Consider the following 112030-nt stretch of genomic DNA (forward strand, 5'->3'; position numbering starts at 1 on the left):
AGCGCAGGGTTTGCCGTTCTCGGTCTTTCCATGCCGCATCTTGCCTTTGCCGACGCCGCGCTCGGGCGCATGGCGGCTGGTGCTGCCAGTGCGCGGGATTTCGGCATCGATCCGAACAGCGCCACAGATCAGACTTCGGCCCTCACCGCCCTGCTTGAACGCGCCAGCGCGGAATCCATACCGGTCTTTCTCCCGCCCGGCCGCTATCGCCTGTCGGGCCTGCCGCTTCCCCGTCAGGTCCGCCTCATCGGAGTTCCCGGCGCAACGCGCCTCGTGCAGGAACGCGCCAGCGCATTTCTCACGGCGCGCGACAGTGAACACCTTTCCCTGTCGGGCCTTGCGCTCGATGGCGTGTACATGCCGCTTTCCGGCGATGCGCGCGCGCTTCTCGACATTGACGGTGCAAAACACCTCGCCATTGAGCAATGCGCCTTTCGGGCCAGCAGCGGCAGTGGCCTCGCCCTTCGCCGCGCACGCGGGCGGATCCGCGACAGCGAGATCGCGGACGCCTCCGACTACGCCCTTTACGCGCTGGATTCGGATGGGCTCGACATCAGCGCCAACACCATTGCCGATTGCGGCAATGGTGGCATTCTCGTCCATCGCAGCGGCCCCGGCGCGGATGGCAGCCGCATTGCGGGAAACCGCATCACCCGCATCCGCGCTGACAGGGGCGGCACCGGCCAGTATGGCAACGGGGTCAACGCCTATCGCGCCGACAATCTGCGCGTATCGGACAATGAAATTTCCGACTGCGCCTTCTCGGCCATACGCGGCAACAGCGCCGGCAATCTCCAGATTTCCGGCAACACCTGCCTGCGCTCCGGCGAGACGGCGCTCTATGCCGAGTTTGCCTTTCAGGGCGCGGTCATCACCGGCAATCTGGTGGATGGCGCGGCCCACGGCATTTCCATGGCCAATTTCGACAAGGGCGGCCGCCTCTGCGCCTGCACGGGCAACATCGTCCGCAACCTCTCCGCAAACGGCCCCTACCCCTCGCCCATGGCCGGTTTCGGCATCGGCATCAATGTCGAGGCCGACAGCGCGGTCACAGGCAATGTCATCGAGAACGCGCCGCTTGCCGGCATTCGCATGGGCTGGGGGCCCTTCCTGCGCAACATCACCGCTTCGGGAAACGTCATCCGCAAGGCGAAAACCGGCATCATCGTCTCCGTGGTCGAAGGCACGGGCGCAGCAGTCATTTCCGGTAATGTCTTTGAAGACACGCCGGATGGCGCGGTCGTCGGCCATCGCTGGGCCGACGCCGTCACCGGCGACCTGCTGCGCGCCGGCAGCAAGGACATTCCGCACCTGACAGTCACAGACAAGCGCGCAGGCTAAACCGAAAGACCTGCCCTTTCTGTCGAACGATGCTCAGCAGGTGTGCGGCTTCGGCTTCACTGCGCCGCCTTGAGAGGCAGGTAAATATCCGTGCGGAGTTCGCTTTGCGACACCTCGCGCGGATCGTTCAGATAGGCCTCGAAGATGGGAGCATCCTCCGGCTCATAGCCGGATGCAGGCAGCCACACGCCCAGAAACCAGCGATAGGCCCCGCGCATGTCGGCATAAGGGCCCGTATAGCTCAGCTTCGCATATGCCCCACCGCGCAGCACCGTCTCCACGAGAGGCGCATCGATTGCGAAGGACTCTGCCACCGGCAGACAGGCGCGCGAGCGCAATTCGGTCTCGGGGCCGATATCCGGATCGTCGAAGAACACGCCGATCATGGCCGGCTCGGCCGGGATCGCGTCGCGGGCGGCAAGCGTGGTGAAGAGCCGTCCCATGGCGTGATCGATTTCCATATAGGAGCCGGTGTGATCGATCCCTGCGCAACGACGTTCCGGCACACGCTCCACCACCACCGGAAAAGCGCGCGCCGCACCTGCGGCATTCGCGGCCCTGAATGCTGCATGCGATCCCTTTTCGCGATAGGCTGCGGGGCTCATGCCGAAAGCGCTCTTGAACGCCCGGCCGAACGTGTCTGGCGAACCATAACCGGCACGAGCGCCGATGGCGTCCATGTCCAGTTCTGAATTAGCCAGCCGGTCGGCGGCGCGCTGGAGCCTCAACCGGCGGATCGTCGCGACAATGGTTTCGCCGCGCATGGCCGAGTAGATGCGGCTCCAGTGATAGGGCGAGAGGCAGGCAACTTCCGCCAGCCGATCAAAGGAGAGATCCTCCTCAAGGTTGGCATAGACGTGATCGAGCACCCGGTTGAGGCGGTCATTGTAGTTTTCCAGGCAGGTCATGAATGTCCTCTGTCATGCTTGAAATCACGGAACTTCTCGCACGATGTGGACAGGCAAATCCTGCGCACTTGAAGCATGGCCGTCAGCCTTGTCGCTTGAGAGGCCATGCCGTCATGCCGTTGCACCATCAATGGTTTGGAACGTCCCCTGCGTCCCCAGAGGGGCGCACGGCAATCTAGGGTCAGGACCCATTAATATGGCCGCAATGGCGTTCGATAGACCAAGAGATGCCAGGAAAAGCCCGCAGAGCGGGGTCTTCCCCCGGTCAAGGGGTTTGACGCAGCAGATCGCCGGCCTATCGAGCGTCCTTCGGATCGGCCTGATTTGCACGGCTACTTTGTCGCAAGTCCTCGAAAGACGTGAAGTCTTCCTGCGGCCTTGCTTCCGTATCCGCACAAATCAGGCCGACCATTGCGGCCATATTAATGGATCCTGCCCCTAGCCGACCTGAACATCCAGAACGTCTGAAGGCCGCAGCCCGCCGACCTCGAAACCGCGCCGGTTGGTCAGAACGGGCCGCGCCATCTCATGCAGCGTCCCGGCAAGCGCATCCCCCTTCAGAAGCTGCGCCAGAACCTCGGCCACCATCACCTCGGCAGCCCGCGTGGCTCCGTCATCGCATTTGAGCGCAATGCCGAGGCCCTTCTCGGGGATCGCCGCACAGAATACGCCTTCCGCCCCCGTCTTGGTGAAGATGCGGCCCTGTCCGGCCTCCATCATGCGTGTGTCGGACCGTCCGCTGCCCGCCACATAGAACGGCTCGGCCATGCAGGCCGCAAAAATCCGTCGGGCGGCTTTCGCCCTTTCCGGCGCAAACCCCGTGCCCGTCGCCATGCGCGCAAATCCCTGCGCCAGCGCCCGAAGCGGCACCGCATAGGTGGGAATGGAGCAGCCATCCGTGCCGCACAGATCGCTCTTGTGCGCAGCGCCTGTCACATCTTCCATCGCTGCCTTCACCGCATCCTGAAGCGGGTGACCCAGCGCCACATAGCCCTGCGGATCATGTCCCAGATGGGCGCAGGTGCATAAGAAACCCGCATGCTTGCCGGAACAGTTGTTGTGCGCCGCCGTCGGCTCCGAAAGGGTGCGCGCCTGCTCGATCAGCACATGTTCCTGAGAAGACCAGTGCGCCCCGCACTCGAAAGCGTCCGCGCCGAGCCCCGCCCGCTCGAGCATAGCGATAGCCAGCGCCGCATGTTCCGGCTCGCCCGAATGCGACGAACAGGCGAGCGCGATCTCGCGGTTGCCGAAGCCATAGGCATCCGCCGCCCCGCTTTCCACAAAGGGCAGCGCCTGAATGGATTTCACGGCTGAACGCGGGAACACCGGTCGGTCGATATCGCCAAGGCTCATCACCGCGCCGCCATCCGCGTCGAACACGGCGATGGCACCCCGGTGCCTGCTCTCGACAACGTTACCGCGCAACACCTCGACCAGAACCGGATTGCCCATGTTTTCACCGTAATTTGCGGGATTCATTTTCATCATCTTCCGGCGACAATAGACTGGCCCCCATGCGTTTTTTCAAGCGAACTTTGCTCTTTCTCCTCGTCGTCTTCGTTTTGCCGGCCTCAGCTTCACTGGCCTGGTGGGCGGTGCAGGAACGGCCTGGCTCCTGGCGCAGCGCCGACTGGTCGGCGAGTGGCGTGCTGCCCGCTCCCGCAGACGATCCGCAGGCCGCAGTCTACGTGATGGCTGCACGCACCGGCGGCATGAAAGGCGCGCTCTCCGTTCACAGCTGGCTTGTGCTCAAACGTGTGAACGCCTCCGGCTATGACCGTTACGACAAGGTTGGCTGGGGCAGCCCGGTGCGCCGAAACGCCTACCCGGCGGACGGGCGCTGGTATTCCAACACGCCTTATGTGGTGACCGCCATCAAGGGAGAAGAGGCCGAACGCCTTATCCCTCAGGTGGAAGCGGCCATCGCCAGCTATCCGTTTTCGCAGCGCGGCGATTACGGACTGTGGCCCGGCCCCAATTCCAATTCCTTCACCGCGCATGTGCTGCGCACGGTGCCCGACCTCGACATCGCCCTGCCGCCCACCGCCGTCGGCCGTGATTATCGCCCCGGTGTCTTCGCCTTCGATCACGCGCCCGACTGGAGCGATGTCCATGTGTCCTTTGGTGGCCTGGCAGGGTTTGCCGCCGGCCTGCGCTCAGGCTTCGAACTTCAGTTTCTGGGACTGGTCGCGGGCCTCGACATACGAAACCCGGCACTGAAAGTGCCGGGCTTCGGACGCGTCGAACTGTGGCCGTCGGCAACGGCAGGCGAGAAGGCCGCGCCTTCTACTTGATCCGTTCGAGGATCGACACATAGTTGGCGACTGCCGCGCCACCCATGTTGAAGATGCCACCCAGCGTCGCGCCGGGGATCTGGATGCCGCCGGCCTCGCCGGTCAGCTGCATCGCCGTCAGCGCGTGCATGGAAACGCCGGTCGCGCCGATCGGGTGGCCCTTGGCCTTCAGGCCGCCCGACGGGTTCACCGGCAGACGCCCGTTCTTCTGTGTCTGACCTTCGAGCGCGATCCTGCCGCCCTCGCCGCGCTTCGCCAGTCCCATGGCCTCATATTCGATCAGCTCGGCAATGGTGAAACAGTCATGCGTCTCCACGAAGGAGAGATCGTCCAGCGTCACGCTGGCGCTCTTCAGCGCCTGCTTCCACGCCGCCTCACAGCCCTCGAACTGCAGGATGTCGCGCTTCGACATGGGCAGGAAGTCCTGCACATGCTCATTGGCGCGCAGCGCCACCGCACGGCGCATCGAAAGCGCCGTTTGCGTGTCCGCCAGAACGACAGCCGCCGCCCCGTCGGAAACCAGCGAACAATCCGTCCGCTTCAGCGGGCCGGCAACATAGGGGTTGCGCTCACTCTCCTGACGGCAGAACTCAAAACCCAGATCCTTGCGCATCTGCGCGTAAGGATTGTCGACGCCGTTCTTGTGGTTCTTTGCCGCCAGCGCCGCCAGCGCATCCGTCTGGTCGCCATATTTCTGGAAATAAGCATCCGCGATCTTGCCGAAAACGCCGGCAAAGCCACCCGGTATCTCGCCATCTTCCGGCAGATAGGATGCTTTCAGCAGGTTTTCCGCAATCTGCGGTCCCGGCGTCTTGGTCATCTGCTCCGCGCCCACCACCAGCACGATGCGCGCCGCACGCGCCTCAATGGCACGCGCGCCCTGCCGCACGGCGGCGGAACCGGTCGCGCAGGCGTTTTCCACCCGCGTCGCCGGCTTGAAGCGCAGCCGGTCATCGGCCTGCAGCACGAGGCTTGCGGTAAAATCCTGCGGCGAGAAACCCGCGTTGAAATGGCCGAGCACGATCTCGTCCACATCCTCCGGCCCGATGCCCGCATGGTCCAGCGCCTCACGCGCCACCTGCACGATCAGCCCTTCCAGCGTGTCGTCTGTCAGCTTGCCGAATTTGGAGTGGGCCCAGCCCACGATGCATGCGGTCATCTCGTCTCTCCCGGACCGCCAGCCAGCGGCCGGCGCGTTGATGAACTGTCTCACAAAATCATAAATCCGGCGCGAAGACCGTTCAAGCCTGAACTATTTAAACACCCGGTCCGATCCTCCGAATTTTTCTTGATTGACTCATCAATCAATAATAAACGAGAGCCATGCCCAAGATCGGAATGGAACCCATCCGCCGCCGCGCGCTCATTGATGCGGCCATCAGCGCCATTGGCGAGCGCGGCGCGCTGAACGTCACCATGTCGGACATTGCCGGTCGCGCCGGCGTGTCGACCGCGCTGGCGCATCACTATTTCGGCGGCAAGGACGACCTCCTTTTCGCCACGATGCGCCACATCCTCACCCAGCTCGGCAATGAGATCCGCCCGGCCATCGCTCCGCTTTCCGGGCCTGAGCGGGTGCGCGCGATCATCGCGGTCAACCTCTCGCCGGAGCAGTTCCGCCCCGAGATCATCGCCGCCTGGCTTGCCTTTTATGTGGAGGCGCGGCGCGATGCAGCGCTTGGCCGCCTCTTCCGCATCTACGTGCATCGCCTTCACAGCGACCTTCTGAGCGGCCTCGCCGGTCTTCCCCGCCCTGCCGCCATACGCACCGCGCGCGGCATCGCCGCCCTTATCGACGGTCTTTATCTGCGCCGCGCGCTCGGCGAAGGCGTCGAGGATTCCCGGACCGCCATCTTCCTCGTCGAAGACTATCTCGACATGGCGCTTGCCCGTCACACGCCTCACGGGGGCCCGTTCCATGGCTGAAGCCGATTTCGTCATCATTGGGTCCGGCTCCGCCGGCGCCGCGCTTGCCTACCGCCTGTCGGAAGACGGCAGGCATTCGGTCATCGTCATCGAATATGGCGGCAGCGATATCGGCCCCTTCATCCAGATGCCCGCCGCCCTCTCCTTCCCCATGAACATGGCGCGCTATGACTGGGGTTTTCAGAGCGAACCGGAGCCTCATCTGGGCGGGCGCGTTCTGGCCACGCCGCGCGGCAAGGTGATCGGCGGCTCCTCCTCCATCAACGGCATGGTCTATGTCCGCGGCCACGCGCGCGACTTCGACCACTGGGCCGAACAGGGCGCGGCCGGCTGGGCCTATGCGGATGTGCTGCCCTACTTCAAGCGCATGGAGACGATGGAGGATGGCGAAGCCGGCTGGCGCGGAACCGACGGCCCGCTTCATGTACGCAAGGGCCCGCGCGACAATCCGCTCTTTTCCGCCTTCGTTGAAGCGGGCCGACAGGCCGGCTTCGAGACCACGCCGGACTATAACGGCTCCAAACAGGAAGGCTTCGGCGCACTCCAGCAGACGATCCACAGGGGCCGGCGCTGGTCCACGGCCAACGCTTACCTCCGGCCCGCGCTGAAGAGAAAGAACGTGAGTCTCGTCAATGGCTTCGCGCGCCGCGTTGTCATGGAGAATCAACGCGCCACCGGCGTCGAGATCGAAGCTCACGGAAAGATTCAGGTCGTTAAAGCAAGACGTGAAGTCATTATCGCAGCATCAGCGATCAATTCACCAAAGCTGCTGATGCTTTCGGGCATCGGCCCCGCCGCACATCTGCAGGAGCGCGGCATTGATGTCGTAGCCGACCGGCCCGGCGTTGGCGGCAATCTGCAGGACCATCTGGAACTCTACATCCAGCAGGAATCACTTCAGCCGATCACGCTCTATTCAAAGCTCAATCTCCTTTCCAAAGGGTTGATCGGCGCTGAATGGCTGTTCTTTAAATCGGGTCTGGGCACATCGAATCATTTCGAGGCTGGCGCATTCGTCCGCTCCGCAGCCGGCGTCGAGTATCCGGATATCCAGTATCACTTCCTGCCCGTCGCCATCCGCTATGATGGCAAGGCGGCGGCGAAGGGACACGGCTTTCAGGCGCATGTCGGACCGATGCGCTCCAGATCGCGCGGCGCGATCCGCCTCAGATCGGGCGACGCCTGGGACAAGCCGGAGATCCGCTTCAACTACATGTCGCACCCGCAGGACTGGAGCGACTTCCGCCACTGCATCCGCCTCACCCGCGAGATCTTCTCGCAGGACGCCTTCACCCCCTATCGCGGGCGAGAGATCGCGCCGGGCGACAGCGTCCAGTCCGACGATGAACTCGACGCCTTCATCCGCGATCATGCCGAAAGCGCCTATCATCCCTGCGGCACCTGCCGTATGGGTGCGGCAAGCGACGCGATGAGCGTTGTCGACGGGGAATGCCGCGTGATCGGGGTCGAAGGTCTGCGGGTCGCAGATTCGTCGATATTCCCCCGTATCACCAACGGCAATCTCAACGGGCCATCGATCATGGTGGGCGAGAAAGCCGCCGATCATATTCTTGGCCGGACACCGCTCAGCCCGTCCAATCAGGAACCCTGGATCAACCCGCGCTGGCGGGAGACCGACCGATAGGGCAATTTCAGGAAAAGCGGAAACCGGTTTTCCGCCCGGAATTGGGAAAAACAAAAAGTTTCAGCGCTTTCGCAACTCAACGAAAAGCGAAGGCGCTCCAAAGCTGGAGACATTATGCGCGCGCAGCCAAAAGCATCGCACTACATCAACGGCCACTATGTGGAAGATGAACAGGGCGCCGTCATCGATGTCGTTTATCCGGCAACGGGCGAGACCATCGCACGCGTTCATTCCGCGACCCCGAACATCGTGGAGCTTGCCGTCGAGGCCGCACGCGCGGCCCAGCCGGCCTGGGCGAAGCTGAAACCCGTTGAGCGCGGACGCATTCTGCGCCGCGCAGCCGACCTTCTTCTTAAGCACAATGAAGAACTGGCCGCGCTGGAAACCCTGAACACCGGCAAGGCGCTTCAGGAAACGCTGGTCGCCGACGCCCCTTCCGCCGCCGAGGCTCTGGAGTTTCTGGGCGGCGCGGTTGCCGCCTTCAACGGCGAACAGGTCGAGCTTGGCGGCGCGTTCGGCTACACGCGACATGAACCGCTCGGCGTATGCGTCGGCATTGGCGCGTGGAACTATCCGATCCAGATCGCCGGCTGGAAATCCGCCCCCGCACTCGCCATGGGCAACGCCATGGTGTTCAAACCCTCCGAGGTGACCCCGCTTTCCGCGCTGAAGCTCGCCGAGATTTACACCGAGGCGGGGCTTCCGGACGGTCTCTTTAACGTGGTGCAGGGACTGGGCGATGTCGGCGCAGCGCTTGTCGCCCATCCCGGGGTCGCCAAGGTGTCGCTCACCGGCTCGGTCGAGACCGGCAAGAAGGTGCAGTCGCTCGCCGGCAGTCACATGAAGCCCGCCACGATGGAGCTCGGCGGCAAGTCGCCGCTGATCGTGTTCGATGACGCAGATCTGGAAAACGCCATTGGCGGCGCCATGCTCGGCAATTTTTATTCGACTGGCCAGATCTGCTCCAACGGCACCCGTGTTTTTGTGCAGAAGGGCATTTACGAGCGCTTCCTGTCACGCCTGACGGAGCGCACCAGTGCGATTCGCCTGGGCGACCCGCTCGACCCCGAAACCCATCTCGGGCCACTCATCAGCAGGGCGCAGCATGACAAGGTGCTGCGCTATATCGAGATCGGCCGCGAGGACGGCGCAACGCTGCATCATGGCGGCAGCGCTCCCGGACTGCAGGGACTGGAAGACGGTTACTATGTGGAGCCCACGATCTTCACCGATGTGACCGACGGAATGCGAATCGCGCGTGAGGAAATCTTCGGGCCGGTGATGAGCATTCTCACCTTCGAGGACGAAGACGAGGTGATCGAGCGCGCCAATGACACGCCATTCGGCCTTGCAGCCGGCGTCTTCACGCAGAACCTCGCCCGCGCCCATCGCGTCATCAACGCGTTGAAAGCCGGCACCTGCTGGATCAACACCTACAATCTGACACCCGTGGAACTGCCCTTTGGCGGTGTGAAGCAGTCCGGCTTCGGCCGGGAGAACGCCATGGCCGCGCTCGCCGCCTATTCACAGGCCAAATCGGTCTATGTGGAGACCGGCGATGTAGAAAGTCTGTATTGAATGTCGGTTTGATCTTGCGCAGTTCAAATCCGGCGGCTATAAGCCCGCCGTCTGGTCACGGAGTGTAGCGCAGCCTGGTAGCGCACCTCGTTCGGGACGAGGGGGTCGCAGGTTCGAATCCTGCCACTCCGACCAGTTTTCAAAAATCGACATTTTGCCCAAGGGTTGAGCCAGTCCTCCCCTTCAAGCTGTGTCGACTCCCCCTCTCTGCCACCCGTTCTCACGCAGATTGCTCTCGCACTTCCAGCGCGTCGGCAGGGATTTTGAGCATTCCCGAAAGTCGGAAATGCGCATGTGTGATCAGGGGGTGAACTATCTTTCAATCAGACCTTGTTTCAAACACAATCCACATCCATATGTGGAGCATCGAACTTGCTGTTGAACTTTGTTCCGCGCTGCAAAGCGCCCCTACGATCTTCCCTCAAATTCGAACTACCCGGTGCTTGGCAATCGTCAGGCATCGATTCCCTATGACGATTTGAAAGGAAAATCGCATGATTACTGGAACCGTAAAATTCTTCGACACCACCCGCGGCTTTGGCTTCATCGCACCCGATGACGGCGCGAACGACGTGTTCGTTCACATCTCTGCCGTCGAGCGCGCTGGCATGCAGTCCATCGTTGAAGGTCAGAAGCTCAGCTTCGAGATCGTTCAGGACCGCCGGTCGGGCAAAAGCGCTGCGGACAACCTGCAGGCTGCATAAGCTTCGTCTCCGCCACGTGACCACGGATGTACTGGCACGGGGCGTTGAGATGATCGAGAAGGTCGGGCTAGCGCCCGGCCTTTTTTGTTTTCTGACAGAGATCATGCGCGATAGCGCGCCGCGCCAGCCTCACCCAGTGCTTCTGCATCAATCGGCATTAAAGCTGAAACAGAAGCGCCTCGCCTGAAACACGGGCAGGCCGACCATGACGGAAAAGCGATCTTCGAGGGAAAATCGCCTACTCGGCCTTTTGCCATATGGGCATGCCGAGAGCGATTGCCGTGCAGGCATAGCCGATATGGGCCGGCGCGCCTTCGCGCCGATAGCGCGCGATCGTCGCCCTGCCCACCTGCAGCACTCTTGCTGCATGCCGTTCGCTGAAACCGAGATGCTTCAGCCAGGCATCGAAATCCGTTGCGCCCATCGCGGCAGGCCGCGCGCCCCGTCCGCGCGCGGGGTGCTCGTCTTCTTTCTCCGCCCTGAATGCGACGACGTTCAACCCGTCCCTCCGTCTGAATGACAAATGCCGCAGCGCGTCCCCTGATGTGCGACGGCTAGCAATACACAATGCCTGGTTGAATTATGCAACCTGTAAATTCCAATCAATTGGGGAAACCTCGCACAGCCGCTTCACCACAATCGGCTGAGGGCCGCTACGTCGGGTGAATTTCTTAACACCGCGTTAAGAGCACGCGCCTAGGGTCTGCGCCATCATCAAACGAAACCACCCGGAGACGGCAATGCGCGGATTACTGATTTCGGCTTCCATCGCCACGTCCCTCTTGTTTGCAACGGTTTCCCCCGGCCAGGCCGAGGGTACGCTGCTGACGGTCAGCGGCGAGATCGACAACACCAATCGTGAGGCGTTTGACCCGTTCTTTGACGGGTTTCTGAAGTTCCACGACAAGACGTTCGACAAGGCGCACAGCTTCGACTGGGAGACGCTTGCCGCCCTTCCGCAGAAGACGATCAAGGTGAATGCCGACACGGAAGACTGGCCGCGCCCGCTCACCATGGAAGGCCCGCTTCTGAAAGACGTTCTTGCCACGGCCGGTGCGACAGGCGACAGCGCGACACTCTATGCGCTCGATGGTTTCGGCTTCGAAATGGATGCCGACAAGATGGCCGCCCATGAATGGGTCCTCGCCATGAAGGTCGACGGAAAGCCACTCGGGATCGGCGGTCTCGGGCCGCTCTGGCTGGTCTACGACACCGGTGGCGCCAAGGCGCCGGAAGAAGAAGAACGCGGCTGGGTCTGGTCGGTTTTCCACATCGAAGTCGAATAGACGACACGCAGACGGCGCCCTTCGGCGCCGTTTTTCATTCCAAGAACCGCGTGCCCGGCGCCGCCCTCAGGCGACGACCTCATGCGGCGCGCGATACATCACCTGATCGCGCCCGCCCCGCTTGGCCCTGTACAGAAGGAAATCGGCCTCGCGGACAACTTCATCCAGCGATTGCTCCGGGCGATGCATGGCAACGCCTATGCTCACCGTGGTGGAAAGCTCTTCGGGGTGCGCCGCGCACCCCACGAGACGGCAGCTCAGGGCGATGCGCTCCGAAACCGTACGCGCAAGCGGCAGGTCCGCGCCCGGCATGAACACGGCGAACTCCTCGCCGCCAATGCGCGCGCAGATATCATCCACGCGCACGCTCTGGCGAATTGCCTCCGCCACCAGCACAAGCACCCGGTCCCCCTCGGCATGGCCAAACCGGTCGTTGATCAGCTTGAAGTGATCCACATCGATGAAGAGAACGACACCTGCCGAGGCGTCGGCTTCTCCGATAAACGCGCCCGCCTGCTGCATGAAATTGCGTCGATTGCACAGCTCGGTCAGGTAATCAGTCGTTGCAGCCTTATCCAGCTCCGTTGCCAGTTTCGCGACCGTCGCCGTCTTGCTCAGAAAAACATAGGAGATCGGGTAGGCCACAAGAACGGTGATGACGGCCGTGAGAATCAGGTCGAGCATCAGCCGGTCGGAAAAGAATATGGAGTAAAGAATGAGCGTCAGCGCGTCAGCACCCACGGCAGCGCCCAGAGTGACGATGCATGCCTGTTGCCAGATGCGCAACGCGTAAAACCGCTCGAACACCGCCTGCAAACGTCCCATCCCCTCGCCCTTTTGCCGGCATATAATATTTCAGCGGTGTAAACATGCCGTTACCCTGCGGCAACCGGACGGACAAACCTCCACGAAAATGCGCGAACAAGTTGAAGAACCGGGCTTTGCACTGGAACTTCTTGTGTTTACGCTGCCTTGTCATACATACTGAGTATCAGGCGAAGTAATGGCGGGCTGCATTTTCGCACGCAAATCGTTGTTTCTTTTGGTGAGGCGTCTGCGGAGATTGACCTGATGGACATGGCTGCCCTGGCATCCGAGTTCCTGCAAGGCTTGGGAATTGCGGTCATCGCCGCGCTTCTTTACGAGCGCGCGGCCCGGCTTGCGCTGACATCCTTACAGCGCAGCCTTCTCGTCTCCGCGCTTTTCTCCGTGGGCTCCATCGGGCCTGCCCTCTTCACCGCACACGCCTCCTCCGGCCTGTCTTTCGACATCGGCAATGTGTTTGTCGTTCTCGCCATGACCTATGGCGGCTGGATTACGCTTGCCATCACCTCGGCTGTCGCGATCCTCGGTCGCATCTGGCTTGGCGGCGCAGGCGTGGCGAGTGGCATTGTCGCCGTCCTGATCTGCAGCCTGGTGAGCCTGGCTTTCGCGCAGATGGTGAAAGGCCGGCGCGTTTCCATGGTCGCGCTCGCCGGCGTCGGCCTTCTGACATCGGTCTCCCTGATTTCGGTTTTCCTCATGCCGTGGGAAACCGCCATGCGCACCTTGGGCGAAGTCGCACCGGTTGCTATTGTGGCCAATGTGATTGCCGCCATCGTGATCGGCCGCATTCTTGAATTGCAGCGCTCGCATTTCGGACCACGACGCTTGAAGGAGGCACCGATGGGGACCACGGATACGGCAACCGGGCTTTTGAACCGGCGTGTCTTCGACAAGCTGGGACCGGAACTCGCCGCCGCCATGAACTGGGCCGGGCAACCCTACTCCATGGCGCTCATCGACATCGACGAATTCGATCAGGTGCTTGAGGAACACGGCCACGCTGCCGGCGAACAGGCCCTGCGCCACGTCGCGTCCGTCGTCCAGTCAGCCGTTCGCCAGACGGACATGGTTGCCAGCTTCGGCGGGCAGGCCATTGCGCTTGTGCTGCCGGCCTATGACGCCGAACGCGCCTTCGGCCTTGCCGAACGCATCCAGACCGCCGTTTCCGATACGCCCTTCAATCTCGACGGGATCGAGATCCCGCTTACCGTGAGCGTCGGCCTGCACACGCCGCTGCCGCGCAAGGAGAGCTTCTGGATCGCGCTTGGTCAGGCCGACACTGCCCTCAACCGCGCAAAATCCACAGGCCGCAACCGTCTGGAAGTCGCTATTTGATGAAGGCCCTGCCCGTTTCGTGGGCAGGCTGCTCTGACGCGCATCATGGCCGGTGCGAGAACGAAACGCGCCCGCTTGGACGGATAACGGCAACACACTGAAAAATCAGAATAAAGCCCAGGCGAACTGCGACTGGCACGCTTGATGCTTTCAGTATGGCAGGGTCCAGAGGGGACACTGCTGAAAGCGTCGTCAGAACGCTGGAGCGGGCCGTCAGACAGCGCGCGTCTGCCGTGGGACCGGCTGTCTGGCGGCCTTTCGTTTTCCTCAGCTGTTCTCAGCCCGATGGTAGAGAACGATTGATTTGTTCTCTTTTTGTTCTTATCATGCGGGGATGCAATACACCCTGCCCCTTGCGCCCTTCGACCGGATTGCAAGCCTCCATCAGCGCTTGCTGGCTGTCTTCGGACCGCCCTCGGATTTCGTGCGTCTCGACCCGATAAGCCAGATGATTCTGGCGATGCTCAGCGGCAGAACGCGCAATGAGACGGCGCTCGGGGTTTTCGCCGCTCTGGTCGAGCATTTCGAAGTGGCGCGGCACAGAGGCTCCTGGCAGCGTCTGGCCGAAGCATCCTCCCACGAACTCGACCCGCTTCTTGAAGGCGTCACCCACCCCGAGCGCAAGGCCGAGGCCCTGCCCCGCGTCCTGCAGGAAATCGCCAGCCTGCGCGGCGCGCTCGATCTCGGCTTCCTGCATGGCTGGCCGGTGGAGAACGCCCTTGCCTGGCTGGAACGGCTTTACGGCGTCGGCCCCAAGACAAGCACCGCCACCCTCAACATGAGCACCCTGCGCAGGCGCGTTCTTGTCGTCGACACGGCGCACTGGCGCGCAGCGCGCTGCCTCGGCCTCGTGCCCGAGCAGGCGTCGCCCGAGCGTTCGGTCCGTCTTCTTAACCGACAGCTCCCCAATGGCTGGGAGGCTTCCGACACTGAAGAACATCACATCCTCATGCAGGATCTCGGGCGGACGTTTTGCGCCCGCAGCAGCAAAGTTTCCTGCCCTTTCACAAATGTCTGCGCTGGCAGTGCCACGCCTCAGCGCACACGCCTTCTGGAAGAATGGCTGCGCGATGCGCCGCCCGCGCACGCCCTGCCGGGCGCAGGCGTGAAGACGAGTCAAATCAGTCCCTTGAAGGAAGATGCTGCGAATTTGAATCAGGGCGCTTCCGGCGCGCCGCCACCGGTGCAGACCGTGTCGGCATCCGCCGCGTCCTGTTAGTGCGTTCCGGAGTTGCGTCATGAAACACAGGTTCGAGATAGAGGCCTTACGCCGCCGCATCGCCCCTCAGGAAAGGCTGACGCCCAACGCCCGCCCCGCGCTTGGGCTGGGCGCAGAGGCGCTGGACGCCGCCCTTCCCGCCCACGGCCTCAAGACCGGCGCGCTGCATGAAATCCTCCCGGCCACCCATGGCGATTTCGCCGCCGGCGCGGGCTTCGGCATCTGTTTTCTGGCGCGTCTTCTCCGCCAGCGCCCCGGCCCCATTCTCTGGGCTGTGCCCGCGCATCTGGCAAACGGCGAAGGCGCGCTCTACCCGCCCGGTCTGGCAGCCCTCGGGCTTGACCCGAACCGGCTGATCAGGATCGAGGTGCGCAAGCCCATCGACATTCTATGGGCGCTGGAGGAAGGGCTTTCCCATGCGCCGCTCGCCGCCGTCGCGGGCATCCTGCCCGACAGCGCCCGCGCCTACGATTTCGCCGCCAGCCGCCGCCTTGCCCTGCGCGCCGCGCGCCACGGCGTCACCGCGCTCATCCTGCGCGGGCGGCAGGCCTCAGCGGAGGGCACGGCTGCCGAAACCCGCTGGTCCGTCGCATCGCTTCCCGCAGCGCCCGCCTCGCCCAGCCAATCCTCAGGCCAATCATCGAGCCAATCCTCATATTCGGGTGCGCCGCGCTGGCGGCTTGCGCTTCTCAAATCAAGGCAAGGGATGTCCCGCCGTTTCTCAAGCGGCTGGGATGTCGAGTGGGATCATGACACGCTTTCTTTCCGTCTTCCTGCCCCGCTGGCCGATAGAACGCCGGCAGGAGCGACCACAGGGGCAACACCATGGCCACATGACGCCGGGCGCGCCAGCTCCAAATTGCCCCCCGAATGGGCAGAAGCCTCATGAGGATGCGGCGCTGGTGCTCGTCACCACCACGGACAATGGCCAGCGCATCACCGCGCTCAATCAGGCAGCCGGGGCGCTGGGCTTTTCACCCGGCATGGCGCTGGCCGATGCGCGCGCCATCCACCCCGCCCTGCAGGTCGCCCATGCCGATCTTCAGGGCGATGAGCGCGCCCTCATAAGGCTGGCGCTCTGGTGCCAGTGTTTCTCGCCCCTGACGCGCCCCGACTTTCCCGACGGGGTGAGCCTCGACATTGCCGGCTGTGCGCATCTCTTCGGCGGCGAGAGCGCCCTCATGGAGATGCTGGTGTCAAAGCTTGGCCGTTTCGGCCTCACCGCACGGCTGGCGCTGGCGCCCACCATCGGTGGCGCCTGGGCGCTTGCCCGCCACGCGCCCGATGATCGCCTTGCCGTCACCCGCTCGGCCCTTGCCGGGCACATGGCGCCGCTGCCCGTCTGCGCCCTGCGGCTGGAGGAAGGCACGGTCAAGGCGCTTGAAAAGCTCGGCCTCAAACGCGTTGGCGATCTCATCGGCAAGCCGCGCGCGCCGCTGGCGTCGCGCTTTGGCCCGCTCGCGCTGCGCCGGCTGGACGAGGCGCTTGGCCATGAGGAGGAAAGCTTTCGCCCCCTCAATCCGCCCCATCTGCATGCCGCGCAATGCCGTTTCGCCGAGCCCATCGTCACGCAGGAAGCAATCGGGATCGCCATCGGCCGCCTCACGCGCGACCTCTGCGCGCTCCTTGAAAAGGCCGGCAAGGGCGCGCGGCGCGTGGAGCTGCGGCTGTTCCGCGTCGATGGCTGGTTCGAGGCCCTGCCGCTCGCCACCAGCACCCCCACGCGCGATGCAGCACATCTCGCCCGCCTTCTCAGCGAGCGGCTCGACCGCATAGAGGATCGCGCCGGCTTCGGCTTTGAGGCGGCCAGCCTCACCGCCTTTTCCGTGGAAACGCTTGCCATGCGGCAGGAGGATCTGGGCGACGACGCCATGACCACGCGCGATGGCGACATCGCCCTGCTGCTTGACCGGCTGGTCAACCGGTTCGGCGCGCGCAATGTCACCCGCGCCGAACCCCATGCGAGCTTCCTGCCCGAGCGCGCCGCCCGCGCCGTCTCCGTGCTCAAACCCGCGCAAAGCCACGACTGGCAGGCCCATGCCCGCTGCATTCAGGATGGCGCGGCCTTTGCCCGCCCCCTCTTCCTCTTTGCCGTGCCGGAGCCCGTCACCACGCTTGCCGGCGTGCCCGATGGCCCGCCCACCCGTTTCGAATGGCGGCGCGTGGCCCACCTTGTGACGCGCGCCGAAGGGCCGGAACGCATTGCGCCTGAATGGTGGCGCGCGCCACTCGGGGCCAGCCGCAAGACACGCGACTATTTCCGCATCGAAGATGAAGCCGGCCGCCGCTTCTGGCTCTTCCGCGACGGGCTTTATGAGCGCGATGAAGAAACCCCGCGCTGGTTCATCCACGGGGTCTTCGCATGAGCGCGCAATCGTCAAACCCCATCCCTCTGACCACCGGTTTAAAGGCCGACACCGCCGGAACGCCCCCCAAAAAGCGCTCCGCGCCACCGGCCCCGCCCTTTGCAGAGCTCGGCGTCACCAGCAATTACAGCTTTCTGCGCGGCGGGTCTCATCCCCGCGAGCTGGTTGCCGAAGCCGCCCGGCTTGGCCATGCGGCCATCGGCATTGCCGACCGCAACACGATGGCTGGCGTCGTGCGCGCCCATGTGGAGGCGAAGGCGCAGAAGATCCGTCTTGTCGTCGGCGCGCGACTGGTCATGCTGGACGATTTCGAAACGCTCTGCTTCCCAACCGACAGGAATGCCTATGGCCGCCTGACGCAGCTTTTGACCGATGGCAACCGCCGCGCACCGAAAGGCGAGTGCCACCTCCATCTGGGCAATCTGGAACAGCTTGGCGCGGACCAGCGCTTCATCGCCATGCCGCCCTATGATTTCGGTTCTGATTTCGAGGAAAACCTGCGCCGCCTCGCAGCCCTCTTCCCCGGCGATGTGTTTCTGGCGCTCACGCCCCACCGGAGGGCCAATGACGGCGCGCGCCAAGAGCGCCTTGCCGCGCTTGCCACGGCCTGCGGCACCCCGCTCATCGCCACCAATGACGTGCTCTACCACACGCCGGCCCGCCGCCCCCTTCAGGATCTCCTCACCTGCATCCGCGCGCACTGCACCATCGACGAGGCCGGTTTCCGGCTGGAACGCAATGCCGAGCGGCACCTGAAAGCGCCTGCGGAGATGGCCCGCCTGCTGCGCGGCCACGAAGACGCCATCGCCCGTTCCGTGGCGCTCATGGATGAATGCCGTTTCTCGCTCGATGAACTGCGCTTCGACTATCCGAAGGAATCGAGCGGTGAGAGCGCCACCCCGCAGGAGGAGCTGGAACGCCTCACCTGGCTTGGCGCAAAAGTCCGTTTCGACGGCGTGGTTCCGCCAAAGGTCGCCGGCATGATTTCCCATGAGCTGAAGCTCATCGGCCAGCTTGGCTACGCCGCCTATTTTCTCACCGTGCACGACATTGTGAACTTCGCCCGCGCACAGACCCCGCCCATCCTGTGCCAGGGGCGCGGCTCGGCGGCCAATTCTGTCGTCTGTTTTTGCCTTGGCGTCACCTCGGTCAATCCCACCGAGATCGACCTTCTGTTCGAGCGCTTCATCTCCGCCGAGCGCGGCGAGCCGCCGGACATCGATGTCGATTTCGAGCATGAGCGGCGCGAAGAGGTGATGCAGTACATCTATGACAAATATGGCCGCCACCGCGCCGGGCTGGCCGCCACCGTCATTTCCTACCGCACGCGCAGCGCCGTGCGCGAGGCCGGCAAGGCCATGGGCCTGTCGCCCGATGTGGTCGCCGCCATGACCGGCCTTGTCTGGGGCCATTCCTCGCGCACACCCGCAGGCGATCAGGTGCGCGAAGCCGGTCTCGACCCCACCGATCCACGCCTGCGCCAGACCCTCGTTCTCGTCAGCCAGCTGATCGGCTTTCCCCGCCATCTCTCCCAGCATGTGGGCGGCTTCGTGCTCACCCATTCGCCCTTGAGCGAAATCGTGCCCATCGCCAACGCCGCCATGAAGGACCGCACCATGGTGGAATGGGACAAGGACGATCTCGACGCGCTCAACATCCTCAAGGTGGATGTGCTTTCGCTCGGCATGCTCACCTGCCTGCGCAAGGGGTTCGATCTGTTGCGCGATCACTATGGCGAAGAGCGCACGCTCGCCACCGTGCCCCGCGACGACCGCCCCACCTACGCCATGATCCAGCGCGCCGACACGGTTGGCGTCTTCCAGATCGAAAGCCGGGCGCAGATGTCCATGCTGCCGCGCCTGCGACCGGAAAATTTCTATGACCTCGTGATCGAGATCGCCATTGTCCGCCCCGGTCCCATTCAGGGCGACATGGTTCATCCCTATCTGCGCCGCCGCAACAGGGAAGAGAATGTCGATTATCCTTCCGAAGAATTGCGCGCCGTGCTCCAGAAGACCCTCGGCGTGCCGCTCTTTCAGGAACAGGCGATGAAGATCGCCATCGTCGCGGCCGGCTTCTCGCCGGAAAAGGCCGACCGGCTGCGCCGCGCCATGGCCTCCTTCCGCCGCACCGGCACAATCGACCAGTTCCGCGAAGACTTCATCAAGGGCATGCTCGCCAATGGCTATGAACCCGACTTTGCCGAGCGCTGTTTCAACCAGATGAAGGGATTCAGCGATTACGGTTTTCCCGAAAGCCATTCGGCCAGTTTCGCGCTGCTCGCCTATGCCTCCTCCTGGCTCAAATGCCACTATCCGGATGTCTTTGCCTGCGCACTTTTGAACTCCCAGCCCATGGGGTTTTACTCCGCCTCCTCCATCGTCCGGGATTTCCGCGATCATGGCGGCGAGACACGCCCCGTCGACATCAACCGCAGCGACTGGGACCACACGCTGGAACCGGCCTCGAGAAAGGGCGCGATCCGCCATGCGGTGCGGCTTGGCCTGCGCCAGGTGGATGGCATACGCGAGGCCGCAGCGCTGAAGATCATGGCCACGCGCGGCGCGGGCTTTGCCACCGTGCGCGACCTCTATTTCCGTTCCGGCATCGACATGTTCTCCCTTCGCCGGCTTGCCGAGGCGGACGCCTTCCGCTCACTCGGGCTCGACCGCCGCGCTGCCCTCTGGGAGGTGCGCGGCCTGAGCGGCTATCAGGGCGTGCGTGCGGCAGCCGAGGAACTGCCGCTCTTCGCCAGCACCAAAAGCACGGAAGAAACGCCCCTTCAGGCCGAAGAGAGCGTGGCGCTGCCGGAACTCCTTCCCGGCGAGCAGGTGGTGGAGGATTACGGCACGCTCAGCCTTTCTCTCAAGGCGCATCCCGTTTCCTTCCTGCGCCAGCAGCTCAAGGAACGCCGCATCGTGGAAACCCGCGCCCTCGCGGATATCCCGGCCGGGCGCTTCGTGCGCGTTTCGGGCCTCATTCTGGTGCGCCAGCGCCCCGGCACGGCAAGCGGCGTCATCTTCATGACGCTGGAGGATGAAACCGGCATTGCCAACGTCATCGTCTGGCCGCGCGTCTTCCAGCGCTTTCGCCGCATCGTGTTCGGCGCGCGTATGGTCACCATCGAGGGCATTCTGCAGAAAGAAAGCAATGTCATCCATGTGGTCGCCCGCCGTCTGCTCGACACGACGCCGGAGCTTCTGGCCGCCATGTCCGATCCGGGCGCGGACGCACAGGCGGCGGAAAAGCCCGCGACCGCGCAAAATCTCTGGCGTCACCCGCGCGATGTGCGTGTTCTGCCCAAGGGCCGCAACTTCCATTGATAAGGCCCCGCGCATCCTGCATTGCCAAGCCGCCCGCCGCCCGCTACTCCCGATGGGCAAAATGAACGGGAGGCACGTCATGATCCTTTGTTGCGGCGAAGCGCTGATCGACATGCTGCCGCGCCAGTCGAGCGACGGCGAAGCGGCCTTTGCGCCCTATACCGGCGGCGCGGTCTTCAACAGCGCCATCGCCATTGCCCGCCTCGGCGTGTCCTGTGGCTTCTTCACCGGCCTCTCGGACGATCTCTTCGGTCGGATGCTGCGCGAGAAGCTTGAGGAAAGCCATGTGGATCTTGGCCTTGCGCAGATTTCCAGCCGCCCCACGACACTCGCCTTCGTGACCCTTACCGCCGGTCAGGCCGAATACGCCTTCTATGATGAAAGCACAGCCGGCCGGATGGTCTCGCCCGACGACCTGCCCGCCATCGGCACAGATGTGTCGGCCCTTCTGTTCGGCGGCATCAGCCTCGTGTCAGAGCCCTGTGGCTCGGCCTATGAGGCGCTGATGGCGCGCGAGGCTGCGGGCCGCGTCATCATGCTCGACCCAAACATCCGCCCCGCCTTTATCACCGATGCAAAAAGCCACCGCGCCCGCATTGAGCGCATGCTTGCCCTGTCCGACATCGTGAAAATCTCCACCGACGATCTTGCATGGTTCGGCGAAACGGAAAGCACCGACGCGATCGCCGCGCGCTGGCTGGCGCGCGGGCCCTCCCTCGTCATTGTCACCGATGGCGGCAAGGGCGCGACGGCCTACACGAAATCACAAAAGCAGTTCGTCGCGGCACGGCCCGTCACCGTGGTCGACACGGTCGGCGCCGGCGACACGTTCAACGGCGCGCTTCTGGCGGCACTTGAGATGGCGGGGCTTCTGACGAAGGAAAAGATCGCCGCACTCGGCGCTGAAGAGATTTCAGAAGCAATGACCTTCGCAACCCGCGCCGCCGCCATCACCGTGTCACGCGCCGGCGCAAATCCCCCCTGGAAGGAAGAGCTGACGACGGCCTGACTGGACGGTCAGGTGGAAAAGCCTGCGCTCTGCCTTCCCTTCCCAATAAGAAGCACGGCCCTTCGGCCATCCTCCTTCTCCCCGTGTGCGGGGAGAAGGTCCCGGCAGGGGGATGAGGGGCCGCGCAAGCCTCGCCGCACGGCAGCCACCCCATTCAAAACCTGGCACTGATCACAATTGCAGGTGCCCGCCCCTCATCCTCACCTTCTCCCCGCCAGCGGGGAGAAAGAGGCGTTGACGGCTGCGCCTACACAACAACGGCCCAAAGCAGGATGCTCTCAGCCCGCCCCTTCGGCAACGAATGACGGGCTCGCAAAGGCTTCCAGCCCCTCGCCGCCCTTCGGCCCGTAGGTGAGCGGCGCGCCATCCAGCGTGTGCGCCATGCCGCCTGCCGCGCGCAGCACGGCGTCGCCGGCCGCCGTGTCCCACTGCATGGTCCGGCCGAAGCGCGGATAGAGATCCGCATCGCCCCGCGCGATCATGCAGAATTTCAGCGACGAACCGATGGAAACCGTCTCGGCATCGGGATGGCGGGCGATGAAGGCGCGGGTTTCGTCGGTACAGTGCGAGCGGCTCGCGACAATCGCAGGCGGCGTCCGGCGCGGCCGCGCCCTGATCGTCCGCCGCTCCTGCGGCTTGCCGCCCACCACCGGAATTTCAAACGCAGCCCCCGGACGCGCCGAATAGAGCAGATCGCGCGCCGGCGCATAGACAACGCCCGCCACCGGCTCGCCATTGCGGATCAGGCCGATATTGACGGTAAAATCCGGACGCCGCGCGATGAATTCGCGTGTGCCGTCAAGCGGATCTACCAGGAGGAAATTACCGTCGCCGCAGGCCGGAATGACGCCACCGGACGCGGCCTCTTCAGAAACGCAGGGCGTTCCCAGCCCCACATTCCGAAACCCGTCGAGGATCACCCTCTCCGCAGCACGGTCGGCTGCCGTTACCGGCGTATCGTCAGCCTTCTGCTCCACCTCGAAGCCCGCCTCGTAGTGCTGCATGATCGCAGCCCCCGCCGCCAGCGCGAGTTCTTCAAACAGCGCCAGAAGCGCCGCGTCGTCCTTCATCATGCCCATGGGCCAGTCAGTCTTTCCACCAGAGCATCGGACCGAAAATCGGAAACCGGCTTTTGGTTGTTCCGATGCCCTTCTTCAATTCAGATCAGCAATGGCCACGTTCCTTGAGCCAGGCCTCGATTTCGTCGACCAGCTCTTCGGGCGCGCGGGCCATCGTCTCGATGTGGATATCAGCCCTTTCCGGCGTCTCATAGGGGGAATCGACGCCCGTGAAGTTCTGGATCTCGCCATTGAGCGCCTTGGCATAGAGCCCTTTCGGATCACGCCTCGCGCATTCTTCAAAGGGCGTGTCCACGAAGACCTCCACAAACTCGCCCTCGTTCATCAGCTCGCGCGCCATGCGCCGCTCGGCCCTGAAGGGCGAGATGAACGAGACGAGCACGATCAACCCGGCATCCGCCATCAGCTTTGCCGTTTCGGCCACACGGCGGATGTTCTCCACCCGGTCCTCGTCCGTAAAGCCCAGATCCCGGTTCAGCCCGTGGCGAACATTGTCACCATCCAGAACATAGGTGTGGCGGCCGGCTGCATGCAGTTTCTTTTCCAGAAGGCTGGCAATGGTCGATTTGCCGGAACCCGAAAGCCCGGTGAACCACAGAACCGCCGGCTTCTGGTGCTTCAGTTCCGCGCGTGACTGGCGCGTCACATCGAGCGCCTGCCAGTGGATGTTCGCTGCGCGCCGCAAAGGCCGCTGGATCATGCCCGCGCCGACCGTCGCATTGGTCAGCCGGTCAATCAGGATGAAAGCGCCCGTGGTGCGGTTATCGCTGAAAGCGTCAAAGGCAATCGGCGCCTGAGCTGAAAAATTGCACAGCCCCACCTCGTTCAGATCGAGGCTGGTTGCCGCTTCCTCGGCAAAATTGTTGATGTTCCGTCGATGCTTGAGCTGGCTCACCGTCGCCGAAACCTCATCCGTTTCGGTGCGCAGAATGTAGGAGCGCCCCGGCAGGAGCGGCTTTTCATCGAACCACACAAGCGTCGCGGAGAACTGATCGGCCACATGCGGGCGCGCCTCGGGCGTCACAAGCATGTTGCCGCGCGAAAGCTCCACCTCGTCCTCGAGCAGAAGCGTCACCGCCTGCCCCTCCGAGGCAACGTCGAGATCGCCATCCTGCGTGACGATGCGACGGATGCGCGTCTGCTTGCCCGACTTGGCGACCGTCACCCGCTCGCCGACGCCGATGCTGCCAGCAGCCACCGTGCCCGAGAAACCGCGAAAATCAAGGTTCGGCCGCGAGACATACTGCACGGGAAAGCGAAACGGCTTCCCCTCTGCCTCGGCCTCGATGTCGACCGTCTCCAGATGCTCCAGCAGCGACGGCCCGTCATACCAGGGCGTCTTGCCCGACGAGCGGATGACATTGTCGCCATAGCGCGCCGACATGGGGATCGGCTGGATCGTCGTGAAGCCGAGCTCTTCGGCAAACGCGCGATACTCCGCCGCGATGCGCTCGAACACGGCTTCATCAAAGCTGACAAGATCGATCTTGTTCACCGCCAGAGCGATGTGGCGAATGCCCAGAAGCGAGGCGATCATCGAGTGCCGACGCGTCTGCGGCAGGATGCCCTGCCGCGCGTCCACCAGCACGATGGCCACATCCGCTGTGGATGCGCCGGTCGCCATGTTGCGCGTGTACTGCTCATGGCCCGGCGTGTCGGCCACGATGAATTTGCGGCGCGGCGTGGAGAAGAAACGATAGGCCACATCGATGGTGATGCCCTGCTCGCGTTCGGCCTCCAGCCCGTCGACCAGCAGTGCGAAATCGATCTCATCGCCGGCCGTGCCGTGCTTGCGGGAATCGTTTTCAAGTGCTGCCAGCTGGTCCTCGAAGATCAGCTTGGTGTCGAACAGGAGACGCCCGATCAGCGTCGACTTGCCGTCATCCACCGAGCCGCAGGTCAGGAACCGCAAAAGCCCCTTGTTCTCCTGCCCGGCCACATAGTCGCGGATATCGACCAGAGCATCGTCATCTTCACGCAGAAGCGCTGTGTTGGCGGTCAACATGATCAGAAATACCCCTCGCGCTTCTTCTTTTCCATGGAGCCCGCCTCATCGCGGTCGATCAGACGCCCCTGCCGTTCAGACGTGCGGGCCGTCAGCATCTCGCCGACGATTTCCTCGAGCGTGGCAGCGGTCGACGGGATCGCGCCCGTCAGCGGGTAGCAGCCAAGCGTGCGGAAGCGCACCAGACGCTCCTCCACCTTCTCGCCCGGCTGAAGGCGCATCCGGTTATCATCGACCATGATGGTCATTCCGCCCCTATCCACCACCGGCCGTCTGGCGGCGAAATAGAGCGGAACGATGGGAATGTTTTCCTGCAGGATGTATTGCCAGATGTCCTGCTCGGTCCAGTTGGAGAGCGGGAAGACACGGATCGATTCACCCTGCGCCACGCGCGTGTTGTAGATCTTCCACATTTCCGGCCGCTGGTTCTTCGGGTCCCAGCCATGGCCTGCGGAGCGGAACGAGAAAATGCGTTCCTTGGCGCGGCTTTTCTCTTCGTCGCGCCGCGCACCGCCAAAGGCGGCGTCAAACCCGTATTTGTCGAGCGCCTGGCGCAGCGCCACCGTCTTCATCACATGGGTGTGCGTGTTGGAGCCATGATCGAACGGATTGATGCCGTCGCGCACGCCCTCCTCGTTTACATGCACCAGAAGCTCAAAACCCTTTTCGCGCGCCATCCGGTCGCGAAATTCGATCATCTCGCGAAACTTCCAGGTGGTGTCCACATGCAGGAAGGGGAATGGCGGTTTGGCCGGGTAGAACGCCTTCATCGCCAGATGCATCAGCACGGACGAATCCTTGCCGACGGAATAAAGCATCACCGGCTTTGAAAAGGTCGCCGCCACTTCGCGGAAGATGTGGATCGCCTCGGCTTCCAGCCTGTCGAGATGGGTAAGGGCTGCCGGCATGTTTTCGCCTTCGCGTCTTTGTCGCTGCGGCCGGAGCCTTTGCGGCTTCCGGATCCTGCCCTTGGGGTACCATGCGGTTTTCGGCCCTCTCAAGGCGCGCACGCCCAACCTCACCCCGGTTTGCGAGGCGCTTTTTGCGTTGTTTCCGGCAAAGGGGAAAAGGCATTTCAGAATGCAAAAAAGGCCCGTTTTCACGGGCCTTTTCGATGTTCTGGAAGCAGTCGTCAGCCTATTCGGCGACAGCGCTGCGGATGGTCTCGATCACGCGATCCTGGTCGCTCTCGGCGAGATAGGGGTGCATCGGCAGGCACAGAATGCGGTGCGGCAGGCTCTCCGAAATGGCGAGACCACCCGGCGCTTTCGCATGCATCTCATAGGCCTTCTGCAGGTGCAGCGGCTTCTCGTAATAGACAACCGAGGGAATGCCCGCCTCACCAAGGCGCTTGCGCACCAGGTCGCGCTTCCCGGTCTCGATGGCATATTGCGCCCAGGCCGAGCGATGGCCCTTCGGCGTCACCGCCACCTTCACCACATCGCCAAGCCCCTCGGCATAGCGTGCGGCAACCTTCTGGCGCGCTTCCATCTCGTCTTCGAGGATCGCCAGCTTCTCGATCAGGATCGCGGCCTGGATCGTGTCGAGGCGAGAATTCAGGCCCACGCGCACATTGTCATACTGGCTTTCGCCCTTGCCGTGGAAGGCGATGGAACGCAGCACATCGGCCAGCTCGTCATCATCGGTGAACATCGCGCCGCCGTCACCATAACAACCCAGCGGCTTGGCCGGGTAGAAGCTGGTGGACGCCACATGGCCAAACGCGCCGCAGCGCTTGTTGTTGAGCGTGCCGCCGATGGACTGGGCGGCGTCCTCGATGATGCGCAGACCTTCACGCGCGGCAATGCCTTCGATGGCTCCGTAGTCGGCAGCCAGACCAAAGAGATCGACCGGGATCACCGCCTTCGGCGTCAGCCGGCCTTCCGCCTTGATGTGGTCGATGGCGGCCGTCAGGCTCTTCGGGTCCATATTGTAGGTGTCGGCGTCGATTTCCACGAAAACCGGCTCTGCGCCGGCCAGCGCCACGACTTCGGCCGTCGCTGCAAAGGTGAAGCTCGGGCAGAACACCGCGTCGCCCGGTCCGATGCCATAGGCCATCAGCGGCATGAGCAGGGCGTCGGTGCCATTGGCGCAGGCGATAACGTGCTTGGTGCCCACATAGGCCGCGAGCTGCTCTTCAAGAGCGCTGACTTCCGGCCCGAGAATATAGCGCCCTTCGGCAACAACCTTGTCGATTGCGGTCGCCAGTTTGTCCTTGATGCGCTCACGCTGAGCGCCGAGATCGATAAATTGCATTTGTTGCCCAATCGGTTGCGGGATGATTCCGCGTTATCCCCGTCCGTTGAATAGGGATGCGGCGGGCGCAGTGCAACCAACGCCCCCCTTCAAACTGATGCGCCGGCTGTTACACGAGGTGAACAAGCCGGCATGCAACCGTTTCAGCTCTTGTGTATTTGCGTAGCGTGCGCATTTGTCGCCGCAATTGTGACTCTGTGTGCCTTCATCCAATTCTAACAAAACTTCAATCAATCATTGCAATGCTAAACGATGACAGAGCATTGTTCATCTTCGAGATTATTCAGGAAGGAAAGTATGGGCGCCCCCTTCAAAGCGTATGACGTTCGCGGCCGTATCCCCGCAGAAATCAATGTTCCCTTCGCCTATCGCTTTTCGCAGGCGCTCAAGCAAAGCCTCAACCCTGGCACGGTCGTTATCGGCCACGACATGCGCATGGACAGCCCGGCGCTGGCCGAAGCGCTGACCCAGGGCCTTCTCGACAGCGGCGTCGCCGTGCGCCCCGTTGGCCGCTGCGGCACGGAAGAGGTCTATTTCCACACCGCCGCAAGCGGCGCGGATGCCGGCCTTATGGTGACCGCCAGCCACAACCCGCCCGATTACAACGGCATCAAGATGGTGCTGAAAGGCGCGTCCGCCGCCACGCCGGACAACGCCTTCAACGCAATCGAAGAGATCATGCGTTCGGATGCGGTGCTTCAGCCGGTTGCCGATTATGCCGCGCGCGGCGCACTGCACGATCCGTGCGACCGCGACGCCTATATCGAACGCCTTCTCAACGAGGTGGCCGGCCAGAACCTGAAACCGATGAAGATTGTCTGTCACGCCGGCAATGGCTGTGCAGGCCCGATCATCGATCTTCTGGAAAAGCATCTGCCCTTCGCCTTCATCAAGATCGACCACGAGCCCGATCCGCGCCTGCCCAATGGCGTGCCCAACCCGCTGCTTCCGGAGAAGCGCGAGAAGGCCAGCAGGGCGGTGATCGAGCACGGCGCGGACCTCGCCATCGCCTGGGACGGCGATTTCGACCGCTGCTTCCTCTACGACCACAAGGGCCGTTTCGTGGAAGGCTATTATCTGGTCGGCATGATCGCCCAGTCTCTGCTCGCCAAGAATCCGGGCAGCACCGTTCTCTACGACCCGCGCCTGACCTGGAACACGATCGACGTGGTGGAAAGCGCCGGCGGCGTGGCGAAGGCCTGCCGCACGGGCCATGCCTATTTCAAGCAGATGATGCGCGAGGAGAACGCCATCTATGGCGGCGAGATGAGCGCGCATCATTACTTCCGCGATTTCGCCTATTGCGATTCAGGCATGCTTGCATGGCTCAACGTGGTGGCGGAGCTTTCGGCCAGTGGCACGACGCTCGCCGAGCGCCTGGAAGAGCGCATCGCGGCCTACCCCTGCTCGGGCGAGATCAACTTCACCGTTTCGGACGCAGCCGAGGTACAGGCCCGCATTTCCGATCACTACATGCCGCAGAACCCCGAGATCGAGAGCCAGGATGGCCTCGGCATGGTGTTCGACGACTGGCGCTTCAACCTGCGCGCCTCCAACACCGAACCCCTGCTGCGCCTCAACGTGGAGACCCGCGGCGACAAGGCGCTCCTGAAGGCAAAGGTGGACGAGCTGCGCGGGATGATCGAGCAGGCTGGTTGATCGGAAGAACAATAACGCTTCAGGAAAGCCCGGCTGAAAAGAGCCGGGCTTTTCAGACCTTGGATCTGCGCCATCCTGCGCGGCGCGCCTCGGCTTCCGAACAGAACCACCTCTCCCCGTAGCGCGGCGAGATGACGGTCTGCTCATAATAGCGCTGCCCCGGCACATGATAGATGCGCTCACCGGTATCGATGCTGACATTGCCCTTGATGTTGCAACTTGCCGACAGCATCAGCGCCTGAACCGGCTCGAGCCGTCCCCGGTCATAGGCGTATCCGGCGCCAACGGCTCCCAGAAGAACCGCTCCGAACAAGACTTTTTTCGTCAAACGCAATCGTTTGGCGCGTCTGAAACGCCGGGACGCGTCAATGACTTCGGGAGTAGGCTTCCACTTGCTCATGGCGCAAAGCTAGCAGTCAAAATTTGACACAGCCCCAAGACACCCGAAGCAATTTGAAGAAAATTGCTCGCGTTCTCGCTTCAACAACAGAGATTTCTGGATTTGCGAAGGCTGGCTGGGGCGGCAGGATTCGAACCTGCGAATGACGGTACCAAAAACCGTTGCCTTACCACTTGGCGACGCCCCAAGACCGAGCGAAGCGGTGGATAGCAGAAGCGCGGCCCCACGACAAGCAGGCGTTTTCAGCCTTTCTGTGGAGCACACGCTCATCACTGCGTCATGCGTCAGGCCACCCACTCTCCCCAGAACCGCGTGACCGTCGCCGGCACATAGCCATCAAGCCCGCTAAAGAGCTGCGCAAGCGCCACCGTGTCGCCCGCCGCCAGGCGCGTCATCACGTGAAGATGCAGCGCCGTTTCCGAACCATCCACCGCCAGATCGGCCACATCGCCCGCCACCAAAGGCGCGCAGAGGTCGCTCACGCCGTTGAGCACCAGCTTCGCCTTCACCGCCGTCGGCACATTCGCGCCATTCTGCTTCCAGCCGATGCTCGCCCCAAAGCGGTAGAGCCCGTCTGCCGGCGCGGTGAACCGGTTTGCGCCCGTGTCGAAGGACATCTGATCGTTCGACAGCGTGTTGTTGACGGCCACGGTCTGCCATGTGTCGGCGGCGACATACTGATCGTAATTGATGAAGCCAAGGAATTTGGCGTTGCCCGGCAGCGCCACAAGGCCGGAACCCTCATCGGTACGAATCGCATCCTTGAAGGCCAGACCATCGGGAGAAACCGCGAACCGCCAGCCATCGGAACCGAGCAGCCCAAACATCGCGCGCGTCACGAAACCGCTCTGCAACAGGAAGCCCACATCGTCGGCAGGCGCTTCCTTGTTCATCGTGTAGAGCAGGCTGCCCGTTCCCCCTTCGGCAGCGTAGCGGGCCGTCCAGAGCGCCTTGTCCAGCTTTGCAGAAAACGGGTTGGTCGCATCGGCGGTCATTCCAAGCCCGAACAGCGCTGCATTCTGGATCTCCGCCGCGCTCTCCGGAAATCCGTTGATGGCCTGCCAGCCCACGCCATCAAAGGCGGCAAGACGCGCCTCGTCGATGATCCAGGCCCGCCAGCCGGCAGCCGGCGCAAACCGCATCCACGCCCCATCGGCGAAATACGCCACCTGCCCTTCCCAGCCCGTCCACGCCCCGGTCGCCGCCGCCGCAACGATGTGGCATTCGCCCTCTTCGGGGCTGACCGGCGGTGCGGAGAGGTCGCGGTCACGCACAGCGAGCTGCACCAGCCCGTCGAGAAGACGAATGGCTTCGTTGTGCGTCACGTGTTTCTGCGCCTGCGACGGCATGATGTAGGGAAGCTTGAGATTTGCGGTCTGTTCCATCTTGGCCCGTTCCTTTTGATCGGGGAAAGTCTAGGAGCGGCAGAGGGTGCGGGGAGAAAACGGTGCCGGTCATCGCGCCCTCTCCCCGGCAAAGGGCGCATGAGTGCGCACGATTGGCCTGCTTGAACGAGGCGCGGCGGGGAGAAAAACAACCGTGGAGGTAGTCCCCTCTCCCCATGGACGGGGCAAATCCCTTGATGGCGCTCTTGCCTACACCCCGCGTCAACGTTTCCAATCTAAAGTCGGGGCATCCTTGGCGAAGGTTCCCGGCATTGCACTGTTCGAAGGCATCCGGGCACTGTTCGAAGGCATCCGGCGGCCTGCGGCACAGGCCACAGTATTTTGCAGTCAGGTGGAAACAGCTGACATCCGCATAAATGCGGAAAAACAGACAGATAGAGCGTCGGACTGAAAAGTTGATTCCGGCTTTCGGCCTGATGCTCCGTCAAAATTCTGGATCGTCCTTTGCGCGCCCGAAGGGGTGCCAGGCGATCCAGAGGTTCAGAACCAGAACGGCGGGGGTAGGCTCATGTTGGTACCGGTGATCATGGCGGGTGGAATGGGAACGCGGCTCTGGCCGGTTTCGCGCGAGCACTACCCCAAGCAGTTCTGCGCCCTGGTGGGCGACAGCACCATGCTGCAACAGACAATGCGCCGGCTGGACGGGCTGGGCGCAGCCACGCCCCTCACCGTCTGCAATGAAGAGCACCGCTTTCTGGCGGCCGAACAGCTTCGGCAGGCCGGCGTCGAAAATGCGCCGATCCTGCTTGAGCCTGTCGGCCGCAACACCGCGCCCGCGATCACGCTCGCAGCCCTTCAGGCGACGGCGAATGGCGCAGACCCGCTGCTTCTCGTCATGCCGGCAGATCACCTGATCCAGAACGTGCCCGCCTTCCATGAGGGGCTCTCAAGGGCAAAGGCGCTTGCCGAGGAAGGCTGGCTCGTCACCTTCGGTATCGTGCCCACCTGTCCGGAAACCGGCTTTGGCTACATCCGCCGTGGCAAGAAGATCGGCGACAGCGGCTTTGCGGTGGCCAGCTTCGAGGAAAAGCCGGATCTCGAAACGGCCAAGGCCTATCTCAAGGAAGGCGCATGCGACTGGAACAGCGGCATGTTCCTGTTCCGCGCCAGCGTCTATCTGGACGCCATGCAGAAACACGCGCCCGCCATTCTGGAGGCCTGCCGCGCCGCCATGAGCGGCGTGGAAAGCGATGCCTATTTTTTGCGTCCCGAGCGCACGGCCTTCGAGGCATGCCCTTCCGATTCCATCGACTATGCCCTTATGGAGAAGACCGACCGCGCGGCCGTGGTCCCGCTCGACGCCGGCTGGAACGACATCGGTTCATGGTCGGCCATCTGGGAGGCGCAGGACCGGGACGCGGATGGCAATGCGCTCATCGGCGATGTTCTGCAGGTCGCGTCCAAAAACTCCATTGTCTCCGCGCAGAAACGCCTCGTCGCCATCGTCGGCGTTGAGGATCTCGTGGTCGTTGAAACGGCTGATGCCGTCCTCGTGGCCAAACGTGATGCCGTACAGCACGTCAAGGAGATCGTCTCGCAGCTGAAATCCGCCGACCGCACCGAGCATGTGGACCATCGCCGGGTCTATCGTCCGTGGGGCGATTACGATTCCATCGATTTCGGCAACCGCTACCAGGTGAAGCGCATCACGGTGAAGCCCGGTGCAAAACTCTCCGTGCAGAAACACCACCACCGGGCGGAACACTGGGTGGTCGTCCGCGGCACGGCGCGGGTTCTCAAGGGCGAAGACACGATCATGCTCACCGAGAACCAGTCCACCTACATTCCGCTTGGCGAGATCCACGCGCTGGAAAACCCCGGCAAGATCCCGCTGGAGCTGATTGAGGTGCAGTCCGGTTCCTATCTGGGCGAAGACGACATCGTGCGTCTGGAGGACCGTTACGGCCGCGTATAACGCGGCCGCGACGTCAGATCATCAAGGCCTTTCAGCCCGATCCGCATCGGTCAGGCGCGAGGTTCCCCGCGCCAGGAACAGCCCCACGATCAGAAAGACCATGAAGACCGTGTCAAGAATGTCATGGCCGAACATGACGTTCACGCTGCCACCTCCGGCATAGACCGCTGCAAGCATGAGCAGCATCGCGCCGCCGAGGCGGGCGAGCGGGTCCTCTTTGTTCCCGAGGCTCTTTATCGCATAGACGGTGATCACCGCGAACATCGCGATCACCGCACAGCCCGCCACAATGCCACCCTCGATAAAGATGGTCATGAAGCCGTTGTGGAAATGGGTGAACCCGACCTCAATGCCGAAATCCCGCAGCACATATTCCTTGATGAGCGCCGAGGTGTTCTGCATTCCGTGACCGAAAATCGGGCTCTCCCGGAAGAGCTGAAGGCCCGTTTCCCAGAGCGCCACCCGCAACCCGAACGACGTGTTGTAGTCACCGCCCGAAAGGAGCTTGTCCACGCTCAGCCAAAGCGCATCGAAACGGCTCACGATGAGGCCCGATGTCAGGATCAGAAGGAGAACAGCAACACCAATCAGCGCAAAAACATGCACCCGCAGCACGGTGAAAACACGTTCACGGAAGATGAAAAGCTGCAGAAGCGCCAGCACGATCATCAGGATCCACACGGAACGCGAGCCGGAAAGCATCACCGCCCCGAAAGCTGCGGCGAAGGCAAGCAGGAGAACAAGCGTCCGCTTGCTGTCGAGAATGAGACCGCCTGCGAGACAGACAAGACCTGCCAGACACGCGACATCCGCAAAAACAAGCGCATTGCCCGCCCCCCCCTCGGCGCGCAGCCCCAGAAATTCGGACTGAACAAGCGCGAAGATCAGCGCCCCGAAACTCGCGATGACAGCGCCCGCCAGTGCTGCCTGCGCCACCTCTTGCCGGTCTGAAATTGTCCAGATGGAGTAGGAGAAAGGAAACAGAGCGAAGGTCGCAAGCGGCAGGAGCTTGTAAACACTCTGCCACGAAGGATCATTGATGAGGAAGGCGACAAGGTTCGCGGCCACATAAAGCAGCATCAGCATGGCGATCCAGCGCATCGCGCTGTCGGGGCTCAGTCGCCGCCGTCCCGTAACCACCTCGAAAACACACCACAGCGCACCGCCGTGCCAGACCACACTTGTTGCAGAACCAACAACCGGCGGCATTGAGAAACAGGCAAGCGTGAAGAGCCTGTTGATATTACGATACTGCATCAGCGGTTCCGTCCGGCAAGCTTCTTTTCCCAGCTCAGCGCATGCGTCACGATCTGGCGCAGATCGTCATACCTTGGTTCCCAGGAAAGCTCCCTCCGGCACCGCTCTGCCTCCGCAACGATGGCAACCGCATCACCGGGCCTGCGATCGCCGATGCGCACGTCGAAATCGGTCTGCGCCACCTCTTTAACCGCCTCAATCACCTCAAGAACGGAATAACCGTTTCCGTAGCCGCAATTGGCCACGAGGCTACCACCACCCGAACGCATGCGACGGAGCGCCAGGTAATGCGCATTCACCAGATCGGAGACATGAATGTAATCACGTACGCAGGTGCCGTCCGGCGTTTCATAGTCCGTGCCGAAAACTTCCATATGGCCGCGTTTGCCTGTCACGGTCTCGCAGGCGACCTTGATCAGATGCGTGGCGCCCTTGGTCGACTGCCCAGTGCGCAATTGCGGATCAGCACCGGAGACATTGAAATAACGTAGCGCCGTATAGTCGAAATTGTGCACAGCCGCACAGTCCCGCAGCATGAGCTCCGTCATCATTTTGGAGGTGCCATAGGGTGACTCAGGCCGCAACTCGGCATCTTCGCCCACCGGAAAACGCGCCGGGCTGCCATAGACTGCAGCCGTGGAAGAAAAGATGAAATGAGGAACCCCGCAGCGAACCGCGCTCTCGATCAGGCTGCGGGATTTGACTGTGTTGTTGAGATAATAGCCCAGCGGGTCGGATACGGATTCCGGCACGATGATCGAGCCCGCAAAGTGAATGATCGCATCCACATCATGCTTGCGGATCAGCTCCTCTACCAAGGTCTGGTCAGCGATGTCGCCCACCGCCAGCGTGGCCGCTTCGGGAACCGCCCAGTCGAAACCCGTGCTCAGCCGGTCGAGAACGACCACGTCTTCGCCATGGTCCAGAAGCTCCCAGACCATATGGCTGCCGATATAACCGGCGCCGCCGGTAACCAACACGCTCATGGTGTTCCTCTCAAAAAACTAAAATAAATCTTAAAAAAAACGGGCCAGACATCCCCTTCTGGCCCGCTCTCCGTTCCGCGTAAAAGCGGCGATTCGATGACCGTTTAGTGCCTCGAGATGCCCAGGCCGCGCAGCAGCGCCCATGCCGCCGGCATGAAGCAGGCAGCCAGCGCCACCTTGATCAGGTCCGGCATGATGAACGGCGCAACGCCGAACTGCCAGGCATTCTCAGCGCCGATCAGGCCTGCAAGCCATGCAAAGCCGAGCACCATCAGAGCTGCCTCCGCCACCAGCATCGCGCCGGCAAGCTTCAGCGGATTGCGGTCCCAGCCGCGGTCTGCCGCCCAGCCGGCAATCGCCGCCATGGCGACAAAGCCCAGAAGGTAACCGCCCGTCGGTCCCATCATGTATGCAAGGCCAATGCCCTTTTCCGGCGTACCCTGGAAAACCGGCAGCCCCATCGCGCCTTCAGCCATGTAGAGAAGCAGCGTCGCAACACCGAGGCGCATGCCGAAGGTTGCGCCGATCAGAAGAACAGCCAGCGTCTGCAGCGAAAGATCCACCGGGCCAAGCACAACGCGCGTCTTTGCCGACAGCGCCAGCAGGAGCGTTGCGCCCACGGCGAGGAAGAGCTGGGTGGTCAGGCGTCGTGCTGCATTGTCGGGCAGCGACTGCGACACGAGGGATCTGGATGCGATAGCGAGCGACATGGCGTCTCCGTTCATGCTTTATGCGAGTTGTTCCGCTTTCCTTCTCCTATAAGCGGTTCCATGATATGCGGCAACCTGAATGCGCTTTTCAGGCGTCCAGCATGCATCCAACTTTCGGACCCGTTGCCCATGGCTCTCGAATTTGAAACGCGTTTCGACCCCGCCTATGGCGAGGCCGTCGAGATCGCTCCCGACATTCAGCGCCTTACGGTCAACAACCCCAGCGCCTTCACCTTTCACGGCACGAACAGCTATATCGTCGGCACCTCCAGCCTCGCCGTCATTGACCCCGGCCCGGAGGACGAAGCCCACTTCCAGGCGCTGCTCAAGGCCATTGGCGGCCGGCCGGTCAGCCACATCTTCGTCAGCCACACCCACAAGGATCACTCGCCGCTCGCCGCGAGGCTTTCGCGGGAGACCGGCGCGCTGGTCTGCGCAGAAGGCCCACACCGCGCCGCCCGTCCGCTGCGCATTGGCGAAACCAACCCGCTCGACGCCAGCGCCGACATGGATTTCAGGCCCGACATCGCACTCGCCAATGACGAGCTTGTCGAGGGCGATGGCTGGGCGCTGCGCGCAATCCACACGCCGGGCCACGCCGCCAATCATGCGGTGTTCGCGCTGGAAGGAACCGGCGTGCTCTTCTCGGCAGACCATGTGATGGCCTGGGCCACCTCCATCGTCGCCCCGCCCGACGGCGCGATGTCCGATTACATGGCCTCGCTTGATCGCCTTCTGGAGCGTGACGACACGGTGTTCCTGCCCGGCCATGGCAGTCGCGTCCGCATGCCCCAGCGCTTCATGCGTGGACTGAAGGCCCACCGGAAGATGCGCGAGCGCGCCGTTCTGGACCGCATCGAGCGCGGTGATCGCACCATAACGGAAATGGTTCAGGCCATTTACCGGGACACCGATCCCCGGCTTCATGGGGCAGCCGCCCTCTCCGTTCTCGCCCATCTGGAAGATCTGGTCGCACGCGGGGCCGTGACGACGGAGAACGATCCGTCAATCGACGCGATCTATTTTCCGGGCTGAATGCGAGAGCGATTTCAGCGAAAGCGGAAACAGCCTGAAGCGCTAGACCGGGGCCAGGAAGGCCATGCGTTCATCAAGTTCCTTCAGGAAGCGCTGGATACGCTGCGCATTGTCCCCAAGATCGTGGCGTCCATATCGAGACGCCGACCGCATGTCGACGAAGGTGGCGGCCTGGTCGTCTTCGATGCGTATGGCCACATCAGACGGAAACCCCAGAAGATAGGAATGCGCCACCCCTTCCAGCGTGACGCTGGCGCCGGCAAGTTGCAGCCCTTCAGGCCCCTGTGGCTGCCATCCCCTCTCGCGCATCATCGCGCGCACAACCTCAATGACATTGTCAGCCGTGTACTCGTAGCGCCGCCCCGTCACCTCGGGATAGTCCTGCTGCTGCATTGCCTGGCTCTCGGCAGACATGGGCTCGACGGCATTCATCACGCCGCTCCGCGCCCGCGCAGCCAGTGGCATTTGCGGCGGGTTTTCAGGGTCGGTCGAGATGTCGACCAGTTGCGGATGTTCAAAAAAGCGGTATCCGGAAATGCCGAAGGGAACCAGCGCAATGGCCGCGACGAACATTCCACCCGCCGCCATTGCAGCACCCAGAGAGCCATGTTCCCAGACCTGCAGAAGCGCCATCACACCGAGCATGAAGGCGACAAAGGCAAGCGCTCCGCCCAGCCCCAGGAGCCACAGGAAAGGAACCGTTTCCAGAAGTCCGAAGCGATGCGATGCGCCCGACACGATGAGCAGAACCAGCGAGAAGAGCGCAAGCCTTCGGCACCAGGGAGCGGCGGGAGCCATTTGCCGTACCAATGTTGCCGTCATGAACCCAACCGAACGCGCCATTGCCATCAGAGATAGAGCCTCATAACGCATTGCTGATCGGCAGAAAATTCAATTTCAGTGGAATGTTTAAGATTTCAGGGCCTTGCACCCATTGGCTGCGACAATGATTCAGCCAGCACCCGCGCCTTGAAACAGGTGACAACCGGACCATATAACCATCTTCTTAGGTTATAGTAACACGCCATAATCCAGCCACGCTCGCACGCACAATGTCATGGTCGGAGGGGTTGCGTGGGAAAATGTTGTGAGGTTCCGCCATGCAGACTGCGCTTCTAGAACAGAACGAAACGGCAGCAGGCCCGCTCGAACTGGTCGAGCTGGAGCTCGCCCTCAAACATCAGGATTTCGTCGAACAGGGTTTTGAGGGCGCGGTGAAACACGCTCTTGAACAGATCGAAGGGCGTCTTCTGTTTCAGATGCGCCTTGATGGCGTGAACGATTGCGACTGGGTTGCCGCCATTGCGCTTGAGGACGAGGACACGCCTGTCCATGCGCTCGTGGTACAGCGGACGGGAAGCGACACGCTTGATGTCGAGAGCATTGAGACCAGCGATCTGCCGGTGGCGCGCATCGTCAATGCCTATGCCAGCCTGATAACGACGCTGGACCGCGTTCAGTAACGCGGCCCACGGATCCCCGACGGCTTCATTCGGCAGAGCGCGTCAGGCTGCGCCCTTGCCCGCGTGAATGGCGGCCTGCGCTGCCGCAAGCCGTGCAATGGGCACACGGAAGGGCGAACACGACACATAGTCCAGCCCCACCGTCTCGCAGAAGCGGATCGACGCCGGGTCGCCGCCATGCTCTCCGCAGATGCCGAGCTTGATTTCCGGCCGCGCCGTGCGTCCCTTTTCAGAGGCAATCCGCACCAGCTCGCCAACGCCATCCACATCAAGCGACACGAACGGGTCCTGCTCGATGATGCCGCGTGTGCGATAGGTTTCCAGGAAGGAAGCCGCATCGTCACGCGAGATGCCGAATGCGGTCTGCGTCAGATCGTTCGTCCCGAAGGAGAAGAACTCGGCGCTGCCTGCGATCTCGTCTGCCCGCAATGCCGCGCGCGGCAGCTCGATCATCGTGCCGACCAGATAGTCGAGCGTGATGCCGCGCTCTTCCATCACGGTTTTGGCCACCGCGTCGATGCGGTTCTTCACGAAGGTCAGCTCGGCCGACATGCCAACAAGCGGCACCATCACCTCCGGCACCACCGGCTTGCCGGCTTTCTCAGCCGCCTCTGCCGCAGCCTCGAAGATGGCGCGCGCCTGCATCTCCGCGATCTCCGGATAGGAAATCGCCAGACGGCAACCGCGATGGCCGAGCATCGGGTTGAACTCATGCAGCGCCTCGGTGCGCTGGCGCAGTTTCTCCGCCGAAACGCCCATGGCGGCAGCCACCTCGCCGATTTCCTCTTCGGTCTTCGGCAGGAACTCGTGCAGCGGCGGGTCGAGCAGACGGATCGTGACCGGCAGCCCGGCCATCACCTCGAAGATCTCCACGAAATCGGAGCGCTGCATGGGCAGAAGCTTCGCGAGGGCCGCGCGCCGGTCGCTTTCGGTGTCGGCCAGGATCATCTCGCGCATGGCGAGGATGCGGCCATCATCGAAGAACATGTGCTCCGTGCGGCAAAGGCCGATGCCCTCCGCCCCGAAGGAACGCGCCGTGCGCGCGTCAGCCGGCGTTTCGGCATTGGCGCGCACCTTCATGCGCCGCGCCTCGTCGGCCCAGCTCATAATGGTGGAGAAATCGCCGGAAAGTTCGGGCTGCAGCATGGGGACCGCACCCTTCAGCACCTGCCCCGTTGCACCATCGATGGTGATCGTGTCGCCCGCCTTGAGCATCTGCCCCATGGCGAGCAGCACGCCCTTGCGATGATCGACACGCAGTGAACCGGCACCCGAAACGCAGGGCTTGCCCATGCCGCGCGCCACCACCGCCGCGTGGCTCGTCATGCCGCCGCGCGTCGTCAGAATGCCTTCGGCGGCATGCATGCCGTGAATGTCCTCGGGGCTCGTCTCCACCCGCACCAGAATGGTCCGGCGTCCTTCGGCCTTGGCCTCTTCGGCGGCTTCGGACGAGAACACGATCTCACCCGTCGCAGCGCCCGGCGAGGCCGGCAGGCCCATGCCGATGATGTCGCGCGGGGCGGACGGATCGATGGTCGGGTGCAGAAGCTGGTCGAGCGACGCCGCATCGATGCGGGTCACCGCCTCGTCACGCGTGATCAGCCCCTCATTGGCCATGTCCACGGCTACTTTCAGCGCCGCACTTGCCGTGCGCTTTCCCGAGCGTGTCTGCAGCATCCACAGCTTGCCGCGCTCGATGGTGAATTCCAGATCCTGCATGTCGCGGTAATGCCGCTCCAGCGTGTCGGCGATCCGGGTGAAGGCGTTGAACGCCTCGGGCATCAGCTTTTCGAGCGACGGCTTGTCGGAGCCCGCCGCAAGCCGCGCCGCCTCGGTGATGTTCTGCGGCGTGCGAATGCCTGCCACCACATCCTCACCCTGCGCATTGACCAGGAACTCGCCGTAAAGCGCTTTCTCGCCGGTCGAAGGATCGCGGGTAAAGGCAACGCCGGTTGCCGAATCCTCACCCCGGTTGCCGAACACCATGGCCTGCACATTGACCGCCGTGCCCCAGCTTTCGGGGATGTCATGCAGCCGGCGATAGGTCACCGCACGCGGGTTCATCCATGAAGAGAACACAGCGCCCACCGCGCCCCACAGCTGCTCGTGCGGGTCCTGCGGGAATGGCGCGCCAAGTTCGCTTTCGATGCGGCCCTTGTAGAGCGCAATAACGTTCTGCCAGTCCTCGGCCGAAAACTCCGTATCGACCTCGTAGCCGAGCCGCGCCTTCTCCTCTTCAAGGATTTCCTCGAAGAGATCATGATCGAGCCCGAGCACGACATTGCAGTACATCTGGATGAAGCGGCGGTAGCTGTCATAGGCAAAGCGCGCATCGCCGGCTTCTGCCGCGATCGCCTCGACCGTCTCATCATTGAGGCCGAGATTGAGCACCGTGTCCATCATGCCGGGCATGGAGGCGCGTGCGCCCGAGCGCACGGAAACCAGAAGCGGCTGCCCCGCATCGCCGAAACGGCGGGCGGCGACCCGGCCGACCTCGTCAAGCGCGGCCTCGACCTGTGTTTTCAGCGCGTCCGGATAGGTGCGGCCATTCGCATAATAGTGGGAGCAAAGGTCGGTGGTGATCGTAAAGCCGGGCGGCACCGGCAGCCCGAGGCTGCACATCTCCGCCAGATTTGCGCCCTTGCCGCCGAGCAGATTTTTCTCGCCCGCGCTGCCTTCGGCACGTCCATCGCCAAACACATAGACCCACTTGGTCATGCTGCATTCCCCTTCCGGTCGATTTGCCGGCGCCTGGAACTTGTGCTGCACCGGCTACGGCAGGCAGCGTTAAGCGGCAGCGACCATCAAGGCAAGGCCAACCAACGGAGCATCCGCCGCTTTATCGATTGAAGAGAAGATTTTTTCTTACCGGGAATGGAACAGTTCTACATGTGACAAGGGCAACAGTGCTTCTGCTTGCCAAAGCAGACGGGACGAGGCTATCGCCCCATCCCGCAACCGTTCTGTTTTTTCCGCGCTGCGTCAGGCAGGCGCTGCCACCACCTGCGGGCGAACGCGGATGAAGATCATCACCGCCGCCAGTACCAGCACCACGCTCGAAACGCTGAACACGCCCTGCGCGCCGCCGACATCGAAAATCAGCCCGCCGCCTGCCGCGCCAATGGCGATGGCAAACTGGATTGCCGCCACCAGAAGACCGCCGGCGCTTTCGGCCTGATCCGGCACCGTCCGCGCCAGCCACGTGGACCAGCTCACCGGAACGGCGCCGAACGCCAGCCCCCAGAGCGCAATCATCACGGCATTCGCCAGCGGCAATGAGCCGACCGAGAGAAGAGCGAAGCCCAAAAGCCCCATCACCAGCGGCACGGTCATCAGCGTGCGGCGCAGGCTGCGCTCCACCAGAAGGCCGGCAAACAGCGACCCCAGAAAATTGGCCACGCCAAAGCCCAGCAGCATGCCCGAAACGGCCGTGATGCTCCCACCCGTCACGTTTTCCAGATGCGGCCTGATATAGGTGAAGAAGGCGAAATGACCGGCAAACACCAGCATCGCCGCCAGCAGGCCCCACCCCACACCGGGCCGCGCCAGCACATCCACCAGCGTGCGAAGCCGGGTTGCCGCATTCGGAGCCATCGCCGGCAGGGTCGCGAACTGAACCACAAAGGTGATCGCTCCGAGAACCGTTGCCAGCAGGAACACGCTGCGCCAGCCCCACATCTCCCCTACATAGCTGCCAAGGGGCGCGGCGACGATGGTTGCCGCGGCCACGCCGCTCACGATCATCGAAAGCGCGCGCGGCACCAGCGCCTCCGGCACCAGCCGCATCGCCACCGCCGTCGATATGGCCCAGAAGCCACCAAGCGCGATGCCCAGCAGAACCCGGCCCGTGAGCAGAACCGGCAGGTTCGGTGCAAACGCCACCATCAGGTTGGCCACAATGAGAAGCACCGTGAACGACAGCAGCACACGCCGCCGGTCGATGCTGCGGGTCACCGCAGAGATCAGCAGGCTCGCCACCAGCCCCACCAGTGCCGTCGCGGTCACCGCCTGTCCGGCCATCCCTTCCGAAATACCGAGATCAGTCGCCATCGGCGTCAAAAGGCTTGCCGGCAGAAATTCCGCCGTCACCAGCCCGAACACGCCTAGGGTCATCGAAATCACTGCGCCCCAGGCCGGTTGCCGGCTGGCCTGCGCGCCTGTCCACTGCGGGGCTTCGTCCATCTGTCTTTCCTTTCGCATGCAATCTGTTTTGCAGTGCAAAAGAGATAGATTGGACATTCCGGACGAACCATGTCACAAAAACCGGAATGATTGATCGAAACGCCGAAACACCACCATCACTCGCCAATCCGGATCTGGTCAGCGAACTGCTCATGGGCATGCGCCTTTACGGGATGTCCTATCACCGCACCCAGATCACGCCGCCCTTCGGCATTCGCTACGGCACCATCGAAGGGCGGGCCCAGTTTCACTTCGTGGGCCGTGGTCCCGTCTACCTTCGCGGCCCTGACGACACGCTTCACACACTTGAAACCGGCGACGCCGTTCTTCTGCCGCGCGGCGGTGAACACGCTCTCCTCTCCGAGCCGGACTTTCAGAGCCAGTGCATCACGAATTTCCAGGCCAGGCCGCTCTGCCGCGATGTCAAAGAGATCATTGCCTGTTCGAACGAGCCGGATCGCCAAAACGATGCGCTCATCTTCTCCGGATGCATGGAGTTCGATCTGGGCAGCATGCACCCGCTCGTCGCACTCATGCCCGATGTCATGCGCGTGTCCACGCTTCTGGAGCGTTATCCGGAAATCCTGCCCATCCTCGACGCGATGGAGCGTGAGACACGGGGAGACCGCGCGGGTTTTGCCGGCATCCTCGCGCGGCTTGCCGATGTGGTTTCCGCTTTCATCGTCCGCTCCTGGGTCGAATGCGGCTGCGGCGGCTCAAGCGGCTGGGTGGCGGCGCTGCGCGATCCGCGCCTTGGTCATGTGATCGCCGCCCTGCACCGCGACCCCGGTCGCGACTGGACCGTCGCCGAACTGGCAAGGCAAATGGGCAGCTCCCGCTCCGTCTTTGCCGAGCGGTTCCAGACCGTCACCGGCATGACGCCCGTGCGCTATCTGACAGAGCTGAGAATGCGCATCGCCGCACAGTGGATCAGCCGCGAGGGGCTGGCCATCGAAACGGCAGCACACCGCCTTGGCTATGGCTCACAGGCAGCATTCAGCCGCGCCTTCAAGCGCGTCATCGGCAAGCCGCCCGGCGCGATGCGCGCTGCCACGCCTCCGCCCCCGCGCGCCACCGCTATGGATCGGGCGGGCAGCACTCCGACGGTCTAACCCCCAGAAAACCAAGCGTCGCTTCATCCGCGCGCCCATCGCAAAGCTGCCGCATGGCTTCGCAAAAAAGCCTGTCGCCCTGCTCCGTGGCGCAGGCAAAAAGGGTCATGCAGGAGCGAAACTTCAGGTCATCCGGCGTTCCGAAAATCTCATGCAGCGAACCACCCGGCCCCGTCCTCACCGCTTCCGTAGCAGCGCGCAGGCGCGGCCCAAGAACCGGATGCGCGAGATAGGCACGCGCTTCATCAAGCGAAACCAGACCGTAGAACAATGCAGTTGGCGAGCGCCCCAGCTCACGCAATTGCGGAAACACGAACCACATCCAGTGCGTTCTCTTGCGCCCCGCGCGCAACTCCCCCAGCGCCTCGTCAAAGCAGTCCGCCTGCGCCGTCACGAAGCGCTGAAGGTCGAAAGGGTCTTCCGTCATCATCCGTCTCCGCGAATATTTTCCGGGAACCTTGCCGACGCATTCTACCAGTCCCGTCACAGACATTTCGCGAGAGCACGGCGCATCTGCTTCAGGACTTGCAAGCAAGACGAAGATGAATTAGAACAAATCAAGAACAATGGAGGTTGTCATGCGCCAGACCGGAAAGCTCGACTATATCGAAATGCCCGCTTCGGGCGGCACCATCGACAGCGTCAAGGCGTTTTACGCACGGGCCTTTTCCTGGTCTTTCACCGATTACGGCCCCGGATACGCAGCCTTCAACGAGGGGATCGACGGTGGCTTCGACGGCGCGCCGGACGCGACCCGGAAACCGCTCCCCGTCCTTTACTCGGAGGATCTGGAAGCGACGCTCGCCACCGTGCGGGAAGCTGGCGGCGAGATTGTCAAACCGATCTTCTCTTTTCCAGGTGGCCGGCGCTTCCACTTCACCGATCCGGCAGGCAATGAGCTGGCCGTATGGAGCGAGTCGTGAGAGCGAGCGGGGCGATCCTGCATCTCGACACGCATCCTGATTTTCCCGAAACGACGGATCAGGCAGGCCGCAACGAGATGCTAGACTGCCTCGCGCAGGCGCTCGGCGGTCTGGAGGTCGACAGAGACCAGCTGGCTGACGCCCTGCTCGGCCATGGTCACGCCGAACAGACGGTTCATGCGCGCCATGGTGATCGGGTTGTGGGTGATCACCACGAACCTCGTATCCGTTGACGCCGCCATCTCATCCATGAGGTTGCAGAACCGCTCGACATTGTGATCGTCGAGCGGCGCGTCCACCTCGTCCAGCACGCAGATGGGTGCGGGATTGGTCAGGAACACGGCGAAGATCAGCGCCATGGCCGTCAGCGCCTGCTCGCCACCGGAAAGCAGCGTCATGGTCTGCGGACGCTTGCCGGGCGGGCGCGCGAGAATTTCCAGCCCTGCCTCCAGCGGATCATCGGACTCGATCAGCTGCAACTCCGCCGTGCCGCCGCCGAAGAGATGGGTGAACAGGCGCTGGAACTGCTCATTGACCACATCGAAGGCGGCCAGAAGGCGCTCGCGGCCTTCCTTGTTCAGGTTCTGGATGGCCAGCCGCAGCTTGCGGATCGCCTCGATCACGTCCTCGCGCTCGGTCACGATGGTGCCGTGCCGTTCGCTGAGTTCCGACTGCTCTTCCTCAGCCCTGAGATTGACCGCGCCGAGCCGCTCGCGTTCAATCTTGAAGCGTTCGAGACGCCGCTCCACATCGGCGATCTCCGGCATGGGCGCATCCGGTTCCAGCTCCGCCATGGCCAGCACCTTGTGCGGCGGCACGTTCAGCACTTCCTGAATGCGCGCCTCGGCTTCCTTGCGCCGCTCTTCCGCCGCAGTCACGCGTTCTTCCGCGCGGGCGCGGCTTTCGCGAGCCGAGGAAAGTGACTGGATGCTTGCGGTCGCCAGCTTGTCCAGCTCCGCCTGCCGGTTCTCTGCTTCCTGCAGCTTGTCGGCAGCTTCCTTGCGCAGATTTTCCGCCTTTGAAATTTCGGAAAGCAGCGCGCGGCCACGCATCTCGATCTCTTCGGGAGCCTCGGCCAGCTCCTCCAGCTCCGCTTCGGTGTCGCCACGGCGCTGCAAGAGCGCTGCCGTGTGCCGGTCAGCATTTTCCACGCGCGACTGCCAGCTGCGCCGTTCGGCGGCAATCGCCTCGAGCCTGCGCCGGCGCGCATCGGCCTCGCGCCGCAACCCCTCATAGGCTGCCCGCGCTTCGGCCACCGCCGCGCGCTTTGCCGAAACCCCGGCAAACTGCTGATCAAGCCGCGCCTGCAATTCGGTGATGTCGGGCGCGCTCTCCAGCGCCTCTTCGGCGGCCATGGTCGAAGCCACGGCCTCCTCGTGATCCTCGACAACGCGGCCACGCGCTTCTTCGAGGCTCATCCGGCGGCTGGAAAGCTCGCCTGCCGCCCTTTCCGCACTCGCCAGCGCATCGCGCGCGCGGCTGAGCGCCGCCTGCGCCTCGCGCCCTTCTTCACGGGTGCGCCGCTCGGCTTCCACCGCAGCCTTCACCGCGTGTTCCGCATCCGCCAGCGCTGTCTCCGCCGCGTGCAGTCGCGCCGTCGCCTCGATCACTTCGCCATCGAGCTCGGCAAGCCGGTTCTTCTGCGCCAGCCTCTGCGCCGCAGCCGTCGGCGCATCCGCGCTGGCGCGGTAGCCGTCCCACCGCCACAGTGCGCCATCGCGCGCCACCAGACGCTGCCCGGTCTTCAGAAGCTTCTGAAGGCGCGGCCCGTCTTCCGCATCCACGATGCCGATCTGCGAGAGCCGGCGCGCAAGCTGTTCCGGAGCCTTCACCACGGAAGCGAGCGCCATGACGCCTTCCGGCAGCGCCGGATCATCCGCCGAAACCCCGGACGGCCCCCAATAGACCGGAGCCGCACTGTCGAGCGGCACGTCCAGATCTTCGCCCAGCGCTGCGCCCAGCGCGGTCTCGAAGCCGCGCTCCACGCGCAATTGCTCAAGCACCGCCGGATAAAGATCCGCGCCGCCGGCGTTCAGGATCTTGCGCAGCGTCTGCGCTTCCGTCTCCACACGCCCAAGCTCGGAGCGTGCTTCCTGCAACGGCGGGCGGGCAGCCTGTTCCGTCTCACGCGCGGCAGCGACCCGCTCTTCGCATTCCGCAGCCGCGTCTTCGGCCATCTCCACGCGTTCCGCGGCTTCTTCCATCAGAAGCCGCTTTTCGGCCGGGTCAGGCAGACCGGCAATCCGGCCCGTGATTTCCTGAAGCTCGGCATCCATGGTCGCAACCTGCCGCGCCAGCCGGTCCCGGCGCTCGGCCTGCTCGCGGATCGCGCGCTCGGCCTGCTGACGCGTCGCCGATGCCTCGGCCTTCTCCGCCGTCAGCCGCGAAAGCAGCTCTTCCGCTGCCGAAAGCTCCTCGGAAACCGTCTCGAACACATTCTGCAGTTCGATATCGCGGCCTTCCGCGCCGTCCTCGGCCTCTTTCAGCGTCTCTTCTTCTTCGGCAAGCCGCGCCAGCGCTTCCGCATTGTCGCGCACCATCTGCTCTTCACGCGCAACGTCCGCGTTGAGCTGATCGATCCGCTTCTGCAATTCCTGCGTTCGCGCCTGAACGCGCTTTGCCTCTTCCTCGATCTGCGTGCGCGCAATGGTCAGGCGCTGCAGGGCGGCGGCGGCGGCGGCTTCCGCGTCGCGCAGTTCCGGCAGCTTGTGCGCGCCAATCGCCTGCGCCTTGGCGGCTTCCATCTGGCCGCTGGCGGTCTCGCCAACCAGCGCGGTCGCCTGCGAAAGCGCGCTCTGCGCCTCCGCTTCCTGGCTCTTGGCCGATGACCAGCGCAGATGAAGCAGGATAGCCTCGGCCTTGCGCACTTCTGCGGAGAGCTTCTTGAAGCGCGATGCCTGGCGGGCCTGACGCTTGAGGCTTTCGATCTGGCTGTCGAGTTCGCTCACCACATCGTCGAGCCGCTCGAGATTCTGCTCCGCACCGCGCAGTCTGAGTTCGGCCTCATGGCGGCGCGAGTGCAGGCCGGAAATGCCGGCCGCCTCTTCCAGAAGCGCCCTGCGCGCCTGCGGCTTTGCCTGGATCAGTTCGCCAATGCGCCCCTGCCCCACCATGGAGGGCGAGCGTGCGCCGGTTGACTGGTCCGCAAACAGAAGCTGCACGTCACGCGCGCGCGCTTCCTTGCCGTTGATGCGATAGACCGACCCCGCCTCGCGCTCGATCCGGCGCGAAACCTGCAATTCATCCGCATCATTGTAGGAGGCCGGCGCGGTGCGGTCGCTGTTGTCGAGAAACAGCGTCACCTCGGCCGTGTTGCGCGCCGGTCGCGTTCCCGAGCCCGAGAAGATCACGTCGTCCATGCCGGAGGCGCGCATGTTCTTGTATGAGCTTTCGCCCATCACCCAGCGCAGCGCTTCGACCAGATTGGATTTGCCGCAGCCATTCGGCCCGACCACGCCGGTCAGCCCGCTTTCGATGATAAACTCACCCGGCTCGACAAAGGATTTGAAGCCCAGAAGGCGCAGTTTGGTGAACTTCATGCCGCCCTCACCCGCGCCAGCGCGCGCGAAAGCGGCAGGCAATTGCGTTGCCCGCTAAAGCATGCCGTCGATGATCGCCGACATTTCGTCAATCGACATGGCTCCCGAATGCTTCATCCCATTGATGAAGAACGTAGGAACGGCCTCAATCCCCAGGCGCTCCAAACCCCAATTGCGCATTGCTCTGACTTCATCCAGAAGCTCGCGGTCCGTCAAGCAAGCTTCGAAGCTCTTCTGTGAGAATCCCGCAATTCTGGCGGTTTTCAACAGGGCAGAGCGCCCATCCTTGGCCCAGGCCCACTCAGACTGGGTTTTGTAAAGGAGATCGGAGACGTTGAAATAATTGCCTTTCGAGCAATAGGCAAGCATCAGACCGGCTTCCGCGCGCGGGTCTGTCGGGATGCCGCGCACAATGTAGCGCACCCTGCCCGTCTCGATATATTTGCGCTTGAGCTCCGGCAGCGTCTCGGTGTGATAGCGCGCGCAATGAGCGCAGGTCATCGACGCATATTCCACGATCGTCACCGGCGCGCCGGCTTCTCCGAGCACCTTCTCCTCAAGGCCACCGGCCTCGAGCAGCAATTCAGCGTCCACCCCGGCAGCCATCGCAGCCATGGTTCGATCAGCAGAAAATCCGGTTCCAAAGAGCGCCAGAACAAGCGCCAGAGACTTCAAAAAACGACGACCACCGCGATGATCGTCCCCATGGCCGCGCCCGGAAAAACATCCGGGGCGCACCGAAAGCAAACGCATAAAACAAAAACCTTTTAAACAAAGCGCCACCGGCCGGAGCCGGTGGCGAAATCAGTCACTCTTGGAGCATACCGTCGATTACGGCGGAAATTTCGTCGATGGACAGCGCGCCGGAATATTTCTTGCCGTTGATGAAGAAGGTCGGCGTCGCGTCGATGCCGAATTCTTCCGCGCCGCGCGTGCGCACTGCGCGCACCTTGGTCAGAAGCTCCTGATCGGTCAGGCAGGCCTCAAAGCTCTCCTTCGAGAAACCGGCAAGCTTGGAGATGTTCAGAAGCGCCGTCTGCGCATCCTGCACCGGCGCCCAGTTGTTCTGCTGCTTGAACAGAACGTCGACCATGGCGTGGTAATTGTCGCCCGAGCAGCGCGCCAGCATGAAACCGGCTTCAGCGCGCGGGTCGAACGGGAACTCGCGCATGATGAAGCGCACCTTGCCCGTGTCGATGTATTTCTTCTTCAGTTCCGGATAGGTCCGCACGTGGAAGGTGGCGCAGTGGCTGCAGGTCATCGAGGCATATTCGACGATGGTCACCGGCGCGTTCTCGTCGCCCAGCACCTTGTCTTCGAGCGCGCCCTCTTCAAGCAGCTTCTCCATGTCCACCGAACCGGTCGAGGCAGGCGCATCCACCGAAGCGGTCGTCACCGGATCCGTCCCGGGCTTGCCCGCATTGGCTTCGGCATTGGTGTCGGAGCACGCGGCCAGTCCCAGTCCAAGCGCCGGCAAGGCGGCCATGGAGAGAAGAAGTCTGCGGCGCTGGATCATTTCGGACATGAAGAATCACCTGTTCGTCTTGGAGTGTTGCCTAGCGTAACGCCACAAAGCGGGCGTTTCGGGCGAATTTGGGTCAAGCGCGTTATTTTCTAAAGCAAGCGCCCTATCACGTTTTGGTGATCGGCTCACCCGCGCTTGCGCGCAATGCTCTCACCCAGTTTCTGGAGCGATTGCCGCAGCGCATCATCCTCAATGCCTGCGGTCAGCTGATCGATCCGCTCGTTCTCCGGGGCGGTCAGTGCCCGCTTCGGGCGCGGGCGGCGCTGTGGCGCAACCTTTACCGGCTTTTGAACGATCTTCACGCGCCCCACGGCTGCAAAGCCCAGAAACGCATTCACCCGGCCAATCACCTCGCCCGTCTCGTGCTGCAGGCGCAAAGCGGCCGCTCCCTCGCAGGCGATCACCAGCGTGGCCGGCTCAAACGGATCGTCCTCGTGCCGGCGGCGCGGCCATGCGAGCTTTTCGGGCTGCGTGCTGAGCGCCAGCCGCTCGCCCACGATCTCGCTCCACGACTGCACCAGTTCCACCGAAAGCCCGGCGCGCTTGCGCATCACCGGGTCGAGAATACCGGTGGCGATGTCGCTCACCGCAACGGGATTGCCGTAACGCCTCTTCCCTGTCATGACATGATTTCTCGAATTGATCCGCAACGCATATTGAGTTCCTCTCCAGTATGGCACGCACGGAAGCGTCGGTCACCGACGCGCAAGCATCTTCGACCGATTTTTCGCGCCCGCTTCTGGCCTGGTACGACCGCCACCACCGGCACCTGCCCTGGCGCACCCCGCCGCATGAAACCCTTGTCGGCGTCCTGCCCGATCCCTACCGCGTCTGGCTGTCCGAGATCATGCTCCAGCAAACCACGGTCGGCGCGGTAAAAAGCTATTTCGAGGCTTTCGTAGAGGCCTGGCCCACCGTCGAGGCGCTCGCCGCCGCCGAAACCGACGACGTGATGAAGGCCTGGGCGGGGCTCGGCTACTATTCGCGCGCCCGCAATCTCAAGAAATGCGCCGAGACCGTTGCTGCCGAACATGGCGGCCGCTTTCCCGACACCGAGGCCGGCCTCAAGGCGCTGCCGGGCATCGGCGACTATACTGCCGCCGCCGTGTCCGCCATCGCCTTCAATCAACCCGCCGCCGTTGTGGATGGCAATATCGAGCGCGTCATCACCCGGCTCTTCTCGATCGAGACCCCGCTGCCGCAGGCAAAGCCGGGAATCCGCACCCGTGTCGCCGCGGCATTGCCGCACGACCGGCCCGGCGATTTCGCGCAGGCCATGATGGATCTGGGCGCGACGATCTGCACGCCACGCAAGCCCGCCTGTGCACTCTGCCCCATCACGGAGGGCTGTACGGCCCGGCGCGAAGGCACGGCCGAGCGCTTCCCCGTGAAGGCTCCCAAAACGGAAAAGCCCGTCCGCAAGGGTGCGGCCTTCGTCGCAATGCGCGCCGATGGCGCGGTGCTCCTGCGCCAGCGTCCGCCGCAGGGCCTTCTGGGCGGCATGACCGAAGTGCCCGGCAGCCAGTGGACCGCTCGGCAGGATGGCGTCTGCGACACCACCGCAGCGCCCTTCCCCGCAGACTGGCAGGCGGCAGGCGCGATCCGCCACGTCTTCACCCATTTTGCCCTCGAGCTTTCCGTCTTTCGCGCTGAACTGCCGCAAAATGCGCCAGCCGGCGATGGCTGGTGGTCCGCCCCCGACGCCCTTCCGGGCGAGGCGCTGCCAACCGTCATGAAAAAAGCAATTGAAGCTGCAATACCCGGAGCCACGAAAAAACGCAGACAGGGATAGAACCGCATGAGTGAGATCCGCCACATCGTCTTCGACATTGGCAAAGTGCTGCTGCACTACGACCCGGAAATCCCCTATCGCCGCCTGATCCCGGATGACGGCGCACGCCGCTGGTTTCTTGAAAACGTCTGCACCGGCGCGTGGAACGTGGAGCAGGATCGCGGGCGCGACTGGCGCGAGGCCGAGGCCCTGCTCATCGCCGAACACCCGCATGAGGAAGACAACATCCGCGCCTTCCGCCGTCACTGGCACGAAATGGTCCCGCACGCCTATGATGATTCGGTCGCGCTTCTGGAGAAGCTCGTCGACGCCGGGCACGACGTGACCATGCTGACCAATTTCGCAGCCGACACCTATGCCGAGGCGCGCAGGCGCTATCCCTTTTTGGAGAAGCCGCGCGGCGTCACCGTTTCCGGCGAGATCGGCATCATCAAACCCGACCGCGCAATCTACGACACCCATGCCGGGAATTTCGGTCTGGAACCGCAGGCGACCCTGTTCATCGATGACAGCGAAAAGAATGTGGAAGGGGCGAAGGCCGCCGGCTGGCAGGCCGTTCATTTCACCGGAGCGGAGAAACTGCGCGCCGATCTCGGCGGGTATGGTTTCGCCGTTTAACGGTCAATGCGAAGAATCACGCAGAGAGTCGCAAAAGCGCTCCACCTGCCTGTATTCCCATGAAAAAAGCGACTTCAGGCTTCTCCCTGAAGTCGCCTGTCTTCATGCTCAGGCGGCAACGCCCTGCATGTTGTCACGCATGATCTGACGCAGGCTGTCGATCGGTTTCAGGCAGCCTTCTTCCTCGAAGTGCCAGAACGTCCAGCCATTGCAGGCCTCAAGTCCCTGAACACGTGCGCCGATGCGGTGGATCGACCCTGCCTCGTCACCGATGGCGATGGTGCCATCCGCGCGCACATTGGCCGTCCAGCGACGCTTGGAATCGCAAAGCTGCGTGCCCGGCTGCATGAGACCGGCCTCAAGCAGGCTGCCGAAGGCCACGCGCGGCGCGGCGCGCTTGCCCTGCATCTGCGCCAGATCCATCTCGTTCAGCGGCTCGATGCCGGCGATCCGTTCGCTGGCCGCCTGAATGTACTCGTCCTGACGCTCGATGCCCACGAAGTGACGGCCGAGGCGCTTGGCCACCGCGCCGGTCGTGCCGGAGCCGAAGAACGGATCGAGCACCACGTCGCCCGGCTTGGTCGAAGCCATCATGACGCGCGCCAAAAGCGCTTCCGGCTTCTGCGTCGGGTGCAGCTTGCCGCCGTCATCATTCTTCAGGCGCTCCTTGCCCGTGCAGATCGGGAACAGCCAGTCCGAGCGCATCTGCACATCGTCATTGGCAGCCTTGAGCGCTTCGTAATTGAAGGTGTAGCCCTTGGTCGACTTGTCGCGCGAAGCCCAGATCATCGTCTCATGCGCGTTCTGGAACCGGCGGCCGCGGAAGTTCGGCATCGGGTTGGTCTTGCGCCACACAATGTCGTTGAGCAGCCAGTAGCCCAGATCCTGCATCACCGTGCCGACGCGGAAAATGTTGTGATACGAGCCGATCACCCAGATCGTGCCATTCGGCTTCAGAACGCGGCGCGCGGCCAGCATCCATGCACGGGTGAACGCGTCATAGGCGGCAAAGCTGTCGAACTGGTCCCAGGCGTCATCCACCGCGTCGACCCGCGACTGGTCCGGACGGTGCAGATCACCACCAAGCTGCAGATTGTAGGGCGGATCGGCAAAGATCACGTCGACGGATTTCTCGGGCAAACGATCGAGAGCTGCAACGCAGTCCCCCTTAATGATCGTATCGAGCCATTCGGCCTTCTTTGGTTCGGGGGCAAGCTCATCGATACGACGCACGGCGGACATGGACTGACCTCTAACTCGGACTATTAACCTGCCGTTATGGTTACGGAAGATGGTAAATATTCCGTAAGGACTCGAAGCGAATTGCGAGGTCGGTGTTGCAGCTGCTCTCTTTGTCTCCGCTCCCGGTGCTTGCCGGACCAAGTTTCTCAAGGGCAAGAAAGACATTCAGGGCCGTTAGAAAACACTCAACGCCAGAAGGCGGCGGTGGCTGCCGGCAAGCGCACCGGGATCGTCATAGAATAGCCCGAAGGCCGGGCCATATCTGCCGGACAGTTGTTTCGGGGCGGCATAAGGGCTATGCCGCCCCGAGCTTATTCATCCGCTTCCCCAAAAGGACAGGTCTTGCCATGCCAGCTCCCGAACTCGTCATCTTCGATTGCGATGGCGTTCTCGTCGATTCGGAAATCATCGCCTCGCGCGTCGAAGCGCGCGTGCTGACCGAGGCCGGTTTCGAGATTACGCCGGAAGAGCTTGCCAGCCGCTATGCGGGCCTCACCTTCAAGGACATTCTCCTGTCCATCGAGGAAAATGCCGAGGCCCCGCTTCAGGCCACGCTGATCGACCGCGCCGAAAGCGAGGTGGACCGGAAGGTGCGCAAGGACGTAAAGGCCATCGACGGCGTCCACGAGGCAGTGGCCCGCATTCCCCTGCCCAAATGCGTCTGCTCCAATTCGAGCCATGACCGGGTGGAAGCGATGCTCACCCGCACGCAATTGCTGCCCCTCTTCAATGGCCACATCTATTCGGCTCTTGAGACACCGACGCGCCAGCCAAAGCCTGCGCCCGATGTCTTCCTCTACGCCGCCGAGAAAATGGGAGCGAGGCCGGAAAACTGCTTCGTCATCGAGGACTCCGTGCACGGCATTGCCGGAGCCAGGGCCGCAGGCATGCGCGTCATCGGCTTTACCGGCGGTTCGCACATCCAGCCGGGCCATGCCGACCTTCTGATGGAAGCCGGAGCCGAGACGGTCATCCACCGTTTCCAGGACCTGATTGCCGTTCTGGCCGCGCTCACTGAATGGGCGGAAAACGCCTGAGCGACCGTTCCTGAAATTCCGATTCAAACGGGAATCGGAAACGACTGATATTCAAATAAAAAAAGCGGGAGCCCGGCTCCCGCTTTTTTCTTTATCCCGCAATGCTGCCGCTGCTCTAGCGACCGCTGGTCGGACCTTCGTCATAGCCGACCATCAGCTGCACGCTGCGGTCGGGCTTGCCGGCAATCGTGACATTCGGGTCGTTGAAGATGAACTGCGTCGCGCCCGCCGTATCGCCGATGGAAACCTGGTGCTTGAACAGCTTGGAATAGACCACCTCACCGGCGCGTAATGCGACGATGCGGATCGGCATGGTGATCGTTCCGGTCTTGCCAAGCGGGCCCGGCACCACGCGGCCGGCAACGGCGACCGTCATGCTGAACGCGCCATTGTTGTAGCTGCACTTGCGCGTCACATCGGTGATGGACGCCTGATAGATTTCCTGACCGGCCTCGCCCTGCGCACCCTTCTTGTAGGTGGTGAAATAGGCCGTGCCCTCGCGCAGCGAAACAGACGGGCAATAGGCGCGCAGCTCGCTCTCGAGGATCGTCTCGACCGGCTGATCGCCCGTCTGCGCGACCTGGGTCTGCGTGTTGTTGCCGGACTGCAGGTTCATGCCCCCGGTTGCGTCATCGGATTGACAGCCGGAAACAAAAGCGGCGGCGGAAAGCAGTATGGAACTGACGAAAAGACGATAATTGACCAAGTGACATGCCCCGTGAATCTGCGCGCGCCCGAAGCCGACTGAAGTTCAACCGGCAAAAGGCAGCGGAGAAATGACAGATTTCGGCGGCAATTGCCAGAAAACCCGTCATCGACAATCAATTTCCATGCGGTTTGAGTGGAAAACCGGTTCCCACCCGTCCAGATCATGCTCTATATCAGACGCGCGGCCGGAATGCGAAGGGCTCTTGTCCGCACCGGCTGTTCTTCCTCGCAGTTCATGAGGCAATACGACGTATGGCGACAGATTACATTAGCACGCGTGGCGACGCGCCGGCGCTCGGCTTTTCCGATGCAATGCTTGCGGGCCTCGCCCGCGACGGCGGTCTTTATGTTCCCCGCGAGTGGCCGCATTTCTCGGCCGATGACATTCGCGCCATGCGCGGCCTTTCCTACAGCGAGATCGCCTTCCGCGTCCTCTCCCCCTTCGTGGGAGACGAGATCGCGCCGGCGACCCTGCGCCGCATCATCGAGGAAAGCTACGCCACCTTCCGCCATCCGGCAGTCTGCCCGCTGGTGCAGACCGGCCCCAACGAGTTCATTCTCGAACTCTTCCATGGGCCGACGCTCGCCTTCAAGGATGTAGCCATGCAGCTTCTGGCGCGCCTGATGGATCACGTTCTGGCCGAGCGCGGCGAGCGCGTCACCATCGTCGGTGCGACGTCCGGCGATACGGGCGGCGCGGCCATCGAGGCCTTTGCCGGCACCGAGCGCGCGGATGTCTTCATCCTCTTCCCCGAGGGCCGCGTCTCGCCGGTCCAGCAGCGCCAGATGACCACGTCCGGCGCGCCCAATGTTCACGCTCTGGCCGTGAAGGGCAATTTCGATGATTGCCAGGCCCTGCTCAAGGACATGTTCAACGATCACGCCTTCCGCGACGGCGTTTCGCTCTCCGGCGTGAACTCGATCAACTGGGCGCGCGTCATGGCCCAGATCGTCTACTACTTCACCGCCGCCCTCTCGCTCGGTGGACCGGATCGCACGATTTCCTTCACGGTTCCGACCGGCAATTTCGGCGACATCTTCGCAGGCTACGCCGCCAAGCGCATGGGCCTGCCGGTCGACCAGCTGGTGATCGCCACCAACGACAACGACATTCTCGCCCGCACGCTCGCCACCGGCGAATATGCGACCCGAGGCGTGGTTCCCACCACCTCGCCCTCGATGGACATTCAGGTGTCCTCCAATTTCGAGCGCCTGCTCTATTTCGCCTCCGGCGGAAATGTCGACGAAATCCGTCGCTACATGCAGTCGCTGAAACAGTCGGGCAGCTTCACCGTCGAGGAAAAGACGCTTGAGGCGATCCGTGCGGAATTCGCCGCCGGCCGTTCCGACATGGCCGAGACCGCCGCCACCATCGGCTCCGTGCTTGAGGAAAGCGGCTATCTGCTGGATCCGCACACCGCCACCGGCGTGAAGGTCGCGCGCGGACTTGAAGCGTCCAGCGCGCCCATGGTCGTCTTGTCGACGGCCCATCCGGCCAAGTTTCCACAGGCCGTCAAGGACGCCAGCGGCGTTGAGCCGCCCCTTCCCGCGTGGCTCGGCGATCTTATGGAACGGAAAGAATCCTTTACAGTCGTTCCCTCAGACTTAAAATTGTTGCAGGATCACATCAGCCGCCACGCACGTGCGGCGCGTTAAGTATTGTTCAGGGAGTCACGTCAATATGGGTGTTGAGGTAAGCCGTCTGTCGAACGGCCTGACGGTCGCCACCGAAACCCTGCCACATCTGGAAACCGTTGCGCTGGGCATCTGGGTCAAGTCCGGCTCGCGCAACGAGTATGAGAACGAGCACGGTATCGCGCATCTCCTTGAACACATGGCGTTCAAGGGCACGAGCAAGCGCACCGCTCGCCAGATTGCGACAGACATCGAGGATGTTGGCGGAGAGATCAACGCCGCGACCAGCGTCGAGACCACCGCGTTCTTCGCGCGTGTTCTCAGCGCAGACATGCCGCTGGCCGTCGAACTCCTTTCCGACATCCTGACCGATTCCAAGTTCGATCCCCATGAGCTTGAGCGCGAACAGCACGTGATCCTCCAGGAGATCGGCGCTGCGCACGACATTCCCGACGACATCGTCTTCGACCGGTTCACCGAAACCGCTTTCCGCCACCAGGCGCTTGGCCGCTCGGTTCTCGGCACGCCCGAAACCGTCCAGTCCTTCACCTCCGATCAGCTGCGCGGCTTCCTTGAGCGGCAATATTCCGCTGACCGCATGGTCATTGTCGCCGCTGGCGGCCTGAAGCACGAGGATTTCGTGCGCGAGGTGGAAAACCGTCTGGGCAGCTTCCGCAGCAAGGCCGAAGGCGTCGCCCCGCAATATGCGCACTATGTGGGCGGTGATTTCCGCGAGCATCGCGATCTGATGGATGCGCAGATCATCCTCGGCTTTGAGGGCCGCGCCTACCACATGCGCGACTTCTATGCCTCACAGGTGCTCTCCACCATTCTCGGCGGCGGCATGTCGTCCCGCCTGTTCCAGGAAGTGCGCGAGAAGCACGGCCTGTGCTACTCGGTCTACGCCTTCCACTGGGGCTTTTCCGATTCCGGCATTTTCGGCATCCACGCCGCCACCGGAAAGAGCGACATCGAGGAACTCGTTCCCCTTCTTCTGGGCGAATTGCAGAAAGCCGGCCAAAGCATCGGTCAGGACGAGCTTGACCGGGCCCGCGCCCAGTATCGCGCAGGCCTGATGATGGCGCGGGAAAACCCCGCCAGCCGCGCATCGCAGATCGCCCGCCAGCTCCTGCTTTACGGTCGCCCCATCGACGTGGACGAGCTGATGGACCGCCTTTCCAACCTCACCGTGGACCGCCTGACGGACCTGTCTCAGCGTCTCTTCACCTCCAAGCCAACCCTCGCGGCCATCGGCCCCGTGGGCACGCTCGCACCGTTTGAGACGATCCAGGACGCACTTACCGATCAGGGGCCCATGCCGCGCAAACTCGCCGTGTAGGACCGCCCCGCCATATGTTGGACGTGCCCTTCTTCCGCCGCCCGCCTCCGGCGCTCAAGGGCGAAACAGTGTTCCTCAGGGGCCCTGTCATGTCCGATCATGCGGAGTGGGCGGCACTGCGCGAGGAAAGCCGCAATTTCCTCGTGCCGTGGGAGCCGAGCTGGGCCTTTGACGAGCTGTCCAGAAGCGCCTTTCGACACCGGTTGAGGCGCTATCGCAGCGAATATGACAATGGCACCGGTGTCAGTTTCTTCGTTTTCGATGCCGGGACCGGTGCGCTCGCCGGCGGCATCACCATGTCGAACATCCGCCGCGGCGTCGCCCAGACCGCAAGTATCGGTTACTGGATGGGCGAGCGTTATGCGGGACGCGGCATGATGCTTGCTGCGGTGCGTCTCATCATTCCCTTTGCATTCGAGACCTTGCGGTTGCACCGTCTGGAAGCGGCCTGTATTCCAAACAACAAACGATCTGTCGGTTTACTTGAAAAAGCCGGATTTCAGCGCGAAGGCCTGCTCAGGTCCTATCTCAGGATCAACGGTTCTTGGCGTGATCACTGTCTTTATGCGCTGGTCGCCGAGGAGCGTCATGTGCCTGCATTAGAAACACGAGGCTGATTTCCTTGTCGCGCTCAAACTTCTTCGCATCCCTTGCGACCATCGCCGCCATTGTCATCGCTCTTGTGTCCTCAATCGGCATGGCGCACGCCATCGAGCCGATCAAGATTGCACGCGATGACGTGGCGCTCGACCTGTCGGGCGCGGTGGAGATCTATCGTGGTCAGGGCGAAGCGTTTCAGGTGTCCACGGCGCCGGATGTCGATGGCATTGTGCGACGCATCGAGGTGGAAGCCCAGGATGAGCGCTCCACCGGCGACTGGGCGGTCTTTGCGCTCGCCAACACGACGGATCAGCAGCTCGACCGCCTGATTGTCGCCCCGCATTTCCGACTGGTCGGCTCCGGCCTCATCTGGCCCGATCTCGGCTCCCAGCGCATCGCAGCGATCACGCCAAGTTCCGGCTTCACGCTCGACCGTCAGGAAAGTGCCGATGCCGATGAATTCCGCGTCACGCTCAACCCCGGTTCGGTCGTCACCTTCGTCGCCGAGCTTTCCTCGCCGAACCTGCCACAGATTTATCTTTGGGATCCCGGCGCCTACAAGGACACGGTGAACGCCTACACGCTGTTCCGCGGCATCGTCCTTGGCATTGCCGGTCTGCTGGCCCTCTTCCTCACCATCCTGTTCGTGGTCAAGGGCACCTCGATGTTCCCGGCCACCGCAGCGCTCGCCTGGGCGGTCCTGGCCTATATCTCCATCGATTTCGGCTTCCTGAGCAAGGTCATCGAGATCACGCCCGGCAATGAGCAGATCTGGCGCGCCAGCACCGAAGTCGGCCTTGCCGCCACGCTGGTCATCTTCCTCTTCGCCTATCTCAACCTCAATCGCTGGCACGACCATTTCAGCTACGGCCTGCTCGCCTGGGTTCTGGGGCTCGGCATCATTGCCGGTTTCGCCATCATCGATCCCGCCGCCGCCGCCGGCATCGCGCGCATCTCCTTTGCGGCCACCGCCGTGGTCGGTCTCGGCATCATCGTCTATCTCAGCATTCAGGGTTATGACCGCGCCATCATGCTGGTGCCAAGCTGGGTGATGATCATCGCCTGGATGGTCGCCTCCTGGATGGCCATAACGGGCGTTCTCGACAACGACATCGTGCAGCCGGCCATCGGCGGCGGCCTGATCCTGATCATCCTTCTCATCGGCTTCACGGTCATGCAGCACGCCTTTGCCGGCGGTGCGCTCTTCCAGGGCCTGTTCAGCGACATGGAGCGCCAGGCGCTCGCCATTTCCGGTTCCGGCGACGTGGTCTGGGACTGGGACGTTTCGCGCGACCGCATCATCACCCGGCCCGATGTCAGCCGCCAGCTCGGCCTGCCCGTGGGCGCGCTTCACGGCCCTGCCCGCGACTGGCTTTCGAACCTGCACACCGAAGACCGCGATACGTTCCGCACCACGCTCGACGTGGTTCTGGAGCAGCGCCGCGGCCGCATCTCGCAGAGCTTCCGCCTGCGCGGCGCCGATGGTCACTATCACTGGTTTGATCTGCGCGCCCGCCCCGTGATCGGCTCTGATGGCGAGGTCATCCGCTGCGTCGGCACCATGGTCGACGTAACCGAACAGAAGAAGGCGGAAGAGCGCCTCCTGCACGACGCCGTCCACGACAATCTGACGGGCCTGCCCAGCCGCGAACTGTTCCTGAACCGGCTCGACGCGATCATCTCCATCGCACGCACCGAACAGCAGGTGCGCCCCACCGTCTTCGTCATCGACATCGACCGCTTCAAGCAGGTCAATGACGAGCTTGGCATCTCGGTCGGCGACACGATCCTGCTCACCATCGCGCGCCGGCTCCATCGCCTGCTCAAGCCGCGCGATTCGCTGTGCCGTCTTTCCGGCGATCAGTTCGCCATGATCCTTCTGTCCGAGCAGGAGCCCGCGCGCATCGCCGCCGTTGCCGATGCGGTGAAACAGGCGATCCGCACGCCGGTCACCTTCGCCCGCCGCGAAATCGTGCTCACTTCCTCCATCGGCCTGATTTCCTGGACTGCCACGCAGGAGTCGGCCGAGGAAATGCTGAAGGACGCCGAGCTGGCCATGTATCAGGCCAAGCGGTTTGGCGGCGACCGCATCGAACCGTTCCGCCCGGCATTCCGCTCCATCGACAACAATCGCCTGCGCATGGAATCGGACCTGCGCCGCGCCATCGAGCGCTCCGAGCTCAAGCTCGTCTATCAGCCGATCATCCGCCTTGAGGACCGTTCCATTGCGGGCTTTGAAGCGCTCCTGCGCTGGGATCACCCCCGCCGTGGCGCCATTTCTCCCTCGGACTTCATTCCGATTGCCGAAAGTTCAGGCCTGATCGTTCAGCTTGGCCACTTCGCAATGCAGAAATCGGCAGAAGACCTCTATCGCTGGCAGAAGCAGTTCAGGGACACGCCGCTCTTCGTCTCGGTCAATCTTTCAAGCCGCCAGCTCATCCGGCGCGATCTTGTCGGCGACGTCCGTTCCGTCATCGCGCGCTCCGGCATCCGGCCGGAAGGCTTCCGGCTCGAACTCACCGAATCGATCGTCATGGACAATCCCGAGCAATCCGCCCATGTGCTCCAGAAGCTCAGGAAAATCGGCATCGGCCTGTCGCTGGACGACTTCGGAACCGGGTATTCGTCCCTCTCCTATCTCTCCAGCTTCCCGTTCGACACGATCAAGATCGACCGCCGCTTCTTGGAAGATCACAGCCCCCGTGGGCTCGTTCTCGTCCGTTCCATGGTGCGCATGGCGCAGGAGCTCGAACTCTCGGTCGTCGCCGAAGGCGTGGTCGACGAGCAGGACGCAGCACAGCTTGCGGAAATGGGATGCGATTACGCGCAGAGCTTCATCTTCGGCGAGCCCGCAGATGCAGAAGCCACCGACAGGCTCCTCTTCGAGCACACCACTGCTGCAAGGTCATAAGGCGAAACATGCGCCTCAAGAGAGCGACAAAAGCTCTCCTTCCCGGGCTTCATGCATAAGCCCGGGATGACCCGGTATGAAACGGGCGGCGACCCGCCCGGCAATTTTCATGAAACGATGAGCCGCTTCAGGCGTGGCCTGCCACCTGGCTCAGATTGGCCGCATCGACACCGATGGTGGCGAGAACGCCTTCATATTTGTGCTCGAGATCACCTTCGAAAACGAGCTGTGGCGTGGCCGGGCATGTAAGCCAGCCATTCTCGCCGATCTCCATTTCAAGCTGGCCTGCGCCCCATCCGGCATAGCCGAGCGCCATCAGCGCGTGGCGCGGCCCCTGCCCGAGCGAAATGGCCCGCAGCATGTCGACCGTCGCGGTCAGGCAGATGCTTTCTGAAACGGGCATGGACGATTCCACAACATAGTCATCCGTATGGAGAACGAAACCGCGGCTGCGGTCGACAGGACCGCCATTGCGCACCGGCATGTCGCGCGCTTCCTGCGGAAGCCGGATGGCTTCGGATTGCTCCAGAATGCCGAGCTGCACCAGAATGTCTGGAAAGGCGAGCTGCTGTGGCTGATTGATGATCAGCCCCATCGCGCCTTCCTCGCTATGGGCGCACAGATAGATGACTGCGCGCGCAAAACGCTCGTCGCGCATGCCCGGCATCGCGATCAGGAAGTGGTTTTCCAGATACGGAAGTCCCGTCATTCCCTTGCTATACCCTTGGATTTCACCCTAAATTTCCATGCAGACAGCCTAGCGCGTTTTCATGAAGCTTGAAAGGCGGATGTATTCCCGGACCGGCCCAGCGCTCACGCATTTATGATGCCAGTGCGCGTAAGCGTGTGTTGCCGCCCGAACCACGCCGCTGCACTCTCCATCCATGATTCGACACATCGCGCTCGCATTGCCCCTGCTTCTGGCCACGCCTGCCCTCTCCGCTTCCAGCCAGTGGCAGCAGAGCGAGGGCGGGGCCGTGCGCATCGTCACCAGCGGCCTGCCCGACGCCGGGGGGCGTCTCAAAGGCGCGCTGGAGATCGAACTCAAGCCCGGCTGGAAGACTTACTGGCGCAACCCCGGTGCGGCGGGCATCCCGCCGCAGCTTGATGTTTCGCGCAGCACCCATGTCAGCGCAGTCGACATGCAGTTTCCGCCGCCACAGCGCATTCAGGACGGCGATGTGACATGGGCGGGCTACAAACACTCCGTATCGCTCCCCGTCACCTTCACGATGGACCGGCCGGACGCCGTGGCGCTGATCGACGCTGACGTGTTTCTGGGCATCTGCGAAACGATCTGCATTCCCTTTCAGGCGTCTTTCCTGTTCGATCCCGGAGCAGATGCCGATAACGCCGCCGACGCGCTCGCAGTTGAGCGCGCCTTTGCACACCTGCCGGACCCTGCCGGCGCGGGCTTCGGGATAACGCATATCAGCCGCAGTGCCGACGCGCTGACCCTGACCGCCAGCCTGCCTGAAGGCGCACAGTCTCCTCTTCTTTTCATCGACCACAGCCTGTCGCGCCATCTGGGCGCGCCGAAGCTCGCAGAACAAAAGAATGAGACGGCAAACTTCGTTGTTGAAATATTCGATGACGCAGGCGGGAAACTTGAAGGCAGCGCTCTTATATATACGCTGACGGCCGGCGAGAAAGCCGTCATGGGGGAATCCGAAATCCCCTAAAACAATTTGATTTTAAACGTTTTTCAGGAGTCCCAGATGAAAGTATCGGTTGGCGATCGCATTCCCGAGATCACCTTCAAGAAGGTTGAGGGAGATGGCGCGACGGATGTCGCAACGCCTGATTTCTTCGCCGGTCGCAGGATCGTCGTCTTCGGCGTTCCGGGTGCCTTCACTCCGACCTGCAGCAACAGCCATCTGCCGGGCTTCGTCGAGAATGGCGATGCAATCCGTTCGCGCGGCGCGGACGACATTGCCGTTGTCTCGGTCAATGACGCGTTCGTCATGAAGGCCTGGGCGGGCTTCACCGGCGCGCAGGACAAGATCACCTTCATCGCCGATGGCAATGGCGATTTCACCAAGGCGCTCGGCCTCGACATCGACCTGTCGGTCGCCGGACTTGGCAGCCGCTCCAAGCGCTACTCGATGATTGTCGAAGACGGCGTGGTGAAAACCATCAATGTCGAGGAAAATCCCGGCGAGGCCGAGACCAGCGGCGCCGCCCGTATCCTTGAACAGCTTCAGGCCTGATACTGAATGGAAAAGGCCGGTCGAGACATCTCGGCCGGCCTTTTTGCATCAATGGGCGCCTGCCCGCAGCGCTTCGCGCCTCAGCGGCGGTTCTTCTTGAACGGCTCCATGCCGGCCCGCGCCAGTGCGTCGGCGCGCTCGTTCTCGGGGTGGCCCGCATGGCCCTTCACCCAGTGCCACTTGATCTGGTGGCGGCGGCGCGCCTCGTCCAGCGCCTGCCAGAGCTCGGCATTCTTCACCGGCTTCTTGGCAGCCGTTTTCCAGCCATTGCGCTTCCAGCCCTCGATCCAGCCGGAAATGCCGTCGCGGACATAAACACTGTCCGTGTAGAGATCGACGTCGCAGGGCCGCTTGAGCGCACTCAGCGCCTCGATGGCTGCCTGAAGCTCCATCCGGTTGTTCGTGGTCTCGGCTTCGCCGCCCGACAGTTCCTTTTCCGTGCCGTTGAAGCGCAGCAGCGCGCCCCAGCCGCCCGGCCCCGGATTTCCCGAGCAGGCTCCGTCGGTGTAAATTTCCACGCTTGTCACTTTATGCCGATCCCATATTCCGAAGGTGAGCTGATTTGCCGGTGGAAGCGCAGACGGCGCACATATTCCATCGGGTCGCGCTTGTTCACCAGCGCGCCGTCAGGGATCGTCAGCCAGTCATAGAGCCGCGTCAGCATGAAGCGCAGCGCCGAACCGCGCGCCAGAAGCGGCAGCGCCGCAATCTCGGCCTGCTCCAGCGGCCGCACGGACTGATAGCCCTCGAGCAGCGCCGTCCCCTTGGTCAGATTGTAGGAACCATCCGCCTCAAAGCACCATGCATTCAGGCAGGTGGCGATGTCATAGGCCAGGAGATCATTGCAGGCGAAATAGAAATCGATGATGCCCGACACCTCGTCGCCGAGGAAGAACACATTGTCGGGGAAGAGATCGGCATGGATGATGCCGGTGGGCAGGTCCTGCGGCCAGCCTGCCGTCAGAGCGGCCAGATCGGCCTCCACTTCGGACACCAGCCCCGGCTCCACTTCGTCGGCGCGCGGCTTTGCCTTCTCCCAGAGCGGACGCCAGTCGCCCACCGTCAGCGCATTGGGCCGCGTCAGCTCAAAGCCCTGCCCGGCGAGATGCATGCCGGCCATCGCCTTGCCCACTTCGCGGCAGTGCCTTGGCGCGGGCTTCCGCAGCCACATCCCTTCCAGAAAGGTGATCAGCGCAGCAGACCGTTCGGCAATCTCGCTCACCACCACGCCATCGCGCCGGTGCACCGGCAGCGGGCAGTTCACGCCATTCTGCGCCAGATGCTCCATTAGCCCCAGAAAGAACGGCAGGTCCGAGCGCTCCACCCGCCGCTCATAAAGCGTCAGGATGAACGCCGCCTTCGACGTGTGCAGCATGTAGTTGGAGTTTTCCGACCCCTCGGCAATGCCCTTGTAGGAGAGCAGATCACCGACGTCGTATTCCTTCAGGAGCGCACCGAGTTCGAGTTCGGTAATATCCGTATAGACTGCCATGCTTATGCGTTGCCGTTCACAAAGGCCATGTCGGCGCTGGTCAATTCCACGTCCCTGATGGCGCGCATGACGGGGAAATTCTCCGTCTCCTCGGCCGTGATCGCGAGCTCGACATTGATGTCAAAGCGCTCGCCGAACGCATCGATGATTTCGTTGACGATGATCTCGGGGGCAGAGGCGCCAGCCGAAAGGCCGAGCACGCGAATGCCGCCCACCTCGTCCCACGGGATCTCGGACGCGCGCTGTACCAGCAGCGAGCGCTTTGCGCCGGCGCGCTCCGCCACTTCCACCAGACGGCGCGAATTGGAGGAGTTCGGCGCGCCAACGACCAGAAACAGGTCCGCCCCCGGCGCAGCCTTCTTCACCGCCTCCTGGCGGTTCGTGGTGGCGTAGCAGATGGATTCGGCTGCCGGCGCATGCAGATCCGGAAAACGCTCTTCAAGCGCCTTCAGAATGTCCGCCGTATCCTCCACCGAAAGCGTCGTCTGGCTGACGAAGCCAAGCTCCACCCCTTCCGGGCGCACCAGCGCGTTCGCGCCTTCCACGGTTTCCACCAGCGTCACCGTGCCTTCCGGCAGCTGCCCCATCGTGCCGATCACCTCGGGATGACCCGCATGGCCGATCAGAAGCACATGGCGGCCAAGCCGGTGGTGCCGCATGGCCTGCTTGTGCACCTTGGAAACGAGCGGGCACGTGGCGTCGAGATAGAACAGGTTGCGGTTCTGCGCATCGGCGGGCACCGATTTCGGCACGCCATGCGCGGAGAACACAACCGGGCTGTCGCGGTGCTCCTCGGGGATCTCGTTCAGCTCTTCGATGAACACGGCGCCGCGTTCCTGCAGGCCCTCCACCACATAGCGATTGTGCACGATCTCGTGGCGGACATAGACCGGAGCCCCGTATTTCTTCAGGGCCAGAACAACGATCTGGATGGCGCGGTCAACGCCCGCGCAGAAACCACGCGGACCGCAAAGCCGCACCGTCAGCTTCTGTTTTGTCATATCGGCAGCCGTCATCTGTCTTCCCCTTGCTCGGGCCGGAATTGGCGGTGTCAGGCGGTCAATGTCAAGAGCGCCGGCGATTTCTCCGCCACCAGACAAACAGCACCCCGCAAAGCGCCACCGCCAGCCCGTACCAGGTGATCGCATATTGCAGATGGCTATTGGGAAGGTCGATGCGCGTCACGCCGCCCACGGGCAGACCGCCGGGATTGGGCGAATCATCGGCATCCATATAAAATGGCAGCACGCGCGAGGCCTCGGGCAGCCCGGCCGTTGTCGCCATTGCCTTCAGATCCTTCCAGTAGAAGATGTTCTTGGCTTCGTCATTCTCGGGAACGATGAAGGACGGCTTTTCCTCAATGCCGTTGCGCGCCAGTCCGGCAACCCGCACACCGCCGACCACCTGCCCTTCGGCGCGTGCCTCGGCGTCCTTGCGGTCGAACGGAACGAACCCGCGATTGACGAAGATGAAGCGGCCATCGTCAAGCTTAAGCGGCGTGTGGACGAAATAGCCCGACTGCCCCTTCCAGGTCGCAAAATAATGGCGCTCGCCCGTGTGCCGGAACGCCCCCTCCACCTGGAGCGGGCGGTATTCCACATCGCCGCTCTCGGCATAGATCCGCTCCATGCTCTCCAGATCGACGGGATCCGCATTGATCCGCTCTTCGATCTGCGCGATCAGCGCTTCCTTCCAGTAGAGCCGTTGCACCTGCCAGGTGCCGAGCGCCAGAAGACAGGCAAGCACCACAAGGCTCAGCAGAAGCAGAAGCCAGGTCATGCCAGACCGGCGGAATGCAGTCGTTACCGATGCGGCCATTACTGGTCCAGCTCTCCCTGAGCAGCCTTGTTGCGGTATTGCAGTGCGATCAGCAGCCCTTTCATAAGCCGCAGCGCCGTCAGGCACAGAACGATCGCCAGCGGGATCCACAGAAGGAAATGCACCCAGAGCGACGGTCCGAGCGAAACCTCCATCCAGAGCGCCAGCCCGACGATGAGAAAGCCGATGATCAGAATGACGAACACGGCCGGTCCATCGCCGGCATCGGCAAAGCTGTAATCCAGACCGCAATTGTGGCACCCGCGCCCCACGGTCAGAAAGCCGGAGAAGAGCCGCCCTTCCCCGCACCGCGGACACCGTCCGCCAAGCCCCGCACTTACGGGATCGACCGGTGGCCAGATGGCCTTGTCGACGACAGGTTCGTCGCCACGCTCATTGTTCTCAGGCACCGTCATTCACATCCAATCCGGATTGCAGCCCCGCCCCATCGCGGTTGGGCGTTTGATAAAGCCGCTTAACACAGTCGGCCCGGTCGGGTCGACGCCTCGCCCTGTCGCAGCGCGAAGGGTTTCACCGCTACAGGCAAATTGCGCCCCAAAAAAGAAAACGGCCGGGTCTCCCCGGCCGTTTCCATGTTCCCCCACTGGGCGGGATTACATATGTGCGATCGTCGCGCCCGAAGAGGCCCAGACATAGATGAAGACGAAGAGGAACAGCCAGACAACGTCAACGAAGTGCCAGTACCAGGCAGCCGCCTCGAAAGCGAAGTGGCGCTCGGGCGAGAAGTCGCCGGCCATTGCGCGCAGCAGGCACACCAGCAGGAAGATCGTGCCGATGAACACGTGGAAGCCGTGGAAGCCGGTCGCCATGTAGAAGGTCGCGCCATAGATGGAATCGGCGAACGCGAACGGTGCGTGCATGTACTCGTAGATCTGCACGGCGGAGAAGAGAACGCCGAGCGCAACGGTCAGCGCCAGACCCCAGATGAGGCCCTTGCGGTCATTCTCGAGCAGGGCGTGGTGCGCCCAGGTCGCCGTCGTGCCCGAAAGCAGCAGTATGATCGTGTTGTACAGCGGCAGGTGGAAGGGATCGAGAACCTCGACGCCGACGGGCGGCCAGGTTCCGCCGGTGAATTCGGCGCGCGTCTCCTGAACCAGCTCGCCCGGGAACAGGCTGGCGTCGAAGAACGCCCAGAACCATGCCACGAAGAACATCAGCTCCGAAGCGATGAACATGATCATGCCATAGCGCAGGTGAAGCGCCACAACACGCGTGTGATGGCCCTCGCGGCCCTCCTGGATCGTGTCCGCCCACCACGAATACATGGTGAAGAGCACGATGAAGAGGCCGATCAGGAACAGCCAGTAATTGCTTGCGGCGAGATCGAAGCCGAAGATCGTGAAATCGGTCCCGTTCAGGGCCTTCATCCAGGCGATGCCGCCGATGGACATGACCAGGGCGCCCAGCGAACCCAAGAAGGGCCACGGGCTGGGATCGATGATGTGATAGTCATGATGTTTTGCGTGCGCGTCGGCCATGTCAGCCCCCGAGATTTTCGTTCTGATTGGTGTTTGTTTTGGGCGCGGCAACGACCGGCGCCTTCTTCTCAAGCGGGAAGAATGTGTAGGAAAGCGTAATTGTTTTAAGGTCTTTAAGTTCGGGCACGTTGACGATCTCCGGGTCGACAAAGAACACGACCGGCATGTCATAGGACTCGCCGGGTTGCAACTCCTGTTCGGTAAAGCAGAAGCACTCAACCTTGTTGAAATAAGCGCCCGCCTGCGGTGGCGACACATTGAACGTCGCCGTGCCCCAGGTGGGGTAGTCAGCCAGATTGCGCGAAACGTACGAAATCTGCTTCGTTTCGCCCAGGCGCAGCGTGATGTCGCGCTGCACCGGCTTGAACTCCCACGGCACACCATTGGTGTTTGCGTCGAAACGCACCGTGATCGTCCGGTCCAGAATGGTGTCGGAATACTGCTCGACGCGCTGCGTCGTGCCCCCGTAGCCCGTCACCTGACAGAAAAGCTGGTAGAGCGGCACGGCTGCGTAGGCCATGCCCACCATGCCGCCAACGACCGCGCAGCATACGATCGCTGCCGTGCGGTTGCGGTTGCCCGCCTTCTTTTCCCGGTCTGTGGTTTCGCTGCTCATGTCACACCTACATGCCGCGCTCGAACAGACCGGGGCCGATCTTGGCCAGGCTGCCGATATAGACGATGACGACGAAAGCAGCGAGCGCAATGGCAAGCGCGACGGAGCGCTTGCGGCGCGCCTTCAGCTGAGCTTCGGTCGGTTTGACGAAATCCTTGTCCATCAAAGCCACCTCAGAAAACCAGGCCGAGGCTGACGAGCAGCCGGTCGACCAGAAGTGCCGTAAACAGCACGAAAAGATACAGGAGCGAGTAGCCGAACAGCGCCTTGGCGGGCTTCATGGCCGTGTCGCTCTCCGGCATCCGCAGCACCTGCCAAGAATACCACACAAAGCCCACGCCCAGAACGGCAGCCACGACCCCGTAGACGAGGGTCGCAAAGCCGGCGACCACCGGCAGGAGACCGCTCACGGCCAGAAGCAGGGCGTAAATGAAGATCTGTTTCTTGGTCGCCGCATGTCCCGCAACATTGGGCAACATGGGAATGCCCGCCCGCTCATAGTCACCGGACTTGAACAGGGCCAGCGCCCAGAAATGCGGCGGCGTCCAGAGGAAGATGATGAGGAAAAGCACGAGGCTTTCCATGCTGACCGTACCGGTCACGGCAGCCCAGCCCACAACCGGCGGCAGCGCGCCTGCAGCGCCACCGATGACGATGTTCTGCGGCGTCGAGCGCTTCAGCCACATCGTGTAGACCACGGCATAGAAGAAAATCGTGAAGGCCAGCAGCGCCGCTGCCGTCCAGTTGGCCATCAGGCCGAGCGTGGCCACCGAAAATGCGGAGAGCACCAGACCGAAGCCAAGAGCCTCGCCCGCCGTCACGCGGCCGGCCGGAACCGGGCGGCGCGCGGTGCGCCCCATGACCGCGTCGATATCGGCGTCGTACCACATGTTCAGCGCGCCCGATGCCCCGGCTCCAACCGCGATTGCGGCGATGGAGATCACCGCCAGCAGCGGGTTGGTAACGCCCGGTGCCATGGCCAGGCCGACAAAGGCGGTGAACACCACAAGGGACATGACGCGCGGCTTCAACAGCGCAATGAAATCGCCCGGCGCCGCCTCGGAAAGGCGGTAAGCCGTGTCTTCCATCTGCTCTTGGTCAACCAGCGCCATGTCGTGCCCTTGTTTCATTAATTCGGCTGCGCGGCCCGTCTCTGCGGAAGGCCGCGCAGCCTTTACTCGTTACGAACTGCCTGCGATCAGCGGATCTTCGGCAGCTGCTCCCACTGGTGGAACGGCGGCGGCGAAGAAAGCTGCCACTCGAGCGTCGTTGCGCCCTCGCCCCACGGATTGGCGCCAGCCGGACGCTTCTTGGCGAATGCCTCGAACACGCCGTACAGGAACACCAGGACACCCACGAAAGAGATGTAGGAGCCGTAGGAGGAAACCAGATTCCAGCCCGCGAACGCATCCGGGTAGTCGATGTAGCGGCGCGGCATGCCGGCCAGACCCAGGAAGTGCTGCGGGAAGAAGATGATGTTCACGCCAATGAAGGTGATCCAGAAGTGGATGCGGGCGATGAACGAGTTGTACATGTAGCCGGTCATCTTCGGGAACCAGTAGTACCAGGCCGCGAAGATCGCGAACACGGCGCCCATGGACAGCACGTAATGGAAGTGTGCGACCACGTAGTAGGTGTCGTGCATGGCCCGGTCCAGACCGGCATTGGCGAGCTGAACGCCCGTCACGCCGCCGATGGTGAACAGGAAGATGAAAGCGATTGCCCAGATCATCGGCGTACGGAACTCGATGGAGCCGCCCCACATGGTGGCAACCCACGAGAAGATCTTCACGCCGGTTGGCACCGCGATGACCATCGTTGCGAACACGAAGTAACGCTGCGTGTCGAGCGACAGGCCGGTCGTGTACATGTGGTGCGCCCACACGATGAAGCCGACTGCGCCGATGGCGACCATGGCGTAGGCCATGCCGAGGTAACCGAAGATCGGCTTCTTCGAGAAGGTCGACACGATGTGGCTGACGATGCCGAAGCCGGGCAGGATCAGAATGTACACTTCCGGGTGACCGAAGAACCAGAACAGGTGCTGGAACAGGATCGGGTCGCCGCCGCCCTCAGGCGCGAAGAAGGTCGTGCCGAAGTTGCGGTCCGTCAGAAGCATGGTGATGCCGCCGGCCAGAACCGGGAGCGACAGGAGCAGCAGGAAAGCGGTGATCAGCACCGACCAGGCAAACAGCGGCATCTTGTGCAGCGTCATGCCCGGAGCGCGCATGTTGAAGATCGTGGTGATGAAGTTGATCGCACCGAGGATCGACGAAGCACCGGCAATGTGGATCGACAGAATGGCGAGGTCCATTGCGGGTCCGGGCTGACCGGAGGTCGAAAGCGGCGGATAGATCGTCCAGCCGCCACCGGTGCCGTAAGCGCCGGCCGGGCCCTGAACGAAGAGCGACATCATCAACAGAATGAAGGCCGGGGGCAGAAGCCAGAACGAGATGTTGTTCATGCGCGGGAACGCCATGTCAGGCGCACCGATCATGATCGGGATCATCCAGTTGGCGAAGCCGCCGATCAGCGCTGGCATGACCATGAAGAAGATCATGACGAGGCCGTGCGCGGTGGTGAACACATTGTACATGTGCTTGCCGGCGTCGATGGCTGCATCGCCTTCGTAGCCGTAGACCATCGCGGCAAGACCGTGGAAGATCTGAATGCCCGGCTCAGCCAGTTCCCAGCGCATCATAACGGACAGGAAGCCGCCGACGACGCCTGCGAAGATGGCGAAGATCAGGTAGAGCGTACCGATGTCCTTGTGGTTGGTGGAGTAAACCCACCGGGTCCATCCGGTTGGCTTGTGTTCGCCATGGGCGTCTTGGGTTGTAGCGCCTGCCATTTCCTACCGCTCCATTTCCTCTCTGGACGTCTGCCGGCTCATTCGCCTGCAGACGCAACTTTCGTATTGCCCTCGACTGCAGCCATCAGCGCCTTATTGGCGCCGGCGAGATCCTCGCCTGCTGCTGCAACCCAGGTGTCATATTGGTCTTGCGCCACGACGCGGATGGCGATCGGCATGTAGGCATGGTCCTTGCCGCAAAGCTCGGAACACTGACCGTAATAAAGGCCTTCTTTTTCAGCCTTGAACCAGGTCTCGTTGATACGGCCGGGAACCGCATCGACCTTGACGCCAAAGGCCGGCATGGCGAAGGCGTGGATCACGTCGCTGGCCGTCACGAGAACGCGAACGGTGGTGTCCACCGGAACGACGATCTCATTGTCGACTGCCAGAAGACGCGGATATTCCGCCTTGTCTTCCTTGCCTGCCGAAGCGCGCTCGTCTTCTTTCAGCATCAGCGAGCTGAAGGAAAGCGGCTCTTCGAGCTGGTATTCGTAATCCCAGTACCACTGGACGCCGGTCGCCTTGATGGTGATGGCCGGCTCTTCCTTGGGCGTGTACTGCGCCGTCAGAAGCTGGAAGGACGGGACCGCGAGGAACAGGAGCACGATCACGGGGCCGACGGTCCAGACGACCTCGATCAGCGTGTTGTGGCTGGTCCGCGACGGCGTCGGATTGGCTTTTGCGCGGAAACGCACAATGCACCAGGCCAGCAGCAGCGTGACAAGGATGGTGATCGGTACGATGAACCACAGAGTGTATTCCTCGAACCAGGTGATCTCCCGCATGATGCCGGTGGCGGCGGGTTGAAAGCGCATCTGCCAGGGCTCGGGTTGCGCAGCAACGGCGCCCGTGGCGAGAAACGGCAGAGTGGCAAGGCCAACAGCGATATTCTTCATAACCCTCGTCATCTCCCGTGGCGACACGACAAAACCGACCGTTCGATTTTGCCGCAAAGGGAATTCTGGCTTTTTATAGGCGCGTTCAAAACATACTCTTATTTGAACCGCAAGGCGGGCGCGAAATGCCACGTGCGGCATTTTTGCACCCCCATCGGCAGGCTCATAGCGCCGTCCTTCATCAAAGTGCAATACCACAAAGCGTCCAAGCGTCCCATTTCCGTCGGAATCATACGCAATTGTTTTCTTTGTCCCCGCATAAACAGGTTATCCCAATCTTTGCTGACACAGTCCCTTTTCGCCAACTGCAAACGCAGGATAAATTGTCCTGATTCGTACGGGAGCCAGGAACAATGAGTATGTCCTTCCTCAAATGCACCGCGGCAGCGCTCGCGATGACCGTCTTTCCCGTACTGGGCGCTCAGGCCCAGCAAAGCGGAACGGTGCGCTCCACCCATGGCGCGTGGTCTATCCTCTGCGACACGCCGGCCGGCGCTTCCAGCGAACAGTGCGCCATGATGCAGAACGTGGTTGCCGAAGATCGTCCCGAGATGGGGCTTTCGGTCGTTGTTCTGCGCACCGCCGACGGAAAGGCGGAAATCCTGCGCGTTCTTGCGCCGCTTGGCGTCCTCCTTCCCAACGGGCTTGGCCTCAATGTGGACGGCAAGGACATCGGCCGGGCCTATTTCGTGCGCTGCTTCCAGGACGGCTGCTACGCCGAGGTGATCCTCGAGGATCAGCTCGTCGAGACCTTCAAGTCCGGTCAGTCGGCCACCTTCATCGTCTTCCAGACGCCGGAGGAAGGCATTGGCATTCCCGTCGATCTGAACGGTTTTGCCGCCGGTTTCGACGCCCTGCCGAAGTAATCTCACGACCGCCTGTCTGAACCGCTGCCGGATCACCACTGGATTGCACGCGCTCTCTTCCCTAAATGGAAGAGAGTTTCGACAGGATATTGTTCATGACCGCCAAATCGCTGCTTGATGCGTTCGACTGCTCGGCCGAACGACTCAAATCTCTCGTTTCCGACACGATCCGCGGCGCGGATGACGGGGAGCTCTTTCTCGAATACCGGGAAGGAGAAGCGCTCGTCTTCGATGATGGTAGGCTGAAAACCGCCAATTTCAACACCGATCAGGGCTTTGGCCTGCGGGCCGTCGCCGGCGAGGCTTCGGGCTACGCGCATTCGAGCGAATTGTCGGAAGCGGCCCTGCGCCGCGCCGCCGATGCCGTTTCCACCGTCAAGGACGGTTATTCTGGAAAACTGGCCGCCGCCCCCGCCGGGACGAATCAGCGGCTTTACGGTGACGAAAATCCGATCGTTTCGCCCGGTTTCGAGGAAAAAGCGAAGCTTTTGCAGGAAATCGACGGCTGGTTGCGGGCAAAGGATCCGCGCGTGCGCCAGGTCTCGGCCTCACTTGCCGCCTCCTGGCAGCATGTGGAAATTCTGCGCGCCGACGGCCAGATCGCGCGCGATATCCGTCCCCTCGTCCGGGTCAATGTGTCTGTCATGGTCGGCGATGGCGACCGGCAGGAGACCGGCTCCTACGGCATGGGCGGACGCAAGAGCTTTGGCGAATTCCTTGCAGAAGATTCCTGGCAGTTCGCCGCCAGCGAGGCGCTGCGTCAGGCGCTCGTCAATCTTGAGGCCGTCCCCTCGCCTGCCGGCACGTTCGACATCGTGCTCGCCAATGGCTGGCCGGGCGTGATGCTGCACGAGGCCGTTGGCCACGGGCTCGAAGGCGACTTCAACCGCAAGAAAACCTCCGCTTTCGCAGGGCTTCTGGGCGAACAGGTTGCCGCCCGTGGCGTGACCGTGGTGGATGACGGCACGATTTCGGAACGGCGCGGCTCCCTCACCATCGACGATGAAGGCACGCCCACCGGACGCAACGTGCTGATCGAGGACGGCAAGCTGGTCGGCTACATGCAGGACCGCCAGAACGCCCGCCTCATGGGCATGGCGGCCACCGGCAATGGCCGGCGCGAATCCTATGCGCATGAACCCATGCCGCGCATGACCAACACCTACATGACCAGCGGCGACAGGACGCCCGAGGAAATCATCGCCTCTGTGAAGAAAGGCATCTACGCCGTTTCCTTCGGCGGCGGTCAGGTGGACATCACATCCGGCAAGTTCGTGTTCGGCTGCACCGAGGCCTACATGATCGAAGACGGCAAGGTGACCCAGCCGGTGAAGGGCGCCATGCTGATCGGCAATGGCCCGGACGCCATGCACCGCGTTTCCATGGTCGGCAACGACATGAGCCTCGACAATGGCATCGGCATGTGCGGCAAGGCCGGACAGGGCGTGCCCGTGGGCGTCGGCCAGCCGCATCTGCGTATGGACCAGATGACCGTGGGCGGCACGCAGACCTGATCATGTTCGAGCGCATCGTCATACTGACCGGCGCAGGCATTTCCGCCGAATCCGGCGTGGACACGTTCCGCGACAGGAACGGTCTGTGGTCCAAGATCGACTATCGCGACGTGGCGACGCCCGAGGGTTTCGCCGCCAATCCGGTTCTGGTGCATGATTTCTACAATATGCGCCGGCGCAGGATCGCCGGGCTTGAGCCCAACGATGCGCACCGCGCACTCGCCCGGCTGGAACGCGAGTTCAAAGGCGAAGTGCTTCTGGTCACACAGAACATCGATGATCTGCATGAGCGGGCAGGCTCCACAAACCTGATCCACATGCATGGCGAACATCTGAGCGCGTTATGCGCCGATTGCGGTGCGCGCACTGCCTGGCAGGGCGACATGTCGGTAGAGACGCCCTGCCCTTCCTGCGGCGCGGTCGGCCACATGCGCCCGGATGTCGTCTGGTTCGGCGAGATGCCCTATCAGATGGAACGCATCTACACCGCACTTCGCGCCGCCGATCTCTTCATGTCCATCGGAACGTCGGGCAATGTCTATCCGGCAGCACAGTTCGTTCAGGAAGCCGGCCGCTCCGGCGCGCACACGATCGAGCTCAATCTCGAGCCCTCCGACACGTTCGATGATTTCGACGAGGCGATCCACGGGCCGGCAAGCCGCGTGGTGCCTTCCTATGTCGACATGCTCCTGAAGGGCTGATCAGCACATTTCGCGGTCAGGCGGAAACGCCCTACCGCCGCTGCGGCTTCTTTTCCAGAAGCGCCACCGCTTCCACATGCGGCGACCAGAGGAACTGGTCGATGGGCGTGACGCTGGTGACGCGATAGCCACCCTCGACAAGGATCGCCAGATCCCGCGCCAGCGTGCCCGGATTGCATGACACCGCCGCAATGCGCCGCACGGTCGAGCGGGCAAGCTGCCGGCACTGGAACTCCGCACCCGCGCGGGGAGGATCGAAAACCAGCCCGTCGAAATCCGCCAGTTCCTTGGCCAGAAGCGGACGGTGGAAGAGATCGCGCTTTTCCGCCTTCACCGGCTTGAGCGACGGCCACTGCCGTGCGGCATTGTCGAGTGCGGCAAGCGCGCCAGCATCGCCCTCGGCGGCGTAGACCCGCGCCTTCTGCGCAAGCCGCAGCGCAAACGTGCCGCTGCCGGCAAAGAGGTCGGCAACATGCTTGCAGCCTTCCAAGTGCCCCGCCACGAGTGCGGCCATCGCGTTTTCCGCCTCGGCGGTCGCCTGCAGAAAGCCGGCCGGCGGAATGGCCACCGGCACACCGCCGAAGAGCACGGCCGGCTTGTTGCCTTCCACGATGATCTCGCCATCGGCGGACAGCCGCGAAACCTGCTTTGAGAGCGCCATGTCCACCACGGCCCGGCGCTGTTTTTCGCCAAGCTTTCCCGCGCCCACAACCGCGATGTCGAGGCCGGACACCGTCTCGGTCACCGTCATATGGAACGGTTTTGGCGTTGCGGCGATGGCCTTTGCCAGATCCCGCAGATCATCCAGCGCCCCCGTGATGCCGGGCGTGGCGACCGGACATTCCTCGATCACGACGATGCGGTGCGTCTGCGCGGCGTTGAAGCCAAGCAGGATATCCGAGCCCAGACGCCGTGCGGTGAAGGTCACGCGGCGGCGCGTCTGCGGCGGACACGCGACAAGCGGCTCCACCGCCACATCGATGCCGCGCGCCTGCAGCGCGCGCTCCACCTTGTCGCGCTTCCAGGCGCGATAGGCTTCCTGTTCCAGATGCTGCACCGCGCAGCCGCCGCAATCGGCGAAATGACGGCACACGGGTTCGGCGCGTTCCGGCACGGCCTGCTGTAGCTTCACCCTGCTGGCGCGCCCCTTGCGCACCTCGGCTTCCACCACTTCACCCGGCAGCGCAAACGGCACATAGACAGGCCCGGACGGCGTGACCGCCACGCCATCGCCCTGTGCACCCAGATGATCAATCGTCAGAGTTTCGTTCATCGGTTCCTGCGCCCGGCCAAAAGAAATTCACGGTTTCCGTCTCCGCCCTCTATGGGCGACGGTGCAAGCCCCACGACCTGCCAGCCGGCGTTCGTCCCCAGCCAATTCTCCAGATCCACCGCTATTTCATCGGCCCGCGCTGGATCGCGCAACAGGCCGCCCTTGCCGATGGCTTCCCGCCCCGCCTCGAACTGCGGCTTGACCAGAAAGATACCGTACGCGCCCGGCGCTGCCAGAGCGAGTGCCGGCGGCAGGGCAAGTTTCAGCGAAATGAAGCTCACATCCGACACCAGAAAATCCGGCGCGCGGCCATTCAGGTCTTCCGCCGTCAGATGCCTTGCATTCACGCCCTCGCGCGATGTGACACGCGGATCGCCCTCGATCCGGGCATCCATCTGCCCGCTGCCCACATCGATTGCCGTGACATGGGCCGCGCCGCGCTCCAGAAGCACCTGCGTGAAACCGCCGGTCGACGCGCCGATATCGAGCGCCTCGGCCCCTTTCGGATCGAAACCGAAGACCTCAAGGCCGCGCAGGAGTTTTAGCGCCGCGCGCGATACATAGGCGCTTGCCGGATCATCGACACCGATCTCGACAGTTGGCGCGACCGTCTGGCCCGGCTTTTTCGCCGGTTTCCCGTCCACCATCACCGTGCCGCGCAGGATCGCGTCGCGCGCGCGGGCGCGGCTGTCGAAAAATCCTCGCTCTGCGAGAAACTGGTCGAGCCTCATCGGAGGGTCCTGCTGGAATTGCGCATTTGGGGTGCTTTACCCGCCTGCGGCGCGCCTGCCAACCGAAACCCGCCGTTTTCAGGCGCGCGCAGCGCTCTCCGCCTGCTGACCAAGGGCGGCAAAGACGGTGCGCACGATGGCCGGGGCATCAAGGCCCGCATCCTCCACCATGCGCTCCGGCTTGGCGTGGCCGATAAAGCGGTCTGGCATGGCCATGGGCCGCACCTTCACACCGCTTTCGAGCAGACCTTCATGCGCCAGGAAATTGAGCACATGCGAACCGAAACCGCCGATGGAGCCTTCCTCGATGGTGATGAGAACCTCGTGTTCCTGCGCCAGCCGGCGAATCATCTCCGTGTCCAGCGGCTTGGCGAAGCGGGCGTCGGCCACGGTCGTGGAAAGACCCGCCGCATCCAGCTCGTCCGCCGCCTTCATGCAGTCTTCAAGCCGGCCGCCCAGCGAGAGAAGCGCCACCTTGGAGCCCTCACGCATGATGCGCCCCTTGCCCAGTTCCAGCACTTCGCCGCGCTCCGGCATCTCGACGCCAATGCCATTGCCACGCGGATAGCGGAAGGCGATTGGCCCGTGATCATGTTCCACGGCGGTGCGCACCATGTGGCGCAACTCCGCCTCGTCCGCCGCCGCCATGACGACGAAATTCGGCAGGCTGGCCAGATAGGTGATGTCGAACGCGCCGCAATGGGTGGCGCCATCCGCCCCCACAAAGCCGGCGCGGTCGATGGCAAAGCGAACCGGCAGGTTTTGCAGCGCCACATCATGCACCACCTGGTCATAGGCGCGCTGGAGGAAGGTCGAATAGATCGCCGCGAATGGGCGCAGCCCCTCCGTCGCCAGCCCGGCGGCAAAGGTCACCGCATGCTGCTCGGCAATGCCCACATCAAAAGTGCGTTCGGGAAACTCCTGCTCGAACAGGTCGAGCCCGGTGCCGGACGGCATCGCCGCCGTGACGGTGACGATCCGGTCGTCCTCGCGCGCTTCCTGAATGAGCGACTGGGCGAAAACCTTGGTGTAGCTCGGCGCGTTCGCCGGCGCCTTGGCCTGCGCGCCGGTGATGACGTCGAACTTGTTAACGCCATGATATTTGTCGGCGGCGGCTTCGGCGGGCGGATAACCCTTGCCCTTCTTCGTCACCACATGGATGAGCACCGGCCCCGTGCCATTGTCGCGCACATTCTTCAGAACCGGGATGAGGTGTTTGAGATTGTGCCCGTCGATGGGACCGATGTGGAAGAACCCCATCTCCTCAAACAGCGTGCCGCCGGTCACATAGCCGCGCGCATGCTCCACTGCGCGGGTGATCGCCCGGTCCACGCCCTCGCCCAGATAGGAGGTGAGTTTCTTGCCGAAATCGCGCACGCCCTGATAGGCCCGCCCCGAGGCAAGCCGCGCCAGATAGGCGCTCATCGCGCCCTGCGGCGGCGCAATCGACATGTCGTTGTCGTTGAGGATGACGATCAGCCGGGCGTCGAGAGCGCCGGCATTGTTCATCGCCTCATAGGCCATGCCCGCCGACATCGCACCATCGCCGATCACCGCAATCACATTGCGCTTTTCGCCAGCCAGCTCATGCGCGACGGCCATGCCGAGACCGGCGGAGATGGAGGTGGAGGAATGCGCGGTTCCGAACGGATCGTATTCGCTCTCCGAGCGCTTGGTGAAACCGTAGAGCCCGCCCTCCTGCCGCAGCGTGCGGATGCGGTCGCGCCGCCCGGTGATGATCTTGTGCGGATAGGCCTGATGGCCCACATCCCAGATCAGCCGGTCATCGGGCGTGTCGAACACATAGTGCAGCGCCACGGTCAGCTCGACCACGCCGAGCCCTGCGCCCAGGTGCCCGCCGGTCCTGGAGACCACGTCGATCAGTTCGGCGCGCAGCTCGTCAGCAAGCTGAGGAAGCGCATCCTCGGAAAGGCGTTTGAGATCGGCAGGAATGCCGACCGTATCGAGAAGTGGAGTCTCGGGTGGCGATTTCACGCGCGTCACCTCGGCTGTTTGCATCGCTTCGACATAGGACGTCAGCTATCCAAAGTAAACGCAATGCGATGAAACAGTACAGTTTCAAGGGAACATAATTTTTCATGATGCAAATACAAAACAACCTCCGCACAAACAAATGTACAAAGGTTGCCGATATTTTGGATTTTCCGGACTCAGCTTTCGTCGAGTGGCTCGCTGCCGGCTGCCTGCCCCTCGCGTGAGAGGCGGATCTTCTCCACCTTGTCCTCGGCCGCCTTGAGCAGCTGGTCGCAGTGCTTCTTCAGCGCCTCGCCGCGCTCATAGATCCTGATCGACTGGTCGAGCGGCACGTCGCCGCGCTCGAGATCCTCAACGATCTTCTCCAGCGCCTCGAGCGCCTGCTCGAAGCTCATGCCCTTGATGTCGCTGTTGGCTTCTTCGGCCATCTCTCACCCCTTTAACAAGCGGCCGACATGCGCAGCGACCGACACGGAAAGTCCCTGCAGGTCGTACCCACCTTCAAGCAGGCTGACAAGGCGACCCTGTGACAAACGATCGGCCCGCTCCATCAGAACGCCCGTCGCCCAGTCGAAATCCTCGGCGTCCAGATTGATCTCGGCAAGCGGGTCGCGGCGGTGCGCGTCGAAGCCTGCCGAAATGATGATCAGATCGGGCGAAAACCGGTCGAGCGCCGGCAGAATGACCTTGTCGAACGCCTCGCGGAAAACCTCCGAACCGGAGCCGGCGGCAAGCGGCGCGTTGAAGATGTTGCCCGCCCCCGTTTCATGGGCCGCACCCGTTCCCGGAAAGAGCGGCATCTGGTGCGTGGAGCAGTAAAGAACGCTCGGATCGTCCCAGAAAATCTCCTGCGTTCCGTTTCCGTGATGCACGTCCCAGTCAACGATGGCGACACGCTCCGCGCCGTGCTTCTTCTGGGCATGGCGCGCGGCGATGGCCGCATTGTTGAACAGGCAGAACCCCATGGCGCGGTTCTTCTCGGCATGGTGGCCCGGCGGACGACCTGCCACGAACACATTGCCGGTATCGCCGGAAAACACGTCGTCCACACCGGCCAGCGCGCCGCCAATGGCGGTCAGCGCCGCTTCAAAGCTCTTCGGACTGATGATCGTGTCTTCATCGATGCGCGCCATCCCCTCTTCGGGAATGTTCGCCTTCACCTTGTCGAGATGCTCCTGCGGATGTGCGTAGAGCACGGTCTCTTCATCGGCGAGCGGCGCTTCCAGCCGCTCCAGATAGGTGAAGGGCTCGTCGTCGAGCCGATCCACGATCACCCGTAATCGGTCCGCCCGCTCCGGGTGGCCGGGTGGTGTGATGTGCTCACGGCAGATCGAATGCGTGTAGAAACGGGTGTTCATGTCATAACTGTAATTGCCAAAGCATAACTTGGCCATGACAGGATTTCGCGCAGTGGTCGCATGTCAACAGGCTTTCACCCGGCCTTTTGGGCCGGATGGAAGCTCTCATGCCCGCTGCCACAGCCCCTGGGGCTGTTTTTCTTACATGATGTCGGTCGAAGCGATCTCGATACCGAAACCTTCAAGCCCCACATAATGGCGCTCGCGGGAGGCCATCAGCTTGATCGAGGAAATGCCCAGATCCTTCAGGATCTGCGCGCCAAGGCCGATCTCGCGCCAATCGCTCTCGCGCCGCAGGGCTTCGTCATGATCCTCGCGGTCTTCGTTGCCGGCCGGACGGCGGCGGTTCTGATGGGCAACGCCCACCGACCCCTCGCGCAGATAGACCAGAACGCCACGGCCAAGGCCGTTCATGCGCTCCATGGCCTCGCGCAGACGCTCTTCCGTGCCGAACACGTCCGTCACCACGTCCTCGGTGTGAAGACGCACGGGAATGTCGACGCCGTCGCGAATGTCGCCGAAGACGATAGCGAGATGCTGCATGGCTTCCCAGGGAAGCGTGTAGGCATGGGCCTTTGCAGGGCCGCTCGGCGTGTCGATGTCAAAACTCGCCACCCGCTCCACCAGCGTTTCCTGACGCTGGCGATAGGCGATGAGATCGGCGACCGACACCTGCTTAAGGCCATTCTTCTCGGCAAAGGCGGAGACTTGCGGTCCACGCATCACCGTGCCGTCATCATTGACCAGTTCGCAGATCACGCCGATGGGCGGCAGGCCGGCGAGCTTGCACAGATCGACAGCCGCTTCCGTATGGCCCGAACGCATCAGCACCCCGCCCTCGCGCGCCACCAGCGGGAAAATGTGTCCCGGTCGCACGAAGTCGCCGGGGCCGACATTGGGGTTCGCCAGATTGCGCACGGTCAGCGTGCGGTCATCAGCCGAAATGCCGGTGGTCGTGCCATGTTTGAAATCGACGCTGACGGTGAAGGCCGTGGAATGCGGCGCATCGTTCTCGGCCACCATCGGCGTCAGGTTCAGCCGCCGCGCTTCGCCCTGCGGCATGGGTGCGCAGACAATGCCGGAGGTATGGCGCACGATGAAGGCCATGTTCTCGGGCGTGCAGTGCACGGCGGCGACAATCAGGTCGCCCTCGTTCTCGCGCCCGTCATCATCCATGACAACAACGATCTCGCCCTTTTCAAAGGCGCGCAGGGCTTCAACGACCTTCTTCTGGTCATAGGGCATGGGAAAACTCCTCAGATGCGACCGGTCTGGCCACGGTGCCGCAGATAATGATCGGCGATTGCGCAGGCCACCATTGCCTCGGCAATCGGCACCGCGCGGATGCCCACACAGGGATCGTGCCGGCCCTTGGTCAGAACATCGACCTCATTGCCGTCCCTGTCGATGCTCTGGCGCGGCGTCAGGATCGACGAGGTTGGCTTGACGGCGAAGCGCGCCACGATGGGCTCACCGGTGGAGATGCCGCCCAGAATGCCGCCGGCATTGTTGCTCAGAAAGCGCGGGGTTCCGTCATTGCCCATGCGCATCTCGTCGGCGTTTTCCTCGCCGGTGATCCGCGCCGCCTCGAAACCATTGCCGATCTCCACGCCCTTCACGGCGTTGATCGACATCAGATTGGCGCAGATATCCTGATCGAGCTTGGCGTAGATCGGCGCGCCGAGACCGGCCGGCACGTCTTCCGCCACAACCTCGATCACCGCGCCCACCGAAGAACCCGCCTTGCGGATGCCGTCGAGATATTCGGTGAACACCGGAACCGAGTTCGGGTCAGGTGTAAAGAAGGGATTGTCTGCATTGCCGATGAAATCCCAGTCCCAGTTGGCCCGGTCGATTTCCTTCTCGCCCATGGCGACAAGCGCTGCGCGCACATTCATGCCCGGCACGACCTTGCGGGCGAGCGCGCCTGCGGCAACCCGCGTCGCCGTCTCGCGCGCCGAAGAACGGCCACCGCCGCGATAGTCGCGCAGACCGTATTTCGTCTCGTAGGTGTAGTCCGCATGCCCCGGCCGGAAGCGCCTGGCGATCTCGCCATAATCCTTGGAGCGCTGGTCAACATTCTCGATCAGCATGGAGACCGGAGTGCCGGTGGTGATCAGCGTTTCGCCGTCCTCATCCGGCAGCACGCCCGACAGGATCTTCACCTGATCGGGCTCGCGGCGCTGGGTGACGAAACGCGACTGCCCCGGACGCCGCTTGTCGAGCTCGGCCTGGATCTCGGCCAGCGTGAAACGAATGCCGGGCGGGCAGCCATCGACCACGCAGCCTATGGCCGGGCCATGGCTCTCGCCCCAGGTGGTGACACGAAACAGATGACCGAATGTGTTGTGAGACATGAATGCAGGCTTCCAGAAAACAGACAGCCCGACCATCGAGCGCGTCCCCGAGAGCCGGTCGTTTCGCTTCTATTGGCCTTTGCGGGTGCGGTCAAACCGGATTGCCTAATGCGAAAGTTTTGACACAATTAGGTGGTTTACAAAATTGAAGGGATTCGCGCCCCGGATACGGGCGCCACATAGAAATCCGAGAGGTGTGGAATGCGCATTTTCGCCGCGGCAGTGGGATTATTAATGCTTGCCTCATCCGCCTTTGCCCTCGACGCCGAGGGCAAGGTTCGCAATGTGGACCCGGACAATCTCACCATCACGCTTGAAAATGGCCAGACCTACAAGCTGCCGAGCGAGATGGACGTTTCCGCCATTCAGCCCGGCATGGAAGTGGTTCTCGCCTATCGGGAAGTCGACAATGGCGTGAAGCAGATCACGGACATGCTTCTGCCCGAGTGAGCCTTACAGCCAGTCTGCCGAACCACTCTCAAACCGCAGGATGCGATCCTGCGGTATGGTGAGCGCAGCCGCTTCATCGCTGGACGCATGGCCCAGCAGGTAAAGAAGCGAGCGGATCACGCCGCCATGGGTGACACAGACGGTCGGCCCCTTGACCTCTCCGAGCCACGGCTTGATGCGCTCAGCCAGCTTTTCATAGCTCTCTGCATTGTCGCCCGGCGGGACAAAACCCCATTTGTCATTTGAACGGGCTGCCGTGCAGCCGGGATTTTCCGCTTCCAGCTCGGCATAGGTAAAGCCCTGCCAGTCGCCAAAATTCAGCTCCATCAGCCGGGGATCGGTGCGGTATGCTTCGCGCGGCAGGCCAAGGCCTGCGCGCACACGCTCCATCGTCTCGCGCGTACGTCGTAACGGGCTTGCGACAAAATCAAAGCCATCCGCATTGTGATCGAGAAGATCGGCAAGGCGAATGCCATTACGGTCGGCCTGAACCTGACCAACCGCATTGATATCAGTATCGGCCTGCCCCTGAAGACGCTCTTCGGCGTTCCAGGCCGTCTGGCCGTGTCTGATGATATAGAGGGTGGGAAGCACTGCGGGCCTTCTGACTTGGAGCATCGGACCGAAAAGCAGGAACCGGCTTTCGGGTATTCCGATGCTCCATCACTGGTTAGGATCGTCCTTTGCGCGTTCGAATGAACGCAGGCCGATCTACTCCGTCACGACAGAAATATCGGGAGCGTCCACGGCCTTCATGCCGACCACGTGATAGCCGGAATCGACATGCAGCACTTCGCCCGTCACGCCGCGCGAAAGATGCGACAGCATGTAGAGAGCAGAATCGCCCACCTCATCGGTGGTGACAACGCGCTTGAGCGGCGAGTTGTACTCGTTCCAGCGCAGAATGTAGCGGAAATCGCCGATGCCCGAAGCCGCCAGCGTCTTGATCGGGCCAGCCGAAATGGCGTTGACGCGAATGTTGCTGCCGCCCAGATCGACCGCCATATAACGCACGCTCGCCTCAAGCGCGGCCTTGGCGACGCCCATGACATTGTAGTGCGGCATCACCTTCTCGGCGCCGTAATAGGTGAGCGTCAGGATGGAGCCACCATCGGTCATCAGCGGCTCGGCGCGCTTGGCAAGCGCGGTGAGCGAATAGACCGAGATGTCCATGCTGCGCAGGAAGTTGTCGCGGCTCGTATCGACATAACGGCCGGTCAGCTCGTCCTTGTCGGAGAAAGCGACGGCATGGACCAGGAAGTCCAGCTTGCCCCACTCCTTCTCAAGCTTCTCGAACACCGCATCGACGCTGTCCATGTCGGTCACGTCGCAGTGACCGGCGACGATCGCGCCCAGCTCTTCAGCCAGCGGCTCGACGCGCTTCTTCAGGGCGTCGCCCTGATAGGTCAAAGCAAGCTCTGCGCCGGCATTGGCGCACGCCTTGGCGATACCCCAGGCGATCGAGCGGTTGTTGGCGACACCCAGAATGAGCCCGCGCTTTCCGGCCATCAGGCCATTGCCACTTGTCATGGAATGGTTCTCCGAATTCAATTGCCGAAGCGTCATGCTTTCACCAGAAGGCGCGGCGCTTCATCACTCCAACTACCTGCATAGCACGACCGGGCGATTCCCGACCGCGCAATATAAATAAGCCGGCAGCCCTATCGCACAGCCCGGCGAAGGCATCAAGCCGATTGGCGGAACAATGCCTCAAGCGCCGGATCTCCGCCTTCCGGCAGCATGATCTGGATATGAGCGTAAAGGTCGCCGTTTCCATCGGTCTTCAGCGGCAGGCCGCGCCCTTTCAGACGCATGGTGCGGTCAGAACTTGTCCAGGCCGGAATGGTCAGCGCAAGCCGCCCCGTCGGCGTTTCAACGGGCACTTTCGCGCCCAGAACCGCATCACGCAGGCTCACCGGCAGATCCACATGCAGGTCCCGGCCCTCAACGCGGTAGCGCGGGTGCTTGCGGAAGCGCAGCTTGACCAGCGCATCGCCGCGCTCGCCAAACGGCGTCTCCTCGCCCTGCCCCTTGAGGCGGATGGTCTGGCCGTCTTCCACGTGGCGCGGGAGCTTGACCGCGATGCGCCGCCCGCCCGGAAAGATGGCCGTGACCTTGGAAGCCTTTGCAACGTCCTCGATATCGACATCCAGCGTCGCGTTCAGATCGCCCATGCCGCTCGGGCGCTTGTGTCCAGCGCCAGCGCGCCGTCCCTGACCGGCAGGTCCGCCCTGCTGCGAAAAAGCATCACCGAAGATCTGGCTGAAAATGTCCGCGCCGCTGAAACCGGCCCCATCGGGACCGCCGCTTCTGAATTCGAAATGCTGCGCACCCGGGCCGCCCCGGCCCGACCGCCGGAAACCGCCAAACGGATCACCGCCCGCGCCCCCGCCTTCAAAACCGGTGAAACGCGGCTTGCCTTCGGCATCGATCTCACCGCGGTCGAAAGCGCCGCGCTGTTTCTCGTCGCCCAGAATTTCATAGGCCTGCCCGATTTCTGCGAAGCGCTCCTTGGCCTTCGGATCGTCCGGCTTCTGGTCCGGATGATACTTCTTCGCCAGCTTACGGTAAGCCGATTTTATCTCCTTGGACGAGGCGTTCTTGGCCACGCCCAACACGTCATATGGATTGCGCATGTGCAGCTCTATTCCTGATCGTTCCGCATTATACGGCAAAACGTTCGTGAATTCGGGGTGTTGTTCACTATATGCGTCTGGCTAGGAAGAAATTCCAGACCCCGCGCCCGAAACAGCCGCTAAACCGCCTCGAACGCCTGTATCTGCCATCCGAACTCGGGCGTTGGACAGACCGTCCCGCGATAAAGTCCGACGCCATCGAAACTTTCACGCGAGGTCACGAAGCGGCGGCAGGTGCCGGTCTCGTCATCGAAAATGGCGGTGACAACGCCGCGCACATCATTTTCCGGATCGTCCCAGGAAAGAGGCGGCGCGCCGTCGAGACTGTCGCCCATGCCGCCGACCATGGCGTGCAGCATGGCGTCCGTCCCTGTCGGCAGCGGTGCAGGCTTCACGGGTTGAGACATGAAGTTTTCCGGCATCGGCACCGGCGCAATGGAACCCGTCACAACCGAACGGTCCACATCCGGCGCTCCAGGATCAAGCGCCGAGACACTGCACCCGGCCAGAAAAATCACCGCTGCAGGCGCGACACAGCGCTGCAGAACATGCAGAGCCAAGGCCTTGCCCCGAACTGGCGCTTGCTTTGCCCCCGACAATCGGCATTCTCCCCGTAGATAACGCGAACCAGGCAGCCAGTATGATTGACGAGACGTTAAAATCCGGTGACTTCACCGAACGCAGCGAGCCTTTTCGACTCTTTGCCGAATGGCTCGAGGACGCCACGAAATCCGAACCCAACGACCCCAATGCGCTGGCGCTGGCGACCGTCGATCCCGATGGAATGCCGAATGTGCGCATGGTGCTACTGAAAGGGTTCGATGAGCGCGGCTTCGTCTTCTACACGAATTTCGAGAGCGCCAAGGGCGGTGAAATCCTGAGCGCGGAAAAGGCGGCCATGTGCTTTCACTGGAAGAGCCTGCGCCGTCAGGTGCGCATTCGCGGACCGGTGGAGCAGGTGAGCGACGCGGAGGCGGACGAGTATTACGCGTCGCGGCCGCGCGGAAGCCGCATCGGCGCATGGGCATCAAAACAGTCGCGCCCGCTGGAAAGCCGCTTTGCGCTGGAAAAGGCGGTTGCCGAATACACCGCCAAATATGCCGTGGGCGCAATCCCGCGCCCGGCGCACTGGTCGGGCTTCCGCATCGTGCCGAGCCAGATCGAATTCTGGCACGACCGTCCGTTCCGCCTGCATGACCGCGTGGTCTTCACCCGCGACGATCAGGGCGCGTGGCAGACGAAACGGCTCTACCCGTAAGCCTCAGGACGCCTTGCGGCTCATGAAAGCCATGAAGGCGGCGCGCGCCTCATCCGATTTGAGGCGCGCACGAAAATGCTCCGCCTCCTCGCGAATGCGCGCGATCACGTCGTCGCGCGGACCGCGCAGCAGATCGCGGGCGATCTTCAGCGCCTCCGGCGGTTTTGCCACAAGCGCCTCGGCAGCCGCAAACACCGCCTCTTCGAGCGCCTCTGCCCCCACAACCCTGTGAATGAGCCCCGCAGCACAAGCATCGGCTGCCGGCAACCCCTCGCCCAGAGCCAGAAGGGCAAACGCCCGCTGCTGCCCCATGATCGCCGGAGCGAGCAGGCTGGAGCCCGCTTCAGGCACCAGACCGAGATCGACAAAGGGCGTGGAGAACACGGTCGCGGGCGTCGCGAAGGTCAGGTCGCAATGCATGTGGATCGTCGTGCCGATGCCCACCGCAACGCCATCGACGCCGGAGACCAGAGGCTTTGCCGCCCCTGCCAGCGCCAGAAGGAAATCATAGACCTCCTGACCGCCCTCGCCGCCCGTGGCGACGGCCAGAAAATCGGCCAGATCATTGCCGGCGGAAAACGCGCCCTTCTGGCCCAGAATGACGTGGCAGCGCACGTCCGCATCCTCATCGCCGCGCTTCAGCGCTTCGGCCATCGCCGCATACATGGCGCGGGTGATGGCGTTCTTCTTTTCAGGCCGGTTCAGGCGGATCACCTGCACCGCACCGCGCCGCTCGATCAGAACATGTTCGCTCATGGTTTCTCCTCCTCCCGGAACGTTCAGGCCGAAAGCAGCGCGTCAGCCGCCGCATCCAGACTGTCAGCGCCGCCGATTACCTGCTGCCTGAGCGTTGCCGTCTCCACGAGCAGGTTTTCCGCCATGAAACGCACCAGAACGGCGTGGTCGGGCCGGTCGCCGGCGGCAAGCGCCCGCGTGTTCAGCGCAACGCCGATAACCAGCGAGAAAAGCCGCAGATAAGGCGTTGCGCCGCAAAGCGCCTCGTTCACCCGCCCCTCGGAGAGCGCCTTGGTGAGATACGCCGTTGTCTCCTCCAGATCATCCAGCGCCTGGCCCAGCCTTTCCGCCGTTGCGCCAAGCCCCGATGGGTCCGAGAGCGCGGCATGGTCGGCCCGCAGCTCGTTTAAGAATGCCGCCATCGCCTCGCCACCCTGAAGCGGCAGCTTGCGCATGACGAGATCGATGGCCTGAATGCCGTTGGTGCCCTCATAGATCGGCGCGATGCGGGCGTCGCGATAAAGCGCGGCAGCACCCGTCTCTTCAACATAGCCCATGCCGCCATGCACCTGCACGCCAAGCGAGGCGACATCCACGCCCACATCGGTGGAGAATGCCTTGGCCATGGGCGTGAGAATGTCCGCGCGCGCCTGCCAGGCCTTTGCCTCATCGCCCTCACCGAGCCGCGCCCGGTCGATCGCGTAGGCGCAGGAATAGGTGATGGCGCGCGCCATCTGCGTCTGCGCCTTCATGGTCAAAAGCATGCGCTTGATGTCGGGATGCGCCACGATCGGGCTCATGCCTTCGCCCTTAGAACCTGCGGCGCGGCCCTGCCGACGGTCCTGCGCATAGGCCAGCGCTTTCTGCGTGGCGGTTTCGGCAATGCCCACACCCTGCATGCCGACTGCCAGCCGGGCGTTGTTCATCATGGTGAACATGCAGGCCAGACCGCGATTTTCCTCACCGATCAGCCAGCCGACAGCGCCCGGCGTGTCGCCGAACTTGCCGTCGCCATAGATCATGGTGCAGGTGGGCGAAGCGTGGATGCCGAGCTTGTGCTCCATGGAGGCGCAGAAGGCGTCATTGCGCGCGCCGAGCGATCCGTCATCATTGACGAAGAATTTAGGCACCAGAAACAGCGAAATGCCCTTGGTGCCCGCCGGCGCATCCGGCAGCCGCGCCAGAACCAGATGCACGATGTTGTCGGTGAAATCGTGCTCGCCATAGGTAATGAAAATCTTCTGGCCAAAAATGCGATAAGTGCCGTCGCCCACCGGCTCGGCCCGCGCCTTGAGCGCGTTGAGGTCGGAACCGGCCTGCGGCTCCGTCAGGTTCATCGTGCCCATCCATTCGCCGGAAACGAGCTTTTCCAGATATTTTTTCTGCAGCTCGGGCGTCGCATGCTTGTCGAGCGCCTCGATTGCGCCGACCGTCAGCGTCGGACCGATGGCGAAGGCCATGGAGCCGGAATTCCACATCTCGAAGGCGGCGACCGAGAGAAGCGTCGGCAGCGCCTGCCCGCCGAATTCCTCGGGCGCGGCAAGCCCGTTCCAGCCACCCTCGCACCAGCGGCGATAGAGATCGGCCCAGCCCGGCGGCGTGGTGACGGCCCCGTCCTTCAACACCGCACCCTGTTCGTCGCCCACCCGCGCCAGCGGCGCGATTTCTTCGGCTGCAAAGCGGCCTGCCTCCGCCACGATGGCGTCGACCAGATCTTCCGACAGATCGCCAAACCGGCCGCTGTCGAGGTCAGCGGCAAAGCCGGTGACGTGTTTCAGGGTGAAGGCGATTTCATCGACAGGGGCTCGGTACATGCTGCAATCCTCCTGATGTCCGGCGAGACCCTAGCCGTTCAGCAAAGCGCTCGCCATCATACATTGGCGCAAGATTGATATTTTCTCTTTACGTAAACGTCAATCTTAGAAAGCTTGCAGTGTCTGATACCAGGGTCGGATCACGATGCGGCCATCCAGCGGCGCGAAGGACGCTCCAAAGGTTCGACGGCACATCGAAGTTATCGAAAACCGGTTTCCACTTTTCGGTTCGGTGCGGTAGAAACCGGCCAACGGAAGGAACGCCCCATGCTTGCAAGACCTGAAAAACATCGCTGCATCGAATGCGGAAAGGCACTCGGCATGCCGGGCTTCACCTATCATGAGGGCGACATCGACAACGGCCCGGCCTACTGGACCGACCGCGGCATTCTCTGCACCATCGAATGCTCGCTCGCCCACCACAAGAAGCGTGCTGCGGAGGGAACCCTGCCCGACAAGCCCGCGCCCGATCCCTTCGAGACGGAATATCAGTTCGAGGACTAGGCGGCTGGGGCGACGCAGCACCTATCGCGCGAAATCCGAATTGCGCGCCCCGCCTCTCCAGCCCCTGAGGACCAGATCCGTATTGTGCTCTGCGCCATCGAGGGACTGTAGTTCGAGATCATAATTCTTTCCGAGATGCACCGTCTCGAAATCACGCTGCGCACTGCCCACAGGCCGGTCTCCACGCGCCGCCTCCCGCTCGTTGAGAACAATCAGCGGGCAATGAAGCCCGACGAAATAGACATCGAATGGCGCAAGCAGCGCCTGAAGCTCGGGCAGCCATGCGTCGTCATCCAGAATATGTTCAAGGATCAGATTGTTCCCCGCCCTCGCATAGGCTGCCAGAGACGCGTGAAACCCCTTGAAGAAGGCGGGCCTGGCGGCCTGCCAGTCGAAATCGCCGCGCCGGAACCGCTGTAGCGGCAGAACTCCGGCATCGCGCAGATGGTCTATCGAGACATGCCAGAAAGGCAGCTCAATGCGCGCCTGAAGCGCCCGCGCAAGCGTCGACTTGCCGCTGCTCGAAGCGCCGTGGAGAAAGATGATCTGGGTCATGGAGAGCCCGGTGTCGTTGATACGCTTCTAACCGCCCCGCGTGACGGAAGATTGACATGAAGCGCAGTCTCAAAGCACGCGGCGGCCCGCTTCACCTGCTCCAACCATCACCGGCATTGAACGATTTCACATTGTCATCGGCATGAAAGGCGTCATGCGCGCAGTCGGCATCCCGCCTCAGCCTTCGCGCTCCACGGCGCGCCAGCCAATGTCGCGGCGGCAAAAACCTTCCGGCCAGTCGATCAGGTCCACTGCGCGATAGGCGTTCTGCTGCGCTTCCGTGACTGAAGCGCCAAGCGCCGTGACATTGAGAACGCGCCCGCCATTGGCCACCAGAACACCGTCCTTCAGTGCAGTGCCGGCGTGGAAGATTTCGACATTCTCATCCGCAGCCGCTGCCTCGAGCCCGCGGATCGCCGTGCCCTTTTCCGGGCTCGCCGGATACCCGTTGGCCGCCAGCACCACGGTAAGCGCTGCCTCGTCGCGCCAGCGGGCAGAGACATGCGCAAGCTGACCGTCCACCGCCGCATTGAGAAGCGCCAGAAGGTCTTCCTTGAGGCGCATCATCAGCACCTGGCATTCCGGGTCGCCGAAACGCACATTGTATTCGATGAGCTTGGGGCCGTCCTTGGTCAGCATCAGGCCCGCATAGAGAACCCCGGTGAAGGGCGCGCCCATCTCCGCCATGCCCTTGAGCGTCGGCTCGATGATTTCGGCCATGGTGCGCGCCAGAATGGCTTCGTCCAGCACCGGAGCCGGCGAATAGGCGCCCATGCCTCCGGTGTTCGGACCCGTATCGCCATCGCCGACACGCTTGTGGTCCTGCGCCGTGCCGAAGGGCAGCGCCGTCGCGCCGTCACACAGGCAGAAGAAACTCGCCTCTTCGCCTTCCAGAAATTCCTCCACCACGACCGAAGCGCCCGCCTCGCCGAAGCTGCCGTCGAAACACTCGTCGATTGCCGCAATCGCCTCGTCTTCCGTCATGGCGACGGTCACGCCCTTGCCGGCGGCAAGCCCGTCGGCCTTGATGACGATGGGCGCGCCCTGCTCGCGCACATAGGCGCGCGCGGCCAACGCGTTCTCAAAGCGGCCATAGGCTGCGGTGGGAATGCCGTAGCGGTCGCACAGTTCCTTGGTGAAGCTCTTGGAGCCTTCAAGCCGGGCAGCGGCGGCGCTCGGGCCAAACACGCGAATGTCCGCAGCGTTCAGCGCATCGGCAAGCCCCGCCACCAGCGGCGCTTCCGGGCCGACCACCACGAGGTCGACGCCTTTCTCACGGCAGAACGCAACGACGGCGTCATGGTCCGACACGTCGAGCGCAACGCATTCGGCATCCTGCGTCATGCCGGGATTGCCCGGCGCGGCATAAAGCTTTGTCAAAACCGGGGAGGCCGCAAGTTTCCAGGCGAGCGCGTGCTCACGGCCGCCGGATCCGATCAAGAGAACATTCATGCCACGCATCCCCACTTGTTCAATTGTCGCTTCGGGCTATGGCTCTTTGCCGCGAAAATCAAGGCGCAGATGCCAACTTCCCACGACAGAAACGCTTGACGCGCGCATCAGGCCTTGCCACTCCCTCCTGAAGGAGACAACAAGAAGGAAAATGCGTCATGGAAAAGATCCAGTCCCGTCAGGGTCAGGGCCGCGTCTCGGATGCCCCCTCCGGACACTGGGTCTATCGTGTCATGCCGCAGGCCATGTGGCCCTATGCGCAGCTTGCCCGCTGGGATCGCCCCATTGGCTGGCAATTGCTTCTGTGGCCCTGCTGGTGGTCCGCCGCGCTGGCCGCAGCCGCCTATGCACGGCCCGGCGCGCCTCTGGAAGACGTGCTGCCTTCGCTCTGGCACCTGGGGCTTTTCCTCATCGGCGCGATCGCCATGCGTGGCGCCGGCTGCACCTATAACGACATCGTTGACCAGCGCATCGATGATGCGGTCGAGCGCACCCGTTCGCGCCCCCTGCCCTCCGGTCAGGTCTCGCGCAAACAGGCCTGGGCCTTCCTCATCGCGCAGGCGCTTGTCGGTCTTCTGGTGCTTGTCCAGTTCAACATCTTCGCCATCGCGCTGGGCTTTGCCTCGCTTGCGGTCGTGGCGATCTATCCCTTCGCAAAGAGATTCACGGACTGGCCGCAACTCTTTCTGGGACTTGCCTTTTCCTGGGGTGCGCTGATGGGCTGGGCAGCCGATTTCGAAAGCCTCACGCTTGCGCCCGTGCTGCTCTATTTCGGCTCGATCCTCTGGGTGATCGGCTATGACACGATCTATGCGCATCAGGACAAGGAAGACGACGCCATCGTCGGCGTGCGTTCAACCGCACGCCTGTTTGGCGACAGGACCCGTCAATGGCTGATTGCGCTTTATGGCGGCGCGCTTCTGTTCTTCGCCGTCGCCTTCGCGCTCGCTGAAGTGCCGATGCCAGCACTCGCCGGTCTGATCGCCGCCGGCGCGCATATGGCGCGTCAGATCCGGGTCATCGACATCGACAATCCGGACCAGTGCCTTGCGCTCTTCCGTTCCAACAATGTGGTTGGCTGGCTGATTTTCCTGGGCCTTATCGGCGGCAGCCTGTGGGCCGTCATCAGCCCACAGTTCTAAGGCAACTTTCCAAGACTGTTTTCTAAGGCTGCGGTTCAGTCGCGGGCGATGATCTCGTCGCCCCCGACAACCACGCGCACACCGAGGCTTCCGCATTTGCGGCGGGCGAGAAAGCGCGGACGGCGCGCACGCACCGGGCGGCCCTGACGGCGCTCCTGCGGCGGCGCGGCCTTCACTTCGCCAATGCTCTCTTCAAGCGCATGGGCAAGACCATCATCCTCGATCATGAGCATGGGCAGGCCAAGCGCTTCGGACCAGGCGCGCCAGTCAGCGGCCACATCGTCCAGATCGTCCGCCACCAGAAGCGGCACGCACAGCATCGGATCGGAATGGTGCAGTTCGAGCGTGACGGTCACGTCACCGAAATCATCTTCCATGGCGCGGGCAGCCACGCCACGAAATGCGCGCGGCGGCAGCGCAAAGGTCACCGGCAGGCCGCTCTGGCTGAGCAGACGCCGCATCCGCACACCACGCTGATTGATGGTGAAGGACACCTCACCGAATGCATCATGCGACGCATAGCTCACCGCCTGCGGCAGATGAAAAGGGTCGAGCCGCATCGCGCGGCCCGCCCAGACTGGCTTAAGCCCACCGTTCATGTCTTTGCCTTCCTGTCACTCCTGAGAGCCGGTTTTCCGGTTCTCTCACCGGGTCGTTTTCGACCTCGTTATGGGATGCACTCTAGCGATGGCCCGTTACCGGCAGGCTTAGAAAGTCAGTTAAATTTTGCTGACCTTACAATTGGTTAGCGATTTCCAACCGGGTGTAACAGTCTGGAAAGTCCCGTCACCGGAACGTAAACGGCATTGCCCAAAGGCCCGAAAGACAAGGGGTGGCGCATTGGGTTTCTGAACCCGCAAGTGCCCGCCAGAGCCCTCACGCTGCGTCAGAAAGCTTGCCTGCCCACTATTTAATTGCATGCGCAAGCAAATAAATTGACACCATCTGTGCAAATCAATATGTATGCGCATGCAACTAGATGGAAACCAACCACCCGGCCCTGCCTGAACTGGAATCACGACTGCGAGAAGCAGCCACTCCACGCATCGCCACCAAGCCCCGAACCGCTCAATTCGAAAGGAATCCCCTCATGCACTGGTTACATCTCGGCATCGCCGTCATCTTTGAAGTCGCCGTCGCCATATCGGCTGGCAGGGCGCAGGGCTTCACCCAGCCATTCTGGACCGCCGCCACGCTCATCAGCGGCGCCATCGCCACGTTTTTCCTGGGCCTCGCCCTGCTCACCTTCGACGTGGGCGTGGGATACGCGATCTGGACCTCGGTTGCCGGCGTCGGCATCGTCGTGATCGGCGCACTCTTCTTCAACCAGCGGCTCGACTGGAAGAAGGGTTTTGGCATTCTCCTCGTCATTGGCGGCGTTGTCGGCCTGCGCCTCACCGGCGCAGCATAGTGCAACGGAGAGCCCTTCCCTCACTCGCCGGTTTGGCGCGCCTGCCGCTCCGCCCATCGCCTCAAGGAACCTTCCCCATGACCACCCACACCAAAACCACGGGCAACGCCCGCGCCTGGATCATGCTGCTGCTGGCCGGCGCATTCGAGATCGGCTACGCCCTCAGCGTCGGCGGCAGTCAGGCCTTCACGGTCCCGTCCTGGTCGATCGCTGCCATCATCTTCTTCCTGCTGACGCTCTATTTTCTGAGCGCGGCTCTCAAGACCATTGATGTCGGCATCGGCTATGCGGTCTGGGCCGGCATTGGCGCGGTCGGCGCCGCAACCTTCGGCAGCCTGCTTCTCGACCAGCCGCTCACGATCGGCCAGATCGGCTGGCTCGCCGTCATCATCGGCGGCGTGGTCTGGCTCAAGCTCGCTGACAGTCCCAGATTTGCCGGCGAACAGACCGCCGCAGGCTGATCATCGGTCCGAAAGCCCCGCGGCGCGCTCCGCCGCGGGCGCTTCGCTTCCCGAAACGCCCCGCCAAAGCCAAGGGAAGCGCATATCGAAGGGAGAGCGGCTTGAAACGGATTTTGCATGCGCATACATCTGCTTCACCGTCAGAAAACCGCCCGCAGGAGACCAAGCCATGCCCAGTTCAAGCGATGCCTGGCTCCGCCTGGTCCACACCGTCAGCACTGTGGAAAGCGATATCGCCCGCATGCTGACGAGCAAGCACGGCATTGGCCTTTCCGAATACCGCGCGCTTCAGGCGCTGGCGAAGGCCCCGGATCGCGAACTGCGCATGCAGGATCTGGCGACCCATCTTCAGCTGAATCAGAGTTCGATTTCCCGCATGGTGGAGCGCATGGAGCGGTCCGGCCTGACGGTTCGCGACGTCTGCGCAGACGACAAGCGTGGCGTCTTCTCCGTCATCACCGAAAAGGGTGAGGCGCGGCTCGAAGAGGCCCGGGCCGATTACGAAACCGCACTCGCCAGCGCCCTGAAGGAAAGCGGCCTTGAAGGCATGCTTGCCGCAATACCCGCCAGATAGCCGCGCCTACCCCTCAGGCCGCTCTCGTCTACCCGCCCCCTAGATCACCTTGTGCGGGTTCATGATGCCAGCCGGGTCGAATGCTGCCTTCACCCGGCGCATCAGCTCCGTGGCGATAGCCGGCTGCGTGGCGACGAGTTCGTCGCGCTTCATGCGCCCGATGCCATGCTCCGCCGAGAAGGAACCGTTCAGATCGCGCACAATGGCGTGGATGGCGTCGTTCATCTCGCGGTAGAGCGCCAGATAGGCCTGCTTGTCGCCGCCCTCCGGCTGCGAAATATTGTAGTGCAGATTGCCGTCGCCCATATGGCCGAAACAGACCACGCGGCAGCCCGGCGCGACCTTCTGTGCGGCAGGCCCTGCCCGCTCGATGAATGCGGGAATGTCCGAGACCGGCACCGAAATGTCGTGCTTGATGGAACCGCCCTCGGGCTTCTGCGCCTCCGACATGGACTCGCGCAGATGGCGGAAAGCATTGGCCTGCCCTTCGTTCTGGGCAATGGCCGCGTCGACCACCAGCCCTTCCTCGAAGGCGACGGTCAGGATCTCTTCCATCAGCTCCTTGGCGTCGTCGGCGGAGCGGCCGGACGAAATCTCGATCATCACATACCAGGGATGCGCCTCTTCCAGCGGATCGACAGCGCCGGGCACATGCGCCAGCGTGAACGCCAGCGGCGTGCGCTCGATGAGTTCGAATGCCGTGAGCCCGTTGCCGGCGCGGTCATTGGCCATCTCGAAAAAGCGCAGCGCATCGGCTGGCGAAGGCAGCGCCGCCCAGGCCAGTTCCCGCCCCTTGGGCATGGGGAAGAGCTTCACCACCGCCGCAGTGATAACGCCGAGCGTGCCCTCCCCGCCGACAAACAGGTCTTTCAGATCGTAGCCGGTGTTGTCCTTCTTGAGCTTGCGCAGATCATCGAACACCTCGCCGCTCGGCAGCACCACTTCCACGCCGAGGCAGAGGTCACGCGCCGTGCCATAGGCGAGCGCGCCCACACCGCCTGCATTGGACGAGAGATTGCCGCCGATCTGGCAGGAGCCCTGCGAGCCGAGCGACAGCGGAAACAGGCGATCCTTCTCCGCCACTTCTTCCTGCAGCACCTGCAGAACCACGCCTGCCTCCACGGTGGCCGTGTTGGACTGCAAATCGATCTCGCGGATCTGATTGAGACGCGAAAGCGAGAGAACGATCTCATTGCCATCGCCATCGGGCATCTGACCGCCCACAAGACCCGTATTGCCGCCCTGCGGCACCACCGCCGTGCCGGTTTCGCTGGCCAGCCGCAGAATGGCGCTCACCTCGTCCACGGAACCCGGGCGCAGCACAAGCGGCGTCTTGCCTCCGAAAAGGCCGCGCGGCTCCTCCTCATAGGGCGCGATCTCGTCCGGGGCGGTCAGCGCATGGCGCTCACCGACGATTTCTGAAAAGCGGGCGAGCAGTGCGGCATCGATGGTCATGGATGGATGGGTTCCTCAGGAATTGGCTGTCTCTAATTAGCTGTCACGGGGCGCGGCAGCGCGCGCCAGGCGATCATTGATGGCTTCGCCCAGCCCTTCAAGGGGCACCGGCTCCACAGCGATTGTGGCAGCGCCCGAACTGTCCAGCGCGAGAAGATGGGAGAAAAGATTGGTCGCGGCTTCCCGCAGATCTCCACTTTCGGAGAGATTGCGCAGCGAAACCGCAGTTTCCGCGCCCGCCACTCGCCGGGGACCGAAGGCCAAAAGCGCCTCACCTGGCTCCACTTGTGTCACGTTGAGCCGCATATGGGCGCTCGGCGCATAATGCGATGCGAGCATGCCCGGAGCCTGCACCCCCTTTGCTCCGCGCGCGAGCTGAAGACCGGCAACGCGTTCGATCTCTTCTGCCGCGATGCCGCCCGGCCGCAACAGCGCAATCCCGTCATCCGAAACCTTCACAATGGTGGATTCAAGCCCCACCGGGGTCGGCCCGCCATCCACGATCAGCGGAATGCGCGCGCCCAGATCGGCCGCAACGGCCTGCGCCGTGGTGCCGCTGATGCGCCCGGATGTGTTGGCGCTGGGAGCTGCGACAGGCCGGTCCAGCGCCGCAATCACGCGCGCGCCGAACCCTCTGGGGCAGCGCAGCGCAATCGTGTCGAGCCCCGCTGTCACCAGTGGATGAATGCCCGATCCCGCGCGGTGCGGCAGAACCAGTGTCAGCGGCCCCGGCCAGAACGCATCGGCCAGCCTGCGCGCAAGCGGATTAAAATCGGCGATACGTTCGGCCATCGCGATGTCCGCCACATGGGCGATCAGCGGATTGAACTGCGGGCGCCCCTTGGTTTCATAGATGCGCGCCACCGCCTCGCCATTGGTGGCGTCGGCGGCCAGCCCGTAAACCGTTTCCGTGGGGATGGCGATGGCCGCTCCCTCACGCAAAAATTCGACCGCCCGCGACAGGGCTTCACTCTCCGGCAGGATATCAGCCAAGCACCAGATCCTCATAAAAATCCCTCTGCTGAGTATCGCGCCTGCCCATGACGGGCAAGTTCGCCGGCAAGCGAGTTTGCTGAATCTTAAGGGATTTCGCGTTTGAGTGGTCCGGCGAAATGAAATACGCGCCATAAACCGCCAATGACTGGGGGAGAAGAATGCGATCAGGGCTCATGAAGCCACTGCTTGTCACCATGCTGCTTGTCGCGGCTGGCGACGTTCGCGCTTCATCCCTTCTTGAGCTGAAATCCGAAGATCATCTGCACCAGCATTCGACCATCGCGCTCAAGGAGCTTGCGCTGGAAGAACGGCAGCCCGCACCGGATACGCCACCGCTCTCCTATCCCGGCCCTGCCCTGAGCGCCATGCCGGAAATAGCGCCCCACCACCTCTCCCCTTCCATGCTCGACATCGGCGCGCCCGCGCATTCGCTTGGGCCGGCGACAGGCGAAACCACGTCTTCCATTCAGCAGAGACCGCGCCAGTTGCCAAGGGTGATCCGCGGCGGCGAGACCGGTCCGGCTGCCCCGCGCTCTGCTTCCGCACCTCGAAAGTCGGAACAGGCCACGCCAGCTGTGCCAGAGCGCCGGCACAAGGCAAAACGGCGCGCCGGGACGAAAGCAGACAACGGGCCTGCCGCAGCACCTCCATCCGCAGCGCCACCTTCCGGTCAGCCCCTCGGCCGCCCCGAATAGTTCCTGCCATCAGGCTGTCAGGATGGGTTTTTAAGCCCGGCTTGACGTTGCGCGCGCCGCAACGCACCCTCCGCGCAACATTGTTCGGAGAAATTTCCCATGCTGACCTTCATGAAAATCCTGCATTTTTTCGGCCTCATGCTGGGGGCTGCCGGCGGCATGGGGGGCATGATGGTGGCCATCCAGGCCAAACGCTCCGATGGCGCACCGCCGCAGGGCCTTCTGGCGCTGCGACCGCGCTTCACCCTCATCACGCTGATCGGCGTCGTGCTCCTGTGGCTCACCGGCCTGTGGATGTGGCTCGTCCAGTATGACGGCGCATTGATGAGCACCGCCTTCGTCCTAAAGCTTCTGGCGGCAGGTTTCATTCTGGTGGTCGCGATTCTCGGCTTTGTGGCCGTGAAGCGCGCCTCGCCCGGCACGCCCCCGCCCGCCTATCTGCAGAAGCTCGGGCCGCTGGCAGGCCTCGCCTCCTATCTGGCAGTGGCGCTGGCGGTTTACGTCTTCGCCTAAAGAACAGGGCCGGAAAGCGAAATCCGCTTCCCGGCCCCATGTTCAATCATCTCTCATGCGCCCGAACGGGGCGCAGCGATCCTCTTACCCGGTGATCCGGGAGAAGTCGGCCACCTGGGCCGTCGCGCTGCGAATGCGGGCGAGCAGCGCCAGGCGGTTTGCCCGCACGGCCTCGTCATCCGCATTGACCATCACCCCGTCAAGGAAGGCGTCGACCGGCTGGCGCAGCGCCGAAAGGAAGGACAGCGCCTTCACATAGTCATTCTCCGCGATGGCTTCGCCGGCGAAGCGCTCCTGCTCTTCAAGACTGTCGAACAGCGCCCGCTCCTCATCCGTTGCAAAAAGGCCCGCATCCACCGTATCGGCGATGGTCGTGCCCTTCTTCTCCGCATCAGCGACGATGTTTGCCGCGCGCTTTGCACCGGCCAGAAGGTTTTCGCCATCGGTGGTGGCGAGGAATTCCGACAGTGCTTCCACGCGGCGCACGATCAGAAGCAGATCGTCGCTGTCTTCCGAGATCACCGCGTCGATCAGATCGTAGCGCGCGCCCTGATCGCGCAGATAAACCTTCAAACGGTCATGGAAGAAGGAGAGCAGATCGTCGGCGCGGTCGTTCAGCCCCGCCGCCCATGTCGCGGCGTTGCGCTCCACATTCGCCCGCTCGTCTTCCGCGATCTGCTGCAGGATCACCTTCAGCGAATCCGGGCTCAACTGACCGCCAATCTCCATGACCTTCGCCAGGAACTGGCTGGCCGCGTGGCCGTAAAGCGTGCGGAAATGCTCCAGCCAGACCGGGTTCGCAGCCTCGATGAGCGACAGATCGACCTTGTTCTCGATGATGATGCGGATCACGCCCAGCGCCGCACGGCGCAGCGCATAGGGATCTTTTGAGCCCGTCGGCTTTTCGTCGATGGTCCAGAAGCCCGTGAGCACGTCCAGCTTGTCGGCCAGCGCCACCGCGACGGAGACCGGATCGGTCGGCACGGCGTCGTTGGGTCCCTGCGGCTTGTAATGATCCTCAATGGCCGCCGCCACCGCATCGCTCTCGCCCTGAAGGCCCGCATATTTGCGGCCCATGAAGCCCTGCAGCTCCGGGAACTCGCCCACAACTTCGGTCTGGAGATCGGCCTTGGCCAGATGCGCCGCGCGCACGGCCTCTGCCGGATCGGCCCCCACCAGCGGCGCAATTCCCTCCGCCAGCGCCGCAATGCGCGCCACGCGCTCGCCCTGCGTGCCGAGCTTGGCATGGAAAGTCACGCCCAGATGGTCGAGCCGCGCCATGCGCTGGTCGAGCGGCTTTGCCAGATCAAGCCCGAACTTCTTGGCCGAGGCCTCAAGCTTGCCGAGATCCGGCAGGTCCGCCTGGTCGGTCTTCCAGAAATAGAGTGCATCGGAAAGTCGCGCCCGCACCACCTTGCCATTGCCATAGGCGATTTCCCTGCCGCCGTCCTTCGCCTCGATGTTCGAGGTGATGACGAAGCGGTTGGAAAGCGTGTCCGTCTCGCCCTGCGGGCGGCAGACAAAGCACTTCTGGTTGGCGCGGATGGTCAGCCGGATAACCTCCGGCGGGATCGTCAGATAGTCTTCCTCGAATTCGCCCAGCAGCACCACGGGCCATTCCACGAGGCCCGAAACCTCTTCCAGAAGCCCCTCGTCTTCCACCAGCTCAAGCCGGTTGGCGAAAGCGAGATTGCGCGCGTCATCGAGAATGATGCGCTTGCGGCGGTCGGGATCGAGCACGACCTTCGCCGCTTCCAGCTTCTCCGCGTAATCCTCGAAACGACGCACCGTGATGGCGTCCGGCGCATGGAAGCGGTGGCCATGGGTCACATTGCCGGCGCGAATGCCGTCGATCTCGAAATCGACCACCACCGGCTCCTCGGTCTCCGGACCGAAGGTGCACAGGATGGACTGAAGCGGCCGCACCCAGCGCAGGCTGCCGGGCTTTGCAGAAGCCGCACCCCAGCGCATGGATTTCGGCCATGGGAAATTGCGGATGATGCCCGGCATGATGTCGGCGACGATCTCTTCGGCCGCGCGGCCCTTCTTCTGGATCACCGCAACGTAGAAATCGCCCTTCTTGGGGTCGGTCTGAACCTCGGCCTCATCGATGGAGGAAAGCCCTGCGCCACGCAGAAAGCCCTGGATCGCCTTTTCCGGCGCATCCGTGCGCGGGCCCTTGCGCTCCTCGCGCACATCCTTCGAGCGGGCGGTCACGCCGCGAATGTCGAGCGTCAGCCGGCGCGGCGTCCAGTATTCGGTCGCCGCCTCATAGGTGAGACCGGCATCCACGAGACCGTCTGTCACCAGCTTCTTCAGATCGCCGGCAGCCTTGCGCTGCATGCGGGCGGGAATTTCCTCGGAGCGGAGTTCGAGAAGAAGATCGGGCATTTGGGATCTCTGAAAAGCGGACTGTATTGGGTGCGGCAATAGCAACTCCGCCCGCCAATGTCACCCGCCACGACCCGGGAATGAACCTTTTCGTGCCGCAGCGCGACTGACCTGCATCAGTTCACACCCCGGACGAAGACAATGACAACCGCCTCAACGCTCCTGCATTCAATCGCGCTCAGCGCCTGCCTGACCATTCAGGCCGTGCCCGGCAGCAGCGAACGCCCCTCCGGCATACGCCGCGCCCTGCAGACCCTTTCGACACAGCAAACGGAGCTCTGCGCCATGGCCGCTCCGGCCGATGCCGCGCATCTTGCAGGCCTGATCGACCGCGCCTGACGGTCTTTTGTCCGGACCGGTGCTCAGCTCATGTCGACAGGCGTCATCCAGCCAATCACCGCGCCACCCGGCTGGCGCAGAATGGCAATGCGGCCAACACCCGGCACATCGAAGGGCTCGCGCATCACCGATGCGCCGCCTGCCTTCGCTTTCTCAAGGGCGGCATCCACGTCATCCACCGAGAGATAGGACATCCAGTATTCCGGAACGCCGTCGAAATCCGGACCGGCCATGGTGAACATGCCACCCACCGGCGTTTCGCCAACCATGGCGATCCAGTAGGTCTGCCCGTTGCCCATGTCCATGTCGTCAAAGGTCCAGCCCACCGCATCCGCGTAGAAGCTTTTCATCTTCTCCGCGTCGCGGGTCATCAGTTCGTTCCAGTGGAAATGGCCATGCTGCGTCATGATCTCCTCCGTTGGCCCAAATGAAAAAGGGGCGCATCCATGATACGCCCCGCTTCATCATTCGCCAAAGGAGATTGATCAGGCCGCTGCCTTCTCCGCGCCGCCGGCATCGGTGAGCAGGAAGGCCTCACCGCAGGCCTTGGCCAGCTCGCGCACGCGCAGAATGTAGCTCTGGCGCTCCGTCACAGAGATCACGCCGCGCGCATCGAGCAGGTTGAAAACATGGCTCGCCTTGATGCACTGATCATAGGCCGGGAACACGCATTTGTGCAGATTGCCCGCTTCCGCCGGCGCACCCGCCTCCAGGATCGCACGGCACTCGGCCTCCGCGTCCTTGAAGTGCTGGAACAGAATGTCCGTGTCGGCATATTCGAAGTTGAAGCGCGAATATTCCTGCTCGGCCTGCAGGAACACGTCGCCATAGGTCACCTTGGCGTCGCCTTCCAGGCCGTTGAAATTGAGGTCGTAGACATTGTCCACGCCCTGCACATACATGGCCAGCCGCTCCAGACCATAGGTCAGCTCGCCGGCAACAGGCGCGCATTCAATGCCGCAGACCTGCTGAAAATAGGTGAACTGCGACACTTCCATGCCGTCGCACCAGCACTCCCAGCCAAGGCCCCATGCGCCAAGCGTCGGGCTTTCCCAGTCGTCTTCCACGAAGCGCACATCATGCGTCGCCATGTCGAGGCCGATGGCCTCCAGCGAGCCGAGATAGAGCTCCTGCAGGTTGGACGGGTTCGGCTTCAGGATGACCTGATACTGATAATAGTGCTGCAGCCGGTTCGGGTTTTCGCCATAGCGGCCATCCGCCGGGCGGCGCGAAGGCTGCACATAGGCCGCGTTCCACGGCTTCGGACCGAGCGAGCGCAGCGTCGTGGCCGGGTGAAACGTGCCCGCGCCCACTTCCATGTCGTAGGGCTGCAGGATGACGCAGCCATGCGAGGCCCAGTAATTGTGCAGGGTCAGAATGAGGCCCTGAAACGAGCGCGTGGGGTGCGTGTTGGGCAGGTCGGTGCTGGGGGCGTTCACAATGCTTCTCCGGGTGGATTCCGGGCTTCTCCGGGGTGGATGCCGGCTCGTCCTATTCCGCGCCCCGGCAAGCGTCAAGGCGCGGAAGACACGAACTCAGTCCGGGAGCCGGATTTCCTGCCCTGCCCTGAGCAGATCGGGATTGCTCTTGAGCGCCGGATTGACCGCCAGAATGTCACGGAACCGCTCGCCATCGCCAAGCTGGTCGACAGCGATGGACCAGAGCGTCTCACCGGGCTTGATGGTGTACATCGCACCACCTGTCGCAGCCTTCTGCGGCGTTTCGGGAGCCTTCTCCTCGCTCTCGGGCTCTGCTTCCGGTTCCACCGTTTCAGGCGCAGGGGCCGTATTGGGCGCAGCCTCGGCTGTGGCGCTCTCGTCGGTTTTCACCGCGTCCGCCGGTGAAACCTCGGCAAGGCGCTTCCCGTCTTCTTCCGGCAGCCCTTCCTTGAGCTTCTTCTCCACCTCGGTCAGCAGGTCCGGCTCGGGATCGAGATCGCGCGCATGCGCCCACTGATAGGTGGCTTCGAGCTTGCGGCCCGTGCGCCAGTAGGCGTCACCCAGATGGTCGTTGAGCACCGGATCTTCCGGCCGCAGCGCCACCGCGCGTTCCAGCTCACTTGCCGCTTCTTCATAACGGCCAAGCCGGTAATGCGCCCAGCCAAGCGAATCGACGATGTAGCCATCATTGGGGCGCAGCTCGACCGCGCGCTCGATGAGCTTCATCCCCTCTTCCAGCTTCATGTTCATGTCGACCCAGGAATAGCCCAGATAGTTCAGAACCTGCGGCTGGTCGGGATAAAGCTCCAGCGCCTTGAAGAAATTCGGCTCCGCCTTCTCCCACTCTTTCAACCGCTCATAGGCGATGCCGCGCTGGTAGAAGAGGCTCCAGTCCTCGCGTTCCGGCTCTTCGACACGCGCGACCGCGCGGTCATAGACCTTCGCCGCCGATGCATAATCCTTCTGCACCGCATAGACGCGGCCCAGCGCCAGATAGGCGCGAATGTCGTCGGGGTCCTGCTCGATTGCCGTGTTGAGGAAGGTCTCCGCCTCTTCATGGCGGTCGAGATCAGCCAGGTTCAGACCGGTCTGCAGTTCCGCAAGACGCCGCCAGGGCGACCCGTCGCCGATCCGCTCATAGAAGGCGATGGCCTTTTCCGGCTCGCTCTGCTGCTCGGCGAGCGAAGCAAGCTGGATCAGAATGTCGTCATTGTCGGGCGTGAGCACCAGCGCATAGTTCAGATAGAGCTTTACGAAGGGCTCGCCGCCGCCGCGATTGAGCGCGGTCGCGATGTTGAGGAGAATTTCGGCAGCACCCGCGCGCGCATCGGCCACCGGCACGACAACCTCTTCGCCGGCCTCGATGTTTTCACGCAGAATGGTCGTCGCAGCGCGGCCCGTAATATAGGTCTCGCCCTTGTCGAGCGCGGCGAGCGCCTTTTCCTTCTCGCCACGCGAGGCGAGCCATGCGGCATAGGTTTCAGCCGCGCGCATATAGGTGTCCGGACCGGCGGATGCCGACGCCACGTCGCTCAGCAAAGCGTCGAAGGCCTTCTCCGCCTCCTCGTTCATGCCGCTCTGCATCTTGATCAGCGCATCATGATAGGTGCTGAACAGACGATACCACTCCGGCCCTTCCAGCTCGTCCAGCGCCTTCAGCGCCTCGTCGGAATTGCCTTCGCCCACCTTGCTCCATGAAGACATGATGGAGGTGATCAGCCGATCGAGATCCGATTCCAGAACCAGCTTCAGCCAGTCTCCGGCCTCTTCGTATTTTTCATTGCGCAGTGCATCCACCGCAAGGCCGAGGCGCGAAAAGCGCTCGATCTCGGGCACGGATTTGAGCGAACGCATATGCGGAAGCGCCGCCTCGAAGCGGCCTTCCGAAACCAGCGAGAGAAGCAGGCTCTGCTGGATCACCTGATTGTCGGGTTCAAAGGAAAGCGCGCGCTCGTAATAATCGATGGCGCTGTCGAGATCGTTGTCGGCTTCCGCCGCCCTGGCGGCAAGGAACGCGCCGGAGAAGGAGGAGATCGAGATCAGATCGTTATCGTCCACCCCGCCTTCCTTGGCAGACCCCGCCTGGGGCGCAAGAGCGAGAAATCCCGCCAGACCAACCGTTGCCAACAGTCTCGAGTTGATGCGCTTTCTCATTTACCGTCCCGCTGCATGCTGCCCTCGTCTCTTGTTCCTCCGCCAAAGCGAAGACGCTGGGAATCCCTTCCCGTCTTGCAGACAAGCATGGCCTTTTTGCGGAAGCGCTTCAACGTCAAGAATTACTTTAGGTCACCCGGCTGATGCAGAAGTCGATCACATCAAGGAGCGCGTCTTTCTGCGGTGTATTCTCCAGCGGCGCGAGCGCATCGCGGGCGATTTCGCCAAAATGGCGCGCCCGGCCGATCGTGTCGCCGATCGCACCGTGTTTCTGCATCAGGGTCATTGCCTTTTCCAGCGCCGCATCATCGCACTGGTTGTCCTCGATGGCGCTCTTCCAGAAGGCGCGCTCTTCGGGGCTGCCACGGCGATAGCTCAGGATCACCGGCAGGGTCACCTTGCCCTCGCGGAAGTCGTCGCCGACATTCTTGCCGAGGTCCGAACTCTTGCCGCCATAATCCAGCGCATCGTCGACCAGCTGGAAGGCAAGGCCGAGATTGGTGCCGTAAGAGCGTAATGCGGCGCGGTCGTTGCGGGTCGCGCCTGCGACCACGGGGCCGACTTCCGCCGCTGCCGAGAACAGGGCAGCCGTCTTCGCCTTGATGACCGCGAGATAGTCGTCCTCGGTCGTATCCAGGTTCTTGGCGACGCTGAGCTGCAGCACTTCGCCCTCGGCAATCACTGAAGCGGCGGTCGACAGGATGTCGAGTGCCTCAAGCGAGCCGACTTCAACCATCATGCGGAACGCCTGACCGAGCAGGAAGTCGCCCACCAGAACGCTTGCCTGGTTGCCCCAGATCATGCGCGCGGTCTTGCGGCCACGGCGCAGGTCGCTTTCATCCACCACATCGTCGTGCAAAAGCGTTGCCGTGTGCATGAACTCGACGCTGGTGGCGAGCTTCACATGTCCCTCGCCCGAATAGCCGAACATCTGGGCTGCGGCGAGCGTCACCATCGGACGCAGGCGCTTGCCACCGGAATCGATCAGGTGCTTTGCAAGTTCGGGGATGAGTTCCACATCCGAGCCCGCTTTGGAGAGAATCAGCTCGTTTACACGCGCCATCTCGTCGGCGGTCAGCTCCATGAGGCTGGCGACGGAGGCGGCGCCGCGCTTGCCGTCAAGATTCAATACTACACCCACAGATGGTCCTCCAATTGCGGCAGGGCCGGAACTTCTTAGCCGGAACTCATAAACGTTCAACGCAATCTAGTTCCCCCTGCCCCACGGGAGCAAGCGGCGAATGCGCGCGGGGTAACCCCGGTTATTCACGAAGTCGTTTACAGCCGTGGCGCAAACTGTCAACGTCGCACCATGTTCGAGCTTGTCCGCACCAACGATCCCGTCGTCATTTCCTTCGTCCAGAGCCTGCTGCGCGATGCGGGCATTGCCTGTTTCGTCGCCGACCAGAACATGAGCATTCTGGAAGGGTCGCTCGGCATCTTGCCAAAGCGCATCCTGATAGACGAGGAAGACCGTCAGGCGGCCCATCAGCTGCTTGAGGATGCGGGCATAGAACACGAGATGCGCAGCAGCGACAGAGACAATGACTGACACGGTTCCCGACGCGGCCTGCAGCGTCGATTCTTTCCATCGGGACGCTTTCCGTCTGGTCCAGCCCGTGCGGCGCGGCCATCGCGCCGGCGTGGACGCGATGCTGGTGGCGTCCGCGCTTCCGGGCAGTTTCAGCGGTGCGGTCGCAGATCTGGGCGCGGGCGCAGGCGCTGCCGGCTTTGCCGTGGCCGCCCGCTGCCCGCAGACGCGCATCACCCTTGTCGAAAACGCGCCTGAAATGGCTGATTTCGCCCGCCGCAGCATCGCTCTTGCGCAAAACAGCGCCCTTGCCACCCGTATCTCCGTGCTCGAAGCCGACGTGACGCTGACTGGAACGGCCCGTGAAGCCGCAGGTCTTGGCCGCAATGCGTTTTCCGGCGTCGTCATGAACCCGCCTTTCAACAGCGCCAGCGACCGCGCCACGCCCGATGCGCTGAAGCGGGCGGCGCATGTGATGGCCGACGATCTGTTCGAGACATGGCTGCGCACCGCCGCCGCCATCACCGCGCCCGGCGGGCTTCTGGCGCTGATCGCGCGCCCTGCCTCGCTGGCCGCAATTCTTGCCGCGCTGGAGGGCCGTTTCGGCGGCGCGCGCATCGTGCCGGTGCATGGACGGGCCGAAAGCCCCGCGATCCGCATTCTGATTCGCGCCCGGAAGGGAAACCGCGCCGGCCTCACGCTGGAGCCGCCGCTTGTCCTGCGCGACCGCGACGACCAGGTAACAGAACGCGCCGAGGCGCTGACCAATGGCCAGGCGGCGCTTTTTGGTGATTGAGCGCGCTTCGCCATTGCACGGCCCGCGCAAATGCCTACATGCTTTTGAGCTGTAATCCCTGTCATCTGGAGCAACAGAGCCCTTGCGACGCTTCTTCAGCCGTCTTCTTCCCAAAAGCCTGCGCGGCAATACGGTCACCATTCCCGTGATCCGGCTTTCCGGCGCAATCATGCCGTCGAGCAGCGCCTTTCGCCAGAACCTTTCTCTGGCGACCACGGCCGCAGTGATCGAGCGCGCCTTTTCCATGCCGGATGCGCCGGCCGTCGCCATTTCGCTGAATTCGCCGGGCGGCTCGCCCGTGCAGTCCCGCCTGATCTTTCGCCGCATCCGCGATCTCGCGACGGAGAAGGACAAGAAGGTCTTCGTCTTTGTTGAAGATGTGGCGGCCTCCGGCGGCTACATGATCGCCATTGCCGGCGACGAGATCATCGTCGATCCCTCCTCCATCGTCGGCTCCATTGGCGTCGTCTCCGCCGGTTTCGGCTTCCCGGAGATGCTCAAGAAGATCGGCGTCGAGCGGCGCGTGCACACGGCCGGCCAGAACAAGGCGATCCTCGATCCCTTCCAGCCGGAGAAGAAGGAAGACGTGGAGCGCCTCAAATCGCTCCAGCTCGAAATCCACGACACGTTCATCAATCTGGTGAAAGAACGCCGTGGCGCAAAGCTCGCCGAGGATGGCGATCTCTTCACCGGCGCATTCTGGACCGGCGAAAGCGCCCTGAAACTGGGGCTTGTGGACGGCATCGGCGACATGCGCTCGGTGCTCAAGGAACGCTATGGCGAAAAGACCAAGCTCGCCCTCATCACCCAGCCGCGTGGCCTGTTCGGCCGCAAGATTGGCATTGCCGGCAGCGCCGGCGGCCTGCCCGATCTCGGGGCGGCCTTTGCCGGCAACGCAGCCTCCGGTCTTCTGGAAGCAGCAGAGGAACAGGCGCTGTGGCGTCGCTACGGGCTTTGACCCGGCGCCGCGCCGGATCAAAGCGTCCTTTGTGCGTCCGAATGGATGCGCTAAACTCGGTGGCATGAAACCGGAGGATCGACAATGCCCCAACTGATCTTCTTCGCCGCAGTCGGCGTTGTGGCCTATGTGGGCTATCGCAAATTCGTCCGCGAGGCCGAACGCGTGACCGCAAAAGCCCGCCGCGCCCGCAAGGAAGCGGCCAATGGCAGCATGGGAACACTGGTGTACGATCCCAAGACGGGCGAATATCGCGTTCCCAAAGACTAGAGAATTCATGCAGATAGAGCATCGGGATAACTGAAAACCGGTTTCCACGTTTTCGGTCCGGTGCTCCCTCCATCTTCAAGGTCAGGACCCGGCCCCTCACATGTCCCCACACGGCAGCATGATCGCGCCCGCCAAGGTGAATCTGGCACTGCATGTCGTCGGAAGACGCGCGGACGGGTTTCATCTGCTCGATACGCTGGTGGCCTTCACCGGCGATGGTGATCTTCTGGAAGTGGAAGACGGCGCGGAAGACGATTTCTTCGTATCGGGCCATTACGCCGCCCATGTGCCCATCGGGTCCGGCAATCTCGTCACCCGCGCCCGCGATCTCCTGCGCGAGACCTTCGGCGGCGATGCGCGCGCGCCGGTGCGGCTCCATCTGGAAAAGAACCTGCCCGTTGCATCGGGCGTTGGCGGCGGCTCCGCCGATGCGGCCGCAGCCCTGCGTCTGCTCGCCCGCCACTGGGACCTCGCCATAAACGAGACCGATCTCATCCGCCTTGGCCTCCGGCTTGGGGCCGACGTGCCCATGTGCCTTGCCGCCAAACCCCTCATCGCGCGCGGCATCGGTGAGGCTCTGGAAACGCTCCCCGCCTTCCCCGCCCTGCCGCTCGTTCTGGTAAACCCCAACATTCCGCTCTCAACGCCTGAAGTCTTTTCAGCGCTTGAGCGGCGCGACAACGCTCCCCTTCCCGCCCTTGAGGACCTGCCCGACGCCGCAACGGCCGTCCGCTGGCTGGATGGCGCGCGCAACGATCTGGAAATGCCGGCGCGCCGCCTCGTGCCCCAGATCGAAGATGGTCTTGGCGCTCTCAGGCGGGCCGGCGCGCTGACCGCGCGCATGTCGGGCTCTGGCGCCACCTGTTTCGGAATTTTCTCATCAGCGGATGCGGCAGCGCGCGCCCGGCGCGCCCTTGCCTGCGAACATCCCGAATGGTTCGTCCTTGAAACCGAAACCCTTGCAGCGGAGCAGCCAGATGCCGACCACGCCCACCCGTGAATTCATCCCCGTGCGCTTCGCCGTGCTCACCGTCTCGGACACGCGCGGGCTCGAAGATGACCGCTCCGGCCAGACGCTTGCCGAACGCATCGAGGAGGCGGGCCACACGCTCACCGACCGCAGGATCGTTGCCGACGATGTCGAGGCCATCCGCATGGCCGTCAAACTCTGGTGCGCCGATGCCGGCATTGATGCCGTCATCACCACCGGCGGCACCGGCTTCACTGGCCGCGACGTAACGCCCGAAGCGCTCGAACCGCTGTTCGACAAGCGCATGGATGGCTTTTCGCATGTCTTCCACCGCATCTCCTTCGAGAAAATCGGCACCTCCACCATCCAGTCGCGCGCAACCGCAGGCCTGATCGACCAGACCTTCGTTTTCGCCCTGCCCGGCTCCACGGGCGCCTGCCGCGATGCCTGGGACGGCATCCTCAGGGACCAGTTCGACTACCGCCACATGCCCTGCAATTTCGTGGAAATCATGCCGCGACTTGCCGAACATCTGAAGCGCGGCGGCGGCAAGTCCGCCTGAGCGGCACCCCACTTCTTCAAAAACCTGTTTCAAGCCAGGCTGGCATCCACATGGATGCTGGTTCCTGACGCCTGTGGATAAACACGGCTGTGCCGTTCCCCGATTAAAGTTCTTGCTTTGTTCTCATTTGTTCGATAGGAATAGATTCATCGGCAGCGATGCTGATTCCGCTTTCCGCCAGTTCCCGCGTTCCAGAAAGCCGGCCACATCGCCCAGGCATGGAGTGACCCATGGAACAGATGACCAGAGCAGATACGGCCGCCTTCAATGGCGGTGGCGCCGCGGTGGCCAACACGGTGATCGACCGGTCCGGCATCCGCATCGATGTCGAACGCCGGCGCGGTCGTGCCGCAGGCATCAACCCGTCGGGACGTTACGAGCCGGTGTCGCGGCATGTCTTCGATGATGGCTGGGGTTCCATTGAGGAACTGCCGCCCTTCAAGACCGAAGTGCAGGTGGAAAAGCCGCGCACCATCATCACACGCAACAGCTCGCCGGACATTTCCTTCGACCGGTCCATCAATCCGTATCGCGGCTGCGAGCATGGCTGCGTCTACTGCTTCGCACGTCCCACCCACGCCTATATGGGGCTTTCGGCCGGGCTCGACTTCGAGGCAAAACTGTTTGCCAAGCCGGATGCCGCCCGCCTTCTGGAGCGTGAGATTGCAAAGCCCGGCTATGAGCCGCGCACCATCG

108 protein-coding genes and 2 tRNA genes (2 of these 110 only partly in view) are annotated in these 112030 nt (G+C 62.9%); 50 read left to right on the plus strand and 60 right to left on the minus strand.

Annotated features, from left to right (window positions below; genetic code table 11):
- Window positions 1–1341 carry the 3' portion of a TIGR03808 family TAT-translocated repetitive protein gene (locus tag ACRTG1_RS17220; protein ID WP_432516712.1) on the plus strand. The gene continues 27 nt to the left of window position 1, outside the view, so only the last 1341 of its 1368 coding nucleotides appear in the window; the start codon falls outside the window, past its left edge; it ends in the stop codon at window positions 1339–1341.
- Window positions 1342–1397: 56 nt separating this feature from the next.
- Here the strand turns inward: ACRTG1_RS17220 and ACRTG1_RS17225 are convergent, their stop codons facing one another.
- Together ACRTG1_RS17225 and ACRTG1_RS17230 are read right to left on the minus strand one after the other, a co-directional pair.
- The gene (locus ACRTG1_RS17225) at window positions 1398–2249 is read right to left on the minus strand and encodes an AraC family transcriptional regulator (protein WP_432516713.1); all 852 of its coding nucleotides are present in this window, start codon (window positions 2247–2249) and stop codon (window positions 1398–1400) included.
- Between the two features lie 438 nt (window positions 2250–2687).
- Window positions 2688–3701 (minus strand): asparaginase, encoded by a 1014-nt coding sequence (locus ACRTG1_RS17230; RefSeq protein WP_317561989.1) that lies wholly within the window; start codon window positions 3699–3701, stop codon window positions 2688–2690.
- Window positions 3702–3763: 62 nt separating this feature from the next.
- Here ACRTG1_RS17230 and ACRTG1_RS17235 point away from each other — a divergent pair, with 62 nt between their 5' ends.
- Entirely contained in the window at window positions 3764–4543 is a 780-nt protein-coding gene (locus ACRTG1_RS17235) for a DUF3750 domain-containing protein (protein WP_206554018.1), read from the plus strand.
- Here ACRTG1_RS17235 and ACRTG1_RS17240 read toward each other — a convergent pair.
- The gene (locus ACRTG1_RS17240) at window positions 4536–5702 is read right to left on the minus strand and encodes an acetyl-CoA acetyltransferase (RefSeq protein ID WP_206554019.1); all 1167 of its coding nucleotides are present in this window, start codon (window positions 5700–5702) and stop codon (window positions 4536–4538) included. The two genes, ACRTG1_RS17235 and ACRTG1_RS17240, sit on opposite strands and share 8 nt — an antisense overlap.
- A 164-nt stretch (window positions 5703–5866) precedes the next feature.
- Between ACRTG1_RS17240 and betI the strand changes: the two genes are divergently transcribed.
- From betI to ACRTG1_RS17270, 6 genes are all read left to right on the plus strand, one after another.
- Window positions 5867–6469 (plus strand): transcriptional regulator BetI, encoded by a 603-nt coding sequence (gene betI, locus ACRTG1_RS17245; protein ID WP_206545888.1) that lies wholly within the window; start codon window positions 5867–5869, stop codon window positions 6467–6469.
- Window positions 6462–8114, plus strand: coding sequence for a choline dehydrogenase (betA, locus tag ACRTG1_RS17250; protein ID WP_206545887.1), 1653 nt, complete (start codon window positions 6462–6464; stop codon window positions 8112–8114). Before betI ends, betA begins: the two co-directional genes overlap by 8 nt.
- A 114-nt stretch (window positions 8115–8228) precedes the next feature.
- The gene (gene betB, locus ACRTG1_RS17255; protein ID WP_432516714.1) at window positions 8229–9692 is read left to right on the plus strand and encodes a betaine-aldehyde dehydrogenase; all 1464 of its coding nucleotides are present in this window, start codon (window positions 8229–8231) and stop codon (window positions 9690–9692) included.
- Between the two features lie 58 nt (window positions 9693–9750).
- Window positions 9751–9827: transfer RNA gene (locus ACRTG1_RS17260), tRNA-Pro, on the plus strand.
- A 359-nt stretch (window positions 9828–10186) separates the two neighbouring features.
- Window positions 10187–10396: a cold-shock protein gene (locus tag ACRTG1_RS17265; RefSeq protein ID WP_206545885.1), complete on the plus strand. Its 210-nt coding sequence runs from the start codon at window positions 10187–10189 to the stop codon at window positions 10394–10396.
- Between the two features lie 49 nt (window positions 10397–10445).
- Complete coding sequence (locus ACRTG1_RS17270; protein WP_432516715.1) at window positions 10446–10583, plus strand: hypothetical protein; 138 nt, start codon at window positions 10446–10448, stop codon at window positions 10581–10583.
- A 51-nt stretch (window positions 10584–10634) separates the two neighbouring features.
- Here ACRTG1_RS17270 and ACRTG1_RS17275 read toward each other — a convergent pair whose 3' ends face one another.
- Window positions 10635–10895, minus strand: a complete 261-nt coding sequence (locus tag ACRTG1_RS17275; protein ID WP_297562910.1) for a hypothetical protein — start codon at window positions 10893–10895, stop codon at window positions 10635–10637.
- 241 nt (window positions 10896–11136) lie between these two features.
- On the opposite strand from ACRTG1_RS17275, the gene ACRTG1_RS17280 reads away from it, so the two are divergent.
- Window positions 11137–11682, plus strand: coding sequence for a hypothetical protein (locus tag ACRTG1_RS17280; RefSeq protein WP_206545882.1), 546 nt, complete (start codon window positions 11137–11139; stop codon window positions 11680–11682).
- Between the two features lie 66 nt (window positions 11683–11748).
- On the opposite strand, the gene ACRTG1_RS17285 is transcribed toward ACRTG1_RS17280, so the two are convergent.
- Window positions 11749–12507 carry a GGDEF domain-containing protein gene (locus ACRTG1_RS17285; RefSeq protein WP_206545881.1) on the minus strand — a complete coding sequence of 253 codons (759 nt, stop codon included), beginning with the start codon at window positions 12505–12507 and terminating at the stop codon, window positions 11749–11751.
- Window positions 12508–12753: 246 nt separating this feature from the next.
- Here ACRTG1_RS17285 and ACRTG1_RS17290 point away from each other — a divergent pair, with 246 nt between their 5' ends.
- The 6 genes from ACRTG1_RS17290 to ACRTG1_RS17315 all read left to right on the plus strand — a co-directional run bounded on the left by ACRTG1_RS17290 (window position 12754) and on the right by ACRTG1_RS17315 (window position 21759).
- Window positions 12754–13842, plus strand: a complete 1089-nt coding sequence (locus ACRTG1_RS17290) for a GGDEF domain-containing protein (RefSeq protein WP_113154568.1) — start codon at window positions 12754–12756, stop codon at window positions 13840–13842.
- Window positions 13843–14176: 334 nt separating this feature from the next.
- On the plus strand, window positions 14177–15061 hold the full coding sequence (locus ACRTG1_RS17295) for an endonuclease III domain-containing protein (protein ID WP_432516716.1): 885 nt from the start codon (window positions 14177–14179) through the stop codon (window positions 15059–15061).
- A gap of 19 nt (window positions 15062–15080) precedes the next feature.
- Window positions 15081–15950 (plus strand): ImuA family protein, encoded by an 870-nt coding sequence (locus ACRTG1_RS17300; protein WP_432516717.1) that lies wholly within the window; start codon window positions 15081–15083, stop codon window positions 15948–15950.
- A 13-nt stretch (window positions 15951–15963) separates the two neighbouring features.
- Window positions 15964–17427 carry a Y-family DNA polymerase gene (locus ACRTG1_RS17305; RefSeq protein WP_432516718.1) on the plus strand — a complete coding sequence of 488 codons (1464 nt, stop codon included), beginning with the start codon at window positions 15964–15966 and terminating at the stop codon, window positions 17425–17427.
- Window positions 17424–20750 carry an error-prone DNA polymerase gene (locus ACRTG1_RS17310; protein ID WP_432516719.1) on the plus strand — a complete coding sequence of 1109 codons (3327 nt, stop codon included), beginning with the start codon at window positions 17424–17426 and terminating at the stop codon, window positions 20748–20750. Before ACRTG1_RS17305 ends, ACRTG1_RS17310 begins: the two co-directional genes overlap by 4 nt.
- 79 nt (window positions 20751–20829) lie before the next feature.
- Window positions 20830–21759: a carbohydrate kinase family protein gene (locus tag ACRTG1_RS17315; protein ID WP_113154564.1), complete on the plus strand. Its 930-nt coding sequence runs from the start codon at window positions 20830–20832 to the stop codon at window positions 21757–21759.
- A gap of 278 nt (window positions 21760–22037) precedes the next feature.
- Here ACRTG1_RS17315 and cysQ read toward each other — a convergent pair whose 3' ends face one another.
- From cysQ to ACRTG1_RS17335, 4 genes are all read right to left on the minus strand, one after another.
- Window positions 22038–22838 (minus strand): 3'(2'),5'-bisphosphate nucleotidase CysQ, encoded by an 801-nt coding sequence (gene cysQ / locus ACRTG1_RS17320; RefSeq protein ID WP_432516720.1) that lies wholly within the window; start codon window positions 22836–22838, stop codon window positions 22038–22040.
- Between the two features lie 85 nt (window positions 22839–22923).
- Entirely contained in the window at window positions 22924–24843 is a 1920-nt protein-coding gene (gene cysN / locus ACRTG1_RS17325) for a sulfate adenylyltransferase subunit CysN (protein ID WP_432516721.1), read from the minus strand.
- 2 nt (window positions 24844–24845) lie between these two features.
- Complete coding sequence (gene cysD / locus ACRTG1_RS17330; protein WP_432516784.1) at window positions 24846–25805, minus strand: sulfate adenylyltransferase subunit CysD; 960 nt, start codon at window positions 25803–25805, stop codon at window positions 24846–24848.
- A 175-nt stretch (window positions 25806–25980) separates the two neighbouring features.
- A complete protein-coding gene (locus ACRTG1_RS17335) occupies window positions 25981–27099 on the minus strand; it encodes a DegT/DnrJ/EryC1/StrS family aminotransferase (protein WP_113154560.1) in 1119 nt (372 codons plus the stop codon).
- A gap of 297 nt (window positions 27100–27396) precedes the next feature.
- Here ACRTG1_RS17335 and ACRTG1_RS17340 point away from each other — a divergent pair, with 297 nt between their 5' ends.
- Entirely contained in the window at window positions 27397–28758 is a 1362-nt protein-coding gene (locus tag ACRTG1_RS17340; protein WP_432516722.1) for a phosphomannomutase, read from the plus strand.
- Window positions 28759–28810: 52 nt separating this feature from the next.
- On the opposite strand, the gene ACRTG1_RS17345 is transcribed toward ACRTG1_RS17340, so the two are convergent.
- From ACRTG1_RS17345 to ACRTG1_RS17355, 3 genes are all read right to left on the minus strand, one after another.
- The gene (locus ACRTG1_RS17345; protein WP_224924761.1) at window positions 28811–29071 is read right to left on the minus strand and encodes a sunset domain-containing protein; all 261 of its coding nucleotides are present in this window, start codon (window positions 29069–29071) and stop codon (window positions 28811–28813) included.
- Window positions 29072–29270: 199 nt separating this feature from the next.
- Window positions 29271–29345: transfer RNA gene (locus ACRTG1_RS17350), tRNA-Gln, on the minus strand.
- A gap of 97 nt (window positions 29346–29442) precedes the next feature.
- Window positions 29443–30543 (minus strand): DUF2793 domain-containing protein, encoded by a 1101-nt coding sequence (locus ACRTG1_RS17355; RefSeq protein ID WP_432516723.1) that lies wholly within the window; start codon window positions 30541–30543, stop codon window positions 29443–29445.
- 529 nt (window positions 30544–31072) lie between these two features.
- Between ACRTG1_RS17355 and ACRTG1_RS17360 the strand changes: the two genes are divergently transcribed.
- The gene (locus tag ACRTG1_RS17360; RefSeq protein WP_299936921.1) at window positions 31073–32479 is read left to right on the plus strand and encodes a mannose-1-phosphate guanylyltransferase/mannose-6-phosphate isomerase; all 1407 of its coding nucleotides are present in this window, start codon (window positions 31073–31075) and stop codon (window positions 32477–32479) included.
- Window positions 32480–32500: 21 nt separating this feature from the next.
- On the opposite strand, the gene ACRTG1_RS17365 is transcribed toward ACRTG1_RS17360, so the two are convergent.
- The 3 genes from ACRTG1_RS17365 to ACRTG1_RS17375 all read right to left on the minus strand — a co-directional run bounded on the left by ACRTG1_RS17365 (window position 32501) and on the right by ACRTG1_RS17375 (window position 35432).
- Window positions 32501–33736 carry an O-antigen ligase family protein gene (locus ACRTG1_RS17365; RefSeq protein ID WP_432516724.1) on the minus strand — a complete coding sequence of 412 codons (1236 nt, stop codon included), beginning with the start codon at window positions 33734–33736 and terminating at the stop codon, window positions 32501–32503.
- Entirely contained in the window at window positions 33736–34722 is a 987-nt protein-coding gene (galE, locus tag ACRTG1_RS17370) for a UDP-glucose 4-epimerase GalE (RefSeq protein ID WP_113154555.1), read from the minus strand. Before galE ends, ACRTG1_RS17365 begins: the two co-directional genes overlap by 1 nt.
- A 104-nt stretch (window positions 34723–34826) precedes the next feature.
- Window positions 34827–35432: a biotin transporter BioY gene (locus tag ACRTG1_RS17375; protein ID WP_206545869.1), complete on the minus strand. Its 606-nt coding sequence runs from the start codon at window positions 35430–35432 to the stop codon at window positions 34827–34829.
- Window positions 35433–35561: 129 nt separating this feature from the next.
- On the opposite strand from ACRTG1_RS17375, the gene ACRTG1_RS17380 reads away from it, so the two are divergent.
- Window positions 35562–36467 carry an MBL fold metallo-hydrolase gene (locus tag ACRTG1_RS17380; RefSeq protein WP_432516725.1) on the plus strand — a complete coding sequence of 302 codons (906 nt, stop codon included), beginning with the start codon at window positions 35562–35564 and terminating at the stop codon, window positions 36465–36467.
- 42 nt (window positions 36468–36509) lie between these two features.
- Here ACRTG1_RS17380 and ACRTG1_RS17385 read toward each other — a convergent pair whose 3' ends face one another.
- Entirely contained in the window at window positions 36510–37289 is a 780-nt protein-coding gene (locus tag ACRTG1_RS17385; protein WP_206547265.1) for a DUF1499 domain-containing protein, read from the minus strand.
- 278 nt (window positions 37290–37567) lie between these two features.
- Here ACRTG1_RS17385 and ACRTG1_RS17390 point away from each other — a divergent pair, with 278 nt between their 5' ends.
- Entirely contained in the window at window positions 37568–37930 is a 363-nt protein-coding gene (locus ACRTG1_RS17390; protein ID WP_113154553.1) for a hypothetical protein, read from the plus strand.
- 42 nt (window positions 37931–37972) lie between these two features.
- Here ACRTG1_RS17390 and ppdK read toward each other — a convergent pair whose 3' ends face one another.
- On the minus strand, window positions 37973–40648 hold the full coding sequence (gene ppdK / locus ACRTG1_RS17395; protein WP_206545866.1) for a pyruvate, phosphate dikinase: 2676 nt from the start codon (window positions 40646–40648) through the stop codon (window positions 37973–37975).
- A 264-nt stretch (window positions 40649–40912) separates the two neighbouring features.
- Entirely contained in the window at window positions 40913–42112 is a 1200-nt protein-coding gene (locus ACRTG1_RS17400; RefSeq protein WP_432516726.1) for an MFS transporter, read from the minus strand.
- 86 nt (window positions 42113–42198) lie between these two features.
- On the opposite strand from ACRTG1_RS17400, the gene ACRTG1_RS17405 reads away from it, so the two are divergent.
- Window positions 42199–43224, plus strand: a complete 1026-nt coding sequence (locus ACRTG1_RS17405; RefSeq protein ID WP_432516727.1) for an AraC family transcriptional regulator — start codon at window positions 42199–42201, stop codon at window positions 43222–43224.
- Here the strand turns inward: ACRTG1_RS17405 and ACRTG1_RS17410 are convergent.
- The gene (locus ACRTG1_RS17410) at window positions 43190–43651 is read right to left on the minus strand and encodes a DUF1810 domain-containing protein (RefSeq protein WP_432516728.1); all 462 of its coding nucleotides are present in this window, start codon (window positions 43649–43651) and stop codon (window positions 43190–43192) included. The genes ACRTG1_RS17405 and ACRTG1_RS17410 overlap by 35 nt on opposite strands.
- Window positions 43652–43802: 151 nt before the next feature.
- On the opposite strand from ACRTG1_RS17410, the gene ACRTG1_RS17415 reads away from it, so the two are divergent.
- On the plus strand, window positions 43803–44147 hold the full coding sequence (locus tag ACRTG1_RS17415; RefSeq protein WP_206545862.1) for a VOC family protein: 345 nt from the start codon (window positions 43803–43805) through the stop codon (window positions 44145–44147).
- Between the two features lie 80 nt (window positions 44148–44227).
- Here the strand turns inward: ACRTG1_RS17415 and smc are convergent, their stop codons facing one another.
- The 4 genes from smc to ACRTG1_RS17435 all read right to left on the minus strand — a co-directional run bounded on the left by smc (window position 44228) and on the right by ACRTG1_RS17435 (window position 49834).
- Window positions 44228–47686 (minus strand): chromosome segregation protein SMC, encoded by a 3459-nt coding sequence (gene smc, locus ACRTG1_RS17420; protein ID WP_432516729.1) that lies wholly within the window; start codon window positions 47684–47686, stop codon window positions 44228–44230.
- Between the two features lie 54 nt (window positions 47687–47740).
- Window positions 47741–48469, minus strand: a complete 729-nt coding sequence (locus tag ACRTG1_RS17425) for a DsbA family protein (RefSeq protein ID WP_317089074.1) — start codon at window positions 48467–48469, stop codon at window positions 47741–47743.
- 25 nt (window positions 48470–48494) lie between these two features.
- A complete protein-coding gene (locus ACRTG1_RS17430) occupies window positions 48495–49211 on the minus strand; it encodes a DsbA family protein (RefSeq protein ID WP_432516730.1) in 717 nt (238 codons plus the stop codon).
- 125 nt (window positions 49212–49336) lie between these two features.
- On the minus strand, window positions 49337–49834 hold the full coding sequence (locus ACRTG1_RS17435) for a DUF721 domain-containing protein (protein ID WP_206545860.1): 498 nt from the start codon (window positions 49832–49834) through the stop codon (window positions 49337–49339).
- Between the two features lie 50 nt (window positions 49835–49884).
- On the opposite strand from ACRTG1_RS17435, the gene mutY reads away from it, so the two are divergent.
- Both mutY and ACRTG1_RS17445 read left to right on the plus strand, forming a co-directional pair.
- Entirely contained in the window at window positions 49885–51003 is a 1119-nt protein-coding gene (gene mutY, locus ACRTG1_RS17440) for an A/G-specific adenine glycosylase (RefSeq protein WP_432516731.1), read from the plus strand.
- A gap of 6 nt (window positions 51004–51009) precedes the next feature.
- Window positions 51010–51621, plus strand: a complete 612-nt coding sequence (locus ACRTG1_RS17445) for an HAD family hydrolase (RefSeq protein WP_206545858.1) — start codon at window positions 51010–51012, stop codon at window positions 51619–51621.
- Between the two features lie 108 nt (window positions 51622–51729).
- Here the strand turns inward: ACRTG1_RS17445 and ACRTG1_RS17450 are convergent, their stop codons facing one another.
- Window positions 51730–52863: a site-specific DNA-methyltransferase gene (locus ACRTG1_RS17450; RefSeq protein ID WP_206545857.1), complete on the minus strand. Its 1134-nt coding sequence runs from the start codon at window positions 52861–52863 to the stop codon at window positions 51730–51732.
- Between the two features lie 347 nt (window positions 52864–53210).
- On the opposite strand from ACRTG1_RS17450, the gene ACRTG1_RS17455 reads away from it, so the two are divergent.
- Window positions 53211–53900 carry an HAD family hydrolase gene (locus tag ACRTG1_RS17455; RefSeq protein ID WP_432516732.1) on the plus strand — a complete coding sequence of 230 codons (690 nt, stop codon included), beginning with the start codon at window positions 53211–53213 and terminating at the stop codon, window positions 53898–53900.
- Between the two features lie 115 nt (window positions 53901–54015).
- On the opposite strand, the gene ACRTG1_RS17460 is transcribed toward ACRTG1_RS17455, so the two are convergent.
- Window positions 54016–54516, minus strand: coding sequence for a hypothetical protein (locus ACRTG1_RS17460; RefSeq protein WP_222473843.1), 501 nt, complete (start codon window positions 54514–54516; stop codon window positions 54016–54018).
- Window positions 54517–54860: 344 nt separating this feature from the next.
- On the opposite strand from ACRTG1_RS17460, the gene thrC reads away from it, so the two are divergent.
- The 4 genes from thrC to ACRTG1_RS17480 all read left to right on the plus strand — a co-directional run bounded on the left by thrC (window position 54861) and on the right by ACRTG1_RS17480 (window position 61093).
- The gene (gene thrC, locus ACRTG1_RS17465) at window positions 54861–56264 is read left to right on the plus strand and encodes a threonine synthase (RefSeq protein ID WP_297562976.1); all 1404 of its coding nucleotides are present in this window, start codon (window positions 54861–54863) and stop codon (window positions 56262–56264) included.
- A 25-nt stretch (window positions 56265–56289) separates the two neighbouring features.
- Window positions 56290–57582 carry a M16 family metallopeptidase gene (locus ACRTG1_RS17470; protein ID WP_206545854.1) on the plus strand — a complete coding sequence of 431 codons (1293 nt, stop codon included), beginning with the start codon at window positions 56290–56292 and terminating at the stop codon, window positions 57580–57582.
- Between the two features lie 14 nt (window positions 57583–57596).
- Entirely contained in the window at window positions 57597–58199 is a 603-nt protein-coding gene (locus ACRTG1_RS17475) for a GNAT family N-acetyltransferase (protein WP_113154538.1), read from the plus strand.
- Between the two features lie 80 nt (window positions 58200–58279).
- On the plus strand, window positions 58280–61093 hold the full coding sequence (locus ACRTG1_RS17480; protein WP_206546027.1) for an EAL domain-containing protein: 2814 nt from the start codon (window positions 58280–58282) through the stop codon (window positions 61091–61093).
- Window positions 61094–61220: 127 nt separating this feature from the next.
- Here ACRTG1_RS17480 and ACRTG1_RS17485 read toward each other — a convergent pair whose 3' ends face one another.
- On the minus strand, window positions 61221–61802 hold the full coding sequence (locus ACRTG1_RS17485; protein WP_113154537.1) for a YqgE/AlgH family protein: 582 nt from the start codon (window positions 61800–61802) through the stop codon (window positions 61221–61223).
- A gap of 175 nt (window positions 61803–61977) precedes the next feature.
- On the opposite strand from ACRTG1_RS17485, the gene ACRTG1_RS17490 reads away from it, so the two are divergent.
- Window positions 61978–62775: a protein-disulfide reductase DsbD domain-containing protein gene (locus ACRTG1_RS17490; RefSeq protein WP_432516733.1), complete on the plus strand. Its 798-nt coding sequence runs from the start codon at window positions 61978–61980 to the stop codon at window positions 62773–62775.
- A 36-nt stretch (window positions 62776–62811) separates the two neighbouring features.
- Window positions 62812–63303, plus strand: a complete 492-nt coding sequence (locus tag ACRTG1_RS17495) for a peroxiredoxin (protein WP_206545852.1) — start codon at window positions 62812–62814, stop codon at window positions 63301–63303.
- Window positions 63304–63383: 80 nt separating this feature from the next.
- Here ACRTG1_RS17495 and rnhA read toward each other — a convergent pair whose 3' ends face one another.
- The 11 genes from rnhA to coxB form a co-directional block, all read right to left on the minus strand.
- A complete protein-coding gene (gene rnhA / locus ACRTG1_RS17500) occupies window positions 63384–63830 on the minus strand; it encodes a ribonuclease HI (protein ID WP_113154534.1) in 447 nt (148 codons plus the stop codon).
- Window positions 63827–64795, minus strand: coding sequence for a homoserine kinase (locus tag ACRTG1_RS17505; RefSeq protein WP_432516734.1), 969 nt, complete (start codon window positions 64793–64795; stop codon window positions 63827–63829). Before ACRTG1_RS17505 ends, rnhA begins: the two co-directional genes overlap by 4 nt.
- Window positions 64796–64797: 2 nt before the next feature.
- Window positions 64798–65811, minus strand: a complete 1014-nt coding sequence (gene ispH / locus ACRTG1_RS17510) for a 4-hydroxy-3-methylbut-2-enyl diphosphate reductase (protein ID WP_113154532.1) — start codon at window positions 65809–65811, stop codon at window positions 64798–64800.
- A gap of 49 nt (window positions 65812–65860) precedes the next feature.
- A complete protein-coding gene (locus ACRTG1_RS17515) occupies window positions 65861–66613 on the minus strand; it encodes an SURF1 family protein (protein WP_432516735.1) in 753 nt (250 codons plus the stop codon).
- Complete coding sequence (locus tag ACRTG1_RS17520) at window positions 66613–67029, minus strand: DUF983 domain-containing protein (RefSeq protein WP_113154530.1); 417 nt, start codon at window positions 67027–67029, stop codon at window positions 66613–66615. The genes ACRTG1_RS17515 and ACRTG1_RS17520 overlap by 1 nt, the downstream gene beginning before the upstream one ends.
- Before the next feature lie 198 nt (window positions 67030–67227).
- The gene (locus ACRTG1_RS17525; protein WP_113154529.1) at window positions 67228–68112 is read right to left on the minus strand and encodes a cytochrome c oxidase subunit 3; all 885 of its coding nucleotides are present in this window, start codon (window positions 68110–68112) and stop codon (window positions 67228–67230) included.
- Window position 68113: 1 nt separating this feature from the next.
- Complete coding sequence (locus tag ACRTG1_RS17530; RefSeq protein ID WP_113154528.1) at window positions 68114–68728, minus strand: cytochrome c oxidase assembly protein; 615 nt, start codon at window positions 68726–68728, stop codon at window positions 68114–68116.
- A 7-nt stretch (window positions 68729–68735) separates the two neighbouring features.
- Window positions 68736–68891: a hypothetical protein gene (locus ACRTG1_RS17535; protein WP_204360791.1), complete on the minus strand. Its 156-nt coding sequence runs from the start codon at window positions 68889–68891 to the stop codon at window positions 68736–68738.
- A 10-nt stretch (window positions 68892–68901) separates the two neighbouring features.
- A complete protein-coding gene (locus tag ACRTG1_RS17540; protein WP_113154527.1) occupies window positions 68902–69840 on the minus strand; it encodes a heme o synthase in 939 nt (312 codons plus the stop codon).
- Between the two features lie 86 nt (window positions 69841–69926).
- Window positions 69927–71579: a cytochrome c oxidase subunit I gene (gene ctaD, locus ACRTG1_RS17545; protein WP_113154526.1), complete on the minus strand. Its 1653-nt coding sequence runs from the start codon at window positions 71577–71579 to the stop codon at window positions 69927–69929.
- A 38-nt stretch (window positions 71580–71617) separates the two neighbouring features.
- A complete protein-coding gene (gene coxB / locus ACRTG1_RS17550) occupies window positions 71618–72478 on the minus strand; it encodes a cytochrome c oxidase subunit II (RefSeq protein WP_162742254.1) in 861 nt (286 codons plus the stop codon).
- Window positions 72479–72873: 395 nt separating this feature from the next.
- On the opposite strand from coxB, the gene ACRTG1_RS17555 reads away from it, so the two are divergent.
- The 3 genes from ACRTG1_RS17555 to ACRTG1_RS17565 all read left to right on the plus strand — a co-directional run bounded on the left by ACRTG1_RS17555 (window position 72874) and on the right by ACRTG1_RS17565 (window position 75559).
- Window positions 72874–73344 carry an invasion associated locus B family protein gene (locus tag ACRTG1_RS17555; RefSeq protein ID WP_224873325.1) on the plus strand — a complete coding sequence of 157 codons (471 nt, stop codon included), beginning with the start codon at window positions 72874–72876 and terminating at the stop codon, window positions 73342–73344.
- A 95-nt stretch (window positions 73345–73439) separates the two neighbouring features.
- Entirely contained in the window at window positions 73440–74858 is a 1419-nt protein-coding gene (gene tldD, locus ACRTG1_RS17560) for a metalloprotease TldD (protein ID WP_317089081.1), read from the plus strand.
- A 2-nt stretch (window positions 74859–74860) separates the two neighbouring features.
- On the plus strand, window positions 74861–75559 hold the full coding sequence (locus tag ACRTG1_RS17565) for an NAD-dependent deacylase (RefSeq protein ID WP_210347651.1): 699 nt from the start codon (window positions 74861–74863) through the stop codon (window positions 75557–75559).
- 31 nt (window positions 75560–75590) lie between these two features.
- Here the strand turns inward: ACRTG1_RS17565 and ACRTG1_RS17570 are convergent, their stop codons facing one another.
- From ACRTG1_RS17570 to aroC, 7 genes are all read right to left on the minus strand, one after another.
- A complete protein-coding gene (locus tag ACRTG1_RS17570) occupies window positions 75591–76832 on the minus strand; it encodes a class I SAM-dependent RNA methyltransferase (RefSeq protein WP_432516736.1) in 1242 nt (413 codons plus the stop codon).
- Window positions 76829–77563, minus strand: coding sequence for a TlyA family RNA methyltransferase (locus tag ACRTG1_RS17575; protein ID WP_432516737.1), 735 nt, complete (start codon window positions 77561–77563; stop codon window positions 76829–76831). Before ACRTG1_RS17575 ends, ACRTG1_RS17570 begins: the two co-directional genes overlap by 4 nt.
- A 78-nt stretch (window positions 77564–77641) precedes the next feature.
- On the minus strand, window positions 77642–79582 hold the full coding sequence (gene dxs, locus ACRTG1_RS17580) for a 1-deoxy-D-xylulose-5-phosphate synthase (protein ID WP_210344198.1): 1941 nt from the start codon (window positions 79580–79582) through the stop codon (window positions 77642–77644).
- A gap of 152 nt (window positions 79583–79734) precedes the next feature.
- Window positions 79735–79986 (minus strand): exodeoxyribonuclease VII small subunit, encoded by a 252-nt coding sequence (locus ACRTG1_RS17585; protein ID WP_113154519.1) that lies wholly within the window; start codon window positions 79984–79986, stop codon window positions 79735–79737.
- A gap of 3 nt (window positions 79987–79989) precedes the next feature.
- Entirely contained in the window at window positions 79990–80916 is a 927-nt protein-coding gene (locus ACRTG1_RS17590; RefSeq protein WP_283799443.1) for a histone deacetylase family protein, read from the minus strand.
- 141 nt (window positions 80917–81057) lie between these two features.
- Complete coding sequence (gene ribB, locus ACRTG1_RS17595; RefSeq protein WP_432516738.1) at window positions 81058–82161, minus strand: 3,4-dihydroxy-2-butanone-4-phosphate synthase; 1104 nt, start codon at window positions 82159–82161, stop codon at window positions 81058–81060.
- An 11-nt stretch (window positions 82162–82172) separates the two neighbouring features.
- A complete protein-coding gene (aroC, locus tag ACRTG1_RS17600) occupies window positions 82173–83273 on the minus strand; it encodes a chorismate synthase (protein ID WP_113156212.1) in 1101 nt (366 codons plus the stop codon).
- A gap of 201 nt (window positions 83274–83474) precedes the next feature.
- On the opposite strand from aroC, the gene ACRTG1_RS17605 reads away from it, so the two are divergent.
- On the plus strand, window positions 83475–83723 hold the full coding sequence (locus ACRTG1_RS17605) for a DUF1344 domain-containing protein (RefSeq protein ID WP_113154517.1): 249 nt from the start codon (window positions 83475–83477) through the stop codon (window positions 83721–83723).
- A 3-nt stretch (window positions 83724–83726) separates the two neighbouring features.
- On the opposite strand, the gene ACRTG1_RS17610 is transcribed toward ACRTG1_RS17605, so the two are convergent.
- From ACRTG1_RS17610 to ACRTG1_RS17625, 4 genes are all read right to left on the minus strand, one after another.
- On the minus strand, window positions 83727–84317 hold the full coding sequence (locus ACRTG1_RS17610; RefSeq protein WP_113154516.1) for a histidine phosphatase family protein: 591 nt from the start codon (window positions 84315–84317) through the stop codon (window positions 83727–83729).
- A gap of 117 nt (window positions 84318–84434) precedes the next feature.
- Entirely contained in the window at window positions 84435–85253 is an 819-nt protein-coding gene (fabI, locus tag ACRTG1_RS17615) for an enoyl-ACP reductase FabI (protein ID WP_113154515.1), read from the minus strand.
- 155 nt (window positions 85254–85408) lie between these two features.
- Window positions 85409–86359 carry a DnaJ C-terminal domain-containing protein gene (locus ACRTG1_RS17620; RefSeq protein ID WP_113154514.1) on the minus strand — a complete coding sequence of 317 codons (951 nt, stop codon included), beginning with the start codon at window positions 86357–86359 and terminating at the stop codon, window positions 85409–85411.
- Window positions 86360–86478: 119 nt separating this feature from the next.
- Window positions 86479–86877, minus strand: a complete 399-nt coding sequence (locus ACRTG1_RS17625) for an RT0821/Lpp0805 family surface protein (RefSeq protein ID WP_432516785.1) — start codon at window positions 86875–86877, stop codon at window positions 86479–86481.
- A 122-nt stretch (window positions 86878–86999) separates the two neighbouring features.
- Here ACRTG1_RS17625 and pdxH point away from each other — a divergent pair, with 122 nt between their 5' ends.
- Window positions 87000–87617, plus strand: a complete 618-nt coding sequence (gene pdxH / locus ACRTG1_RS17630; RefSeq protein ID WP_283799254.1) for a pyridoxamine 5'-phosphate oxidase — start codon at window positions 87000–87002, stop codon at window positions 87615–87617.
- Between the two features lie 3 nt (window positions 87618–87620).
- On the opposite strand, the gene ACRTG1_RS17635 is transcribed toward pdxH, so the two are convergent.
- Together ACRTG1_RS17635 and ACRTG1_RS17640 are read right to left on the minus strand one after the other, a co-directional pair.
- Window positions 87621–88373, minus strand: coding sequence for a crotonase/enoyl-CoA hydratase family protein (locus ACRTG1_RS17635; RefSeq protein WP_113154511.1), 753 nt, complete (start codon window positions 88371–88373; stop codon window positions 87621–87623).
- A 23-nt stretch (window positions 88374–88396) separates the two neighbouring features.
- Window positions 88397–90166 (minus strand): acyl-CoA dehydrogenase, encoded by a 1770-nt coding sequence (locus ACRTG1_RS17640; protein ID WP_432516739.1) that lies wholly within the window; start codon window positions 90164–90166, stop codon window positions 88397–88399.
- A 267-nt stretch (window positions 90167–90433) separates the two neighbouring features.
- Here ACRTG1_RS17640 and ACRTG1_RS17645 point away from each other — a divergent pair, with 267 nt between their 5' ends.
- A complete protein-coding gene (locus tag ACRTG1_RS17645) occupies window positions 90434–90670 on the plus strand; it encodes a hypothetical protein (RefSeq protein WP_432516740.1) in 237 nt (78 codons plus the stop codon).
- Window positions 90671–90691: 21 nt separating this feature from the next.
- On the opposite strand, the gene ACRTG1_RS17650 is transcribed toward ACRTG1_RS17645, so the two are convergent.
- Together ACRTG1_RS17650 and purD are read right to left on the minus strand one after the other, a co-directional pair.
- Window positions 90692–91225 (minus strand): chloramphenicol phosphotransferase CPT family protein, encoded by a 534-nt coding sequence (locus tag ACRTG1_RS17650; protein WP_432516741.1) that lies wholly within the window; start codon window positions 91223–91225, stop codon window positions 90692–90694.
- Window positions 91226–91402: 177 nt separating this feature from the next.
- Entirely contained in the window at window positions 91403–92677 is a 1275-nt protein-coding gene (gene purD / locus ACRTG1_RS17655; protein WP_432516742.1) for a phosphoribosylamine--glycine ligase, read from the minus strand.
- Window positions 92678–92835: 158 nt separating this feature from the next.
- On the opposite strand from purD, the gene ubiA reads away from it, so the two are divergent.
- On the plus strand, window positions 92836–93819 hold the full coding sequence (ubiA, locus tag ACRTG1_RS17660) for a 4-hydroxybenzoate octaprenyltransferase (protein ID WP_206545838.1): 984 nt from the start codon (window positions 92836–92838) through the stop codon (window positions 93817–93819).
- 35 nt (window positions 93820–93854) lie between these two features.
- On the opposite strand, the gene ACRTG1_RS17665 is transcribed toward ubiA, so the two are convergent.
- Window positions 93855–94418, minus strand: a complete 564-nt coding sequence (locus ACRTG1_RS17665; protein ID WP_113154507.1) for a DUF6101 family protein — start codon at window positions 94416–94418, stop codon at window positions 93855–93857.
- 491 nt (window positions 94419–94909) lie between these two features.
- Here ACRTG1_RS17665 and ACRTG1_RS17670 point away from each other — a divergent pair, with 491 nt between their 5' ends.
- The 3 genes from ACRTG1_RS17670 to ACRTG1_RS17680 all read left to right on the plus strand — a co-directional run bounded on the left by ACRTG1_RS17670 (window position 94910) and on the right by ACRTG1_RS17680 (window position 96265).
- A complete protein-coding gene (locus tag ACRTG1_RS17670; protein ID WP_432516743.1) occupies window positions 94910–95230 on the plus strand; it encodes a DMT family transporter in 321 nt (106 codons plus the stop codon).
- 77 nt (window positions 95231–95307) lie between these two features.
- On the plus strand, window positions 95308–95691 hold the full coding sequence (locus ACRTG1_RS17675) for a DMT family transporter (protein ID WP_432516744.1): 384 nt from the start codon (window positions 95308–95310) through the stop codon (window positions 95689–95691).
- Window positions 95692–95860: 169 nt separating this feature from the next.
- On the plus strand, window positions 95861–96265 hold the full coding sequence (locus tag ACRTG1_RS17680; RefSeq protein WP_297563066.1) for a MarR family winged helix-turn-helix transcriptional regulator: 405 nt from the start codon (window positions 95861–95863) through the stop codon (window positions 96263–96265).
- Window positions 96266–96304: 39 nt separating this feature from the next.
- Here ACRTG1_RS17680 and ACRTG1_RS17685 read toward each other — a convergent pair whose 3' ends face one another.
- Both ACRTG1_RS17685 and ACRTG1_RS17690 read right to left on the minus strand, forming a co-directional pair.
- A complete protein-coding gene (locus ACRTG1_RS17685) occupies window positions 96305–97720 on the minus strand; it encodes an FAD-binding oxidoreductase (protein WP_283799249.1) in 1416 nt (471 codons plus the stop codon).
- A 36-nt stretch (window positions 97721–97756) separates the two neighbouring features.
- Window positions 97757–98713 carry an L-threonylcarbamoyladenylate synthase gene (locus tag ACRTG1_RS17690; RefSeq protein ID WP_432516745.1) on the minus strand — a complete coding sequence of 319 codons (957 nt, stop codon included), beginning with the start codon at window positions 98711–98713 and terminating at the stop codon, window positions 97757–97759.
- 176 nt (window positions 98714–98889) lie between these two features.
- Between ACRTG1_RS17690 and ACRTG1_RS17695 the strand changes: the two genes are divergently transcribed.
- Entirely contained in the window at window positions 98890–99411 is a 522-nt protein-coding gene (locus tag ACRTG1_RS17695; protein WP_432516746.1) for a hypothetical protein, read from the plus strand.
- A gap of 99 nt (window positions 99412–99510) precedes the next feature.
- Entirely contained in the window at window positions 99511–99924 is a 414-nt protein-coding gene (locus ACRTG1_RS17700) for a hypothetical protein (protein WP_206545831.1), read from the plus strand.
- An 84-nt stretch (window positions 99925–100008) separates the two neighbouring features.
- On the opposite strand, the gene glyS is transcribed toward ACRTG1_RS17700, so the two are convergent.
- The gene (gene glyS / locus ACRTG1_RS17705) at window positions 100009–102315 is read right to left on the minus strand and encodes a glycine--tRNA ligase subunit beta (protein ID WP_432516747.1); all 2307 of its coding nucleotides are present in this window, start codon (window positions 102313–102315) and stop codon (window positions 100009–100011) included.
- Window positions 102316–102456: 141 nt separating this feature from the next.
- Between glyS and ACRTG1_RS17710 the strand changes: the two genes are divergently transcribed.
- Window positions 102457–102654, plus strand: coding sequence for a hypothetical protein (locus ACRTG1_RS17710; RefSeq protein ID WP_206547231.1), 198 nt, complete (start codon window positions 102457–102459; stop codon window positions 102652–102654).
- Window positions 102655–102677: 23 nt separating this feature from the next.
- On the opposite strand, the gene ACRTG1_RS17715 is transcribed toward ACRTG1_RS17710, so the two are convergent.
- The 4 genes from ACRTG1_RS17715 to ACRTG1_RS17730 all read right to left on the minus strand — a co-directional run bounded on the left by ACRTG1_RS17715 (window position 102678) and on the right by ACRTG1_RS17730 (window position 107388).
- Window positions 102678–103061 carry a VOC family protein gene (locus tag ACRTG1_RS17715; RefSeq protein WP_206545828.1) on the minus strand — a complete coding sequence of 128 codons (384 nt, stop codon included), beginning with the start codon at window positions 103059–103061 and terminating at the stop codon, window positions 102678–102680.
- 78 nt (window positions 103062–103139) lie between these two features.
- Window positions 103140–104072, minus strand: coding sequence for a glycine--tRNA ligase subunit alpha (locus ACRTG1_RS17720; protein ID WP_204360896.1), 933 nt, complete (start codon window positions 104070–104072; stop codon window positions 103140–103142).
- A gap of 117 nt (window positions 104073–104189) precedes the next feature.
- The gene (locus ACRTG1_RS17725; protein WP_432516748.1) at window positions 104190–106247 is read right to left on the minus strand and encodes a tetratricopeptide repeat protein; all 2058 of its coding nucleotides are present in this window, start codon (window positions 106245–106247) and stop codon (window positions 104190–104192) included.
- 127 nt (window positions 106248–106374) lie between these two features.
- On the minus strand, window positions 106375–107388 hold the full coding sequence (locus ACRTG1_RS17730; RefSeq protein ID WP_432516749.1) for a polyprenyl synthetase family protein: 1014 nt from the start codon (window positions 107386–107388) through the stop codon (window positions 106375–106377).
- Between the two features lie 171 nt (window positions 107389–107559).
- Here ACRTG1_RS17730 and ACRTG1_RS17735 point away from each other — a divergent pair, with 171 nt between their 5' ends.
- The 7 genes from ACRTG1_RS17735 to ACRTG1_RS17765 form a co-directional block, all read left to right on the plus strand.
- Window positions 107560–107799 carry a DUF2007 domain-containing protein gene (locus ACRTG1_RS17735; protein ID WP_113154493.1) on the plus strand — a complete coding sequence of 80 codons (240 nt, stop codon included), beginning with the start codon at window positions 107560–107562 and terminating at the stop codon, window positions 107797–107799.
- The gene (locus ACRTG1_RS17740) at window positions 107792–108574 is read left to right on the plus strand and encodes a tRNA1(Val) (adenine(37)-N6)-methyltransferase (RefSeq protein ID WP_299936788.1); all 783 of its coding nucleotides are present in this window, start codon (window positions 107792–107794) and stop codon (window positions 108572–108574) included. Before ACRTG1_RS17735 ends, ACRTG1_RS17740 begins: the two co-directional genes overlap by 8 nt.
- A gap of 82 nt (window positions 108575–108656) precedes the next feature.
- A complete protein-coding gene (locus tag ACRTG1_RS17745; protein WP_432516750.1) occupies window positions 108657–109532 on the plus strand; it encodes a S49 family peptidase in 876 nt (291 codons plus the stop codon).
- 84 nt (window positions 109533–109616) lie between these two features.
- A complete protein-coding gene (locus ACRTG1_RS17750) occupies window positions 109617–109802 on the plus strand; it encodes an NfeD family protein (protein WP_113154490.1) in 186 nt (61 codons plus the stop codon).
- Window positions 109803–109902: 100 nt separating this feature from the next.
- Window positions 109903–110802 carry a 4-(cytidine 5'-diphospho)-2-C-methyl-D-erythritol kinase gene (locus tag ACRTG1_RS17755; protein ID WP_222473838.1) on the plus strand — a complete coding sequence of 300 codons (900 nt, stop codon included), beginning with the start codon at window positions 109903–109905 and terminating at the stop codon, window positions 110800–110802.
- A complete protein-coding gene (gene moaB / locus ACRTG1_RS17760) occupies window positions 110780–111334 on the plus strand; it encodes a molybdenum cofactor biosynthesis protein B (protein ID WP_206554066.1) in 555 nt (184 codons plus the stop codon). The genes ACRTG1_RS17755 and moaB overlap by 23 nt, the downstream gene beginning before the upstream one ends.
- A gap of 230 nt (window positions 111335–111564) precedes the next feature.
- Window positions 111565–112030, plus strand: partial view of a PA0069 family radical SAM protein gene (locus ACRTG1_RS17765; RefSeq protein ID WP_432516751.1) — the beginning only. The gene runs 689 nt beyond the window's last position; 466 of the gene's 1155 nt are visible here — the first part of the coding sequence; its start codon is at window positions 111565–111567; the stop codon falls past the right edge of the window.

Source organism: Nitratireductor sp. PBL-C9 (assembly GCF_050877045.1).
Taxonomy (GTDB): domain Bacteria; phylum Pseudomonadota; class Alphaproteobacteria; order Rhizobiales; family Rhizobiaceae; genus Nitratireductor; species Nitratireductor aquimarinus.

Bases quoted from the DNA above. Each gene is read 5' to 3' on its own strand.
- ACRTG1_RS17450 (WP_206545857.1), bottom strand. From the start codon at position 52,863: ATGTCCGCCGTGCGTCGTATCGATGAGCTTGCCCCCGAACCAAAGAAG.
- ACRTG1_RS17750 (WP_113154490.1), top strand. From the start codon at position 109,617: ATGCCCCAACTGATCTTCTTCGCCGCAGTCGGCGTTGTGGCCTATGTG.
- ACRTG1_RS17225 (WP_432516713.1), bottom strand. From the start codon at position 2,249: ATGACCTGCCTGGAAAACTACAATGACCGCCTCAACCGGGTGCTCGAT.
- ACRTG1_RS17635 (WP_113154511.1), bottom strand. From the start codon at position 88,373: ATGAGCGAACATGTTCTGATCGAGCGGCGCGGTGCGGTGCAGGTGATC.
- ACRTG1_RS17445 (WP_206545858.1), top strand. From the start codon at position 51,010: ATGAGTGAGATCCGCCACATCGTCTTCGACATTGGCAAAGTGCTGCTG.
- ACRTG1_RS17355 (WP_432516723.1), bottom strand. From the start codon at position 30,543: ATGGAACAGACCGCAAATCTCAAGCTTCCCTACATCATGCCGTCGCAG.
- purD (WP_432516742.1), bottom strand. From the start codon at position 92,677: ATGAATGTTCTCTTGATCGGATCCGGCGGCCGTGAGCACGCGCTCGCC.
- ACRTG1_RS17360 (WP_299936921.1), top strand. From the start codon at position 31,073: ATGTTGGTACCGGTGATCATGGCGGGTGGAATGGGAACGCGGCTCTGG.
- ACRTG1_RS17430 (WP_432516730.1), bottom strand. From the start codon at position 49,211: ATGTCCGAAATGATCCAGCGCCGCAGACTTCTTCTCTCCATGGCCGCC.
- ACRTG1_RS17515 (WP_432516735.1), bottom strand. From the start codon at position 66,613: ATGGCCGCATCGGTAACGACTGCATTCCGCCGGTCTGGCATGACCTGG.
- ACRTG1_RS17700 (WP_206545831.1), top strand. From the start codon at position 99,511: ATGCTGACCTTCATGAAAATCCTGCATTTTTTCGGCCTCATGCTGGGG.
- ACRTG1_RS17295 (WP_432516716.1), top strand. From the start codon at position 14,177: ATGCAATACACCCTGCCCCTTGCGCCCTTCGACCGGATTGCAAGCCTC.
- mutY (WP_432516731.1), top strand. From the start codon at position 49,885: ATGGCACGCACGGAAGCGTCGGTCACCGACGCGCAAGCATCTTCGACC.
- ACRTG1_RS17240 (WP_206554019.1), bottom strand. From the start codon at position 5,702: ATGACCGCATGCATCGTGGGCTGGGCCCACTCCAAATTCGGCAAGCTG.
- ACRTG1_RS17725 (WP_432516748.1), bottom strand. From the start codon at position 106,247: ATGAGAAAGCGCATCAACTCGAGACTGTTGGCAACGGTTGGTCTGGCG.
- ACRTG1_RS17290 (WP_113154568.1), top strand. From the start codon at position 12,754: ATGGACATGGCTGCCCTGGCATCCGAGTTCCTGCAAGGCTTGGGAATT.
- ACRTG1_RS17565 (WP_210347651.1), top strand. From the start codon at position 74,861: ATGTTCGAGCGCATCGTCATACTGACCGGCGCAGGCATTTCCGCCGAA.
- ACRTG1_RS17735 (WP_113154493.1), top strand. From the start codon at position 107,560: ATGTTCGAGCTTGTCCGCACCAACGATCCCGTCGTCATTTCCTTCGTC.
- ACRTG1_RS17680 (WP_297563066.1), top strand. From the start codon at position 95,861: ATGCCCAGTTCAAGCGATGCCTGGCTCCGCCTGGTCCACACCGTCAGC.
- cysN (WP_432516721.1), bottom strand. From the start codon at position 24,843: ATGTTGACCGCCAACACAGCGCTTCTGCGTGAAGATGACGATGCTCTG.
- thrC (WP_297562976.1), top strand. From the start codon at position 54,861: ATGGCGACAGATTACATTAGCACGCGTGGCGACGCGCCGGCGCTCGGC.
- glyS (WP_432516747.1), bottom strand. From the start codon at position 102,315: ATGCCCGATCTTCTTCTCGAACTCCGCTCCGAGGAAATTCCCGCCCGC.
- ACRTG1_RS17715 (WP_206545828.1), bottom strand. From the start codon at position 103,061: ATGACGCAGCATGGCCATTTCCACTGGAACGAACTGATGACCCGCGAC.
- ctaD (WP_113154526.1), bottom strand. From the start codon at position 71,579: ATGGCAGGCGCTACAACCCAAGACGCCCATGGCGAACACAAGCCAACC.
- ACRTG1_RS17685 (WP_283799249.1), bottom strand. From the start codon at position 97,720: ATGACCATCGATGCCGCACTGCTCGCCCGCTTTTCAGAAATCGTCGGT.
- ACRTG1_RS17490 (WP_432516733.1), top strand. From the start codon at position 61,978: ATGATTCGACACATCGCGCTCGCATTGCCCCTGCTTCTGGCCACGCCT.
- ACRTG1_RS17505 (WP_432516734.1), bottom strand. From the start codon at position 64,795: ATGGCAGTCTATACGGATATTACCGAACTCGAACTCGGTGCGCTCCTG.
- ACRTG1_RS17315 (WP_113154564.1), top strand. From the start codon at position 20,830: ATGATCCTTTGTTGCGGCGAAGCGCTGATCGACATGCTGCCGCGCCAG.
- cysQ (WP_432516720.1), bottom strand. From the start codon at position 22,838: ATGGGCATGATGAAGGACGACGCGGCGCTTCTGGCGCTGTTTGAAGAA.
- ACRTG1_RS17400 (WP_432516726.1), bottom strand. From the start codon at position 42,112: ATGGACGAAGCCCCGCAGTGGACAGGCGCGCAGGCCAGCCGGCAACCG.
- ACRTG1_RS17365 (WP_432516724.1), bottom strand. From the start codon at position 33,736: ATGCAGTATCGTAATATCAACAGGCTCTTCACGCTTGCCTGTTTCTCA.
- ACRTG1_RS17380 (WP_432516725.1), top strand. From the start codon at position 35,562: ATGGCTCTCGAATTTGAAACGCGTTTCGACCCCGCCTATGGCGAGGCC.
- ACRTG1_RS17390 (WP_113154553.1), top strand. From the start codon at position 37,568: ATGCAGACTGCGCTTCTAGAACAGAACGAAACGGCAGCAGGCCCGCTC.
- ACRTG1_RS17575 (WP_432516737.1), bottom strand. From the start codon at position 77,563: ATGAGGCTCGACCAGTTTCTCGCAGAGCGAGGATTTTTCGACAGCCGC.
- ACRTG1_RS17640 (WP_432516739.1), bottom strand. From the start codon at position 90,166: ATGTACCGAGCCCCTGTCGATGAAATCGCCTTCACCCTGAAACACGTC.
- ACRTG1_RS17740 (WP_299936788.1), top strand. From the start codon at position 107,792: ATGACTGACACGGTTCCCGACGCGGCCTGCAGCGTCGATTCTTTCCAT.
- ACRTG1_RS17470 (WP_206545854.1), top strand. From the start codon at position 56,290: ATGGGTGTTGAGGTAAGCCGTCTGTCGAACGGCCTGACGGTCGCCACC.
- ACRTG1_RS17280 (WP_206545882.1), top strand. From the start codon at position 11,137: ATGCGCGGATTACTGATTTCGGCTTCCATCGCCACGTCCCTCTTGTTT.
- ACRTG1_RS17235 (WP_206554018.1), top strand. From the start codon at position 3,764: ATGCGTTTTTTCAAGCGAACTTTGCTCTTTCTCCTCGTCGTCTTCGTT.
- ACRTG1_RS17585 (WP_113154519.1), bottom strand. From the start codon at position 79,986: ATGGCCGAAGAAGCCAACAGCGACATCAAGGGCATGAGCTTCGAGCAG.
- ACRTG1_RS17265 (WP_206545885.1), top strand. From the start codon at position 10,187: ATGATTACTGGAACCGTAAAATTCTTCGACACCACCCGCGGCTTTGGC.
- ACRTG1_RS17300 (WP_432516717.1), top strand. From the start codon at position 15,081: ATGAAACACAGGTTCGAGATAGAGGCCTTACGCCGCCGCATCGCCCCT.
- ACRTG1_RS17285 (WP_206545881.1), bottom strand. From the start codon at position 12,507: ATGGGACGTTTGCAGGCGGTGTTCGAGCGGTTTTACGCGTTGCGCATC.
- coxB (WP_162742254.1), bottom strand. From the start codon at position 72,478: ATGAAGAATATCGCTGTTGGCCTTGCCACTCTGCCGTTTCTCGCCACG.
- ACRTG1_RS17435 (WP_206545860.1), bottom strand. From the start codon at position 49,834: ATGACAGGGAAGAGGCGTTACGGCAATCCCGTTGCGGTGAGCGACATC.
- ACRTG1_RS17535 (WP_204360791.1), bottom strand. From the start codon at position 68,891: ATGGACAAGGATTTCGTCAAACCGACCGAAGCTCAGCTGAAGGCGCGC.
- ACRTG1_RS17480 (WP_206546027.1), top strand. From the start codon at position 58,280: ATGGCGCACGCCATCGAGCCGATCAAGATTGCACGCGATGACGTGGCG.
- ACRTG1_RS17270 (WP_432516715.1), top strand. From the start codon at position 10,446: ATGATCGAGAAGGTCGGGCTAGCGCCCGGCCTTTTTTGTTTTCTGACA.
- ACRTG1_RS17530 (WP_113154528.1), bottom strand. From the start codon at position 68,728: ATGAGCAGCGAAACCACAGACCGGGAAAAGAAGGCGGGCAACCGCAAC.
- ACRTG1_RS17570 (WP_432516736.1), bottom strand. From the start codon at position 76,832: ATGAACGAAACTCTGACGATTGATCATCTGGGTGCACAGGGCGATGGC.
- betI (WP_206545888.1), top strand. From the start codon at position 5,867: ATGCCCAAGATCGGAATGGAACCCATCCGCCGCCGCGCGCTCATTGAT.
- ACRTG1_RS17755 (WP_222473838.1), top strand. From the start codon at position 109,903: ATGTCCCCACACGGCAGCATGATCGCGCCCGCCAAGGTGAATCTGGCA.
- ACRTG1_RS17410 (WP_432516728.1), bottom strand. From the start codon at position 43,651: ATGACGGAAGACCCTTTCGACCTTCAGCGCTTCGTGACGGCGCAGGCG.
- ACRTG1_RS17620 (WP_113154514.1), bottom strand. From the start codon at position 86,359: ATGCGCAATCCATATGACGTGTTGGGCGTGGCCAAGAACGCCTCGTCC.
- ACRTG1_RS17375 (WP_206545869.1), bottom strand. From the start codon at position 35,432: ATGTCGCTCGCTATCGCATCCAGATCCCTCGTGTCGCAGTCGCTGCCC.
- smc (WP_432516729.1), bottom strand. From the start codon at position 47,686: ATGAAGTTCACCAAACTGCGCCTTCTGGGCTTCAAATCCTTTGTCGAG.
- ACRTG1_RS17665 (WP_113154507.1), bottom strand. From the start codon at position 94,418: ATGAACGGTGGGCTTAAGCCAGTCTGGGCGGGCCGCGCGATGCGGCTC.
- ACRTG1_RS17310 (WP_432516719.1), top strand. From the start codon at position 17,424: ATGAGCGCGCAATCGTCAAACCCCATCCCTCTGACCACCGGTTTAAAG.
- fabI (WP_113154515.1), bottom strand. From the start codon at position 85,253: ATGACAAGTGGCAATGGCCTGATGGCCGGAAAGCGCGGGCTCATTCTG.
- ACRTG1_RS17455 (WP_432516732.1), top strand. From the start codon at position 53,211: ATGCCAGCTCCCGAACTCGTCATCTTCGATTGCGATGGCGTTCTCGTC.
- ACRTG1_RS17540 (WP_113154527.1), bottom strand. From the start codon at position 69,840: ATGGCGCTGGTTGACCAAGAGCAGATGGAAGACACGGCTTACCGCCTT.
- ACRTG1_RS17645 (WP_432516740.1), top strand. From the start codon at position 90,434: ATGCTTGCAAGACCTGAAAAACATCGCTGCATCGAATGCGGAAAGGCA.
- ACRTG1_RS17335 (WP_113154560.1), bottom strand. From the start codon at position 27,099: ATGCAATTTATCGATCTCGGCGCTCAGCGTGAGCGCATCAAGGACAAA.
- dxs (WP_210344198.1), bottom strand. From the start codon at position 79,582: ATGCAAACAGCCGAGGTGACGCGCGTGAAATCGCCACCCGAGACTCCA.
- ACRTG1_RS17385 (WP_206547265.1), bottom strand. From the start codon at position 37,289: ATGACGGCAACATTGGTACGGCAAATGGCTCCCGCCGCTCCCTGGTGC.
- ACRTG1_RS17405 (WP_432516727.1), top strand. From the start codon at position 42,199: ATGATTGATCGAAACGCCGAAACACCACCATCACTCGCCAATCCGGAT.
- ACRTG1_RS17520 (WP_113154530.1), bottom strand. From the start codon at position 67,029: ATGACGGTGCCTGAGAACAATGAGCGTGGCGACGAACCTGTCGTCGAC.
- tldD (WP_317089081.1), top strand. From the start codon at position 73,440: ATGACCGCCAAATCGCTGCTTGATGCGTTCGACTGCTCGGCCGAACGA.
- betA (WP_206545887.1), top strand. From the start codon at position 6,462: ATGGCTGAAGCCGATTTCGTCATCATTGGGTCCGGCTCCGCCGGCGCC.
- betB (WP_432516714.1), top strand. From the start codon at position 8,229: ATGCGCGCGCAGCCAAAAGCATCGCACTACATCAACGGCCACTATGTG.
- ACRTG1_RS17340 (WP_432516722.1), top strand. From the start codon at position 27,397: ATGGGCGCCCCCTTCAAAGCGTATGACGTTCGCGGCCGTATCCCCGCA.
- ACRTG1_RS17495 (WP_206545852.1), top strand. From the start codon at position 62,812: ATGAAAGTATCGGTTGGCGATCGCATTCCCGAGATCACCTTCAAGAAG.
- galE (WP_113154555.1), bottom strand. From the start codon at position 34,722: ATGAGCGTGTTGGTTACCGGCGGCGCCGGTTATATCGGCAGCCATATG.
- ACRTG1_RS17605 (WP_113154517.1), top strand. From the start codon at position 83,475: ATGCGCATTTTCGCCGCGGCAGTGGGATTATTAATGCTTGCCTCATCC.
- ACRTG1_RS17525 (WP_113154529.1), bottom strand. From the start codon at position 68,112: ATGGCCGACGCGCACGCAAAACATCATGACTATCACATCATCGATCCC.
- ACRTG1_RS17590 (WP_283799443.1), bottom strand. From the start codon at position 80,916: ATGAACACCCGTTTCTACACGCATTCGATCTGCCGTGAGCACATCACA.
- aroC (WP_113156212.1), bottom strand. From the start codon at position 83,273: ATGTCTCACAACACATTCGGTCATCTGTTTCGTGTCACCACCTGGGGC.
- ACRTG1_RS17230 (WP_317561989.1), bottom strand. From the start codon at position 3,701: ATGGGCAATCCGGTTCTGGTCGAGGTGTTGCGCGGTAACGTTGTCGAG.
- ACRTG1_RS17555 (WP_224873325.1), top strand. From the start codon at position 72,874: ATGACCGTCTTTCCCGTACTGGGCGCTCAGGCCCAGCAAAGCGGAACG.
- moaB (WP_206554066.1), top strand. From the start codon at position 110,780: ATGCCGACCACGCCCACCCGTGAATTCATCCCCGTGCGCTTCGCCGTG.
- ribB (WP_432516738.1), bottom strand. From the start codon at position 82,161: ATGCCCTATGACCAGAAGAAGGTCGTTGAAGCCCTGCGCGCCTTTGAA.
- ACRTG1_RS17675 (WP_432516744.1), top strand. From the start codon at position 95,308: ATGACCACCCACACCAAAACCACGGGCAACGCCCGCGCCTGGATCATG.
- ubiA (WP_206545838.1), top strand. From the start codon at position 92,836: ATGGAAAAGATCCAGTCCCGTCAGGGTCAGGGCCGCGTCTCGGATGCC.
- pdxH (WP_283799254.1), top strand. From the start codon at position 87,000: ATGATTGACGAGACGTTAAAATCCGGTGACTTCACCGAACGCAGCGAG.
- ACRTG1_RS17710 (WP_206547231.1), top strand. From the start codon at position 102,457: ATGACAACCGCCTCAACGCTCCTGCATTCAATCGCGCTCAGCGCCTGC.
- ACRTG1_RS17650 (WP_432516741.1), bottom strand. From the start codon at position 91,225: ATGACCCAGATCATCTTTCTCCACGGCGCTTCGAGCAGCGGCAAGTCG.
- ACRTG1_RS17460 (WP_222473843.1), bottom strand. From the start codon at position 54,516: ATGAACCTGCAGTCCGGCAACAACACGCAGACCCAGGTCGCGCAGACG.
- ACRTG1_RS17485 (WP_113154537.1), bottom strand. From the start codon at position 61,802: ATGACGGGACTTCCGTATCTGGAAAACCACTTCCTGATCGCGATGCCG.
- ACRTG1_RS17475 (WP_113154538.1), top strand. From the start codon at position 57,597: ATGTTGGACGTGCCCTTCTTCCGCCGCCCGCCTCCGGCGCTCAAGGGC.
- ACRTG1_RS17415 (WP_206545862.1), top strand. From the start codon at position 43,803: ATGCGCCAGACCGGAAAGCTCGACTATATCGAAATGCCCGCTTCGGGC.
- ACRTG1_RS17695 (WP_432516746.1), top strand. From the start codon at position 98,890: ATGAAGCCACTGCTTGTCACCATGCTGCTTGTCGCGGCTGGCGACGTT.
- ACRTG1_RS17670 (WP_432516743.1), top strand. From the start codon at position 94,910: ATGCACTGGTTACATCTCGGCATCGCCGTCATCTTTGAAGTCGCCGTC.
- ispH (WP_113154532.1), bottom strand. From the start codon at position 65,811: ATGACGGCTGCCGATATGACAAAACAGAAGCTGACGGTGCGGCTTTGC.
- ppdK (WP_206545866.1), bottom strand. From the start codon at position 40,648: ATGACCAAGTGGGTCTATGTGTTTGGCGATGGACGTGCCGAAGGCAGC.